Raw genomic sequence first — 113,037 nt, forward strand, 5'->3', positions numbered from 1 at the left:
TCCGAGATCAGCGATACGCTTTGGCCGGACAGCAGCGCCGAGCTCAGCTTCGGTCCGGCCTCGCCGGCATTGTGCTCGTGGTAGGCGGTGGTGCGGCGGCGGATGCCGTAGCGGTCGAGCAGCACGCGGCTGACACGTGTGTCCTCGCAAGCGACGATATCGGCGGCGGCGAGCGTTTCCAGCGCGCGCAGCGTGATGTCGGCGAGATTGCCGATAGGCGTCGCGACCAGGTAGAGCGCCGGCTCGAGCGGCCGGGCGGCGATTTCGGTCTGCCCGACCACATAACTGCGTTTGGCCGATTCGCCGGTCACCTGCACAACTCCGTTCGACCCTGTTTGGCACGGCTCACGCTTGGTTGCAAAAGCCTGGGTTGCAAAGGCCCTGGTTCCAAAAGGGATGCCGACGTGAACCGGCCGCCATGCCTTCGCCACAGTAGGGAACGAAACCGTTGCCGGCGAATTTTACCCCTGATCTCGGGAGGAGCAGGATGAACAGCCTGACGATACAGGACGTTTTCGAACCCTACTATGCCGGCCGCAAACGCTTCGCCGCGCCATGCGACAAGAGCCTGCCTGCCGAAGCCGCAGATGGCAGAGCCAAGAAGCCGCTTGCACGCCAGCGATCGGCAGAGAGCAAGCCCGCAAACGAAACCGACCGCACGATGGAGCACTGACCGGACGATGCCCAATCGCTTCGACATTTTCATCACCCGCCTCGAAACAAAAAGCGCCCGCGATGGCGCAGCGTCACATTCCACAGACGACCAGCACCATGCCTCACGCGACAAAAGCGAGATCAAGCCGGCCCGTTCCGGAGAGACCAGCGAAAAAGATCGCGCCAAACACCGCCACAAGCACGAGGCTTGACCCCGCAAACCTTAGCGATCGGTCGAGACAGTTCTCGAAGCGCGGTTGCGAATGCTCCGCGATGTATCATTCAACCCAGATACTTCGAGACACGCGCCTCCAGCAGGCCCACCAGAGCCGGGTCCATGAATGCATAGTCGTCGGGAATATCGAGGCAGATTACTCGAGCCTTTTTCAGGCTTGTCTTGAATTTCTGCTGCAGTTTGGCGCGGTGCGTTTTTTCCATCACGAAGATGATGTCGGCCCAGGCGACGAGTTCATGCGTCAACGGTATGTCGGCATCGTGATTAGTGCCGGCCGAAGCGACCTCGATGTCCCGCCGCTTGGAAAACACCTGCTCCGCCGTCGGGCTGCGCAAGCGATGCTGGCTGCAGATGGAGAGAACGTTCTTCAACGTGCTATCTGGCCAAATCCGCCACGACCGCATCGAGCACGATCATGCCGGCCGGCGTGGCGCGCAGGCGGGCATTGCCGATCGGCGCCACCAGGCCTTCGTCCTGCAGCACCGACAGCCGTGCCGTCGACAGGCCGCGCCCTGAAAATGCCTCGTAGCGGGAAAGGTCGATGCCTTCCGCCAGCCTCAGCCCCATCAGCAGGAACTCGTCGGCCTCTTCCGACCGCGTCAGGACCTCGCCGCCGGAAACGCCATGACCCTTGGCCTCGACCAGATTGGCCCAGGTCTCCGGCATTTTCTCGGCGATCGTCACCACGCGGCGGCCATTTTCGACGAACCGGCCATGCGCGCCGGGACCGACGCCGACATATTCGCCATAACGCCAATAGGTGAGATTGTGCCGGCTTTCGGCGCCGGGCCTGGCGTGGTTGGAAATCTCGTAGGCCGGCAGTCCGCGCGCGGCGGTGATCTCCTGCGTTAACGCGTAGAGATCGGCGGCAAGCTCATTGTCTGGAATGATGAATTTCCTTGCCGCATGCAGTGCATGGAACGGCGTGCCTTCCTCGATGGTCAGCTGATAGAGCGACAGATGGTCTGCGGCGTGGCCGATCGCCTGCTCGAGCTCCGCCTGCCACGCTTCCGGCGTCTGACCGGGCCGCGCGTAGATCAGGTCGAACGACAGCCGTGGGAATATCTCGCGCGCCAGGCCGATCGCATGCAGGGCCTCATCGACATTGTGCAAACGGCCGAGGAAGCGCAGATCCTTGTCGTTCAGTGCCTGCACGCCAAGCGACACCCGGTTGACGCCGGCCGCGCGATAGCCGCGAAAGCGCTCGGCCTCGACCGAGGAGGGATTGGCCTCCAGCGTCACCTCGATGCCATCAGGCACCGTCCAGTTCTTCGCCACTGCATCCAGCACCGCCGCCACGGTCTGCGGTTTCATCAGCGATGGCGTGCCGCCGCCAAGAAAGATACTGGTCACCTCGCGCGGCCCGGTGCGGCCGCGCATCGTCGCCAGCTCGGTCTCGAAGGCGCGGGCAAAACGCTCCTGGTCGACCGGCTGGTGGCGGACATGGCTGTTGAAGTCGCAATAGGGGCATTTGGCCGCGCAGAATGGCCAGTGGACATAGACGCCGAAACCGGGGCTGCGGTCGAGCAGCATGGTCATGCGCCGGCCAATCGGGCTTGCGCGAATTTCTGGAAGGCGCGGGCACGGTGCGACAATGCGGTTGGCTGGCCGGGCTTCCAGCCATGCTTTTCCTCCGCGCTCATCTCGCCGAAGGTCTTTTCGAACCCGTAGGGCAAGAACACCGGATCGTAGCCGAAGCCTAGCTCGCCGCGCGGCGGCCATACCAGCGTGCCCTCGACCTCACCGCGAAAATATTCCGCCTGGCCATCGGGGAAGGCCAGGCAGATGACCGCGACAAAGCGGCCCTTGCGCTGGGCAGGCGTGATCGCGCCAACTTCTTGCAAGGCCACTTCCGTGCGCTGCATGGCCATGCCGAAGTCGCGGGAGCCGTCCGGCGTCTCGGCCCAGTTGGCGGTGTAGACGCCGGGTGCGCCGTCGAGCGCATCGACACACAGGCCGGAATCGTCCGACAGCGCCGGCAATCCAGTGGCCTTGGCGGCAGCCAAGGCTTTTATGAGGGCGTTCTCCTCGAAAGTGGTGCCGGTCTCGTCCGGTTCCGGCAGGCCGTATTCCTTTGCGGACTTCGCTTCAATGCCGAATGGCGCCATCAGATCGGCGAATTCCCGCAATTTACCGGCGTTATGGCTGGCGACGACGATCTTATGCCCGTCAAGCGAATGAACAGTTGGCGAATGCATCAGATGCCCCAGATTCTTGGCTCGGCGAATTCGATCGAATTGCCCGACGGGTCGCGAATATAGATCGAGCGGCCGCCCTGCGGCCATTCGAACTCGCTTTCGATGGCAATTTTCTTCGCCTCAAGATGCGCTTTCCAGCGTGGGATTTCATCCGCGCTTGCGGCGAAGCAAAGATGGCCCTGGCCGACCGCGCCATGCGGCGGTACTTTGAGCTTGGCGTCGGCCGGCGGCGGCACTTTGGTCGCCTCGGCATTGAACATAAGCAGCACGCTGTCGCCGCAGCGGAAGAAGAGATGCCTGCCATCGACCTTGCCGAGCAGATCGAGCCCGAGCACGCCCGAATAGAACCGTTCCGCGGCAGCAAGGTCCGTCACGTAGAGTGCTGATTCCAGGATTGCAGAAGGGGTCACAGGATCGCCAATCTCATCAATATTGACCGCAGCTAAGCCACCGCCATTTGCTGCAAGCTGACCAGGCGCTGAATACCTTTCTTGGCGAGCCCCATCAGCGCCGCGAACTGCTCTTCCGAGAACGGCTCGCCCTCGGCCGTGCCTTGGATCTCGACGATGCCGCCCTTGCCGGTCATGACGAAATTGGCGTCGGTACTGGCCGAGGAATCCTCGATATAGTCGAGGTCGATGACCGGCTGGCCATCATGGATGCCGCAGGAGATCGCCGCAACGTGATCCTTCAGCACCTTGCCCAGGCTCGCCATCTGGCGGGTTTCCATCCAGCGCAGGCAGTCGTAGAGCGCCACCCAGCCGCCGGTGATCGAAGCGGTGCGCGTGCCGCCGTCGGCCTGGATCACGTCGCAGTCGACGGTGATCTGCTGCTCGCCGAGCGCCTGCAGATCGACCACGGCGCGCAGGGAGCGGCCGATCAGCCGCTGGATTTCCAGCGTGCGGCCGCCTTGTTTGCCGGCCGAAGCCTCGCGGCGCATGCGCTCGCCGGTCGAACGCGGCAGCATGCCGTATTCCGCCGTCACCCAGCCCTTGCCGGAGTTGCGCATCCAGCCCGGCACCTTTTCCTCCAGGCTGGCCGTACACAGCACATGCGTGTCGCCGAACTTCACCAGGCACGAGCCTTCCGCATGCTTGGAGACGCCGCGCTCGAAGGAGATGGGGCGCATTTCGTCGAATTGGCGTTTGGAAGGGCGCATTCAGGCTTCTTTCTTTCTTCGGAATCTTGGCCGGGGAATCTTGGCCGGCTTGTAGCCGCACGGGGCGTGAGGCGCAAAGGAAAATGGACCGGTTGCGCCGACACCGCGGAAGTCTATATCTTCGGGGCGGAGGTTTTTGGCTCGAAATGACAAAGGCAGTCGATCCCGGTTTGCAGTCGCACGTGCTCCCGTCGCACGCGCTGCAATCGCCCGCGCTTCAATCGCTCGACATGCGTTCGCGCGACATCTTCCGGCGCATCGTCGATTCCTATTTGAGGGATGGCGAGCCGGTCGGTTCGCGCAGCCTGTCGCGCATCCTGCCGTCGTCGCTGTCGCCGGCCACCATCCGCAACGTGATGAGCGACCTTGAGCATCTCGGCCTGATCTATGCGCCGCACATTTCGGCTGGCCGGTTGCCGACCCAGGCAGGCCTGCGCTTCTTCGTCGATGCTTTCATGGAACTTGGTGACCTCTCCGACGAGGAGCGCCGTACCATCGAGGCCCAGGTGCGCGCCTCCGGCTCGGGCGCGACGCTGGAGCATATGCTGACCGAGGCCAGCCAGATGCTGTCCGGCATGTCGCGCGGCGCCGGCCTCGTGCTCGCCGCCAAGAATGAGGTGGCGCTTAAGCACATCGAATTCATCCAGCTCGAGCCGACCAAGGCGCTGGCCGTGCTGGTCTCGCAGAACGGCGACGTCGAAAATCGCGTCATCGATCTGCCCGCCGGCATCACCATCTCGCAATTGCACGAAGCCTCCAACTTCCTCAACGCCCATATCCGCGGCCGCACCCTGGCCGAGGCGCGGGTCGAGATCGCCCGCATCAAGGAAGAGACCAGGGCAGCCCTCGACACGCTGTCGCAGGATCTGGTCGAGAAGGGCCTGGCGGTCTGGGCAGGCGCTGAAAGCGGCGTGCCTGGGCGGCTTATCGTGCGCGGCCGCGCCAATCTCCTGGAAAACGTCACTGCCCAGGCCGACATAGAATTGCTGCGGCATCTGTTTGAGGATCTGGAGACGCAGGATGGGCTGATCCAGCTTCTCGACCTCGCCGAGGCAGGCCCAGGCGTGCGCATATTCATCGGTTCGGAAAACAAGCTGTTTTCGCTGTCTGGCTCCTCGCTGGTGGTGGCACCCTATCGCGACAAGGACGCGCGCGTCGTCGGTGCGCTCGGCGTCATCGGGCCGACGCGGCTGAATTATGCGCGCATAGTACCGATGGTCGACTATACCGCGCAGCTGATTTCGCGCATGCTGAGCTAGGAGCCGCCGCGGGCCTGCCGCAAGGAGGAGAAAAGAATGGCGCTGGAATCGTTCAAGGCCCAGATCAGTCTGCTGCTCGAAGAAATGATCAACCAGCCAGAGGATCAGCACGAGGTGCAAGAGCAGTTGCGCGAGAAGCTGCAAGAGATGCGGGCGATGGGTCTGCCGCTGCCGGCCGATCTGGTCGCGCTGGAAAAGCGCCTCGACGACGACTTTTACGCCTCTGGCAACTGAACGGGTTCGGCTTCAAATCCTCGTGTGCTGGACGGCCGCTTGGAACGATCAATACCTGATGCCGTTTGCCCTGTTCGAGGCGAATCCCGGAGGACGTTGATGATCCGATCTGGCGGCTTTGCGGCCGTTGCCGCTGCCCTCCTTGTTGCGACACCGGCAGCCGCCCAGCAGGCGGACCAGAATGTGCTCAAAGGCGAAGCCGCGTTTGGCGATTGGCACGCCGACAGGCCTGGCGTCCGACGCCTGATTGGGCCGCGAGACATGCCGGCAGCCGACCCCGCCCAATCCGCTTCGAACGGCGCCGGCGTGGCGGAACGGCCCGAACGCGCCAAGCCAGAATTGCCGTCGGGCTTTTCGGCTGAAATGATCGCATCCGGCATCGTCAATCCACGTGTCGTGCGCGTCGCTCCGAATGGCGACCTGTTTGTTGCCAACAGCCATGCCGACCAAATACGCGTCTATCGTCTCGCCGAGGGCAGCGCCAAGCCCATCGAGAAAGCGATCTTCGCCAAGGGGCTCAATTATCCCTACGGCATCGCCTTCTATCCGCCAGGAGACAAACCGCAATGGGTTTATGTCGCGAACAGCGACAGCATCGTCCGCTTCCCCTATCGCGATGGCGACCTGAAGACATCCGGCAAACCAGAAACCATTGTCGCCCAAATCCCGTCGGGTGGTCACACGACCCGCGACATCGCCTTCTCGCAGGACGGCAAAACGCTTTATTTGTCGGTTGGCTCCGCCTCGAACGTCGCCGAGGATATAGGTAAGGAGCCGGATAGCGGCCTCGACGCCTGGGCCAAATCAAAGCCGCTCGGGGCGGCCTGGGGCTCCGAGGACGGCCGTGCCGATGTGCTCGCCTTTGACCCGGATGGGAAAAATCCCCGAACTGTCGCCACCGGCCTGCGCAACTGTACGGGCATGACCGTGCAGCCCGCCACCGGCGCATTGTGGTGCGTCGTCAATGAGCGCGACGAACTCGGCGACAATGTGCCGTTCGAATTTGCAACAGCGGTCAAGGACGGCGGATTCTATGGTTGGCCTTGGTACTACATCGGCAATAACGAGGATCCGCGCCATCAGGGCGAGCGGCCAGACCTCGCCGGCAAGGCCACTGTCCCCGATGTATTGATGCAGGCGCATTCGGCGCCGATGAATATAGCCTTCTACGACGGCAAGAACTTCCCGGCGGATTATCAGGGTGACGCCTTCGTCGCCATGCATGGTTCGTGGAACCGTGGCGCCAGGACCGGCTACAAGGTGGTGAGGCTCAAATTCAGGGATGGCAAGCCGACAGGCGAATATGAGGACTTCATGACCGGCTTCGTCATCTCGAACGACGCCGTCTGGGGCCGACCGGTCGGTGTCGCGATGGCCAAGGACGGCTCGCTGATCGTCACCGAGGACGGCAACGGCACCATCTGGCGCATTACCTACGAAGACGGCCGCTCCTGAACGGCGGTGTCGCCTGCTGCGCTGGCGCAATCGAATTCGGCCCGAGGGAATTCACCCAACTTCAACATTGTGCGACAAGCGCCAATCATGACACTCACCGGGTTCCTCGCCTATAGCGCCGCCCTCGGCATCGCCGCAGCCATCCCCGGCCCAGGCGTCACCGCGCTTGTCGCGCGTGCGCTGGGTTCCGGCTTCCGCTCGTCGCTGGCCATGTCGTTCGGGCTGATGCTCGGCGACCTGACCTATTTGACTGCCGTGGTGCTCGGCCTGGCTTTCGTCGCACAGACTTTCGGCATGGTCTTCCTGGCCATCAAATGGCTGGGCGTCGCCTACCTCGCCTTTCTTGGCTGGCGTTTCTGGACGAGCGGCATCACGCCCGAGACGGTGGAGGCCAAGAAAGGCAAGGGCGGCTTGACATCCAGCTTTATAGCCGGCCTCGCCGTCACGCTCGGCAATCCGAAGACGATGATCTTCTATCTTGCCATCACCCCGACCATCGTCGATCTGAAGACGATCACGCTGGCCGATTACGGCATTCTTGTCGCGCTCACCATCGTCGTCCTGCTCGTCGTGCTGGTGCCCTATCTGGCGCTGGCGGCCAAGGCGCGCTGGTTCCTGAAGTCGCCGCGGGCGCTGAGGGCACTCAACCGCACCGCCGCCGGCTTCATGGTCGGTGCGGCGGCGGCAATTGCTGCCCGCCAATAAATCTCTTTCGCCAATCCGCCCAAGGATTGCCACGCCTTGCAAGGGCGGGGGTACTCAGCACGAACTTCACTCGGATATTTTTCGATCGACAGCCTATCTTGCGCGGCGGATGGCTCTATCCTAGGCCCCGCCCGACTCTTGCCGCTTGACCTCTGGGAGGAAATCAATGAACAAGCCCGCCACCCCCGCACACGTGCCCGGCCGCGGCCGCATCTACAATTCGATCACCGAGACGATCGGCGACACGCCGCTGGTGCGGCTTGATAAATTCGCCAGGGAGAAGGGCGTCGTCGCCAATCTGCTGGCCAAGCTCGAATTCTTCAACCCGATCGCCTCGGTCAAGGACCGCATCGGCGTGTCGATGATCGAGGCATTGGAGGCTTCGGGCAGGATTACGCCCGGCAAGACCACCCTGATCGAGCCGACCTCGGGCAATACCGGCATCGCGCTCGCCTTTGCCGCCGCTGCCAAGGGCTACAAGCTGATCCTGACCATGCCGGAAACCATGTCGGTCGAACGCCGCAAGATGCTGGCTCTGCTCGGTGCCGAACTGGTGCTGACCGAAGGGCCGAAAGGCATGAAGGGCGCCATCGCCAAGGCGGACGAGCTGGCGGCAACGCTGCCCGACGCTGTCATTCCGCAGCAATTCGAAAACCCGGCCAATCCGGAAATCCATCGCCGCACCACGGCCGAGGAAATCTGGAACGACACCCATGGCGAAGTCGATATCTTCGTTGCCGGCATCGGGACCGGCGGCACCATCACCGGCGTCGGCCAGGTGCTGAAGAAGCGTAAGCCCTCGGTGCATGTCGTCGCCGTCGAACCGGAAGCCTCGCCGGTGCTGTCGGGCGGCCAGCCAGGCCCGCACAAGATCCAGGGCATTGGCGCCGGCTTCGCGCCAAAAATCCTCGACACGACGATCTATGACGAAATCGTCAAGGTCTCGAACGAGGATTCGGTTGCCAATGCACGGCTCGTCGCTCGGCTCGAAGGTGTGCCGGTCGGCATCTCGTCGGGTGCCGCCCTGCAAGCGGCGATCGTCGTCGGCTCGCGGGCCGAGAACAAGGGCAAGAACCTCGTCGTCGTCATCCCCTCTTTCGCCGAGCGCTATCTCTCGACGATCCTGTTCGAGGGATTGGGCGCTTAGACACGAGCGTTTTTGACCGGTCAGTAGCGATCCTTCGCGATGCCCTCCGACATCAAATACTCTGTATCACGCGTCGGCGTGGACCGCTGAAAAACCACCTGTGGCGGGCGTCGTTCGCTTGAGCGGCGGGTCCCTTCCGTATCAAATCGTCGCTGCCCGGCAGGTGGAGGACTTCATGTACAAGCTCTATACGCGTGCCAATACCGGCGGCTTTGTCATCGAGGCGGCGCTCGCTTTGGCGGGCGTGCCTTTCGACCAGATCGACGTTCCGAAGGGCCGACCCGACCAGGCCTTTTTAGATATCAGCCCCTTGAACCAGGTGCCGGTCCTGATCTTGCCGGACGGACGCTCGATGACCGAATCGGCGGCGATCTGCATCCTGCTGGCCGAGCGCCACCCGGAAGCAGGACTGGCGCCCGCAGCAAGTTCGGCTGACCGTGCCGACTTCCTGCGCTGGATGTTTTTCATGTCCTCCGTCATCTATTCGGCTGACCTGCGGTTCTTCTACGCTCATCGCTACACGACCGATCCCCGCGGCGTGGACGCTGTCAAACGGGCGGCGGTCTCGGAAATGGATCGCAGCTTCGCCATTCTCGATGCCGCCCTCGCAGGCCATGACTGGCTGGCCGGCGACCAACTCTCGCTGGCCGACATCTATCTCGTCATGTTGGTGGCCTGGCATCCGGAGGTCGCGAAGGTTCCAACCGCTTGGCCGAATATCGGACGCCTGTGGGCCAATTTGCGGGAACATCGAGTGATAAAGAGGCTGAATGCTTCCCACGACATGTGGCCGGCCTAAGCACTCCGCCTTGTCTCAGTGTCTTTCCGCGTGGCCGAGCCATGCCCGTCGTTCCTGCAGGAACCGGCGCACGGCCGGATCGCGTTCGAGGCCGATAGCCCGGTCATAGGCCTCGCTCGCTTGCGGAACTTTGCCGAGTCTGGCCAGCAGGCCCGCGCGGGCGGCCCAGTAAGGTTGATAGTCATACAGGCGCTTGTCGCCGCTGAGTTGATCAAGCGCGCCCAATCCTTCTGAAGCACCTTCGGCCTCGGCAATCGCCACCGCACGGTTGATCGACACCACCGGCGAGCCGGCAATCACCGACAGCGCGTCGTAGAGCTCCTTGATCGCGACCCAGTCGGTACAACCGGTCAGCCGCCGTGTCGTATGGGCGGATTGCACGGCGGCCTCGAGCTGGTAGCGGCCGACAACACCCTCGGCGGCCGCGCGCCCGAGCAGCGCCTCCGCTTCATCGATCAGGGTGTCGTCCCACAATGCAAGATCCTGCTCGGCCAGCGGCACATAGTCACCCGCCGCATTGCGCCGGGCTGCACGCCGCGCCTCGGCGAACAGCATCAGCGCCAGCAGGCCGAGTGCTTCCGGCTCATCCGGCATCAGCGAGGCGATCAGACGGCCGAGCCAGATGCCTTCGGTCGCGAGATTGCGGCGCCGCGTTTCGGTGCCGGCCGGGTCGGACCAACCTTCGGCAAACGCCGCGTAGATCGCTTCCAGAACGGTGCCCAGCCGCTCGCCGAGCTCGGCCCGCTCCGGCACGCGGAACGGAATGCCTGTCTCGCGAATTCGCGTCTTGGCGCGCACCAGGCGCTGGCTCATCGTGGCTGGCGAGACAAGAAAAGCCGAGGCGATGGTCGCTGCGTCGAAGCCCAGGACCGTCTGCAGGATCAGCGGTGCTCGCACGCCGGCCTCAATCGCGGGATGGGCGCAGGCAAACATGAGCCTGAGCCGCTCGTCCGGCAGGTCTTCCTCGGCCATGCGCGCCTCCATCTCCTCGGCGATGAGTCTGAGGTGGTCGCGGCCCGCCTCGCGTGTCAGCCGCCGTCTGACCGCGTCGACGCGGCGCTTGCGTGCCACCGCCAGCAGCCAGGCTTCCGGCTTGTCGGGCACGCCCGCCTGTGGCCAACGCTCGAGCGCCGCTGCAAAGGCATCGGCCAATGCGTCCTCTGCAGCGGCCACGTCGCGCGTGCGTGCGGCGAGATAGGCGACCAGCTTGCCGTAGCTTTGCCGGGCGGCCGCTTCCGCCGCCGCCCGCGCAGTATCGGGCAATTCCGGCATCACATGGTGAGTTCCCAGATCGGCCGCACCTCTACCGTGCCGGTGCTGGCGCCCGGGCAGCGCGCCGCCCAGGCAATGGCGGCGTCGACGTCCTCCGCTTCGATCATATAGAAGCCGGCAAGCTGCTCCTTGGTGTCGGCATAGGGGCCGTCGAGCACGTTGGTCTTGCCATTGGCCATCCGCACCGAGGTAGCGGATTGCGTCGGCTTCAGCCGGTCGCCGGCGAGCCAGGCGCCGGATTTCTTCAACGCTTCGGTGTAGGCGACGTACGCGCTCGACATCTGTGTCACCGCATCTGCTGGCGCGGCTGCCATCCCCGCTTCGTTTCCATAGATCAAAAGCATGTATCGCATGGTCTTCTCCCGTTTCTCGAAGGCCGCATCGTTGCGAGCCGGACTTATGTCGCGCGGCCCTGCCGGATTTCGACAAGCGCTGGAAAAATCTTTCTGCCGCGATACGACCTCGCGCAAGCGCCAACGTGTTGCGGCACTGCTTAGCCGTTCGTCTAATCGCTGCTATTGCGGGTTGGCATTTCCCGCCCGCTGTCTAAACTCGCTTCGCTTCATGCCGCCGAGGAGGGAACGGCGACGAATTTTCAGGGAGGAAATCGCATGCTCAATTTCAGGACGAAATTTGTTGCAGCCGGCGTGCTGGCGCTGTCGCTTGGCCTTGGCGCGGTATCGGTCAAGGCACAGGAATTCATCAACGTGCTGACCGGCGGCACTTCCGGCGTCTACTATCCGCTCGGCGTCGCGCTGTCGGAAATCTACGGCAAGGGCATCGAAGGCGCGCGCACCCAGGTGCAGGCGACGAAAGCGTCGGTCGAAAACCTCAACCTGCTGCAGCAGGGCAAGGGCGAGATCGCCTTTGCGCTCGGCGATTCCGTGAAGCTGGCCGCCGAAGGCAATACCGAAGCAGGCTTCCCAGGCAAGCTCGACAAGCTGCGCGGCATTGCCGCCATCTATCCCAATTACATCCAGATCGTCGCCAGCAAGGAATCCGGCATCAAGACGCTCGCCGATCTCAAGGGCAAGAGCCTTTCGGTCGGCGCGCCGGCCTCAGGCACCGAGCTCAACGCCCGCACGATATTTGCCGCTGCCGGGCTGAAATACGAAGACCTCGGGCGGATCGAATATCTGCCCTTCGCCGAATCGGTGGAGCTGATCAAGAACCGCCAGCTCGACGCCACGCTGCAGTCGGCTGGCCTTGGGGTCGCGTCGATCCGTGACCTCGCCACCTCAGTGCCGGTAAACATCGTTGCCGTGCCGGCGGAGGACGTCGCCAAGATCGGCTCGCCCTACCTTTCCGTGGTCATCCCCAAGGGCACCTACGAGGGCCAGACCGAGGATGTTGCGACCGCCGCCGTCGGCAATTTCCTGATCACCAGCGCCGATGTCTCCGACGAGACCGCCTACCAGATGACGAAACTGCTGTTCGAGCATCTCGACCAGCTCACCGCTGCCCACGCCGCCGCCAAGGCGATCGACCCGGCCAAGGCGCTCGACGGCATGCCGGTGCCGCTGCATCCAGGCGCCGAGAGGTATTACAAGGAAAAGGGATTGGTGAAGTAAGGAGCCATCCCTCCCCCTTGAGGAGAAGGTGAACAGCTGCCGAAGGCGAATGGACGGGTGGGGTCGGGTGTCGGGCCGCCCCCTCGCCCCCCCCCCCCCCCCGCGGCGGCGGGGGAGTGCCGGCCACCCCCGCCAACAGGGGCCCCCCCCCCCCCCCCCCGCCTCGCTTCGCTCGGCACCCTCCCCTCGAGGAGGGGACCGCCCCGCCAGGAACCCCGCTAATGACCGTAACCCCGACCGTTCTTTCCCCCACAGCGGAAGCTCCTGTCGAAGGATTGCCGCCTGGCTTCGGCGAAGGCATCGCCGGCAAGGCGGTTTTTTTTATCGCCATCGCCTTCTCCATCTTCCAAATCTACATCGCCGCCTATGGCAGCCTGCCGAGCCAGGTCATACGCGCCATGCATGTCGGCTTCCTGCTGCTGCTCGGCTTTGCCCTAATCGCCAATCTGCGCGCCAAAAGCGTCCCGGCGAAAGCAGTGTTCTGGGCGCTCGGCCTGCTTGGTTTCGCTACCGGTCTGTACAATTGGGTGTTCTATGCCGACCTCATCCGCCGCTCCGGCTTTCTCACCACGCCTGACCTGATCGTCGGCGCGGTGCTGGTCGTGCTGGTCTTCGAGGCGGCGCGGCGGTTAATGGGGCTGCCGCTCGCCGTCATTGCCTTCATCTTTCTCGCCTACGCATTTGCCGGCAATCATCTGCCGCCGCCGTTCATCCATCGCGGTTATGATTTCGCCCAGCTCGTCGACACCTTCGCCTATGGCACCGAAGGCATCTACGGCACGCCGATCTATGTCTCGGCCGCCTACATCTTCATCTTCGTCGTTTTCGCCGCCTTTCTTGAGCGCGCCGGCATGATCGCGCTGTTCAACGATTTTGCGCTTGGCCTGGTCGGCTCATGGCGCGGCGGCCCGGCGCAAGTCTGCGTGCTGTCCTCGGCGCTGATGGGCACCATTTCCGGCTCCGGCGTCGCCAATGTGGTGGCCAGCGGCCAGTTCACCATCCCGCTGATGAAGCGCTTCGGTTTCCGCTCGGCTTTCGCCGGCGCCGTCGAGGCGACCTCGTCGATGGGCGGCCAGATCATGCCGCCGGTGATGGGAGCGGTTGCCTTTATCATGGCCGAGACCCTGAACATCCCCTATGCTGCGGTGGTCAAGGCGGCGATCATTCCGGCGCTGCTCTATTTCGGCGCCTGTTTCTGGCAGGTGCACCTGGAAGCCGGCAAGGCCGGCCTGCACGGCATGGCCAAGGCTGACCTGCCCAATCCGTGGGATGCGGTGAGACAACATTGGCCGCTGGTACTGCCTCTCGCAGCACTGATCTACCTGCTGTTTGCCGGCTACACACCGGTGTTCGCCGGCACCATGGGCCTGGCGTTGACCATTGTGCTTATCCTCGGCACGCCGCTGGCAGCATCGATCGGGCCGCTCGCCTTCCGCATCGTCTTCTGGCTGGCGCTCGGGCTTGCCGCGGCTTCCTTCATGAAATTCGGCGTCAACATCCTCAGCCTGGTCATCGCCGTGCTGGTCGCCGCCTGCCTCACCTTCAAGGGCGGGCGCGAGACGCTGCGCATATGCGTGGATTCCCTTGCCGAAGGAGCAAAGAACGCGCTGCCGGTCGGCATTGCCTGCGCCATTGTCGGCATCGTCATCGGCACGTTGACGCTTACCGGCATCGCCTCGACCTTCATCGGCTGGATCATCTCGATCGGCGAGAACAATCTGTTCCTGTCGCTGCTTTTGACCATGCTCACCTGCCTGGTGCTCGGCATGGGCATACCGACCATTCCCAACTACATCATCACTTCGTCGCTGGCCGGGCCAGCGCTGCTGTCGCTCGGCGTGCCGTTGGTGGTCAGCCATATGTTCGTCTTCTATTTCGGCATCATGGCCGATCTCACCCCGCCTGTGGCGCTGGCCGCCTTCGCCGCCGCGCCCATGGCCAAGGAAAGCGGCCTCAAGATCGGCATCCAGGCCACCAAGCTTGCCATTGCCGGCTTCGTTGTGCCGTTCATGGCGGTCTATACCCCGGCGCTGATGCTGCAGGACCCCGGCCCGATCGCCGCCCAGTTCGGCTATCCCGTCGAGGTCGCCTATATCGTCATCAAAGCCTGCATGGGTATCGTCCTGTGGGGCGCCGCGGCCGTCGGATTTCTCGCCCGGCGCATGGCCTGGTGGGAACGCCTCGTCGCCTTCGCCGCCGGCGTGCTGCTGGTTGCGGCGCTGCCGCTCACCGACGAGGCGGGCTGGGCGCTGTCCCTTGCCTGGATCGGCTGGCACTGCTGGCGCGCGCGGCAGGCTTCGCTGGCTAATTCAGCATGAGCCTCTGCATCGTCGCGGCCGGCAAGACGGTGACGCTCGCGGTTGCTGCCTTCACGCTCTCCTGGGTGCATTCGGTGGAGAAGACCCAGTGGCAGGAAGACTGGAAGGTGCTGCCGTCCGGCCTGCAGCTGGTCGAGGCCCGCATCAAGGGATCGGGCGCCGGGATGGAGCCGCCGCAAGGCTCGGTGCTGAGAAACGGCTGGTGGGTCTATGCGCCCAACGTCAGGCCACAGCGGCGCCTCGCGCTCGCCGCCTCGGGCGCCACGGGTCAGGGCTGGACGCTGTGCACGGCGCAGGATTGTCGCGAACTGGCCAAGCTGGCAGGCGGCACGATCTCGCTGGAGCCGTGCGGGCCGGAGGGCTCCAGCCAGCCGCGGTAGCGGGCGATCATGCCGGCAAGCGGATGCGAGATCTCGACATGGAAGCGGAAGCGGCCATCCTTCACCGTTTCGTAGGAAGTCGAGCGTGGACCGAGCCACATCGGAAGCGGCAGGCCAAAAAAACTCCAGCGGCGCAACACCAGCGCCAGCCGGCCGTCTTCGGCAACCAGCGCCATCGCGAAGGTCAGCGGGCCGAAGCGTTCGCACAGCAAGCGCTGCGATCGACCCCGGCCTGCGGACTGTAGGCTCGAAAAACTGTGCTTGCCGAATGTCCGGGTCCAGGTCTCGCTGTCCTTGTCGGTGTCGAAGCGGACATGAACCGGGATGTCCTCGCTTGCCCCGGGGAAGCCGACCGTCCAGGCCATTAGCCGGCCAAGAACATTGCGCCCGCGTTCGACGCGCGCGCGGCCTGCGGCCGTGATCGTACGGTCATGCATTGACCGAATTGCCTCGGGAAGGCCTTGCCAGGCGGCACCGAGCAGCTCGGCATAAAGCGGCTTGTCCTCGTCCGCCGCCCCGTTCCTGAAGCCGGTGTAGATCGTCCGCCCGGCGAACAGGGCCTCATAGTCCCGGAGCTCCAAATCGCGCACGGCCGCCCGTGCGCCCGGCGCGGGCTGATGTCCGGCCAGCGCTTTGCGGACGAGCGCTTCGACCGCCATCGACGGGATCAGCGGCCCGTCATTGCCCTCCGCCAGGAGATGCCACGAGCGCCTGACGATGGCGCCCGCCCGATCCGATCCCTCGACCTCGACGAACATGCCGCCGCGATGCTCGCCCCAGCGCAGCCGGTTCGTTGCCTGATGCATCAGCGGCGCCAGCGGCGAAAGCGAACCGATCAATCCGGCGCGCACCAGCCAGGCGAGGCCGATCAGGGCGCGCTGCAGCACCTCGGGTATCGGCCCGGCTCCCATCCAGATCGTCCTCGCCTCCGGCCAAAGCGCGGCCAAGGCGCGCAGGTCCGGAACGTCGACCAGAGAAAACAGCGTGTTTCGAAGCGGCAGCCGGCCCGGCGGCGCGATAGTGTAGCGCAGCTGCTTGGTAAACGGACGGCCTTGTTCGGGACGGCCATTGCGAACAAGCCGCACCGGCCGACCGGCATAACCGGCGATAGCCCGGATGACGTTCCCGCCGACGCCGGCAAAGGGCGAAGGCGCGATGCCGCCGCGAATGCCGTCGACCCGCGTCAGGTCCGAAGACAGGCGACGCACCACCGCCGCCGTCAGCACCGGAAAGCTCGAGACGCCGGACAGCACGAAGACGCCGGCGTTTCGCGCCGCCTCGTCGAACGCAGAGACACCGGCGACGAAATCCGAGCCGTCGGCTAGATCGAGATAGTTGATGCGCCGGGCGATGCAGGCCTCGATCAGGCGATAGCGTCCCTCGCCATAGGCCTGGAACGGACCGCTCGCGTCGACTACAATATCAGGCTCAAATGCAGCGAGTTGCGCGGCGAGATCGCCGTCACGGTCGAACAGTGCCGGCACCAGCTGGGCTGCTGTCGGGGCGCGCTTCTTGCAATACGCGTCAGCCTTGGCGAGCGAGCGCCCGGCGACAAAGAGGATCAGATGCGGCTCGCCCTCCAAAAGCTCGACGGTGCGACCGCCAAAGGTGCCATAGCCGCCGACGACAAGAACCTTCATCCGCAGTTCCCCCAAAATGCCCCGCCCGCTCCCGGCCACGGCAACGAACCTAGCCGATCAATCTTGCCCTCACCTTGGCGGAAGGGATTTCGCAATTGTCCTTCTTGCCGAACAGGGCGTAGCGGTTCTTTGCGATGCGGTCGTAGAGCCAGTCGCGAAGCGGGCGCGGCAACAGCAGCAGGATCCGGGCCGCCCGCCACGGCCAGCCGAGTTCGGCCATGACGGCAACGAAACTGTCCAGGCGGGTGAAAGCCGCGCCATCGACGATGACGAGATTGGTCTCGTAGCGATCCGTCCGCAGCCCGTATTTCTTGAACAGCATCTCGCCGAAGGGCGACTGCGCCGTTACGAAATGGAAGCGGCCCTTGCGGTCGAGCTTCACCACCATGCGCACAAAGCCCGAGCACAACACGCAAATACCGTCGAACACGATCAACGGGCGACTTGATTCGAATTCTGGCGGCTCAGGAGAATGGTTCGGCTTGACGATCACGTGACGCCCGGCAGCTGGTGTCAGGCGACACTAGACCTGCCGGCGGCTGGATCAAAGCCCGGAATGCTAGAGGCTTGGCGTTGTCGCACGCCGTCTGTCGGTCAGCGCAGGGCGCTCGGCGCGATAGGTCGTTGACCGATTGTCGGCGTCGGGCCGGCAGATACGGCTGTCGTGACGGCTCTCCATGCTCATCATCAGCGCACGCTGATCCCAAGCGTGTTGCCACGGCGCGCGCAGGCGGGGCCTGGGCCGCGCATATAATAGCGCTCAGGCCGATAGGTCGGCGCGACGAATTCGCGGATGGCGGCGGCATAGCCGGCGATTTGATTCCAGAAGCTCATTTTACTCGGTCCCTGTCCCGTTTCGGATGTCCCTTCCGAATTGCGGGGATCATAGCGTCCAGGCGTGAATAGTCGGTGAACGCGATGTTAATCTCTGGTCGAAAATGCCTTTGTTCATGGCTGGAATGCGGCTGATTCGCGGTGTTTCCATGCAGTCCGTCGGCATTTCGTCCAGTGTGACTTTTGCATCACATATGTTTCGCCTGAATGTCGCAGAGGCGCGGTTTTGTTTCAGGTTTGCCGGACCGCGAAATTTCCGTGCACGCGGCCGGAAAACCAGGAACCGGCCCGTCAGCCGCACGTTGATTTCCCAGTGCCGGGACGAACCGGCTCCGCAGGCTGTGGTGCTCGGGTGGGCCGCAGCCAAAAAATCCGAAACTGCAAGAGCAATGGAAAGGCAAAGGCCATGGGTTTCTTTTCGAAGGATATCAAAACCCTCGACGACCTCTTCGTGCACACGCTGCGCGACATCTATTACGCTGAAAAACAGATCGAGAAATCGCTGCCGAAGATGATCGACAAGGCGAGTGATCCGCAGCTGAAAGCCGGCTTTGAGAAACATCTCGCTCAGACCAAGGGTCATATCCAGCGTGTCGAGCAGGTGTTCGAACTGCACGGCGTGAAGGCCAAGCAGGTCGACTGCCCGGCCATCGACGGCATTCTCGAAGAAGCCGACGACGTCAGCGGCGACATCGCCGACAAGGAGGTCCTCGACGCTGCGCTGATCGCCTCCGCCCAGGCGGTCGAGCATTATGAGATGACCCGCTACGGCACCCTGATTGCTTGGGCCAAGCAACTGGGCCGCAGCGACTGCGCCAATGTGTTGGCCAACAACCTCAAGGAGGAGCAGGCAACCGACCGCAAGCTTACCGAAATAGCGGAAAGCAAGGTCAACCTGCAAGCCGCCGAGTAGGGCAGTGGGCGAGAACAAGGCAAGGCTGGGTTGAAAGCTCGGACTTGCCTTTTGCGCCGCCGGAACCGGAACGGACTTTGCCCGTTCTCGGTTGAACATTGTCGCGCAGGGAGTTTGTCATGGCGCCGCGCCCGGCCTGGAGAGGGTATCTCAAGCTTTCGCTGGTCACTTGCGCCGTCGAACTGACCAATGTTGTCACCCAGGCCGAGAAAGTCTCGTTCCGCGTGCTCAACCGCAAGACCGGCAATACCGTCAAGCGCGTCTATGTCGATTCGGCAAGCGGCAAGCCGCTCGATGAAGGCGACGAGATCAAGGGCTACGAGATCGGCGACGGCGACTTCGTCCAAATCGAGGAGGAGGAGATCGAAGCCGTGCAGATCGAATCCTCGCATACGATGAGCCTCGATGGTTTCATCGAAAAATCCTCGATCCAGCAGATCTATCTCGATGCGCACTATTATGTGACGCCTGCGGACGAGGTCTCCGAAGAGGCCTTCGCCGTCATCCGCGACGCCATGGCCGCCAAGAAGACGGCGGGGCTAGCCCGCATTGTGCTCTATCGCCGCGAACGTCCGGTGGTCATCGAGCCGTTGGGCAAGGGTCTGCTGCTGACGACCTTGCGCTATGGCGATACGGTTCGCAGGCCCGAGATGGTGTTCGGCGACATCAAGACGGTGAAGACCGACGCCGAGATGATCAGGCTGGCCGAACACATCGTCGATGAGAAACAGGCGACGTTCGATCCTTCCGAATTCGAGGACAAATACGAAAACGCCCTGATCGAGCTGGTCCGCGCCAAGAAGGCCGGCAAGAAGGCACCGAAGACCAAGGCGGAACCACGGCCCTCCAACGTCGTCAACCTCTTCGATGCGCTGAAGAAGAGCCTTTCGTCGGAAGCCGGTGCGCCGGCAAAGACCGGACGCCCGGCAAAAGGCGCCAAGTCCAAAGCCGCCCGGCGCAAATCTGCTTAGGATCCGCCCATGGCCAGCCTCGAGCAGTATCACGCCAAGCGCAATTTCAAGAAGACGGCCGAACCAGCCGGCAAGGTTTCGCGCGGCAAGAAAGCCGTGCCGGGTGGCATCTTCGTCATCCACAAGCATGCCGCCACCAGGCTTCACTACGACCTTCGTCTCGAGCACGGCGGCGTGCTGTGGAGCTGGGCGGTGACGCGAGGCCCGAGCCTCGACCCGCACGAAAAGCGGCTCGCCGTGCATGTCGAGGACCACCCGATCGACTATGCGCCGTTTGAAGGCACCATCCCGAAGGACCAATATGGCGGCGGCTCGGTCATTGTCTGGGATGAGGGAACTTGGGTCCCCGATGGCGACCCGGCAAAGGCGATGAAGAAAGGCCATATCAGTTTCGAACTGCATGGCCACAAATTGCATGGCGCATGGCATCTGGTGCGGCTGAAGCCGCGTCCGGGCGAAAAGCGTGACAACTGGTTGCTGATCAAATCCGACGATGCCGCCGCGCGTCCAGGCGAGGACATTTTGCAGGAGGCGCCGCAATCGGTGAAATCCGGCCTGACCATCGAGGAGGTCGGCGAAGGCAAGACCGCCGACGGCAAGAAGCCAAGGGTCTGGCAGTCCGACAGGCCGGCTACCGGCAAGAAGGCAGTCGCGGCAAGGCGGCTCGAATTCATCGAACCGGCGCTCGCAACGCTGGAGCGGGACGCGCCGCCCGGCAAGGACTGGCTGCATGAGGTGAAGTTCGACGGCTATCGCATGCAGTCGCAGCTTGCCGGCACCGAGGTGCGGCTTTTGACACGCGCCGGCCTCGACTGGACCGACAAATTCGGTGGCGCAATTGTCGCGGCACTTGGCGGCCTGAAATGCACCGATGCGATCATCGACGGCGAAATCGTCGTGCTGGCGGATAACGGCGTCTCGTCATTCTCGCTGCTGCAGCAAGATCTGTCGGCGGGCCGCACGGATCGTTTCATCTACTACGTTTTCGACCTGTTGCGTCTCAACGGTGAGGATATCCGTTCCGAGCCGCTGGTCGAGCGCAAGGAAAGGCTGCGCACTTTGCTCGCCGGACAGGCCGAGGATCAGGCCGTGCGCTTCAGCGACCACTTTGCCGAGCCCGGCAAGATCATGCTGGAGCATGCTTGCCGGCTGGGGCTCGAAGGCGTCGTCTCCAAGCGTGCCGATGCGCCCTACCGCAGCGGTCGTGTTCCCTCGTGGGTGAAGTCGAAATGCACGGCGCGCCAGGAATTCGTCATCGGCGGCTATATGCCGTCGGACAAGACCGGGCGCGGCCTGCGCTCGCTGCTGGTTGGCTATCACGAGGGCGGCAAGCTGCGCTATGCCGGCCGCGTCGGCACCGGCTTCACGGCCAAAAGCACCAACGAGCTGAAGAAGAGGCTTGATGCGCTGAAGACGACAACCTCGCCCTTCGACAGGGCGGTGCCAAGGGGCAAGGGGCTGGTCTGGGTCAAGCCCGAACTTGTCGGCGAAGTGGAGTTTCGCAGTTGGACGTCGGACCGTATAATACGCCACGCGTCGTTCCAGGGATTGCGCGAGGACAAGCCGGCGGAGGAAGTCGTGCAGGAGAAACCGAAAGCACGCTCAGCCACGGCCGAGCCGAGGCCAAAGCCCGCCGAACCCGCCGGCGCGGCGAAAACCTCGGTTACACTGTCCCGCCCCGACAAGCTTCTGTGGCCCGAGGAGAACGTATCGAAGCAGGATCTGGTTGATCACTACGCGCTGGTCTGGCCGCGCATGAAGCAATTCGTCATCAACCGGCCGCTCAGCCTCGTGCGGGCGCCGGACGGCGTTGGCGGCCAACGGTTCTTCCAAAAACATGCCTCGGCCGGCATGCACGACAAGATCGCAGTGATGAAGGATCCCACCGACGGCGAGGAGATATTGTTCATCCGCGATTTCGACGGTGTCGTGGCCCTGGTGCAGCTCGGCGTCGTCGAGATCCACATCTGGGGCTCGACCACGGACGAACTGGAAAAACCCGACCAGATCATCTTCGATCTCGATCCCGACGAGGGTGTCGACGTGAAGGCAGTGCGTGCCGCGGCGCTCGATATCCGCAGCCGGCTCGACGAACTGTCCCTGCCTAATTTCGTCAAGACCTCGGGCGGCAAGGGCTATCATGTCCTCGTCCCGCTGAAGCCGTCGGCGGACTGGGACGAGGTCAAAGGCTTCGCCCATGAGTTCGCCCGAGCGCTCGAGCAAGCCGCACCCGACCGCTACACGGCGACGCTGTCGAAGAAGGCGCGCACGGGCAAGATTTTCGTCGATTATCTGCGCAACGGCCGCGGCGCCACCACGGTTGCGCCTTATTCGTCGCGCGCCAAAAAAGGCGCCACGATATCGATGCCAGTGACCTGGGCGGAAATCGAGGCCGGATTGCCGCCGAACGCCTTTCCGATCGGCGACAAGACGACGCTGAAGCGGCTCGGGCAAGCCGATCCCTGGGCGGATTTTTTCAAGCAGGCCAAGCCGCTCAAGCGCGGCTAATGCATGTCGCGCAAAAATGTGCAGCGGTTTGCGACAACGACATGCTTCAAAACAAAAAGTTACAGCGGTTCGGCGTTTCCGTGAAACGACGAACCGTTCTAGCGCATTGAAGCGAGCCGTCAGGCGAGAAACGTCGTCTCGAAGGCCTGCTTGCCTACCGGTGAAAAGATCACGGCACGGCTGTCCTTCTCGCGCCGTGCCCATTTCTCGGCGAGGATCTTGTCGAGAATGGCGGCGCCCAGCGTGCCGGCGAGGTGCGAGCGCCTCACGCTCCAGTCGAGGCAGGCGCGGCACACCGGTCGCCGCGCTTTGGTATGGATGTCGATGCCGATCGCGGCGAAATGCGAGGCGGCCGACGGCCCAAGCTGGATCACCTTGTCGTCGCGCAGGAGCGCTTGTCGAGCCACAAGACGGTCCAGCATCGCCACCGCCTGCTCGCCGGCGAGGTGGTCGTAGCAGACCCGCGCCACGCGCATGGCCGCGTCGCGAGGGCCGGGTCGCACCCTCTGCGGTCCGACCGCAGCGGCGACGCCGGTGATGGCTTCGATCATTCCCGCCACCTGCGGGCCTGCGAGGCCGTAATAGCGGTGCCGCCCCTGGCTCGCCAGTGTCAGCAGCCCGCCTTCCATCAGCTTCGACAGATGCGAGCTCGCTGTCGGAAGCGACACCCCGGCTTCGAGTGCCAGTTCGCTCGCCGTCAGTGCCGTGCCGCCCATCAGTGCGGACAACATGTTTGCCCGCGCCGGATCGCCCACCAGGCTGGCAATTCGGGCTATGTCAGGTCCTTCGCGCATAGTTCGTTCCTCATCGAAGCATCCTCGTCAGATAAAGCATTAGTCTCGATGCAAATCAAGGAGACAACGATGCCTGCAAGGACCATTCTCAGCGCCGCGCCTGCTCGCCGGCCGTTCCCGTTCATTGTCTTGCGCCGCTTGCGGCTGCGGCTCCTGAAGCGGTGGTACGACCGTCATTTGCAGCGTCTCGACCTCGCCGAGATCGACGATTATCTGCTGCGTGACCTTGGCCTGACACCTGAAGACGTCCGCCGCGAATGCGCGAAATCGTTCTGGCAGGCATGATCAGCGAGGGATTTGCCTAGCATATCGACCTTCGGAACGTTTCGATCCGGCTCGAACTGTGACCGCAAGATAACATCCACCGCCAAGGAGGCGAAAATGACCATCACCTGCTTCATCCGCTACGAGATCGATCCGTTCGGCAAGGCGGCGTTCGAGGAATATGCACGCAATTGGGGGCAGGCGATCCCGCGCTGCGGCGCCGATCTGATCGGCTATTTCGCGCCGCACGAAGGCTCGGCCAACACGGCTTATGCCGCCTACAACATCGACAGTCTTGCGGCCTACGAAGCCTACCGCGCCCGGCTCGCCGCCGATCCCGCCGGCAAGGCGAACTACGAGTTCGCCCGACGGGAAAAATTCATTCTGAAGGAGGACCGCATCTTCCTCAAGCTGGCCTCCGGGCCGCATGCTCCTTTGGTGAAGCCATGATCGCCGTCATCTTCGAGGTCGAGCCGGCGGCGGGCAAGCGCGATGCCTATCTCGGCATCGCCGCCGACCTGCGCCCACTGCTCGACGGCATCGACGGTTTCCTGTCGATCGAGCGCTTCCAGAGCCTTGCCGATCCGAACCGCATCCTGTCGCTGTCCTTCTGGCGCGACGAGGACGCGGTGAAGGCCTGGCGCAACACGCAGGAACATCGGCAGGCGCAGAAGGCCGGGCGCGGCGGTATCTTTGCGGACTATCGTTTGCGCATCGCCCATGTCGTGCGCGATTACGGCCTGACCGAACGCGCCGAGGCGCCTCAGGACAGCCAGGCGGTAAATGGTTAAGGACTGTTAGGCATTCCCGATCAGCACCCCTGCCGCAAACACCAGCGCGCCACCCAGCACCACCTGGAAGGCGGCGCGCCAGAATGGCGTCTGCATGTAGCGGTTCTGCACGAAGGCGATCGCCCACAGCTCGAAGAAAACCACCACGGCGGCGACAATGGTCGCCGTCCAAAAAAGCGGGATTAGATAGGGCAGCGCATGGCCGAGCCCGCCCAGCGTCGTCATGACGCCGACGGTCAGCCCGCGTTTTGCCGGCGAGCCGCGGCCCGATAATTTGCCGTCGTCGGAAGCCACCTCGGTGAAACCCATCGAGATGCCAGCGCCGATCGAGGCGGCAAGCCCGACCAGAAAGGTCTGGAACGTATCATGCGTGGCAAAGGCGGCGGCAAAGATCGGCGCCAGCGTCGACACCGAGCCATCCATCAGCCCGGCCAGCCCCGGTTGGACATAGGTCAGGATGAACTGGCGCTGCTCGGCTGCCGTTTCTTCGTCCTTGACCGCGCCCGGCACATGCTTTTGCTCCAGCCGCTGCGCCAGTGTCTCGTGGCCCTGTTCTGCGATCGCCAGGTCGTCGAGCAGCTTTCGCGTCGACGCATCGCCTGTGCGTTTGGCCGCCTCGATATAGAACAGGTAGGCCTGCCGCTCCATGGCCTCGGCTTGGCTGCGCACATGATCGATGCCGAGCGGCCTCACCAGCCAGTCCGGCTTGCGTTCGTAATAGCCCTTCACATGTTCGCGCCGGATCAGCGGTATGCGCTCGCCGAAACGCTTGCGGTAAAGCTCGATCAGCGAATCGCGATGGCCGTCCTCCTCCTCCGCCATCTCCTCGAACACCTTGGCCGATTGCGGAAAGCTCTCCGCCAGCCCGTCGGCATAGGCGCGATAGATGCGCCCGTCATCCTCCTCGGAGGAGATGGCGAGCGCCAGAATCTCCTGTTCCGAGAGCGATTCAAAGGGACGGCGGCCGAAGCCGAAAACGCGGGAAAGCATGAGAAATTCACCCCAGTTTAGAACAGTTCTAAACTAGGGCCTCGCACGTCGCCGGTCAATCGTGTGCGCTCCACTCATGCTCAAAAGGTACAGGCTTCAAAATCCCGAACACATCGCCGTTGCTATCGGCAAACGTTCACTTATATAACCGAATCTCAACCAAGAGAAAGGAACGCCGCAGATGCCGGAAAAACAGCAGCCGTTTGATCCCAAACCGGTTCTCGATCTTATCGCTAATATCGAGGCGGATCTGCAGCGCCTGAAAGGCCTGGTCGAGCAGCAGGTCGAAAAATTTGATCCCGCCAATCCGCACAACAAGGCTCCCGACGGCAAGTTGACCGAGGAGGGTGTCGAGTGCTGCTATCGCCTGTTCGACGAGGGCAAGTCGCGCTATTCGGTTGCCCAGCAGATGAAGATCTCCTTCGCCGCCGCCACCCACCGCTTCAACACCTGGCGCAAGATGGGCGGCCCCAAACGGCAAAAGACGCTGTTGGGGTGAGGAGCGGCAGGCTATGCCGGTCAATCGACAACGATTTGTCGACTGAAGCGACGAATGCATGGCAGAGGGCCGAGGAGGCGGTGGGGACAGTCACGCCCCACTCTCCTGCCTCCAAGGACGAATTGTAACGGTCACATTTTTTCATTGGTGCGCCGCCTCCCTTTCCGTGCAGCATAGGCGGTCTCATCTCTTGCAGGACCCTAGCCATGACCACCCCTCCCGGCATCGCCGATATTCACAGCGCAGCAGCGCGATTGTCCGGACTGATCGTCGAAACGCCGCTGATCGAATCGCCGGAGTTGAACAAGCGCTTCGGCGCCAGGATCCTGTTCAAGCCCGAGACGTTGCAGCGCACCGGCTCGTTCAAGTTCCGCGGTGCATACAACAAGCTCTCCTCGCTCTCGGCGGAAGAACGCGCCCGCGGCGTCGTCGCCTTCTCGTCGGGTAATCACGCGCAAGGCGTCGCCGCCGCGGCGGCGATGTTCGGCGTCAAGGCCGTAATCGCCATGCCTACCGACGCGCCGGCGATGAAGGTCGGCAATGTCAGGAAGATGGGCGCCGAAGTGATCACCTTCGACCGGGTCCGCGACGATCGCACTGCCGTCGTCCGTTCTTACGTGGAAAAGGGCATGGTCCTGGTGCCGCCCTACGACGATCCGGCCATCATCGCCGGCCAGGGCACGATCGGCCTCGAATTGATGCGCCAAGCAAGAGCGCTTGGCGTCAGCCTCGATGCGGTAGTGGTTCCCTGCGGCGGCGGCGGGTTGAGCAGCGGCATTTCGATCGCGGTCAAGGACGCCTCGCCGGGCACCGCCGTCTTGGCCGTGGAACCCGAGCATTTCGACGACACACGCCGCTCGCTGATCAAAGGCGCCAGGGTGTCGAACGCGCCCGGCCACACCTCGATCTGCGATGCCCTTCTCGTCGCCGAGCCCGGCGCGATCACTTTCGAAATCAACCGCAAGAATCTCGCCGGCGCCATCGCCGTTTCCGACAGCGCGGTGACACAGGCGATGCGCGACGCGATGGCTTGTCTGAAGCTGGTGGTCGAACCTGGCGGTTGCGTCGGCTTGGCCGCGCTGTCGTCAGGCGAAATCGACCTTGCCGGCAAATGCATTGCCGTGGTGCTCTCCGGCGGCAATGTCGATCTCAGCACCTATGCCGAGATCATTGCTGCCGGCTAGGATAGCAACCAGTTCCAGCTCATGTGCCGATTCGAGGTGCTCAAGCGTCCGTTGCACCCGGTCGAACCGGTACCCTTCAAAGACTGAGATCAATGAAACTGTTCTTCAGCCGCAATCCCAATCCTCGCCTCGCGGTCGCGGTGGCACGGTATCTCAACGCCAAGGTCGAGTTTGAATTCGCCTCTCCCTTCGCTCCGGGCCAGGCCGAGCGATTTCGGCCGCTCAATCCTAATCTTTCATTGCCCATCCTTATAGGTTCGGGAAAAAGCCTCTGGGAGGCCGACGCCATAGCCTGTCGGCTTTCGCGCGATATGCATTCGGATTTCTGGCGCGCTGGCGACGACGAGCCCGAGATGATCCGATGGCTGAGTTGGGGGAAAGAGAACTTCGCACGAGCCTGCGATGTCGTGCATTTCGAACGCGGGACCAAACAGCGCTATGGGCTCGGCCCGATAGATCAGGCGCGGGTTGAGGAGGGCCTGAGGGACTTCAGTACCGCCGCTGCAATACTTGATGCCGAGCTTTCTGAGCGCGACTGGCTGGTCGGCAATTCGGTTTCCTACGCCGACTTTCGAATGGCGACGTTTCTGCCCTTCAACGATGTCGCCCGATTGCCGCTCGATGACTATCCCTCTGTCAGTCGCTGGTATCTTCAACTCGAAGAAATCGACGCCTGGCGCGATCCCTTCGAAGGGCTCAATGCGCCTGAATTGACACCGGTCCCGAGCCAGGCCGAGTCCGTGTGAATCTCGATCATTTGCACAAGCGGATCGAGTTCGACCCTAATCCAGCGTCCGGCGGAACCGCACCAGCGCAATACCGGCGAACAGCGCCACGAACACCACCAGCCAACCGATTTCCGTTGCCACCGCCGGCAGTTCGGCGCCCTTCAGCATCACCGCGCGGATGATGCGCAGGAAGTGCGTCAGCGGCAGCACCTCGCCAAAGACCTGCGCCCAGTCCGGCATGCCGCGATAGGGGAACATGAAGCCGGACAGCATGATCGACGGCAAGAAGAAGAAGAAAGTGAGCTGCAGGGCCTGCATTTGCGTGCGGGCGATCGTCGAGATCGTGTAGCCGAGCAGCACCAGCGCCAAGACGAAGATCAGGACCGCCGTCAACAGCAGCGACATCGACCCGGTGAAGGGGATGGCAAACAGAAGCTTCGAGGCTGCCAGCACCACCAGCACCTGCACGGCGCCGACCGCGAGATAGGGCAGCACCTTGCCCAGCATGATCTCGAGCGGGCTTGACGGCATCGCCAGAAGGTTCTCCATCGTGCCGCGCTCGGTCTCGCGCGTCAGCGCGATCGAGGTCATCATCACCATCGTCATCTGCAGGATGACGCCGAGCAGGCCGGGCACGATGTTGTATTGCGAGACGGCTTCCGGATTGTAGCGCCGGTGCACCACCACCTGGAGCTGGCCCCGGGCAGCCTCGGCCGCCGTTTCCTGCATGCCGCGTGCCCTGAGCAGCGCCTGGTTGGCGACGGTGCCGAGCGTCGAGATGGCGCCGCTGGCGACGGCCGGATCGGTCGCATCCGCCTCGATCAGAATCTGCGGGCTGTCGCCGCGCTCGACCCGCCGGGCAAAATCGGCGGGAATGGTGACGACGAAGGCGACGTCGCCGCGCGCCATCAGGAATTCGGCTTCGGCGGCACTTTGCGCGACGTGGTCGAAGCGGTAATAGCCGGTGGTCTGCAGCGCCGAAACCATGGCTCGTGTGTAAGGATCGCTGCTCATCGCCACCAGCGCTGCCGGCAGGCTCTTCGGATCGTTGTTGATGGCATAGCCGAACAGCACCAGCTGCATCAACGGCACGCCGAGCATCATGGCGAAGGTGATGCGGTCGCGCCGCATCTGGATGAACTCCTTGATCAGCAGCGCGCCTAGCCTGGCGAACGAAAAGATGCTGTTTATCCCATTTTTCATCCCATGTTGTCCTTCGAACCGGACATGAACTGGATGAACACATCCTCCAGGCTGGTCTCGCCGGGCGTCACCGTAACGCCCTCGTGCTCTTTCTCGACATCGGCGAGCGCTGCCTGAAGTGCCGTCCTGTCGGAGCCGACGACATGCAGCGTCGCGCCGAACGGCGCCACCTGGTCGACGCCGGGGCGGCCATGAAGTGCGGCAGCGACCTGATCGAGCCGCGGCCCTTGCAGGACGAAGGTGGTCAGCCCGGCATTCCTCACCACGTCCTCGACCGTGCCGGTGGCCAGCATCTTGCCGTAGGAGATGTAGCTGATGCGATGGCAGCGCTCGGCCTCATCCATGTAATGGGTGGAGACCAGCACGGTCAGGCCGCCGCTCGCCAGCCGGTGGATCTCGTCCCAGAATTCGCGTCGCGCTTTCGGGTCGACGCCCGCCGTCGGTTCATCGAGCAGCAGCAGTTTCGGCTTGTGCATGATGCAGGCGGCCAGCGCCAGCCGCTGCTTCCAGCCGCCGGACAGGGTACCGGCCAACTGGTTCCTGCGCGATGTCAGGCCGAGCTCCTCAAGCGTCTTAGCCACGTGCTCGTCGAGCGGCTTCAGCCGGTACAGCCGAGCCACGAATTCGAGATTCTCGCCGATCGTCAGATCTTCGTAGAACGAGAATCTCTGCGTCATGTAGCCGACTTCGCGTTTGATCCGCAGGCTGTCGGTGCGGATGTCGAAGCCCAGAACCGTGCCTTCGCCCTCATCCGGCGTCAGCAAGCCGCACATGATGCGGATGGTCGTCGTCTTGCCCGAGCCGTTCGGCCCGAGGAAGCCGACGATCTCGCCCTCGGCCACAGCCATAGTCACATGATCGACGACGGTCTTGTCGCCAAAGCGTTTGACCAGGCCGTGCACGTCGATGACGTTCATTTTCCGATGTCCGCCAGATCGACGTCGACGATCTGCCCGGGCTGCAAGGCGCTGGCGTCGCCCTCCGGCCGCGCTTCGACCAGATAGACCAGCTTTTGCCGGGTCTCGAGCGAGTAGATCACCGGCGGCGTGAATTCCGGATCGGGCGACACATAGCTGACGCGTGCCTTCACGCCCGACCCGCAGCCGTCGCAATGGACGTTGAGCAGCGTGCCGACGTCGACCGAGGAGAACGCGCTTTCCGGCACATAGACGCTGAGCTTCACCGCGCCGTCCGGCAGTATCGAGATAACCGGTGCCGTCGGCCCGGCCGTATCGCCGGGATTGCGGATCACGTCGTTGACCCGGCCGGGCGAAGGCGCCGTCAGCACGCGCTTCGACAGCCGCCATTGCGCTTGCTCCAGCGCCGATTGCGCCTGCCTGACCTGATTGTCGGCGGCCTTGATAGTCTCGGGCCGTGCCGGCAGGCCGCCGACCGCGAGATTGGCCTCCGCCTGGCCGACCTGCGCGTTGGCCGTCTCCAGCGTCGCGGAAGCCGTGTCGTAGTCGGCCTGTGTGCCGGTGCCGCGTTTGAACAGATCGCTGGCGCGGATGTAACGGCGTTTGGCGTCGGCGGCTTGCGCCTTGGCCATGTCGACCTGCGCCTTGAGCACCGCAATCTCTTCCGGCCGCTTGCCGACCTGTAGGTCGGCAAGTTGCGCCTGGGCCTGCGCAAGGGCCGCCTCGGCTTGTGCGATGGCGATCTTGGCGTCGGCGTTTTCCAGCGTCACCACCGGCGTGCCGGGCGCGACGCGGTCGCCGCGCTTGACCGCAATCGTCTCGACCTGCGCCACCTCGATCGGCGCGAGCAGGACGTAGTCGCCCTCGACGTAGCCGACGGCGAGCGGTGCTGCCGGCGCGCAGGCGCTGAAAAGCTGGGCGGCAAACGGCAAAGAACAGAGCAGGCTCATGATCCACGATCCTTCCGGACAGCCAAATCGCGCCGAGCTAAAATCGCGCTGAGATTGTCGGTTATTGTTGCCGCGATCTTGCCGGCCTCGTCGTCGCCGATCTCGCGCCAGCCCATCCGGCGCATAACTGCCTCGCGGCCGATGCGGAAATAGACGACCTGGCCGATCAGCGTAAATACGGTGAGTTTAGTGCGCTCGCTCTCGGCCGGCTCGCCCGTCGCCTGTTCCCAGATCAGGCAGAGTCGGTGATGCGCCGGTTCGAACACGCCATCATAGATACGGTCGAGCGCGGCGGTTGGATGCGACAGCTCACGCAGGACGAACTGTACAATCTCGCCGGCTTCCGGCCTTGCCGCGATGAAGGCGACCATCCGCTCCAGTGCGACGGCCAAATGTGCCCGCGCGGCCTCGGTGTCCGCCAATGCCGCGGCCGGCGCTTGCAGATTGCCGATCGCCTGGCCGGCAACGGTCTGGATGGTGTCGACGATGTAGTCGGCCGCGGCGTTGCGGAGCCCTTCCTTGCCGCCGAAATGATAGGCGATCGAGCCGATATTGGCCTTGGCCTCAGCCGCGATCTGGCGCGTTGACGTGCCGTCGAAACCCTGGCGTCCGAACAGCTTCAGCGCCGCGCGCACGAGTGCCGTCCGCGTCATATCCGCGGCGGTCTTGGGCGCCTCATGAGGAAGGCCGCTGGCGCTGGGCGATTTGATCATGGCCAACAATTTAATCAATCGAATGATTAAAGTCAAGTGCGGTCAAGCGGCTTGCCAACTCTGGCCGTGCGCGCTTTAGTGCCTGGCCATGGGCAAGGAAATCGAGCGTAAGTTCCTGGTCTCAGGTGACGAATGGCGGGCAATGGTCGAGGCGGACATTCATATCCGTCAATTCTACCTAGTCGCCGAACCCAGCCGCACGGTGCGTGTGCGCATCAGCAACGATGCGGCCGCCAAGCTGACGCTCAAGTTCGGCAGCCAGGCACGCGAGCGCGATGAATTCGAATATCCGGTACCTTTGGCGGAGGCGCAGGAGATGCAGGCCTTTGCCATCGGACATGTCATCGAGAAGACACGCCACCATGTTAGACACCGCGGCTATCGCTACGAAGTCGATGTCTTCGGCGGGACGCTTGCGGGGTTGGTGATCGCCGAGCTCGAGACGCCGGATGATGTACAGGACGAAATGCTGCCACATTGGCTCGGCCGTGAAGTCACCGGCGAGCCGAGATTTTACAACGCGTCGCTCGCCCTTGGGGGGATTCCGGAGATCGTCGCATGAGCTTTCGTATCGATCCGCGCATGTCGCTGACCGGAGAGGTCAGGCGCATCTTCGCCGAGGAGATCGGCAAGGCGCTTGTCCATCTGGACGCCGCGCGTGACAGGCCCGAACAGGGGCTGCACAAATGCCGCAAACGGCTGAAGAACGTCCGCGCCTTGCTGCGCCTTGTCCGTTCCGGAGACGAAACATTCTGCGTGACGGAGAATCAGTGCTACCGCCAGGTGGCGGCCCTGCTTGCCGGCCCGCGCGAGGCGACCGCACTGGTGGAAACAATCGACCGGCTGGCGGCAAGCTTTCCCGAGCAAAGTGCCGGCGATGGCCTCGGTGCCGTGCGTGACAGGCTCGTCGCGCGCCAGCATGAACTGCATGGCGGAGCAGGCCTCGATGCTGCGATAGGCGCGGCGATTTCCGCTTGCGAGAAAGGTGTCGCCCGGATCGACAAGCTCGCTCTGCCCGACCAGCCGGAGCAGGCTGCCGACGTGCTCGCCGAAGGCGCGCGCACCACTTTGCGCCGCGCCAGGAAAGCGCTGGACAAGGCGGCTTCGCGCGGCGAAGCCGATGACTTTCACGATCTGCGCAAGGCGGCCAAGACGCATGGCATGCACCTGTCGCTGCTCGGCAGGCTGTGGCCGACGCCGATCAAGACGCGGCGCAAGGCCGTCGACGAATTGGGCGAGCGGCTTGGCGAGATCCACGATGTGTTCGTCATGCGCGCGCTTCTAGATGCCGAGGACCAACCGCTCGGCCCCCCTGAGGAGACGCGGTTGCTTGCCAAGCTGCTGAAGCGCTCGGAAAAGGGCCTGAAAAAGACCTGCCTCGCCGAGGCGGCCGAGCTTTTCGGCGACAGTCCGAAGCGCTCGACGAGGAAGCTCGCCCGCAAGGTGCGCGAAGATCTCACAGCGGCACCGCAGCACGAAGACGCCGGCGCGCCTGGCGTGGGCTGATCATGGTCTAATTTGCCGCCCTGTGGTAATCGCCGTCTGGCATGACCGAGCCCGGCGACACGCTTCTGACCGACTTGGCCGCTGGCTTGCAGGCCGGCTGCAGGAGGAATCGTCCGGCTACGAGCCTTACACGCCGTCGGATGCCGAAACGCTGCGCCGCACGCTTGAGCCCGGCGACATCCTGCTCATCGAAGGTAACCAGAAGATCTCGGCGGCGATCAAATACCTCACCCAGTCGACCTGGTCGCATGCCGCCTTCTATGTCGGCGATGCATTACCGGAGCCGGAGGACGGATCGGAGCGGCGGCGCCTGATCGAGGTCACGCTCGGCGATGGCTGCATCGCCGTGCCGCTATCGCGCTATCGCAGCTACAACACCCGCATCTGCCGTGCGAGTGGCCTGGCTCCGGATGACCGCGAAGCGGTCGTCGCCTTCATGATCGGCAGGCTCGGTCTCAGATACGATCTCAAGAACATATTCGACATGCTGCGCTACTTCTTGCCGACGCCGCCGGTGCCGGTGCGCTGGCGCCGCCGCATGCTGGCTTTCGGTTCCGGCGACCCGACGCGTGCCATCTGCTCGTCGCTGATTGCCGAGGCCTATGGCCTGATCCGCTACCCGATCCTGCCGGAGATTACGCGGGCGCCTGGCCGTGCCTCGGCCCAGTCGAGCTATTCGCGCAGGGAAATCCTGCACATCCGCCATCACTCGCTCTACACTCCGCGCGATTTCGACCTGTCGCCCTATTTCCGTATTGTCAAGCCGACGCTGGAATACGGCTTCGACTACCGGCAGATGGTCTGGGATGACAAGGTGGCGAACAAGACCGCCGAATAGCCGCTCGATCTTGTGTTTGAGCAGGGGACCCTCTGAGAACCGGTTTGCTGCCGATACTCAGGGGTAAGAAGCTCAGTCAGACTGGCTGCCGCCAACAGCCCGGACTCGGTCGTTCTGCATTTAGACCTAGGCCGGCAGACGTCGTCCGTTTGCGGCAGCCGCAACTCGATCGTCCGTCCGTGCGCCTGCGTCGCGCGGATGCGGCCCGATCGGCATGATCACCGGGAACGGCGTTGCGCCGAACGCAAACGTCCATTTGTAGCCGACCAGTCCGTCTTCGGGCGTCGTGTGCTGGTCGTGATGAGCAAGCAATTTGGCGCGCTCCGCCAATTCCTCCGCCTCGCGCCTGACCATTTCCGCCGTTTCCGGCCGCATCCGCCTGGAGAAGCTGACGAACGTCGACTCGCGCTCAAGATGGGTGATGGCCCAGCCGATGAAATTCTTGTTGGTCGTCTCGAACAGCGGCCGCAATGGCCCGTCGAAATTCCACTGGATCGGCGCCTCGACCAGCAGCCTTGCCGACAGGCCGCGACCGAGCGCGACCAGGCCGAGTTCCTCGAGCTCGCGCAGATAGAGGAACATCGAAGCCTCGCTCAGCCCTTGTGAGCGCATGATGCCTTCGGGCGTGAATTTCTCGGAAAGCATGACAAAGACGAACAGCAGTGCCGGCTGCCCGGCGAGCTTGCGCTCGATCTCCGGCGCGATCTGGTTGGCGGGTCCTGGTCCTCTGTTCATAGAGCCGAGCACGTTCTCCAACTCTACGCCGGCGGCAGTGCAGATCTCCATCAGCCGGTCGAGCTTGCAGTTGCGCTCGTGGAAGATGCGCTTCACCGTCGGCTCGGAAACACCCATCCGCTCGGCAAGGACGCGATAGGTGATGCCCTTTGCCTTAAGCGTCCGCTTCAGCGCTTCGAAGATCAGGCCGTTCATGGGATGCACCTCTTTTGCACGATTTGGTATCAGCCTTCGGTACTAGTCCTGATAGATCTTCCCGAAAAGTATCGAAAGGCCTAGCTCTCCGCTAGTCCATTACAGGAGACTAGCCATGAAGAGCCTCTTCACCTCGATACTTCTCGCCCTGGTCGGCATCGCGGCCGCGCCGGCAGTTCAGGCCGCTGAACTCTGGCGCACCGGCGGCCTCGAGCAGCCTGAATCGGCGCTGTTCGACGCCGCCGGCCAGCGCGTTATCGTCTCGAACATCGTCGGTAATCCCGGCGAAGCCGACGGCAACGGCTATCTGTCGATCCTGTCGATGGACGGCAAGCTAGTCACGCAACACTGGACCGACGGCATGGACGCGCCCAAGGGCATGGCGATTGCCGGCGGCAAACTCTACGTCGCCGACATCACCCATGTGCGCGTCGTCGATCTCGCAAGCGGCAAGCTAACATCGACGATCGACGTGCCGAACGCGGTCTTCCTCAACGACGTGACCGCCGACGCGTCCGGCAAGATCTACGTCACGGATATGCTTGCCGATACGATCTATCGCATCGACGGCGACCGGCCCGAACTGTTCGTCAGGGATGCGGCGCTTGCTTCGCCGAATGGCATCTTCGCCGATGGCGGCCGGCTGATCGTCGCTTCCTGGGGCAAGGGCATCAAGCCCGACTTCAGCACCGCGGAGCCGGGCGGCCTGCTCTCGGTCGATCTTGCTACCAAGGCCGTTTCGCCACTGCCCGGCGCGGAAAAGTTTGCCAACCTCGATGGCGTCGTTGCCATCGGCGGCAGCATCTACGCCACCGCGTATATGACCGGCACGCTCTACCGCTACAAAGCCGGCGGCACGCCGCAAGCGGTTGCGACGTTCAAGCCGGGCAGCGCCGACATCGGCACCGACGGCAAGTCGACAATCTTCGTGCCGCTGATGAACGACGGCGAGATCGCGGCATTGGGCCTCGACTAAGCCAGCCATCGGCTCAGGCGGCGGGCGCGGCTTTCTTCAGCTGCGCCCGCGATCCGTGATCGAGGCGGCATAAGTCACCAGCGGCCGCTTGACGCCGTGGTTGATCAGCATGCGGCGTATCTGCGGCGAAGCGCCTGATATAATGAAGCGAACGCCGGCGCGGCTCGCCTTGTGGGCCGCACCCTCGATGACATTGGCCGCCGTTGATCGAAGAACGGCACCGCCGAACAGTCGAGGATGAAGTTCCTGCGCTGGCGCGGTCGGCGACGTCTTCCTGCACCAAGGATTGATGGTCTGCCTCCAAACATGCAGCACTCTTTGCCAGCCGATGCGCTGTCATGCTACAAACCTCGGCATCGTTTGGCGGGACATCCACTGCGATCCCGATTTCACAGGCACGACTTCAAAAGGATGAGCGGGTGAAGATATTCAAAGCGTTGGCGACCTCGACAGCCTTGCTGTCGATGGTTTTCCTGCTGGCAGGCTGCGGTCATGGCCTGATCAACAGGCTGATTTGAGTCAGGTGCCGTCGGCCCGCCCAAGCCATCGCTGCAGGAACCGTGCCGCAAGCCAGCACAGCATCGCCCAGGCAAAGCCGGCGCACCAGCCGGCCAATACGTCGGACGGCCAGTGGACGCCGAGATAGATGCGGCTGATGCCGACCACCACCGTCGTCAGCACCGCCAGCCCGAGTACATAGATCTTCGTTGTCCGCCCGGGCAAAAACCGCGCCGCCATGCTGCCCAGCGTCAAATATGTCACCGCCGACAGCATGGCGTGGCCGCTCGGAAACGAAAGCGATGCCACATCGGCGAGATGCGAGACCAGATCAGGGCGCGGCCGGTCGATGTCGAATTTCAGCACGCTTGACAGGAGCTGGCCGCCCGCTACCGCGACGAACATGAGAAGCGCCGCGCCTGGCCTGCGGATAAGGAGCAGGTAGACGATCATTGCTGCCGTGATCACCACCAGTACGCTGGCGCTGCCGAGGCTGGTGATGTCGCGCATCGCCCCTTCCAGCCACGCCGGTCCGATCGGATTGTCGGGCTGCCCGGCCTCGCGGAAGGCAAGCAGGATTTCGGTGTCGAAGGCATGCGGCGTGGTGGCCCGCGCCAGCTCCATCAGCTCCTCGAACCCCCACAGCCCGCCGGCAATGACCAGCCCGGCAAGCAGAACCGGGAACTCCAGCCAGTTGCGCAGTCTGCTTGCAATCTTCTTCATCGGCCCGATCGCAGTTACAGCCTTTGCAGATAGGGCCCGAGCGTGATCAGCGCCACAGCTGCGATGGCAAGCACGATGCCGGTTGCCTGTAAGGCATTGACGCGCTCGCCGAAGAAGACCAGCGCCACCACATTCACCGACACCAGCTGGATCACCGCCGACAGGCTGAACGACACCGACATGCCGAATTCACGGATCAGCCTCAGCATGATCAGATTGCCCAGCGAATAGAGCGCCAACGTCAGCACAATCTTGCCGAGGCTCGGCGCCAGCCCCCACTGTTTTGCGGCCATCGCCGCCAGCAGGAAGATCACCGTCGAAACGCAGAGCTGCCCAAGTCCCCAGAAACTCACTTTTGTTCTCTCCCGATGTGTCCCTACGCGCCTGCCGCAGCTCTTGTTTCCGAAGCGACGGTCGCGGTCAAGCGGGGCCGATGTTGGATACGAAATCGCAGGTGGCAATTAGCCGGCATGTCATCAAACTGTGACCTGCCGGCGATACCGGACTGGCCAGGCAACACGCTCCAGCAATCCATCCAGCCAGAGGCAGGCCCTATGACCGAACATCGCACCCCTGACGCCCATTTCCGAACCAGCCTGCTCGAGGAAAACGACGGGCCAGGAGCCAATCTCACCGACAACCGCACCATGGGTGAGATCATCGCCGCGCGGTTCTCGCGCCGCGGCTTCCTCAAGAGCTCGCTTGCCGTCTCGGCCATAGCCGCTACCGTCAGCCCGCTGGCGCTGATCACTGCCGACAACGCCCGCGCCGCCGAAGGCTCCGCCTTCGCTTTTGACGAGCTCGAGGCCGGCATCGACGACAAGCATCACGTCGCACCCGGCTATGACGCCGATGTACTGCTGCGCTGGGGCGATCCGCTGTTCGCCGATTCGCCGGAATTCGATCCGAGAAAACAGTCGGCGGAAGCCCAGGCCAGACAATTCGGCTACAACAACGACTATGTCGGCTATATCCCGATCGACGGCTCGGCCGAGCACGGCCTGCTGGTGGTCAACCACGAATACACCAATCCGCACCTGATGTTTCCGGGCCTCGTCACCATCGTCGACGGCAAGGCCAAGCAGGCGCCCCTCAGCAAGGAACAAGTCGACGTCGAGATGACGGCGCATGGCGGCACTATCGTCGAGATACGCAAGGTATCAGGCAAATGGCAGGTCGTTCGCGACGGCAAGCTCAACCGCCGCATCACCTCCAACACCGAGATCGCGCTCTCCGGCCCGGTCGCCGGCCACGACCGCGTCAAGACCAGCGCCGATCCGACCGGCACGAAGGTCATCGGCACCGTCAACAATTGTGCTGGCGGCGTCACGCCGTGGGGCACCTATGTCATGGCCGAGGAGAACATCCACGGCTATTTCTCGGGCGAGCTGCCGCAGGGGCATAAGGAAGCCGCCAATTACAAGCGCCTCGGCATTCCCGAAGGTGCCTATGAATGGGCAGCGCATTACGACCGTTTCGACATCGGCAAGGAGCCGAACGAGCCGAACCGCTTCGGCTGGATCGTCGAGGTCGACGTCCAGGCTCCGACTTCGGCGCCGAGGAAGCGCACCGCGATGGGGCGCTTCAAGCATGAGGGCGCCGAATCGATCGTCGCCAAGGATGGCCGTGTCGTCTTCTATCTCGGCGACGACGAGCGCTTCGACTATGTGTATAAGTTCGTCACCACAGGCAAGTTCGATCCGGACAACCGCGCCGCCAACATGGATTTGCTCGACGACGGCACCTTGCATGTCGCCAAGTTCGCCGAGGACGGTTCGGTCGAATGGCTGCCGATCGTCTTCGGCCAAGGGCCGCTGACGGCGGAGAACGGCTTTGCCAGCCAGGCCGACGTGCTGATCGAGACGCGCCGCGCCGCCGACCTGCTCGGCGCCACCAAGATGGACCGTCCGGAAGACATCCAGCCCAATGCCACCAACGGCAGGGTCTATGTCATGCTGACCAACAATTCGAAGCGCAAGGCCGACCAGGTCGACGCCGCCAACCCGCGTGCCGAAAATGCCTTTGGCCACATCATCGAGATCGTCGAGGACGGCGGTGATTTCACCGCGACAAAGGGCAGGTGGGAAATCCTGCTGAAATGCGGCGATCCCGCTGTGGCCGACGTCGGCGCCACCTTCTCGACCGCAACCACCGCCAATGGCTGGTTCGGCATGCCGGATAATTGCGCGGTCGATTCGGCCGGCCGCCTCTGGGTCGCCACCGACGGCCAAGGCCCGAAAGCCACCGGCCGCACCGATGGTCTGTGGGCTGTCGATACGGAGGGGACGGCACGGGCGACATCAAAGCTGTTCTTCCGCGTGCCGATCGGCGCCGAAATGTGCGGTCCCCTGTTTGCGCCGGACGACCAGACCGCCTTCGTTGCCGTCCAGCATCCGGGCGACGGCGGCGAGGACTGGGAGGCTTTCGGCCGTCCGTCCTACTATGAGGATTTGTCGACGCGCTGGCCCGACTTCAAGCCGGACATGCCGGTGCGCCCGGCGGTCGTTGCCATCACCAGGCAAGGCGGCGGCAAGATCGCGGTCTGACACGCAGCCAGCTCTTGCATCTCGAGGAAGGATTTCGGCGACACGAAATCCTTCCTTGAGATACGGGATGCATCCATGCTGCGCATCATGCGCCGACTAATCATTCGGTGCGCTGAACCACGGCGACATTCATTGTGCTTCGCAACCTGAAGCCGATGGACTCGTATAACGCTATGGCCGCGGCGTTGCTGGCATAGGCGTGGAGATAGGGAACTTCGCCGCGCGCCACTATCCGGTTTGCCACGAATAGGGACAGCAGCTTGCCCAGGCCACCGCCGCGAAATTCCGGATGTGAGCACACCCCGCTGAGTTCGATATAGCCAGGTTGCTTCGTGCGCTCACCGGCCATTGCCGCAAGCCTGCCCTCGATTTTCACACCCCAAAAATCGCCCAGGCTCAAGGCTTCGAGCGTGAATGGGCCAGGCTTGGTGAGCAATGCCAGGGCGAGCATCTCAGCAGCATCGTCTCGGGTCAGACGATGCACGCGCGGGTCGGAGACGATCTGCAATGGCTGCTCGGCGATCATCTGAACCCCGGCTGCGGTCGAAGTCGCGGAAAGCCCCGTGGGCAGAGCAATCGCGTCCGCTTGAAGCAGGATCACACTCTCGCCCGGGGAGACAAGGTTTTCGAGCGCCCGCAGGCTTTCCGGGTCGTCCGCGCCAGTGGCGGCGAAAGGGACGATCGACGGCCGATATCGCATGGCGAGGTTGTCACCCTCCGCGAAGGCCCGATGTCGCGTCTGAAGCGCGCTCCAGATAGGGCGGTCGAGCAGATGTCTCATTGCGCGGCACCCTCAGGCTTATTTACACGACGGTCGAGAGGGGCAGCGGCGAGGCCGTCCTCGATGGCAGCCAGCTGCTCAAGAAGCGGCCCCGAAAAACCTGCGCACAAATCCGCAACCACGTTCTCGATGCAAGGCCAGACGTCGCGCTTTGCGACATCGACCAGCCGCCGGCCGTCCCGAGTAAGCGAGACGATCCTGCGCCGCTGGTCATCGGTCGACGGACTGACCTCGAGCAGTCCCAATCCGGCCAGAAGCGAGACGCTTCGCGTTACGCCTGGCTGCGCGATGCCAAGGGATTGCGCCAGTTCCCCGACCGACAGCGGACCCAGCCTGTCGAGCGCGGCCAGCAGCGGGTATTGGCTCGCCTGAACCGGGACATCCAGCCTGTCGAGCAGGCGCTGCGCCTCCGCTTGCAGTTGCTCGCCTATACGCTTCAGCCTGCTGCCCAGGCACAGGAAGCCAAGCGATCGTATGACGTCTTCCATAGGTCAATTCATCCCAACATCGATAACATGATATATAACAATGCATGAAAAGCAAGATCGAGGCATTCAAGCGCGGGTTCCAGGCATCGGGCGCAGGCCTATGTCGCCTTCGGCAAGGAAAGGTCGATCGATAAGGCTGCTTCGCCTGGACGAGGCCCGTTCGATCAGTTGCGCAGCCGGTAGCCGGTCCTGAAGATCCAGGCGACGATCGCTATGCAGATGAGCAGGAAGACCACCGTCATGCCGAGGCTGACGCCGACCGAAACGTCGGACTTGCCGTAGAAGCTCCAGCGGAACCCACTGACCAGGTAGACCACCGGGTTGAACAGCGTCACCGTGCGCCAGATGCCGGGCAGCATGTTGATCGAATAGAAGCTGCCGCCGAGGAAGGTTAGCGGCGTGATGATCAGCAGCGGCACCAGCTGCAGCTGCTCGAAGCTCTTCGCCCAGATGCCGATGATAAAGCCGAACAGGCTGAAGGTCACCGCCGTCAGCACCAGGAAGGCGAGCATCCAGAACGGATGCTCGATCGTCAGCGGCACGAACAGCGAGGCCGTCGCCAGGATGATCAGGCCAAGCACGATCGACTTTGTCGCCGCGCCCCCGACATAGGCGATGACGATCTCCAGATAGGACACCGGCGCGGACAGCAATTCGTAGATCGAGCCGACGAATTTCGGAAAATAGATGGCGAAAGAGGCGTTGGAGATCGATTGCGTCAGCAGCGACAGCATGATCAGCCCCGGTACGATGAAGGCGCCGTAGCTGATGCCGTCAATCTCGGTGATGCGCGAGCCGATGGCCGAACCGAAGACGACGAAATAGAGCGACGTCGAAATGACCGGGGAAACGATGCTCTGCAGCACAGTGCGAAGGGCGCGCGCCATCTCCACCCGATAGATCGCCCATACCGCATGAAGATTCATGGCCGCGCGCGGGTTCATGCCGGTTTCCTCACCAGATTGACGAAGATCTCCTCGAGCGAGCTGTTTTCCGTATCGATGTCGCGGAACTGGATGCCGGCCGCCTCGAGCTCGCGGATCAGCGAGGCGACGCCCGGCCGTTCGCTCTGGTTGTCATAAGTATAGGTCAGCTGTCCGCCATCCGGCGAAAGCTCCAGCGCGTAGTGCGAAAAAGTATCGGGAACGGTGGCCAGGGGACTGCGCAGTTCCAGCACAAGCCGTTTGCGGCCAAGCTTGCGCATCAGCTCGGCCTTGTCCTCCACCAGCACGATCTCGCCGCGGTTGATGACGCCGACGCGGTCGGCCATCGCCTCGGCTTCTTCGATGTAATGCGTGGTCAGGATGATGGTGACGCCGTCTTCGCGCAGCCGGCGCACCATCGCCCACATGTCCTGGCGCAGCTCGACATCGACGCCTGCCGTCGGTTCGTCGAGGAACAGGATGCGCGGCTCGTGCGACAGCGCCTTGGCAATCATCAGCCGGCGCTTCATGCCGCCGGACAGCGTGATCGCCTTGGCGTCCTTCTTGTCCCAGAGCGACAGGTCGCGCAGCACCTTTTCGACGAACGCCTTGTCCGCCGGCTTGCCGAACAGGCCGCGGCTGTAGTTGACCGTCGCCCACACGCTCTCGAAGGCGTCGATGGTCAGTTCCTGCGGCACCAGCCCGATCAGACTGCGCGCGGCGCGGTAGTCGCGGTTGATGTCATGGCCGTCGACGGTGACGGAACCCGACGAGCGGTTGACGATGCCGCAGACGATCGAGATCAGCGTTGTCTTGCCGGCGCCATTCGGCCCGAGCAGCGCAAAGATCTCGCCGCGCACGATGTCGAGATTGATCTCCTTCAGCGCCTTGAAGCCGGTGGCGTAGGTCTTGGTGACCCCGGAAATCGAGATGATCGGCTGCATGGCTGAAAACGACTGCTTGAAACAGAGTTGTTGATTTAATCCGCTGAATGTCGGTTCGCAAATCCGGATGTCAATGGCGCTCCTGACAGTTCTGGACCATCGAGGTTCGCCGGAATAGGCAACACCTGCCCGGTCGTCCAGCCAAATTCCACGCAAAAGCAGATTAACCGCACTGCGGCGTTCCGCCTCGCGGCGGGACGCCGCTTTGACCGTCCGGTGCATCAAGCCTATCCTTCAACAAACAAGCAGCAGCCGGAGCCGCCATGGACCCGCTCATTCTGTCGCGCATACAGTTCGGCGCGAACATCTCGTTCCACATCCTGTTCCCGGCGATCACCATCGCGCTCGGCTGGGTGCTGCTGTTCTTCAAGCTCCGCTACAACGCGACAAACGATTCCGCCTGGATGCGCGCTTATTTCACCTGGGTTAAGGTATTCGCGCTGTCCTTCGCCATGGGCGTGGTTTCCGGCGTCACCATGAGTTTTCAGTTCGGCACCAACTGGCCGGGCTATATGGAGACGGTCGGCAACATTGCCGGCCCGCTGCTGGCCTACGAAATCTTGACCGCCTTCTTCCTCGAGGCGGCGTTCCTCGGCATCATGCTGTTCGGCTTCCGCCGTGTCTCGAACCGCGTCCATACACTGGCGACGGTGCTGGTGGCCGGCGGCACCACCTTGTCCGCCTTCTGGATCATCGCGCTCAATTCGTGGATGCAGACGCCGGCCGGCTTCGAAATGCGCGATGGTGTTGCGCACGCCACCGACTGGTGGGCCGTTGTCTTCAATCCGTCCATGCCCTACCGGCTCGTCCATATGCTGCTTGCTTCGGGCCTGACCGTCTCGTTCCTGGTCGCCGGCCTGTCGGCGCTGCGCTATCTCTACGGCGATCGCTCGGAATCGATGTGGAAGGCGCTGCGCACCGGCGTCTTCACCGCCGCGATCCTGATCCCGATCCAGATCTTTGCCGGCGACCAGCACGGCCTCAACACGCTGGAACACCAGCCGCAGAAGATCGCCGCGATGGAGGCCAACTGGAACACCGGTCCCAACGTGCCGCTGGTGCTGTTTGCGCTTCCCGATGAAGCGGCCAAGGAGAACAGGTTCGAGCTCATCATTCCCGATGGCGCCAGCCTCATCCTCAGGCACAGCGCCGGCGGCATCGTACCGGGGCTGAACGATTATGCCGGCAACCATCCCCCGGTATTTCCGGTGTTCTGGGGCTTTCGCATCATGGTCGGCACCGGCCTCCTGATGCTCGCCGTCTCCTGGTCGGCGGCCTTCTTCCTCAAGCGCCGCCACGGCCTGCCCAAGCCGCTGGCGCTTGTCATGGTGCCGATGGCGCTGTCCGGCTGGCTGGCGACGCTGGCCGGCTGGTACACCACCGAGATCGGCCGCCAGCCCTGGCTGGTCACCGGCGTGCTGCGTACCGCCGATGCTGTCGGGCCGGTCGCCGGCAGCCATATCGCGCTGTCGCTCGCGGTCTATCTCATCCTCTATGTGCTGCTCTTGATCGCCTATCTCGGCGTGTTGGTGCATCTGGCATTGAAGGCGGCGAAGGATGGTGACACCTCGCCGCTACCGGGCGTCATGAACAGGCCGCTGTCGCAGCCGGTTGCGCAACCAGGAGAAACATCATGAGCTTCGACTGGCCGACCCTGCTGCCTCTGATCTTCGCCGGCCTGATGGGCCTCGCTATCCTGATCTACGTCATCCTCGACGGCTTCGATCTCGGCATCGGCATCCTGTTCGCCGCAGCCGAAGACACCGAACAGGATACGATGATCGCCGCCATCGGCCCGTTCTGGGACGCTAACGAGACCTGGCTGGTGCTGGCGGTGGGCTTGCTGCTGGTCGCCTTTCCATTGGCGCACGGCACCATTCTGACGGCGCTCTACATTCCGGTCTTCGTGCTGCTGGTCGGCTTGATCCTGCGCGGCGTCGCCTTCGATTTCCGCGCCAAGGTGCCGGCCGGCAGGAAGCACCGCTGGAACCGCATCTTCTTCCTCGGCTCGGTCATCGCTTCGCTGGCGCAAGGTTATATGCTCGGCGTCTATGTGCTCGGCCTCGACGTCGGCCCTGGCGGCATGGCGTTCGGCGCGCTGGTGGCGCTCTGCCTTGCCGCGGCCTACGCGGCGATGGGCGCGGCCTGGGTCATCTATAAGACCGAAGGCGATCTGCAGAAGAAGGCGGTGCTGTGGCTGCGCACGGCGTTGGTGCTGACCGCGCTCGGCATGGTCGCGGTATCGCTGGCCACGCCCTTTGCCAGCGCGCGCATCTTCGACAAATGGTTCGTCTGGCCGGCCATGCTCTATTTGTCGCCGCTGCCGATCCTGTCGGCAGTGCTGTTCCTGTGGCTGTGGCGCCAGACCTTCCATCTGCCGAAGCCCGACGACCGCCACGCGCTGCTCCCGTTCCTGACATTGGCCGCGATCTTCACGCTCGGCTTTGCCGGCCTCGCCTGGTCGTTCTACCCCTTCGTGGTGCCCGACCGGCTGACCATCTGGCAGGCTGCTTCGGCACCCGAAAGCCTGGCCGTCATCCTGGTCGGGACGGTCGTCGTGCTGCCGATCATCATCTTCTATTCGTTCTTTGCCTACCGGGTGTTCGCCGGCAAGGCGACGGATCTGACCTATGACTGACCGGTATCGCCGTCGCCTGAAACAGAATATTCATCTTCAAGCGGAATAACCTTCTCTGGCCGGCCCAGCAGAATCGCCGGCAAGAAGAAGGGCAACAGAATGAACCCCTTTTCTGCGGCAGGACAGGATCGGCTGCTGCTTTTGCTGATCCGGACGGTCGCGCTGATCGGCGCACTCGCGCTTGCCGGCCTGCTGCCGGCCATGCCGCAGGCGCATGCCCAGGACGCGGCCAACTGGACGGGCGTGTGGGACACGAAGTGGCGCGGCGGCGGCGCCCAGATCAAGTTCGAGCAGACGGGCACTGACGTAAAGGGCGTGTACCCGCTTTATAACGGCCGTATCGAGGCCAAGGCCGAAGGCGACAAGCTTGTCGGCCACTGGTTCGAAGGCGACCGCCAGGGCGCCTTCACCTTCGTCCAATCGCCTGACGGCGGCAGCTTCATGGGCCGCTTCGATGCCGCCACCGCCGAATGGTGGACAGGTGTGCGCGTCAGCGCCGTCGAGGACGTCCGTGTCGACCAGTCGAGCCCGATGAGCACCATGCGCTCGTTCCTGCAGACGATGAACGAGAGCGGCGCCGACAACGTGCCGCGCGCCACCGGTGGCGGCATGGGTCTTGCCGGTCTGGCAGCGGGTCTCGTCGACGTCACCGAGGCCGACCGCGGCGGCCTCAACATGCCCGATTACACCAAGCTTCTGTTCACCGTCATCGACAACGCGACGTTCCGTCTGTGGAGCCTGCCGCATGATGCGATTTCCGGAGACGAGGTGACGGCGACGCTGCCGCAATACGGCACCAGGGTCTCCTTCGCCGTCACTTTTCGCCGCAAGAATGGCGACTGGTTCATCGTCGGGCCGCCACTTGGCCAACTCCAGGCAAAGCTCGCCGAATTCCAGGAAGCGCGTGGCGAAGCCGTCGACATGGTCGACGATCCGAGCAGGCTCGCCTCGCCGCGCGACACGTTCAAGGTACTGTTGAGCGGCCTCACCGAAGCCGGCGACCCGGCCCAGGCGGCGCTCGACCTGCGCAACTACAGTCAGGCGGTGCGTGGCGACGAGGCGTTCCTGCTCGAGCGCTATCTCAAAAAGGTCATCGACCGCATCGGCTACGTCTATTGGCAGGAGATCCCCGACGATCCGAAGAGCAACACCCCCTTCGTCTATTTCGAGCATCCCGCCGGCAACATCGTCATCGGCCCAGTCGAGACTGAGAAGGGCAAGATCTGGCAGTTCACGCCCGAGACGCTCGCCCACATCCGCGCGCTCTACGCCGATGTCGAAGACATGCCGGTGGCGCCGGAATTCGCCGCCTTCGCCAGCACCGACCCGTTCTTCATCGCCCGTGGCCTCGCCCGCGAGATCAGCCCCGGCCTGCTCACCCGCGCCGGCCCGATGGAGCACTGGCAATGGTGGATGCTCGGCCTTGCCGCACTGGCCGGCATCGTCTTCGGCTTCATCGCCAATGCGCTGATTTCCTTGTTTGTGCGAAGGACGGACAGCCCGGCCTTCTTCCGCATTGTCGAATGGGCGGTGCGCTCGATCGTGCTTGGCCTCTTCCTGCTGTTGACGCTGCGCCCGCTCGGTCTGCCGCAAGTGGTCGCCGCCCCGGTCAAGGCAATCGCCTGGAGCCTGGTCGTGATTGGCGCCGTGCCGGTGGTCTGGCACCTGATCGGCAAGGTCGCCGACCATTACCGTGGACTGTGGCAGGTGCCCGGCTATCACGACACGCTGATTTCGCTGTCCACCGGCGTGGCGCGCGTCGCCGTGCTGGTCGTCGCCTTCCTGCTGCTGGCCGAAGTGCTCGCCATCCCCTACGAAGGCGTCATTGCCGGTCTCGGCATCGGCGGTCTGGCGGTGGCGCTGGCGGCGCAGCCGACGCTGCAGAACTTCCTCTCCGGCCTGACGCTCTATGCCGACCGGCCGGTCAGCGTCGGCGACTTCTGCAAGTTCGGCGACCAGTCCGGCACGATCGAGCATATCGGCATGCGCTCCACCCGCATCCGGTCGCTCGACCGCACGATCATCTCGGTGCCAAACTCGGATTTCGCCGGCATGCAGATCGAGAACTACGCGCATCGCGACCGCACCCGGTTCGCGACGACGCTGCAGCTGCGCTACGAAACGACGCCCGATCAGCTACGTTACGTCCTGGCCGAGCTGCGCAAGTTGCTGATTGCCCATCCGCGCGTCATCGATGAGCCGTGCCGCGTGCGCTTTGCCGGCTTCGGCGCCTATTCGCTCGATATCGACGTGTTCACTTATATCAAAACCGCCGACGTGGCCGATTTTCAAGCCATCCGCGAGGACATCCTGTTGTCCATGATCAACATCATGGATGATGCCGGCGCGCAGTTCGCCTTCCCTTCGTCACTGGAATACAGAGCCACCGACCTTCCGGTCGACGACGAAAAACGCATCGCCGCGGAGAAAAGGGTCAGCGATTGGCGCGAGGCGCAAAACCTGCCTTTCCCCGACTTCAGCCAGATCGACAAATTCGCCCTCAACAACACACTTGCCTACCCGCCTGAGGGCTCGGCGCATTATCGCGAGACAGAGCCCGACCCGGACTCGGCCGAGGCAAAGGCGACGCTGGAGAAGGTGCGCTGGAGCCTGCCCTGGAAAAAGGGGGAGTAGTGCGAAGCGCGGAAACTGCTGATCTCCCCCCTTGAGGGGGAGATGTCGCTGAAAGCGACAGAGGGGGTCGCCGCGCGTGGAGTGCCAACTTCGTCTTCCTCGATATGCCGGACCGCGTCGCGCCAACCGAACCGACCCCCTCTGGCCTGCCGGCCATCTCCCCCTCAAGGGGGGAGATCAGCAGGCCCCGCCGCAAAACTCAGCTCTTGCTGGCGGCCAGCACCAGTACCGGCTTTTCGCGGTAGAGGTTGGGGAAGAGCCGCTTCAGATTCTCGACCTTGGGCAGATCGTTGTAGACGATATAGGGATAGGTCGGGTTGAGCGTCAGAAAGTCCTGGTGATAGTCCTCGGCCGGATAGAAGGTCTTGCCGGTCTCCAGCGTCGTCACGATCGGCTTGGGAAACACCTTGGCCTTGTCGAGCTGGGCGATGTAGCCTTCGGCGATCTTTTTCTGCGTGTCGTTTTCGGCAAAGATCGTCGAACGGTACTGGGTGCCGCTGTCCGGCCCCTGGTAGTTCAGCTGCGTCGGATTGTGCGCGACCGAGAAATACACCTGCAGCAGCTGGCCGTAGGTCACCTCGGACGGCTCGTAGGTGATCTCGACGGATTCGGCATGGCCCGTCCGGCTGGTGCCGACCATTTCATAGACGGCCGTGTCCTTGTCGCCGCCGGCATAGCCGGAAACGGCGCTGGTGACGCCGTTGACGTGCTGGAACACGCCTTGCACACCCCAGAAGCAGCCGCCGGCGAAGACCGCCTTTTCGGTGCCGGCGGTGGCCTTCTCGTCCAATGCCGGCGGCGGGATCACCACCGCGTCTTCGGCCGAGACTGCCGGCGTCTGCCAGAGCACGGCCGCGGCGGCCGTGAGGATGAGCGCGGCAAGTGCTGCTTTTGCGAAAATCGACGATCGTTTCAGGGCTCCCGTCATGTCTGATCTCCCATGATGCTGGTGTGGATTATACGACGGATAGGTCCGCCGGGCTCTCACATTGCTGTGCGCATCGCCTATTTGGCCGGAGCCATGGCATCGCAGGCCTTGGTCGCTTCGGCTTTCTTCATGGCGTCCGTCTCGGCGGCGGCCTTGGCCATGCAGTCGGCCTTCATCGGATCTGTCGCCTTCATCGCGGTCGTGGCCATCGCGTCAGCCGCCATGGCGCCGGCCGGCTTCATTGCGTCCGTTGCCGGTTTCATGGCGTTTGTTGCCATGGCGTTCGCCGGCTTCATCGCATCTTCGGCCCGCGCCGCGCCTCCTGCGAACAGCGCCGTCGAGCAAAGTGCGAAGGCGAGTGCCGCCAGGGTCGGGCGATTGGTCAAAGGATTGGTCATGATGATCTCCTAGGGTTTGGCAGGGGTTGACGGCATGCAGCGGCGCCGCTGCGGCGTTGCGCAAATTTCGGAACGGGTTCTAATTCGCTGCGGCAGCGAGGATCGGCCCGCCGCCCGGCACCTGCACCAGCACCGCTGTGCTGAGGCCGCCCGTCGCCGCCGGCAGCGGCAGTGCGGTGGCGTCGCCGGTCCAACTGCCCAGCCTGGTCAGCGAATGCACGACATTGGCGTGCGGCAGCGTGCGGCCGGTGTTTTCTCCGCGCGCCACCGGCACCTCGACGACGCCCTTGTCGTAACGCACCAGCCAGACATCGGCCCTGCCGCCGGGCACCGGACCGGCGCCGATGCTGACCTTCCCGCCGGCGAGCGACAACGAAGGTCCGTCACCGTGGCCGCCACTCGAAATCAGCTGCTCGATCTCGCCCGGCCTGGCGCCGACGGCATCGGCCCTGCCGTTGACCACCACTTGCGGCGTGAACGGGCCGGAACGGCCGAGCGACGGTTCATAGCGGACCTGGCGCTGCGTGAATTCTTCTTTGCCGAATGTGTCCTTCCAGCCGAGATAGTCCCAGTAGGTGACGTTGAAGGACAGCGCCAGCACGCCGGGCCGGTCCTTGACCTTGATCAGATTGGCGTTGGCCGGCGGACAGGACGAGCAGCCCTGGCTGGTGAACAGCTCTACGACGGTCAGCGTCTGGCCGGCGGCCGCGCTGGTTGCCGACAGCACAGTCGCGGAAAACAGTGCCGCGGCGAGCCCCATCAGGGCTGTGCTTCGTTCCGATCCGGTCATCGCTGTTCTCCTGTGCGGTTCCATGTCCACACTTCGCCGCCGACACACGGTTCGTTACAGCATCACCGCTTCGTGATTGAGGAGAAGTCCGAGTTCCTAGAGCATTAGCGAGAGCCGAGGGGATGTCCGATCTCCCCCCTTGAGGACCCACAAGGGGGAGATCGGCACTCAAGTCGCCCCTATTGTGTGAGCACGGTTTCCGAAGGCCGCTTGTTGAACGCGCACTTGCCGGTCACAAAATAGGAAAAATCGGCATCGTCTATGGTGTTGTTGGTAAGTGATCCGCCATCTTCCCACGCTTGACTGCTGGTGATGCCGCACGGCACGGCCTCAAAGATGTCGACAGTCGTATTGGCCAGCGTCTTGACCTTGTCGATAAACAATCGGTCGGACGTGGCCGGATCGTCCGATCGCAGGGTTTCTTTCGTGCCCGAGGCCAGATAGCCGCCGCCAAGACCAGGATTGGGATTCGGAATCTTCATCTCCAGAGACAGGTTATCCATGTCCTTCACGTCGATCACCGCACCGGCGCCGGTCGCGGGATACATCGTGTTGACGCAGGTGGTTGCGTATTTCCTGGTACCGCTGATCTGAGTGATTGTGCCGGTGGGCAAGCCATAGAAGCTGGTCACCGTGACGGTCGTGCATACTTGTTTCTGGACCAGCGTCTCCGTCGTTCCGTTGATCGTGTAAACAGAGGACGTCCCGTAGCCTTTGGGATCGCCAAACCTGTTGTACGCGTAGGAGATCCTCATCAGCTTGTTGGCCGCCGCGTCACCGGGTTTGGTGCCGTAGAGCGTCACCGTCTTGTCCCACCAGCCAGAGATCTTGTCGACCTTGAACGTGGCTTGCACCAATGCCGGCCGCTTTGTCACTGCCGACGCAACACCGATCTGCACCGTGTTGATCCTGGCGATCTGCATGAAATTCGTCGGCATGGCAAAGCCGGCCGAAGCCTTGATGCTGGCGGCGCCGTCGGTGGCGACGACGAAGCTGTCGAGCTTGGCCGTGCCTTGCCCGCCATTGGCCAGGTATGCCTCCTGCAGTTTTACCTGGCGGTCCGCCAGTGAGGTGTCCGTCGAAAGCGTCGTGATCGACAGCGACGCTGCATCGAGGGCGTTCTGCATCGATGCCCTGGTTGAAACCGCAGAGGTATAGTCGATGGAAAAACCCAATGCGGCAACCATCGGGATAAGCAAGATGGCGAGCAATGGCGCGAACGAGCCGCTCACCGATTTGAGAAATTTGCGTGCTGACAACGGCATTCCGATCCCCCCGAAACGGCGATGGCCAGTGGCTATCACGCCGGGCGCGAACTATGCTCTAATCTCATGGATCAAAGTTTAACGACTTTGCCGCCCCGCCGCCGCACCCGCGCCCCGCCGCTTGCCGATGTAGCGTGCCCCTGCTAAAGCGCGGCGCATGACCACGCCGATCAAAAACATCCGCAACTTCTCCATCGTTGCCCATATCGACCATGGCAAATCCACGCTTGCCGACCGGCTGATCCAGTCGACCGGCGGGCTGGAGCTGCGCGACATGAAGGAGCAGGTGCTGGACTCGATGGACATCGAGCGCGAGCGCGGCATCACCATCAAGGCGCAGACGGTGCGGCTGAAATACCGCGCCAACAATGGCGAGGACTATGTCCTCAACCTGATCGACACGCCCGGCCATGTCGACTTCGCCTATGAAGTGTCGCGCTCGCTCGCCGCCTGCGAAGGTTCGCTGCTGGTCGTCGACGCCTCGCAAGGCGTCGAGGCGCAGACGCTGGCCAATGTCTATCAGGCGATCGACAACAACCACGAAATCGTCGTGGTGCTGAACAAGGTCGACCTGCCCGCCGCCGAGCCCGAGCGCATCCGCGAACAGGTCGAGGAGGTGATCGGCATCGACGCCTCCAACGCCGTGCTGATCTCGGCCAAGACGGGGCTTGGCATTCCCGACGTGCTGGAGGCGATCGTCAACGATCTGCCGCCGCCGCGCGAGGGCGACATCACGGCCCCGCTGAAGGCGATGCTGGTCGACTCCTGGTACGATGCCTATCTCGGCGTCATCGTGCTGGTCCGCATCATCGACGGCGTCTTGAAGAAGGGCCAGACCATCCGCATGATGGGCACCGGCGCCAGATACCTGGTCGAGCGCACCGGCGTCTTTACGCCCGCCCGCATCAATGCTGACGAGCTCGGCCCCGGCGAGTTCGGTTTCTTCACCGGCTCGATCAAGGAGGTTGCCGACACCCGCGTCGGCGACACCATCACGGAGGACAAGCGGCCGACGGCGCAAGCCCTGCCCGGCTTCAAGCCGGCACAGCCGGTGGTGTTCTGCGGCCTGTTCCCGGTCGACGCCGCCGATTTCGAGGATTTGCGCGCCGCGGTCGGCAAGCTGCGCCTCAATGACGCGTCCTTCTCCTTTGAAATGGAAACCAGCGCCGCGCTCGGCTTCGGCTATCGCTGCGGCTTCCTCGGGCTGCTGCATCTCGAAATCATCCAGGAGCGGCTGGAGCGCGAATTCAATCTCGACCTCATCGCCACCGCACCTAGTGTCGTCTATCGCCTGCTGTTGAACGATGGCACGGTCAAGGAACTGCACAACCCAGCCGACATGCCCGACGTGGTCAAAATATCGGCCATCGAGGAGCCGTGGATCCGCGCCACCATCCTCACCCCCGACGACTATCTCGGCGGCATCCTAAAACTCTGTCAGGACCGGCGCGGCATCCAGGCCGACCTGTCCTATGTCGGCAAGCGCGCCATGCTGATCTACGATTTGCCGCTCAACGAGGTGGTCTTCGACTTCTACGACCGGCTGAAGTCGATCTCCAAGGGCTACGCCTCGTTCGACTATCATTTGACCGACTACAAGGAAGGCGACCTGGTCAAGATGTCGATCCTGGTCAACGAAGAGCCGGTCGATGCGCTGTCGATGCTGGTCCACCGTACGGCGGCGGAAAAGCGCGGCCGCCAGATGTGCGAGAAACTGAAGGAGCTGATCCCGCACCATCTGTTCAAGATCCCGATCCAGGCGGCGATCGGCGGCAAGGTCATCGCCCGCGAGACCATCTCGGCGCTGCGCAAGGACGTCACCGCCAAATGCTACGGCGGCGACGTCTCACGCAAGCGCAAGCTGCTCGACAAGCAGAAAGAGGGCAAGAAGCGGATGCGCCAGTTCGGCAAGGTGGACATCCCGCAGGAAGCGTTTATCCAGGCCTTGAAAATGGGGGATTGAGAAGCCGGTTGGCGCGCACAGCGCGCCAACCCATCGATCCAGTGAATCGATGGCAGGCTTCGAAAGCGGGGGAGCTGCCGGAGGCAGCGGGCCCCCCGCCAGCGCGGCGCTGAAGCTGCATGGTGGAGATTGGGCAGAAGAGTGCGACAGGTCAGCAAGCTGGATACGCGCCGGCCATTGCGACCCTTCAGGACAGCGGACCATCATTGGAGAATGTCCCGCCTTGAAGTATCCTTGCGGCTTCGGGGGAGACATCTGCGCTCCACTCTGGACCTCGTCGCCGCGATCGGCCTCGCCATCGGCGGCGCTTTCGGACTCGCCGGCACCTTCGTCGAGAGCGCCGAACTTCGCGAAACGCTCTGGACGATCGACGGCGTGGCGCTCGTGGTGGCGACCGCGCTGTTGACGATGAAATATCAGCGCCAGGGCAATGACTGCGTGGCGGCTGGATTTTTGATCTTTCTCGCCGGCGAAAGCCTGCTGCTCTCCGGCAATGCGGCGGGGCTTGAGGCCAGCGTGCCCTCCTATGTCGGCGGTATCTCGCTTTGGGCGGCGGCGCTGGTCATGGTCAGCGCGCCGAAAACCTTCGCGCTGTGGATGCGGCTCACGGCTGTCGTGGCCGCCGTGCTGTTTGTCGTGTCGGCCGGCCTGATCCTGTGGGGGGCGCCTTTGCTGCCGACCTCGGCGCCGCTGCCTGCTGCCGGATATCCCTTTCTGGTGCTCACATTCATCGGCTGGATCTGGACGCTGCTGAAGCCCGGGCGTTGAGTCCAGTCGGACCGCCCCCTCTCCGGCCGCTTCGCGGCCACCTCTCCCCCACTTTGTGGGGGCGAGGAACCCAGGTGTTGTGAGGCTTCGGTGATTGGCATTCCTCGCCCCACGAAGTGGGGAGAGGTGGTTTGCGAAGCAAACCGGAGAGGGGTCTTCCTTGGCAACCTCGCGCGTCACGCGGAGCGCAAATGCGGGAATCACCTCTTCCACCCATCCCGCCGCCATGCCATGTTCCCGTCGCGGCCGGGCAGGCCGTGTCATTCCGGGGGGAAATCATCATGTCGTCTTACGCTTTCGCGCGCCGCGTCGCCGCGTCGCTGTTCATTGTCATGCTGTTTGCGCCCGTCGCGCATGCCGGCGATGTCACTTTCGAGATCAGGAACAGCCATCCGAACGCCATGCGCGTCGAGCTCTACAGCCAGGACCGCGACCATGTCTGGCCGGGCAACAATCAGGATTACTATCTCAATGACGGCGAGACCAAGGCGATCCCGCTGTCCTGCAAGGACGGCGAATCGATCTGCTACGGCGCCTGGGTCGATGGCGACGAGAATACCTATTGGGGCGTCGGCCCCGGCAATACGGAAAAGTGCGACGATTGCTGCTACACCTGCAGTGGCGGCGAGACCGAGGAAATCGATCTGGTTCCGTGACGTGGCAGATCTCCCCCCTTGAGGGGGAGATGTCGCCAAAGGCGACAGAGGGGGTCGCCGCGCATAGAGCGCCAACCTGTTCTGCAGCAGTAGGCCGAGTCCGGTCGTGCCGACCCCCTCTGGCCGCTGCGCGGCCATCTCCCCCGCGAGGGGGGAGAGGGCCGTCCCGCGAGTGCAGGCCGGCAACGGAATTTCAAAGCTGAAACAAAAAACCCGCCTCGGCAGGCGGGTCGTTGGAGCCAATTGACACCATACTCAAATTAGTAACTGCCGGCACAAAGCAAGAACAAAATGTGGTGCTGCGAGCAAAAAATGCGAATTCCCTTACCGCCGCGCCCGAGGTCGGCCCTCACGAGGGGGAGAATGCTGCCTTGACGTCGTCCTGACTGTCGCCATAGCGTAGTCCGACAGGAGACCCACCCATGGCAGTGGTCGAAGGCGAGAACATCGACATCGGCTTTTCGGGAAAACGTTGCATCCATTCGCGCAACTGCGTGCTGGGCGATCCTCGTGTCTTCGTGCCCAATGCGCCCGGCCAGTGGATCCACCCCGAGGCGGCCAGCGTCGAGAAGATCGTGGCGCTCGCCGAAGCCTGCCCGTCCGGCGCCATCACCTATGTCCGCAAGGATGGCGGGCCGCAGGAACAGCCGCCGGTGGTCAACATTGTGCGCATAAGGGAAAACGGTCCGCTTGCCATCCATGCCGAGATCGTGTTGGGCGGCGAAACGTTTTACCGCGCCACGCTCTGCCGCTGCGGCGCCTCGGAAAACAAGCCGTTCTGCGATGGCAGCCACACCAAATCGGGCTTCACCGCCACCGGCGAACCGCCGCTGAAGGATACGCCGGCGCTGGAAGTGCGGAATGGCTCGCTGACGGTGACGCCGACGACCAACGGCCCGCTCAAGCTCGAAGGCAATGTCGAAATCGTCACCGGCACAGGCCACACGGTCGACCGTACGCAACGCACCTTCCTCTGCCGCTGCGGCCACTCCGCCAACAAGCCGTTTTGTGACGGGTCGCATAAGCGCGTGGGGTTTGTCGGGTAGGCGCCGCCGCTATCTCCCTCCTTGAGGGGGAGATGTCGCCGAAGGCGACAGAGGGGGTCGGTGCGTCCTGACGCCAACGCCATCGCGGCCAGAGAATGCCGGCGCTCCACGCGAGACGACCCCCTCTGGCCTGCCGGCCATCTCCCCCTCGAGGGGGGAGATTACGCTGCCTTGGCCCAGCGCTCGTGCCTTTATCGCCCGGCCCGTATCGGCTAAGGGGCGGGGCAGCAATTCTCCGGACCCAAATATGACCGCCAAGCCCAAACCCTCACCCCTGTTCCTCGGCATCGACACTGGCGGCACCTATACCGACGCGGTGCTGTGGTCGGAAGCCGGCGGCCCCGGCGGAAAAGTGCTGGCCAAGGCCAAGGCGCTGACCACCCGCCACGACCTGGCGGTCGGCATATCGGGCGCAGTCGATGCGGTGCTGCAAAAGGCCGGCACCGACCCGACTGCGATAAAACTGGTGTCGATGTCGACGACGCTTGCCACCAATGCGCTGGTCGAGGGCCAGGGCGGCCGCGTGGCGCTGGTGATGATCGGCTTTGCCGAGGGCGACCTTGCCCGCGACGGGCTGAAGGCGGCGCTCGGCACCGACCCGGTGGTGTTCTGCCCCGGCGGCCACGATGTCCATGGCAATGCGGCAAAGCTCGATCTTTCCGGGCTGGAGGCAGCTTTGCCGGAACTGGAAAAGTCGGTGTCCGGCTTTGCCGTCTGCGCCTATTTCGCCACCCGCAACCCGGCGCATGAGCTAAGCGCGCGGAACCTGATCCGCGACAGGACCGGCCTGCCGGTCACCGCCAGCCACGAACTGTCGGCCAAGCTCGGCGGCCCGCGCCGGGCGCTGACGACATTGCTCAACGCCAGGCTGATCTCGATGATCGACCGGCTGGTCGCGGCAACCGAAGGTTTTTTGGCCGCGCGCAACATCGCCGCCCCGCTGATGGTGGTGCGCGGCGACGGCGCTTTGGTCTCGGCCGCCTTTGCCCGCCAGCGGCCGATCGAGACCATCCTGTCCGGCCCGGCTGCCAGCCTCGTCGGTGCCCGCCACATGACCGGCCTCGACGATGCTGTGGTCTCCGATATCGGCGGCACCACCACCGACGTCGCCGTGCTCGACAAGGGCCGGCCGCGGCTCGATCCGGAAGGCGCCACCGTCGGCGGTTTCCGCACCATGGTCGAGGCCGTCGCCATGCGCACTTTTGGGCTCGGCGGCGATTCCGAAGTGGCGCTGGAGGATGGCGCGCTCAGCCCGAAGATCCTGCTCGGCCCGCGCCGCCTGGTGCCGCTGGCGCTGGCCGGCTTGATGCATGGCGAGGCCGTCACATCAGAACTGGAACGCCAGCTGCGCGCGCCTAATCCCGGCCGCATGGATGGCCGCCTCGCGGTGCGCACCGGCGTGCCGGAGCGGCTTGCGGCCGGACTGACCGGCGCCGAAGCCAAGCTTTACGAGCTGATTGGTGCCGTGCCGCAGGCTCTCGACAGATTGCTGACCTCGAACGCCCAGAACGCCACCTTGAACCGGCTGGTGTCGCGCGGGCTGGTGCATGTCGCCGGCTTCACGCCGTCGGACGCCGCGCATGTGCTGGGCAGGCAGGCCAATTGGGATGCGGCCGCGGCGCGTCTGGGTGCCGAGCTGTTCGCGCGCAGGCGCGACGGCCGCGGCCAGTTCATCGCCGCCTCGCCGGAGGCGATCTCGGAACGGGTGCTGACCGCGCTGACCCGCCTGTCGGCCGAAGTCATCCTCGAGACCGCCTTCGCCGAGGACGGGCTGGATGGCGCGGCGACCGTCGCCCATGCCCTGGTCCAGCGCGCCGTCGACGCGCATCCCGGCATCGCCCGCTTGAGCGTCGCCCTCGACCGTCCGGTCATCGGCCTCGGCGCCTCGGCGCCGCTGCATTATGCCGGCCTGGCCGAGCTGGTCGGCAATGAATGCGTGGTGCCGCAGGATACCGACGTCGCCAACGCGCTTGGCGCCGTCGTCGGCCAGGTCCGGGTGTCGGCGGAGGCGCGGGTCAGCCAGCCCAAGGAAGGGCTGTTCCGCGTTGCCTCAGGTGAAAGCGTGCGCGATTTCAACGACGAAGCAGCGGCGATCGCCGCGGCGGAGAAAGATGTGCGCGCGATTGCCGCCGGGCGGGCTAAGGACGCCGGCACCGACAGCGCCGAGATCGAAATCGCCAGCGAGTTCCGCGTCTCCACCGTAGAGGGCCAGCGCATGTTCATCGAGGCGCATGTCGTGGCGGTGGCGTCGGGACGGCCAAGGATTGCGGTGTGAGCGCGTAATCTCCCCCCCGAGGGGGAGATGTCGCCGAAGGCGACAGAGGGGGTCGCCTCGCATGAAGCGCGACGCGATTTGGTGCAAAGAAGAGGTTGCACTCCACGCGAGGCGACCCCCTCTGGCCTGCCGGCCATCTCCCCCTCAAGGGGGGAGATCGGCAGCGAAAACGCCCTACCTTCACCTTAGGCCGAGTTGACCCTACAACCTTGCCATGTCAAAGGCCCGAGGCCGGCAAGCCGGCCAAGCCTTGGAGAAGCCCTGATGACCGATCGCGTCGAGATCGCCGGATTGCGGATTGCCCGCGCGCTTCATGATTTTGTCGTGAACGAGGCGCTGCCGGGCACCGGCATTGAAGCGGAGGCATTCTGGAGCGGTTTTTCGGCGATCGTCCATGATCTCTCGCCAAAAAACCGGGCGCTGCTCGAAAAGCGCGATGCCATGCAGGACAAGCTCGACCGCTGGTATCGCGACAATGGCGCGCCCGTCGACATGGAGGCCTACAAGACGTTCCTCCGCGAGATCGGCTATCTCCTGCCCGAGGGGCCGGCGTTCAGCGTGACCACCGAAAATGTCGACCCGGAAATCGCTTTGGTTGCCGGGCCGCAGCTGGTGGTGCCGGTGATGAACGCGCGTTATGCGCTGAATGCCGCCAATGCGCGCTGGGGCTCGCTGTACGATGCGCTCTACGGAACCGACGCCATCCCGGAGACGGACGGCGCCGAGCGAGGCAACAAATTCAATCCGGCGCGCGGCGCCAAGGTCGTCGCCTGGGTGAAAAGCTTCTTCGACGAGGCGGTGCCGCTCACGACAGGCAAATGGGCCGGCGTCAACGGGCTTTCGGTCGCCAATGGCATGTTGCGGCTGGGCGAGGGTGCCGGCGCCACCACGCTTGCCGACCTCAGACAGTTTGCCGGCTATCGCGGCGATGCCGCCGACCCCGAAGCCGTCCTGCTGGTCAAGAACGGCCTGCACATTGAAATCGTCATCGACCGCAACAACCAGATCGGCCGCACCGATCCGGCCGGCATTGCCGATGTCCTGCTGGAATCGGCGCTGACCACCATCCAGGACTGCGAGGATTCGGTGGCGGCCGTCGATGCCGAGGATAAGGTGCTGGTCTACCGCAACTGGCTCGGCCTGATGAAGGGCGACTTGGCGGAGGAGATCACCAAGGCCGGCAAGAGCTTTGTCCGGAGGCTCAACCCCGACCGCACCTATACCGCGCCGGATGGCGGCACGCTGACCTTGCCCGGCCGCTCGCTGATGCTGGTCAGGAATGTCGGCCACCTTATGACCAATCCGGCGATATCGGATCGCGACGGCAACGAGGTGCCGGAAGGCATTATGGATGCGGCGCTGACGGCGCTGATCGCGCTGCATGACATCGGCGTGAACGGGCGCCGCGCCAATTCTCGCGCCGGCTCGATGTACATCGTAAAGCCCAAGATGCACGGGCCCGACGAAGTTGCCTTCGCCGTCGAGATTTTCGACCGTGTCGAGGCGCTGCTCGGCGTGCCCAAAAACACCCTCAAGATGGGCATCATGGACGAGGAGCGGCGCACCACCGTCAACCTCAAGGAGGCGATCCGCGCCGCGAAAGAACGCGTCGTCTTCATCAACACCGGCTTCCTCGATCGCACCGGCGACGAGATCCACACCTCGATGGAGGCCGGCCCGATGATCCGCAAGGGCGACATGAAGCAGGCCGCCTGGATTGCCGCCTACGAAGCCTGGAACGTCGACATCGGGCTGGAATGTGGGTTGGCCGGCCACGCCCAGATCGGCAAGGGCATGTGGGCGATGCCCGACCTGATGGCGGCGATGCTGGCCGAGAAGATCGCCCATCCCAAGGCTGGCGCCAACACCGCCTGGGTGCCGTCGCCGACGGCGGCGACGCTGCACGCCACCCACTATCACAAGGTCGACGTCCATGCCGTGCAGGCGGCACTGAAGAGCCGGCCCAAGGCAAAACTCGACGACATCCTGTCGGTGCCGGTCGCGGTGCGGCCGAACTGGTCTCAGGCGGACATCCAGAAGGAACTCGACAACAACGCGCAAGGCATTCTGGGCTATGTCGTGCGCTGGATCGACCAGGGCGTCGGCTGTTCGAAAGTGCCGGACATAAACGACGTCGGCCTGATGGAGGACCGCGCCACGCTGCGCATCTCCTCGCAGCACATCGCCAACTGGCTGCATCACGGCGTCTGCACGCCCGAGCAGGTCATGGAGACGATGAAACGCATGGCGGCGATCGTCGACCGCCAGAACCAAGGCGATCCGCTCTACCGGCCGATGGCGCCGGATTTCGACAAGTCCATCGCCTTCCTCGCCGCCTGCGACCTGGTCTTCAAAGGCCGCGTGCAACCCAACGGCTACACCGAGCCAGTGCTGCACGCGCGGCGGCTGGAGCTGAAGGCGCGGGATAACGGCTGAACCGAAAGCACGATGCACGCAGGCCAAGGGTAAGCGCCGGCGTCCCCCTCCCCCTTGAGGGGAGGGTGGCCCGAAGGGCCGGGTGGGGTCGCCAATGCAGTGCGCCAACCCAATTCTGACGGTGCGCCCTAGGAGGAGCATCGCAACGCTCCGCACCTCGGCCGGTTTCGAAATGCGACAGGCCGAGCGTCTCACCGGCGACCCCACCCGGCCGCTTCGCGGCCACCCTCCCCTCGAGGGGGAGGGAAAAACGCTACGCCGCTTGTGCCATCCGTTCCGAGCTCATGCGGTAGGAAATCGCTTCGGCCAGATGGATGCGGCCGACCGTCTCGCTGGCCTCGAGATCGGCCAGGGTCCGCGCCACCTTCAGGACGCGGTGATAGGCCCGCGCGGAAAAGCCAAGCTTTTCGCTGGCGTCCCTGAGCAGAGACAGGCCGGCGGCATCGGGCATGGCGATCTCCTCGATGACTGACGGCGAGCAATGGGCGTTGGTGGTGGCGGTCGCGCCGAGCCGCTCGAAGCGCTCGCGCTGGATCGTACGGGCGCGGGCAACACGTAGTGCGACGGCGGCACTTTTCTCCGCCCGGTCCGGCCGGATCAGATCGCTGGCCGAGACCGCCGGCACCTCGATCCTGAGATCGATGCGATCGAGCAGCGGGCCGGAAATGCGCGCCTGGTAGTCGGTGCGGCAGCGATCGCCGCGTAGACAGCGATAGCCCGGCTCGCCGGCCATGCCGCAACGGCACGGGTTCATCGCCGCGACCAGTTGGATACGCGCCGGATAGGTGACGCGATGATTGGCGCGCGCGATCATGCAGTCGCCGGTCTCGAGCGGCTGGCGCAGTGCATCGAGCGCCTGCGGCGAGAATTCGGGGAACTCGTCGAGGAACAGCACGCCGTGATGGGCAAGCGAGGCCTCGCCCGGCCGCACGCGCAGACCGCCGCCGACCATCGCCGCCATCGAGGCCGAATGATGTGGCGCGCGGAACGGCCGCCGGTCGGTGAGTTTTCCTTCGCCGAGTTCGCCGGCCACCGAGGCGATCATCGAGACTTCGAGCAATTCCCTGGGCGCCAGCGGCGGCAGGATCGACGGCAGCCGCTGCGCCAGCATCGACTTTCCCGACCCCGGCGGTCCGACCATCAGAAGATTGTGGCCGCCGGCCGCCGCCACCTCCAGCGCCCGCTTGGCGGTCTCCTGGCCCTTGATGTCGGCAAGGTCGGGCAGGTCGCGCGCCGAGGCATGGATGCCGGCTTCCGGCCGCGACAGAACCTGCGTGCCGCGAAAATGATTGGCGATGGCGATCAGGCTGCGCGGCGCCAATATGTCGAAATCCTTGCCGGCCCAGGCCGCTTCCGGCCCGCAGGCGAACGGGCAGATCAAGCCCTTGCCTTCGGCATTGGCACCGATTGCCGCCGGCAGCGCGCCAGCCACCGCGGCGATGGTGCCGTCGAGCGACAATTCGCCAAGCACGACATAGCCGGCCAGCATGTCGCCCGGAATGGCGCCGAGCGCCGCCATCAGCCCGAGCGCGATCGGCAAATCGTAGTGGCTGCCTTCCTTGGGCAGGTCGGCGGGCGCCAGATTGACGGTGACCTTCTTCGACGGCATCGACAGGCCGGATGCATGAAGTGCTGCCTGCACCCGCTCGCGGCTTTCGGCTACGGCCTTGTCGGCCAGCCCGACGATGTGCATGTTGACCTTGCCCGGCGCGATCATCACCTGCACGTCGACCGGCACGGCCTCGATGCCCTGGAAAGCAACCGTGCGAACCCGCGCCACCATGTCTTCACCCCGGATGCAGGCTTTTGCCCCAAGCCTTTGCGATCATGCCGCGAACGGCGTCACCCGAGACAACCACAGATTTCCGGCGAAGGCAAGAACATTTGGGGAACAGCTGAGCGCAACGGCGGCAATGGTTTGCAACGCGGCCGCTCGCGAAGCGAGGCTAGTTGCGCTTCTCCTCCACGGCATCCCAGAACAGGCTGGCGATGTCGGCGCCGCCGAAGCGCTGCACTTCGCGTATGCCGGTCGGTGAGGTCACGTTGATCTCGGTCATGTAGTCGCCGATCACGTCGATGCCGACAAGGATGAAGCCGCGCTCCTTCAGCGCGGGGCCGATGCGGGCACAGATCTCGCGTTCGCGCACCGTCAGCTCGGTTTTTTCAGCGCGGCCGCCGACATGCATGTTGGAGCGCGAATCATGCTCGGCCGGTACCCGGTTGATGGCGCCGACCGGCTCGCCGTCGATCAGGATGATGCGCTTGTCCCCGGCCCGCACCTCTTTCAGATAGCGTTGCACGATGTAGGGTTCGCGGAACATCTGGCCGAACATTTCGAGCAGCGAGGCGAGATTGCGGTCGGCCTCGTGCAGGTGGAAGATGCCGGCGCCGCCATTGCCATAGAGCGGCTTGACGATGATGTCGCCGAACTCCTTGCGGAAGGCGGCGACCTCGAGCGGATCCTTGGTGATCAGCGTCGCCGGCATCAGGTCGGAAAATTCGGTGACGAAGATCTTTTCCGGGCTGTTGCGCACCCAGGCCGGGTCGTTGACCACCAGGGTCTTCGGATGGATGCGCTCGAGAATATGCGTGGTGGTGATGTAGTTCATGTCGAAGGGCGGATCCTGCCGCAAAAGGATGACGTCCATCTCCGAAAGATCGGTGCGGACTTCTTCGCCCAGCGAATAATGATTGCCCTTCTCGTCGCGAACCTGCATCGCCTCGATACGGGCAAACACCTTGCCGTCGCGCAGCGACAGCCGGTCGGGCGTGTAGTGGAACAGCCGGTGGCCGCGCCGCTGCGCTTCCAGCGACAGCGCAAACGACGTGTCGCCGGCTACCGACACGCTGGAGATGTGGTCCATCTGGACGGCGACTTTCAGGGGCATGGCAGCTCTCCGGCGCACTTGGAGCGATCCACTTGGACGCACAAAGTACGCTCCAACATTTTTTGAATCCATGCATCGTGCTTTCCGAAAATCGATTCCGATTTTTCGGGCCGATGCATCGACGACAGCGATATAAGGAAATCGGCGGCCTCTGCCAATCGGCCAAGGTCATGATGAGGCTGCGCTTCGCTTGGCGCAGATCCCAACGCGATGTGCCTTCAGCGGTCGAAGACCAGCTTGGAATAGCCGAGGAAGGACAGCGCCATGGCGACCAGCGAGGCGACCGCAAGGGCTATGAGCGGCGACACCATCGGCAGCGCGAACAGCATGGCGCAATAGACGAGATAATTGACGAGGCTGGTGGCAATGCCGACGCCGCCATAGCGTGCGCCCTCTTGCGCGACGCCGCGGCTGGAAGGCGAGAAGGTCAGATGGCGGTTGATCAGCCAGGTGACGGACAGGGCAAAACCGATCGAGATGATGCGGGCCGCCAAGGGCCCAAGCGGCGTTGTCGCCAGCACCAGCCAAAGCGCACCCGCGTCGGCGACGAAGCCGATGCCGCCGGCGACAATGAAGCGGGCGAGGCGTCCCATTTAGGCTCTAGGCCGCCCGCGGGGTCTTGCGCGGTCCGGTCTTCAAAGTCGCGAGCGCAATTGCGCGTTCGCGTTCGACGCGGCCGGAAGGCATCGACAGATAGAAGATGCGCTTCTGCTCGGCTCGGCCGTGCGACACCGAATCGAGGATCACCCCGGTCACCGCCGCCAGCATCGACAGCAGCAGCAGGCCGACCGACAGAACCCAGGTCGGCATGCGCGGCACAAGCCCGGTTTCGGCGAACTCGATCAGCACCGGCGCCATCAGAAACAGGCTTGATGCCAGGAAGAACACCGAAAAAGCGCCGAAGAAACGCAGCGGCTGCGTCTCCTTCATCAGCATGGCGAACATCCACAGGATCTTCGCGCCGTCGCGAAAGGTCGACAGCTTCGACGAGGAGCCTTCCGGCCGGCGGCCATAGTCGAGTCCGATCTCGCTGACCGGCAATTTGAGCTGCGAGGCGTGCACCGACATTTCGGTCTCGATCTCGAAACCGCCGGAAACGGCGGGAAAACTCTTGACGAAGCGCCTGGTGAAGGCGCGGTAACCCGAGAAGATATCGGTAAAGTCCGAACCGAACAAACGTTTGTAGAGGCTGTTGAAGATGCGGTTGCCGAAGGCGTGGCCTGTCCTGCCGGCGTCGTTGGCGACGCCGCGCCTGGTGCCCACCACCATGTCGGAGCGCTCGGTCAGCAGCGTGTTGATCAGTTGCGGCGCGTCCTCCGGCGCATAGGTGCCGTCGCCGTCGGCCATCAGGTAGATGTCGGCCTCGATGTCGGCGAACATGCGGCGCACGACATTGCCTTTGCCCTGGCGCGGCTCGCGCACCACGATGGCGCCGGCGGCGCGGGCTCGGAGCGCGGTCAGGTCGCGCGAATTGTTGTCGTAGACATAGATCGCGGCGGCAGGCAGCGTTTCGCGAAAGCGCCGCACCACTTCGCCGATCGTCAGCTCCTCATTGTAGCAAGGCAGGAGCACGGCGATGCTCGGCTCATGGCGCATTTCTTGTGGCATTTTCGTCTCCGGATGCCCTGTGAGGCCCCTGACCGCTCAAGCGCCGGCCTCGCTCGGGCGGCTTTACTATTTATTGAAGCTGTTAAGGCTAGGTTTAAACCGCCCCGTATTCCTTCCAAAGGTCCCGATATGAGCACAGCCGACGATGGCGCCTCCATTTGGAGGTCCGATATCGCGCTGGCGCTGCTTGCCACGGTGCTGGCGCTTGCCGTCAATGCCTTTGCCGGCTTCCCGGCACTGACCAATGCCGGCGGCGACAACGACAATCTGCTGCGCCTCGTCGAAGTTCGCGACATGCTGGCCAGCCAGGGCTGGTTCGATCTCCACCAGTACAGGATGGGCCTGGAAGGCGGTTTCGTCATGCATTGGTCGCGGCTGGTCGATGCGCCGATCGCCGCCATCATCATCGCCGTATCGGCCCTGACCGGCAGCGCGGCCTTTGCCGAGAATGTTGCGCAAGTGCTGTGGCCGACGCTGCTCTTCTGCCTGACCGTGTTTTTCACCGCCCGCGCCGCACGCAGCTTTGCCGGTGACAGCGCCGTGCTGCCCGCTGTCGTGGTCGGCGCTGCCGCACTGTATTTCATTGGCATTTTTTCGCCTGGCGCGCTCGATCACCACAATATCCAGCTGATGCTGAGCATGGCCAGCCTGAGCCTATTGCTTGAAGCGCCAATGCGCAGGCCGGCGGCATTGCTCTCCGGCCTGTGCGCCGGATTGATGCTGGCCGTCGGTATGGAGACCGCCCCTTATGTGGCCACCTTCGGCGCCTCTGTCGCCATGCTGTTCGCCCTCGGCGCCAATGGCGAGAGGCTGATCGCCAGGGATTTCGGCCTCGGCTTTGCCGGCGTGTCCGCTCTCGTCTTTGTCGCCACCATTGCGCCGTCTGCCTGGGGTCAGGCGCAATGCGACGCCTTTTCGACCGTGCAGTTCGTCGTCGCGGCGATTGCCGGAACCGGCCTTGCGGCGATAGCGTCGGTCGAGCCCGCCGGCCGCACGCGCCAATGGCGTATCGCCTCGCTTGGCCTGCTTGCCCTTCTATTGGCCGCTGCAATCGTCTTTTTGTTCCCACAATGCCTGGCAGCGCCCTATGCCAACCTCGATCCGCGCCTCAAGGAGCTATGGCTTGATCACATCGACGAGGCGCAATCGCTGTTCAAGCTGCTCGCTGAAGATCCGGCCGGGGTGGTGGCGCGCTATGCCACGCCGCTCATCGCGCTCGTGCTGATGGCGCTTCGCCTTGGCCGTGGCGGCTGGCGGCGGCAGGACAGCCTTGTCGGCGCGCTGCTTGCCGTGGCCTTCATCGTCAGCGCTTGGCAGGTGCGCGGTTCGACATTCTCGATCGCCTTCGCTGTCATCCCGCTTGCCGCCTGGATTGCCAAATGGCGTCAACGGGCCGAGGCCAGCGCGTCGCGCGGTGTGGCGCTGCGCATGGCTGCCGTCTGGCTGGTTTCGGTGAATGCGGTCTGGACTGGGGCTGCCGCGGCAACCTCGGTCGCCTTCGAGGACAGCAACACCACGGCGGATAATGGCGACGGCACCGATGTCGCTTGCCAGCGCATGGCCTCCTTTGCGGCACTCGGCCGCCTGCCCGGCACCACCGTGCTGGCAATTTCCAATCTCGGATCGCCTATCCTGGCCTATTCCGGACATCACGTCTTCGCCGGGCCCTACCATCGCAACGTCGCCGGCAACCTGCTGGCGCTCGATGCCTTCCTTGGGTCCAATGCCGATGCCAGGACGGTCGTGGCGGATCATCACGTCGGCCTCGTCGCGCTGTGCCCCGGCAGCGCCGAAAGCAAGCTCCTCGCCGCCAAGGCGCCGGCAGGCTTTCTTGCCGGGCTGATGCGCGGCAGCGTGCCGGAATGGCTTGAGCCGGTTGCCGGGACCAGCGGAGCCGCCGTCGAATTGTACCGCGTCCGGCTGGGCAACCGATCGATCGGCGGCCCGTGCGGCCTTTTGTCGGACATAAGTCCTGACAATCCACTCTTTCGCCCTTGCCCGCCCGACATGGCTGGATAGGATGCGCGCCGGCCGACCGCGATCATTGGACCGGGAGAGAATTTCATGATGCCATCGGCACGCTTTGCCGACCTCGAAGGCGCTTCGGTGCTGATCACCGGCGGCGGCTCCGGCATTGGTGCTGCCTTGACCGAAGGTTTTGTCCGCCAGGGGGCAAAGGTCGCCTTCATCGATATCGCCGACCGTCCGAGCCTGGCGCTGGCCGATCGGTTAGACAAGGAGCTCGGCCGGCGGCCGTTCTATCTCAAGACCGACATACGCGACATCGAGGCATTGCGGGTATCAATCGCCAAAGCCGCCGAGGCGCATGGCAACGTGACCGTGCTGGTCAACAATGCCGCTCAGGATGACCGTCATGCCGTCGAAGACGTCACGGTGGAGTTCTGGGACAACAACCATGCCATCAACCTGCGCCCGCATTTCTTCAGCGCACAGGCGGTGGCGCCGGGCATGAAGCGGGCCGGCGGCGGCTCGATCATCAACTTCACCTCGACGTCGTTTCTCATCAACCATCCCGATATGCCGGCCTACACCGCCGCCAAGGCCGGCATCGTCGGTCTCACCAAGGGTCTTGCCGGCAAGCTCGGCGTCGATGGCATCCGTGTCAACGCGATCGCGCCCGGCTGGGTGATCACCGAGCGGCAGAGAAAGCTCTGGGTCACCGAAGAAGCGCTCGCCGCTCATGTCGCCAAACAGTGCATCAAAGAGGTGATGCAGCCGGAAGACATTGTCGGCACCGTGCTGTTCCTGGCGTCGGATGCCTCACGCATGCTGACCGCGCAGATGCTGATCGTCGATGGGGGGTTCCTGTGATCTCATCGAGCAAGGCAGCTTCCGTCGCGGCCGTCGACTGGGGCACCACCCGTATGAGGGTCTGGCTGCTCGACGGCGCCGGCAAGGTTCTCGCCGAGCGGCGCGGCGATGACGGGCTGATCACCGCCCAGGCTAAAGGATTTTCGTCCATTCTTGAAGGGCATCTGGCTGCACTGGGCGCAGCCGAGGCGCTGCCGGTCATCATTTGCGGCATGGCCGGTTCGCGCCAGGGCTGGCTGGAGGCGCCCTATGTCAGCGTGCCGGCGCCGATCGGCGCTATTCTCGCCGGCGCTGCCCGCATCCCCGGCCAGCGCCGCGACATCCGCATCGTGCCCGGCCTTGCCCAGCGTCTGGCCGACGCCCCGGATGTCATGCGCGGCGAGGAGACGCAGCTTGCCGGCGCCGGTTTGCCGGCAAAGGGACGCCATGTCGTCTGCATGCCTGGCACGCATTCGAAATGGGTGCTGGTCGAGGACGGTGCCGTTGCCGGTTTCGGCACCTGGCCGACCGGCGAGCTGTTTTCGGTGCTGGCCGCGCACTCGATCCTGCGCCATTCGCTGGGCGAGCCGCCGAAGCCGGTTGCCGCCGAAAATCCATTTTTCCGGGAGTGGTGCCTGAAGGCGTTGGCCGAAGGCGGTGACATCGGTTCAAGACTGTTCTCGATCCGCGCCGCCAGCCTGCTGCAGGATCTGAAGCCCGAGGATGCCGCCGCGTGCCTGTCCGGCCTGCTGATCGGCGGCGAGATCGCTTCGGCAAATCGCCGTTATGGGGCGAGTGCCGTGCCCGTCGTGCTGATCGCGTCGGGCGCACTTGGCACGCTCTATGCCGACGCGCTCGGCCTTGCCGGGCTCGCGGTCAGGGTGGTCGACGCCGACGAGGCGGTGCGTGCCGGTCTTGCCGAAGCCGCGCGCGAAAATGGCATGATCGCCGGAAATGGAGTTGCCGCATGACAGAGACCGCACCTTTTCCAAAGCTCGAGCGGGGTCTGGTCGCCATCCTGCGTGGCCTCAAGCCAAGCGAGGCGGTGGCGATCGGCCAGGCGATCTTCGGCGCCGGTATCGAAGCGATCGAGGTGCCGCTCAACTCGCCCGATCCTTACGCCTCCATCGCCAGCATTGTCGGAGCGCTTCCTCCAACAGCCTTGGTCGGTGCCGGCACGGTGCTCAGCGCCGCCGATGTCGACGGCCTGCACAAGGCCGGCGGGCGGCTGCTGGTCAGCCCCAATATCGATGCCGAGGTCATGGGCCGTGCCATGCACTACGGCATGGTGACGATGCCCGGCGTGTTCACGCCGACCGAGGCATTTCAAGCAATCCGGCTCGGCGCCTCGGCACTGAAATTCTTCCCGGCGAGCGTGCTTGGCGCGGCGGGCATTTCGGCGATGCGCGCGGTGCTGCCGGCCAGTGTGCTGGTCGGCGCGGTCGGCGGCGTTTCGGATAAGGATTTTGCCGGCTACAAGGCAGCCGGCGTCAGCGTCTTCGGTCTTGGCTCCAGCCTGTTCAAGCCGGGCATGAGCGTCGACGAAGTGGCAGCGCGAGCGAAAGCCGCAGTTCAGGCCTGGGACGCGGCGTTTGGAGTGGCATGATGAGCGAGACCATTGTTTCGGTTTTTTCCGACCATGTCTGCCAACTCGGGGAGGGACCAAGCTATGACCCTGCCACCGACACGCTCTACTGGTTCGACATCGTCAACGGCCAGCTCCTCGAACAGCGCCTGTCGGGCGGTGCCGTCAAAATCCACGAGCTCGGTCAGATGGCCAGCGCCATCTGCATCATCGACGACCAACGCCAGCTGATCGCCACCGAGACCGGTCTGCATGTCCGCGACGTCGCGACCGGCAAGCTGACGCTGCACACGCCGATCGAGGCCGACAATACGGTCACCCGCTCGAACGATTCACGCGTTCACCCTTGCGGCGCCCTCTGGGTCGGCACCATGGGCAAGGGCGAGGAGAAGGCCGCCGGTTCGATCTACTGGTTCTTCAAGGGCGAGCTGCGCCGGCTCTATGCCGACGTCACGGTGCCCAATTCGATCTGCTTTTCCGAGGATGGGATGATCGCCTATTACACCGACACCAGCACCGGGCTGTTGATGCGCGTCGGCTGCGATCCGGCGACCGGCCTGCCGGTTGGCGAACCGAAGGTCTTCGTCGACCACCGTTCGGCCAAGGGCTATATCGATGGTTCGGTGCTCGACCGTGACGGCATATTGTGGAACGCCTGCTGGGGCGGCAGCGTCGTCGAAGCCTATGGACCCGACGGCAAGCTCGTCCGTTCGGTGGCGATGCCGGCGACGCAGCCTTCCTGTCCGGCTTTCGTCGGCAGGAATGCCGACCGGCTGGCGGTCACCTCCGCCTGGTCGGGCAAGAGCGAGAAGCAGCGCCTGCTCGACCCGCAAGCCGGCATGACATTTATGCTCGACATTCCAGTCAATGGTCGCTTCGAGCCGCGTGTGCTGATTGGCTGACCATGATCCCGAAAAGTGGGAACCGGTTTTCGGAAAAGATCATGGTCAAACAGGAAGATGGCGCCGTTGCTGTCGTGCAGGCGTCCGGCTGACGTCGGTTCCGCGAAAGCCGAATGCGCTCGCCGTGCGATGCTAGAACGGTTCATCGTTTCGCGGGAACGCTGAACCGCTCTATCTCTTTGTTTTGACGCAATTCCGGACGGAAAACCGTTTCACACTTTTCCTGGAATTGCTTTAGCAATCGTGCTGCCGGGAAATCGTTCGATCATGTCAAGCCGCAAGCCGAAGCTGATCCTTGTCTACGAGCCAGAAAAGGCTTGCTTCGATCGGCTGGTTGCCGATAACCACGTGCCGGAGCGTGCCGCCGAAATTGCCTCCTATCTGGCGCAATCGACCGATATCGCTGCTGAATTCGACGCACTTGCCGCCGCTTGCCAGAAGCGCGGCCCGTCGTTTGCGCCGGTGGCGCTCGACGACGCCGCAAGCGTTCTCGCCGGCGAGGACCCGAAGACCACGCTAGTCTGGACGCTGACCGACGGCATCGCCTATTTCCGCGGCGGCGCGGCACCAGCTCTGGCACGGCTGAACGGCCTGGAGGCGATCGGCGCCGACGATGCGCTTTTCGCGCTCTGCCAGGACAAGTTCCGTTCAGGCGCCGTGCTCGGCGCGTTCGGCTTGCCGGTGCCGCAGGCGGGCCTTGCCCGTGACGGCGCCTGGCTGGTCGCGCCGCCGGCTTCGCCCGCCGGCTGGTTCGTCAAGCCGAACCGGCTCGGCGCCAAGATCGGTATCTGGCCCGATTCGCGCTGCCACGATCTCGGCCATGCGCTGGAGCTTAGCCGGCGCGTCTTCGCCGCCTATCGCGACGATGTCGTCGTCCAGCCCTATGTCGCCGGCCGCAACGCGCGCGCCAGTTTTCTCGGATTGAGGCCGGATACCGGCGTCGAGGCGCTGGGCATCGCCTTTGTCGATTCAGGCGGCGATTTCCAGACCATGCAGGACAGCCTGGCGCTTTACGGCAATACCGGCGAAGCGGCCAAAGCCACGGGAAATTACGCCGAGCCGTTGCTGCTGCCGGTCGCCGGCAGCCAGCCTCTGGCTGATGCAAGGATCCGCAACATCGCCGAAAGCCTGATGGTCGGGCTTGGCCTGCGGGATGTGTTTTCCATCGATTTCCGGGTCGAAGCCGACGACAGCGTCCACCTCATCGAGTTCGAGGTCTGCCCCGGCCTGCCCTGCTTCGATTTCCGCGATTACTGTCGCCAGCAATGGGGCTTGAGCCTCGCCGATGCGATGGCGGAGGCAGCGGCGAACCGGCTTCTCGCCTAAATCCCCTCGACCAGCACGATTTCGCCCTCGGCCACCTTCTGGCGGATCGCGACGGCGCGCTGGTATTCGGGAGAGTGGTAGCAGTCATGCGCCGCCGCAAGCGACGGAAACTCGATGATCACGTTGCGGTCGCGGCCCGGCCCCTCGGCCTTCTCATGCGCGCCGCCGCGCGCCAGGAACTTGGCGCCGAAGCGGTCGAAGGCCGGTTTGGCAGCTGCGACATAGTCCTTGTAGCCTTCCGCATCGCGCACGTCGACGCGAGCGATCCAGTATCCCTTGGGCATGGCATTTCTCCGAAATGGTTTTGGGGATGTTACGCGGAGCGCATTTCGTCAAGGATGGCTTCCGCCGCCGCCCGCCTGTCGGCCGCACCGACGATCGGCCGGCCGACGACGAGATGGCTGGAGCCGTTACGGATCGCCTGCGCCGGCGTCACCACCCGCTTCTGGTCGCCATGGTCGCTGCCCTTCGGCCGGATTCCCGGCGTCACGACCGCCAGGTCGGGGCCGACGATGCGGCGCACCGCCTCAGCTTCCTCGGCCGAGCAGACGATGCCGCCCATGCCGGCATGCAGCGCCTGCTCGGAGCGCCTCAGCACCAGTGTATGCGGATCATACTCATAGCCGGCGTCGATCACGTCCTGCTCGTCCATCGAGGTCAGCACGGTGACCCCGAGCAGGCAAAGGTCGCTGCCCCTCGCGGCCTCGACCGCCGCCTTCATCGTCTTCGGATAGGCATGGATGGTCAGCATGCTCATGCCCATCCTGGCGATGTTGTCGACCCCCTTGGCAACGGTGTTATCGATGTCGAGGAGCTTCATGTCGAGAAAGATCCTAGTGCCGCCGCTGGCCAGCTCGCGGGCGAAATCGAGCCCGCCGGCAAAGGCGAGCTGGTAACCGATCTTGTAGAAGGAGACGATCCCGTCGAGCTCGCGCACCGCTTTCTCGGCTTCCTTCAGCGTCGGCAGGTCGAGGCCGACGATCAGCCGTTCCTGCATCGTGTCGGCATGCGCGGCGTCCGGGATCATGCCTCGATCCGCGTCGACAGCATGCGCGAGGTTTCGATCAGCGTTCGGCATAGGTGCTCCATCGATTGGCGTAGTCTTTCGTCCCGGAAGTTGCCCTCGTCGTCGAAGGCGTAGCCGCCCTCCGGCACCGAACACTCCGGTGTCACCACCTCCATCCGGCAGCGTACCAGAACGGCGCGCAGATGGTTGATGCAGCGTATCCCGCCGAAGGGTCCGTTGGAAGACGAGCAGAGGCCGGCGACCTTGCCGGCAAGCGGCCTGAACGTCCGGCCGCCATCCTTGCGCAGCTGGCTCACCCAATCGATGCTGTTCTTGAGCAGCGGTGGAATGGAGCCGTTATATTCGGGCGTCGCGATCAGCAGCCCGTCATGGGCGGCGATCATCCGGCCGAGCTTGACGGCGTTTTCGGGAATGCCTTCGTCCTTTTCCAAATCCTGGTCGAGGATCGGCAGCGGATAGTCGGCGAGCGAGATGCGGGTCACCTCGGCGCCCTGCATGGCAAGTTCCTTCTGTGCCACGTCGGCGGTCCTGCCGCTATAGGCGCCGCTGCGCAACGAACCGGCGACGACGAGAATTTTCGGGATCACAGCCATGGGTCTGCCTTGTCACCCGATGGGTATAAGACAAGTGCTATTCAAACCCAACGCTTCAATTCATGCGGCCCCGCGTCGGTAGATCCAAAGCTGCGTCGGCGGAATGTTGCGGATGACGAAATGGAAATGCTCGACCGTATAGTCGCCGCGGCCCGGCGGGATCGGCGACAGCGGCCCGTAAGTCAGTTGCACGATCGGCCGGCCCGCCGGGATACGGTCGAGCAGGCTCTCGACATAGGCGATGCGCTGGGCGACAGGGAAATTGAGCAGCGGCACGCCCGATATCACAGAATCGAAGATCAGGTCGCGCTTGTCGCCAAGCGTCGCGTCGAGATTGAAGGCGTCGCCCTCGATGACGTTGACGCCTGGATAAAGCTGGCGCAGATGGCGCACGAAATCAGTGGAATATTCGACCGCGTAGAGGTTCTCAGGCTTTATGCCCTGGGCGAGGATGGCGCGTGTGATGACGCCTGTACCGGGCCCGACCTCGAGCACCGGCAGGCCGGATGTCGGATCGACGATCGAGGCCATCTTGCCTGCGGTGATGGAACTGGTCGGGACGATCGAACCGACCGCCTTCGGCTTGTCGATCCAGCCCTTGAAGAACTTCAGCTCGTCGTCGAACTTTTCCGCCAGCGTCTTTCGCAGTCCGGGACTACGCGTCATCGAAAGTCCTCCTCAACGCTCCCTCGCATGCTACTTAACAGTTACGAGGTGCAAGACAAGTCGAATCCCCGGATAAGGTGTTGATGACGCTCGGGAAGCGTTTTCCAGGGATCAGCTTCAGTGCTCGCCGAACGTTTCGAAAAAGTCTTTCATGCGGGCGAAAAATCCGCTCGACTGAGGCGAATTGTCCTTTGAGGAAAGCTGCTCGAATTCCTCCAGCAATTCGCGCTGACGGCGCGAAAGGTTCTGCGGCGTCTCAACCACGGTCTGGATGTAGAGGTCGCCGATATTGGGCTGGCGCAGCACCGGCATGCCCTTGCCCTTGAGGCGGAACTGGCGACCGTTCTGGGTGCCTTCCGGCACCTTCACCTTCGTCTGGGTACCGTCCAGTGTCGTCACCTCGAACGAGCCGCCAAGCGCTGCCGTCGTCATCGAGATCGGCACCTTGCAATAAAGATCGGCCCCGTCGCGCTGGAAGAATTCGTGCGGCTTGACCGCGAGGAAGATGTAGAGATCGCCCGACGGGCCGCCGCGCAGGCCGGCCTCGCCCTCATTGGCCAGCCGGATGCGGGTGCCATCCTCGATGCCGGCAGGGATGTTTACCGACAGCGAGCGCTCCTCGGTGACACGGCCCTGGCCGGCGCATTTCGGGCACGGATCCTTGATGGTCTGGCCGCGCCCCTGGCATTGCGGGCAGGTGCGCTCGATCGAGAAGAAGCCTTGCGTGGCGCGCACCTTGCCGTGGCCGTTGCACATCGAGCAGGTGACGGGCTGGGTGCCAGGCTTGGCGCCGCTGCCCGAGCATTCCGAGCAGGAGATCGAGGCTGGCACCCGAATCTGCGCGGTCTTGCCGGAAAATGCCTCTTCCAGCGTAATTTCCATATTGTAGCGCAGGTCGGCGCCGCGCTCGCGGCCGCCGGACGAGCGGCGCTGGCGCCCGCCCATCATGTCGCCGAAAATGTCTTCGAAAATGTCGGCGAAACCGCCGGCGCCAAAGCCTTGCGCCCCGCCATTCATACCGCCGTGCTCGAAGGCGGCGTGGCCGAAGCGATCATAGGCGGCGCGCTTCTGCGGGTCCTTCAGTGTCTCATAGGCTTCGTTGATTTCCTTGAACTTGTGCTCGCAGGCATGGTCGCCTGGGTTGCGGTCGGGATGGAACTGCATGGCGAGCTTGCGAAAAGCGCTCTTGAGCTCCTTCTCGTCGGCGCCCTTTTGCACGCCTAGCGTTTCGTAAAAATCAGCTTTCATGTTTTCCCGCAGTCCGGATAGTCAACGTCTTGAAGCATCGTTGCGTCGTTTGCCGGCACGCTGTTCCGATTTAGGTGTGATGGAGCCGCGATGCCAGTGTCTACGAGGCTTTGTCCGCATTTTTTCGGGCAGCTCAGCGTTTTTCCGGCAAAGGGTTGCAAAAAAGCCCGGCTGTGCGCCGGGCTTTTTCCCTTACCTGTACCGTCAGGCGGTTCAGGCCGACTTCTTCTTCTCGTCGTCTTCGTCGATTTCCTCGAAGTCGGCATCGACGACGTCACTGTCCTTGGCGGCATCAGCCTTGGCGTCGGCCTCGGCGGCTTCCTTCTGCGAAGCCTCGTACATGGCCTGGCCGAGCTTCATCGAGACTTCGGCGAGCGTCTGCGTCTTGGCCTCGATCTCGGTCACATCGTCGCCTTCGGCAGCGGTCTTCAGCGCCGCGATCGCATCGGCAATCGCCGTGCGGTCGGCCTCGGAAACCTTCTCGCCGTATTCCTTCAGAGATTTCTCCGAGGAATGCACCAGCGCCTCGGCCTGGTTGCGGGCCTCGACCAGCGCGCGCCGCTTCTTGTCGGCTTCGGCATTGGCCTCGGCGTCCTTGACCATCTTCTCGATGTCGGCGTCCGAAAGGCCGCCGGACGCCTGGATGCGGATCTGGTGCTCCTTGCCGGTGCCCTTGTCCTTGGCCGAGACGTTGACGATGCCGTTGGCGTCGATGTCGAAGGTGACCTCGATCTGCGGCACGCCGCGCGGCGCAGGCGGGATGCCGACCAGATCGAACTGGCCGAGCGCCTTGTTGTCGGCGGCCATTTCACGCTCGCCCTGGAAGACGCGGATGGTCACCGCCGACTGCGAATCCTCGGCCGTGGAGAACACCTGGCTCTTCTTTGTCGGAATCGTCGTGTTGCGTTCGATCAGCCGAGTGAACACGCCGCCCAGCGTCTCGATGCCGAGCGACAACGGCGTCACGTCGAGCAGCAGCACGTCCTTGACGTCGCCCTGCAGCACGCCGGCCTGGATAGCGGCGCCCAACGCGACGACTTCATCCGGGTTGACGCCCTTGTGCGGCTCCTTGCCGAAGAACTGCTTCACGATCTCCTGGATCTTGGGCATACGGGTCATGCCGCCGACCAGGACGACTTCGTCGATTTCGCCGGCCTTCAGGCCGGCATCCTTGAGCGCCGCCTTGCAAGGATCGATCGTGCGCTGGACGAGATCCTCGACCAGGCTCTCGAACTTCGCCCGCGTCAGCTTCAGCGTCAGGTGCTTGGGGCCGGTGGCATCGGCGGTGATGAAGGGCAGGTTGATCTCGGTCTGCGTGGTGGACGACAGCTCAATCTTGGCCTTTTCAGCCGCTTCCTTGAGGCGCTGAAGGGCGAGCTTGTCGTTCCGCAGGTCGATGCCCTGTTCCTTCTTGAACTCGGCTGCCAGATATTCGACCAGACGCATGTCGAAATCCTCGCCGCCGAGGAAGGTGTCGCCATTGGTCGACTTCACCTCGAACACGCCGTCGCCGATTTCGAGCACCGAAATATCGAACGTGCCGCCGCCAAGGTCATAGACGGCAATCGTCTTGCCTTCCTTCTTGTCCAGTCCATAGGCAAGCGCGGCCGCCGTCGGCTCGTTGATGATGCGCAGCACTTCGAGGCCGGCGATCTTGCCGGCATCCTTGGTCGCCTGGCGCTGGGCGTCGTTGAAATAGGCCGGAACGGTGATGACCGCCTTCTCGACCTTCTCGCCGAGATAGGCCTCCGCCGTTTCCTTCATCTTCTGCAGGATCATCGCCGAGATCTGGCTAGGCGACTGCTTCTTGCCGCCGGCCTCGACCCAGGCGTCGCCATTGTCGCCCTTGACGATCTTGTAGGGGACAAGCTTCTTGTCCTTCTCCGTCACCGGATCGTCGTAGCGGCGGCCGATCAGGCGCTTGACCGCGAAAATGGTGTTCTCAGGATTGGTAACCGCCTGGCGCTTTGCCGGCTGGCCGACGAGGCGCTCGCCGTCGCTGTTGATGGCGACGATGGAAGGGGTCGTGCGCGCGCCTTCCGCATTCTCGATGACCTTGGATTCCTTGCCGTCCATGATGGCGACACAGGAATTGGTTGTTCCCAGATCGATACCGATTACTTTTGCCATTTCTCTAATCTCTCCGCTAAGCAGGCTCTCAGGACCCGTACAGGCGTTCCGACGAAAGCCCCTGTTCACAAGAAATTCCGCTCCGGCAACCGGCATTCGGCGCTGGACGGCTTGGCGCGTATATAAGAACAGGCTGCGTGGCGCGCAAGCATTCTGCGCAAGGCGTTCACCTTTCATCGCGGTTGATCGGATTCGGGACCGGCAGGCCCGTATTTTCCGGCGGTGATCCAGCCGGCCCGGCCCCCGGCCCATGAACCTTTCCGCCTCGCCCCGCGACTGACGCTCAGGTGCCGCGTGGTGCGGCCCCGGAAAGGAAAGCCCCATGACCACAGATCCAGAGGCTCCATGGTCTCCGGGAACAGCAGGAACTCAGCGCGACCATCGCCTTCGGGACCGGGTCGATGCGCTGGGCTTTTCGCTGGTTCCGTTGACCCTGCGCGGACGCAGGCGTATCGTGACGTTGAGGAAAGCAGACAATTCGATCAGGGATGAACGTGCCGGAACGCCGCGCCTTGCCCTGATTTGCGCGCCGGGACCGGATGCTTCTCCCATGACCTGTGGGGGGAGATCCATGTCTTGCGACCACGGCGCGTTCGTGCGCTCTCGTGCCGGCCGTTTGCGCCGCGCCATCCAGGCTGCCAGCGGATTGTCGATCTTGGCGCTCGCCGCTGGGCTCTGGCTCGGTGGCTCGGCCCAGGCTCAGGAAACCCAGATCATCTATCCCGGCTCAATGGCAGTGACCGGATTCTCCGGCACCATCATTCCCAATTTCGAGGAAGGCCTGCCGCCGGGCGTCGATCCCGTCGACGAAACCTTCATCGACACGGCGCGCGCGACCTTGCGCATCTTCGACGTCTCAAGGCTGGGCGGGCCGGCGTCTGGCCAATTGGTCTTCACCCCGCCACCGTTCGAGGTCACGGCCGGGCAAATCGGCCAGGTGTTCGGCATCACCTACGACGACGGCGTGCGCGACGGCGTTCCATCGGCCATTCCAAACCTCTATGCCGGCGCGACGTCGCTGCACGGCATCCGCATAGTCACGCCAGACGGCGACGCCGACGGCCGGCCGGAGCGGCAGCGCCGCGGCACGGCTGACGCGGTCTTCATGGACGGCCAGTTCGGCACCGAAAACGGCGGCGGCTCCGGAACGATCTGGAAGATCGACGGCATCACCGGCGCCGTCTCGAAATTCGCCGATATCGACGCCAATAGCGGTCCCGGCATCGGCGACGTCACTTTCGACAATATCCACCGCCAGTTCTTCGCCAGCGATCTCGACACCGGCCTCATCCACCGCATCGACGCCAATGGCGCGCTGCTCGACACGTTCGACCACGGCATAGCCGGCCGCCCGGCGCACGGGCTTGCCGCCCTTGCCGACGACGGCTCGGTGATTGACATCCAGGGTGCTGCCTTCGACAGCGAGGACCCCGACAGCTGGGGCTACACGCAGGACGAGCGCCGCGTCTGGTCGGTCGCCTATCGTGGCGGCCGGCTCTATTATTCGGTCGGTGATAAGGCGGAGATCTGGTCGGTGGGCGTTGCCGGCGACGGCAGTTTCGCCGGCGACCCGCGCTGGGAACTGACGGTCAAGGCCGACAAGGATTACGCGGTCACCGACATCGCCTTCGACAACGAGGGCTTCATGTACCTGGCCCAGCGCGGCCCGGTGGAGAACCGCTACGACTACAGCCAGTTCGCCGATTCCGGCAAGGGTGAGGTCATCCGCTACTGGCGCGAAAATCCGGACGATCCGGCGACGGAATCGGCCTGGGTGGAAGTGCCGCAGGAATATGCGGTCGGCTTCCCGCAAGACAACCGACAGTCGGCCGGCGGCCTCGACCTGCAATATGGCTACGATGCCGAAGGCAATCTCGATACCGGCGTCTGCACCGACACGCTGGTCGATACCGGCGACAAGTTGCGCGACAACCCGGAGCTTGCCGAACAACTCGCAGCCGGCGGGCCGCTCGCCGTGCACGGCGTGCAAATCACGCCGACGGCACTGGTCAAGCCGGCCAACATGCCGCCTTTCGGCGCGTGGTTCGTCGACTTCGACAATTATTTCGAAGACCCGGAAGTCGAAGGCCATGTCGGCGACGTCGAGGTCTGGCGCCCCTGCGAAGGCCGTGCCGGCTATTACGAGCAGGTGCCGGGCGGCTATCTGCCACCGTTCTATCCGCCGGACTTTCCGCCCCCCGGCAATCTGCCTCCTTGCCTTGATGTCGAGGATGTCAGGTATTTCTGCACGCCCCCCGGCCTCGAGGCCGATCTCTATCTCCATGACCATGCCGGCTTTGGCGGCGATTCGATCAAGGCTCTGTCCAGGACGCCTGGCGTTGGGGTGACTTCACCTCTGTCGCATGCGCCCGGCGCGCCATACACGATCGGCATCACCGGCCATTACCCTGGCGATACGGTCGATGTCGGGCTCTGCTTCTACAGGCAGTCCGATAGCGACAAGGGTGGCTACTACCCTTGCTGCAAGATGACCTTGCGGCTCAGAACCCCAGCCGTCAGCTGCGAACCGTGAGGAGGGGAAGATGAGCAATCTCGCATTTTTCCCGCCTGCGACAAGCAGCCCATCAACCGGCAAACAATCATCCGTCATGGAGACCATCATGAAACCCCTGTCACTCGCCAGGCGCGGCGTGCGCTGGCTGATGGCGGCCGGTATCGCGGTCGCCATGCTGAGTCCGCTGCAAGGCTTCGCTGAAGACCTTGCTCCGGCCAAGACCAAGCCTGCCGATGCGGGCATCTACACTGCCGTTCCAGATCCCAGGCTCGATTTCGACAATCCTCGCACCGTCAATCCGGAGCCGGGCCGGATCGTGCCCTTCTTCACCAAGAAAGGCACCCAGAGAGGCTGCGACTATGTCGTATATTCGCTGAGCTTTGGCTTGCGCGGCAATCCGCAGGGTTTTGCCAGCCCGGGCCTCGCCGCCATGCTGAAAAAGGTCAGGCTCGATTTCAGGGACCAGCTCCCGCACGGCCTGCGCGTCGTCGGCGTGCATGTGACCGGCGACGGCACCGATGCGTCCGGCGGACCGCTGCCCGGTGCTGCGATCAGCAGTTCGGCTGGCCCGGACGATACCGCGACGGTGTCCGATTTCCGGATTTCCGCCAGCGATCTCGACGGCATCGGCGCTGCGAACGAGCGCGTCATCACGTTCCAGATCACCGCCAAGATCGACCATGCGGCGTTTCCGTCGCCGACGATCGTTCACAACCAGGGCGTGGTCAACGTGAGCCGCGAACGCGGCGCCGGCATCGAAATCCCGTCGCAGGATCCGGGCAAGCCGGACGACGGCAATTATCTCACGGGTGCAAAGACCTCGATCAAGATCGACGTCACCAGGTGCAACCCGCCGCCTCCACCTCCCGGCAAGGAATGCTTCAAGGTGGAGCGCGGCACGGTCGATTGCTTGCCCGGCGGCGGCGCCTTCATCTACCACATGCCGGTCGGCCCAGAGATGGCCGGCAAATGGGTGCAGCTTTCGACGACGACACCCGGCATCACCATCATTCCCGACACGCAATTGGTGCCGGCCGGCGGCGGTGTGCTCAATTGGAAGATCGTCGGCGCTTCACCCGGCGACGTCATCCACATCATCGTCACCGGTATCGAAACCTATGCCGGCCCGAGGGAGGGCTGGGGCCTGTGCTGTACGCACACCATCGATATCGTCATCCCGCGTGATCAGCGCTGCCCACCGAAGGACCAGGAACCGGATCTGAAAGTCGAAAAGCGCGCCGACGTGCAACGTTGCACGATGGGCGGCGGCTGCGACTTCACCATCAGGGTCACCAATGTCGGCGATGCACCCTACCACGGCAAGATCGTGCTCGACGAAGTCACCCTGCCGGCCGGCTCCACCCTCGATTCAGGGCCGAACCCGCCTTGGGTCTGCGCGCCTGGAACCACCCCGATGATTTGCACTCATCCGGTGACCACGCTCAATCCGGGTGCCTCTGTCGACCTCAAGCTCGGCTTCAAGCCGGCCGCAGGCTGGCGAGGCAGCGTCTTGCGCAACTGCGCCACTTACAATTACGGCGCCAGCGGCAAGCCGCTTTTCGGCAGCCAGCAAAACGATCGCGGCTGTGCTTCGATCCCGGTCTGCCGGCGTGGCGATCGTGACCGCGACTGCCGGCCGCCGGTGGAGAAGAAGGTCGACCTGATCCTGAAGAAGCGCGCCCGCACCGAATTCTGTTCGGCCGATGGCGTCTGCACCTTCGTGGTCGACATAATCAACAATGGCAGCGTCCCCTATAATGGGCCGCTGACGCTCGTCGATACCTATCCGGGCGGCGCGCCGGCATCCTCGACCTTCGGCCCGACGCCGCCATGGACATGCGGACCGAACGGCCCCGGCCAGTTCCGCTGCGACAACGCCGGCATCGTGCTGTTGCCTGGCGCCTCGACGCCGATCTTCGTCAGGGCGGTGATGCCGGCCAACTACCGGCCCGACAGTGTCGAGAACTGCGCCGAGGTGAAGGCTATTCCCGGTGAGAACGACATCACCAATAACAGGGCCTGCGCCAAGGAACGCATCCGTCATCCGAATGGCGGCCAGCCGGCCCTGCGCATCACCAAGGTGTGCAATGGTTCGCTGGCCGGTGCTGCGGTCGTTTCCTGCCGCATTACGGTCATCAGCCTCGGCACCACTGCCCCGACCGGTCCGGTGCGGATCAACGATGCAGCGACACTGATAGCCGGCGGAGCGCCGGTCCAGATCCAGGCCGTCACCCCAGACGGCGCGGAATGGGCTTGCGGACCGGTTCCGGCCAACACACTGTCCTGCCAGATTCCCGGCGCTGTTATGACGCCTGGAACCAGCCGCCATTTCGACGTGACGGTTGCCGCGAACGGCGAATTCGAGAACTGCGCACGCGGCTCCTACGGCCCGGCTCCGGGAGACGACATCGTCTATCCGATCGGCCAGGCCTGCGCCAAGGGCGGCGGCGCCTCGACCATCCGCGTCGAGAAGACCGGCGACGCCGAGTGCAAGCCCGGCCAGCCCTGCTCGTTCGAGATCACCATCACGAACGATGGCGCGAGCGCCTTCTCCGGCCCGGTTCGCATCGGCGATGCCATCGGCGTCGAAGGCCTCGGCCGGCTGGAGGGCGTTGCGATCACCTCGATCGATCCGCCCTTCGGCTGCTCGCCGGAGCCGGCAACCTTGCCTGTGTCCTGCATCGCCCAACTGACGCTCGGCGCGGGGGAAAGCCACGTGCACAAAGTGACCGTGACCATTCCCGACGACGGCCGTCTGGCCAATCTGCAGGGCACTGTAAACGGCCAGAACTGCGTCGGCGTGCTCTCTCCGAACACGCCGGTGCAAGGCGGTGGCGACGTGTTGTCCCGCGGTGCGGCCAACGTGCAGGGTGATCGCGGCAAGGCCTATGCCTGCCATCCCTTCACCATCAGGAATGAGATGAAGAAGGAATGCTCGGCAGGCTTCGTCATGAACGACGTCGGCAACTGCGTCTGCCCGCCCGGCACGACCTTCCGCAATGGCCAATGCTCGTCCGGGAGCGGCACGGTCATCGTGCCGAAGCCAAAACCTTGCGTTCTGCTCAAAGGCCAGATCCGTACCGAAGACGGACGCTGCGTCTGTCCGCGCGGAACCGAGCTGGAGAACGGCGCTTGCGTGGGCAGCAAGCCGCAGCCCGAGCAGTGCACCATCCGTGGCCAGATCCACGACGCTGCCGGCGATTGCGTCTGCCCGCGGGGCACCGAAGTCAGAGGCAATGCCTGCCGGCCAATCCAGCCAAGGCCCGAGCAGTGCACCATCCGTGGCCAGATCCACGACGCCGCTGGCGATTGCGTCTGCCCGCGGGGTACGGAAGTCAGGGGCAATGCCTGCCGGCCAATCCAGCCGAAGCCGGAGCAGTGCACCATTCGTGGTCAGATCCACAATGCCGCTGGCGATTGCGTCTGCCCGCGGGGCACGGAAGTCAGGGATAGTGCCTGCCGGCCAATCCAGCCGAAGCCGGAGCAGTGCACCATCCGCGGGCAGATCCACGACGCCAACGGCGATTGCGTCTGCCCGCGGGGCACGGAAGTGCAGGGCAATGCCTGCAGGCGCAAGAAGCCTGTTGTGGTGGAGTGCCCGATACCTGGTCAGATCCACAACAAGCGTGGCGTTTGCGTCTGCCCGCGTGGGACAGAGCTGCGCGACGGCGCCTGCCGCAAACCACGGTTGGAATGCGCACCGGGCGCGCGGCCGATCAATGGCCAGTGCCAGCCGATCCGCAAACCGAGCCTGCTGCTGAATCCAAAGGTTCTTCAGCAGGTCGTGCCAAGGCGCAAGCCGCAGCTCGAGCAATAGGATCGCGCGCGGAACTTCAAACGGTGATGGTTCGCGTCACCCAAACCCGCCGGAGCGATCCGGCGGGTTTTTTCTTTGGCGGCGCCGTATTTCGGCGGCTTGCATGAACCTTACGGCAGTCAGCAGCGACAAACTCCTGAAGGACCCCATCAACCCATCAGGAGAGGGAAATGCCTTCAGCCAAACGTCTTTTCCGAACTGTGGCGACCACTGCATTGATCGCAGCCTCGCTTGCAGGCACGCCGGCCTTCGCCAAGCAGGCGAACATAAAATCGATGTCATTCCATACGGAAAGCGCCAACACGACAATCCATGTCGGCTCGAGCGACAAGCAGAAATGGGACACGCTGAAAAGCGGCAACGTCCAGTTCTGGGGCCACATGAAGCTCGATCTCTGGTGGCCGGGTTATGTGCAGGATGTCGCCGTATCGCTTGGTGTCTGCGGACCAGGCCAGTGCCAGGCGTTCCCGCCGATCTGGAGTGCCTCGCCGCTTGGTCGCGACTACGACCACCAGGAAAATTTCTCCTTTGATCCCTCCATCATCCCGCTGTCGTCGAATACCGGCATCGCCGTCGTACCCGATGGCGATGAGATCGCCGCCAAGTGCAACCAGCACCTCCAGGCCGACGGCCCGACCAAATCCTATTCATTCACGCACACATTCCACGCCAGTTTCTCGGCAGCCACCGACACCGCTCTCGACATGGACAATGCGGTCAGCGAAGTACAGGGCGGCAGCTGGCCGCATCCGCTGTACGGATCGCACTATGCCGAGCATGGCTCGTTCGACGTTCAAATCGTCTGCGATGCGGTCGTCAAACCAAAGGTCCAGGACATCGCCACCGATTTCGGCGAGTTCGACGTGAATGACGTCAAGCTGTTCTTGACGACATACCAGTCCAATCAGCCAGGCTCCGCGCCTGGCACTGTTTGCCCTTCGCTCAGGGTCACCAGCCGGGCGCAAGCCAACCAGGCCGGGCCGGTTACGATGCGCATCTGGCGCCAGAAGGACGGTGGGCCGATCACCTCCGAGGTGCAGCAGGCATGGGCTTCGTACGATGCAGCGAAGAACGGCTATTTCGCGCTTTATGAAAAATGGGAGGATGTCGGCGCCACCGCCTATTTCCAATACAAGGCCGAGATTGTCGGCAACGGCCCGTTCGAGCCCTTCGACGGCTGGAAGGACATCACCGTCCATTGCACGAGTTCCGGCGGCGGCGGCTTCACCGATTCACCGCAGGACAACCCCGTCAACCCGCCGGTTCATTCGGACTGGCAGGGCGAGGTCACCGTGTCCGACAGCGCCGGCCTCAAGAAACTCTGCCCGCGCAAGGGGCAGGTGGCGTTCGAAGTCGAGCGCGATGCGCCGGGCGCGTTTCACTACCGCATCAGTTGCTCGAATGGTGCCTTCTTTACCGGCACGACTGCGGCCTTCAACAATGGCGGTGTGTTCAAGGCGAGCGCCGCGCACGATCTCAGCATCGTCAGGACGCGCTCGATCCAATGCACCCTGCAGGAAATCAAGCAGAACGGTTCAATCGCGACCGTCGATACGGATACGGAGGATTTCACCTGCATAAAGCGCACCTTCGATCCGAAGGCCAACGATCTCGTCTCGACCACCCGTCCGGATTCCGATCAGCCCAAGCTGCCTCCGGTCGTCGTCGATCCCGGCCGTAAATGTCTGCCAAGCCAGAAGCTGATCCACGGCAAATGCATCGACAGGCCGCTCGTGGGCGCGTGCCGCAGCACCGAAAAGCTCGTCAATGGCAAGTGCATTGGCATCAGCATCCACTGCCTGCCCGGCTACCATCAGATCGGACTAGAATGCGTAAGGAATCCGGTGATCGCCGACAGGTGCAACCGCAATGAGCTGCGCATCGACGGAAGATGCGTGCGCAAGCCGCCGGTCGTCATCGACTGCAAGCGCGGCTATCATTTGGTCGGCAAGGCATGCGTCAAGAACCCGGTGATCGTCACCGCCTGCCGTGCAACCGAAAAACTGGTGCGTGGACATTGTGTGCCCAAGCCGCCGCTGAAGAAGTCCGATCTGCAGAAGGTGAAACAAGGCAACGGCAAGCTCTTCCTGCCACGGACGGCCAGGCCGCGGCTTCATCCGAACTGAAATCCAAGGCCTTGCCCTGGAAAGTCCTTGCCCTGGAAAGTCCTTGCACTGGAGGAAAGGTCTGCACAGGAGAGAAGTGGCTCGCACCGCTTCTCCCCTTCTGCGCGGATGCGGTATTGACGCCGGATTCCTGTCGACAAGCGGCGCCGAGATGATTACGCCGATGGGGCTCAACAACGGGAAGCGGACATGGCTCAAAAAACCCTGATCGCGCCATCGGTGCTGGCTTCCGATTTCTCGAAGCTCGGCGACGAGGTCGAGGCGGTGGCGGCCGCCGGCGCCGACTGGATCCATCTCGACGTCATGGACGGGCATTTCGTCCCCAACATCACCTTCGGGCCGCCGGTGATCAAGGCGATCCGCAACCGCACCAAGGCCTTCTTCGACTGCCATCTGATGATCGCCCCCGCCGACCCCTATCTGGCCGCCTTCGCCGAGGCCGGGTGCGACGGCATCACGGTGCACGCCGAAGCCGGGCCGCATCTCGACCGCTCGCTGCAGACGATCAAAAACCTTGGCAAGAAGGCCGGTGTGTCGCTCAACCCGGCGACACCGGAGACGATGATCGAATACGTGCTCGACCGGCTCGATCTTATCCTGATCATGACGGTTAATCCGGGCTTCGGCGGCCAGGCCTTCATTCCGGCGATCGTAGACAAGGTGAAGCGGGTGAAGGCGCTGATCGGTGACAGGCCGATCCGGATCGAGATCGACGGCGGCATTTCGCCGGAAACTGCGCCCCTGGTCACCGCCGCCGGCGCCAGCGTGCTGGTCGCCGGTGCGGCCATTTTCAAGGGCGGCAGCGTCGCAGCCTATCGGGCAAACATCGAGGCAATCAGGGCAGCGGCGGACAAGGCGGCCGGCTGACCGCCGCCGTTCGGCCGGAGACAGCCGCTCGGGGGGACTTGTGAGCAACCATCTGTTCGATGCTTTCCGTGCCCGGATGCCCACGCCCGGACGCCTTTTGATGGAGGCAGAGGACGGGCGCTCGATCAGCTATGGCGAAATGCTGGCGCGCTCCGCTCAACTGGCACATGTGGTGTCGCAGCTGGGCGTCGAAGCCGGCGACCGCGTCGCCGTTCAGGTCGAGAAGAGCCCGGAGGCCATTTTCCTCTATCTCGCCTGTCTGCGTGCCGGCGCGATCTTCCTGCCGCTCAACACCGCCTATACGCTGACCGAGCTCGACTATTTCTTCAGGGATGCCGAGCCGCGACTGATCGTCTGCGACCCGGCGCGAGTGACCGAGATCGGCGCTTTGGCGCAGGCCTCGGGCGCTGCGGTCGCGACACTCGGCAGCAAGGGCGAGGGTTCGTTGACCGATCGCGCCTCTGAGGCGGCCGTGGACTTCCACGACGTGGCGCGCGGACCGGACGACCTTGCTGCGATCCTCTACACCTCCGGCACCACCGGCCGTTCGAAAGGCGCCATGCTCAGCCACGAAAACCTCGCCTCGAATGCGCGGGTGCTGGTCGACCTCTGGCGCTTCACTGCCGCAGACGTGCTGATTCACGCGCTGCCGGTTTTCCACACGCATGGCCTTTTCGTCGCCACCAATGTCGTCCTGATGGCCGGCGCCTCGATGCTGTTCGAAACCAAATTCGACCCGGCCCGCATCGTCTCGCTGCTGCCGCGCGCCACCGTGCTGATGGGCGTGCCGACATTCTACGTCCGCCTGCTGCAGCAGGACGGTTTGAACCGGCAAGCGGCGAAAAACATCCGCCTGTTCATTTCCGGCTCGGCGCCGCTGTTGGCCGAGACGCACAGAGCCTGGCGAGAGCGCACCGGCCACGCCATCCTCGAGCGCTACGGCATGACCGAGACCAACATGAACACGTCGAATCCATACGAGGAAGAGCGGCGAGCCGGCACGGTTGGCTTCCCCTTGCCCGGCGTCTCCCTGCGCATCGCCGATCCCGATGGCGGCGAAACACTTGCCCGGGGCGAGGTCGGCATGATCGAGGTCAAGGGCCCGAACGTCTTTTGCGGCTACTGGCGCATGCCGGAAAAGACAAGGGCCGAATTCCGTGACGACGGTTTCTTCATCACCGGCGATCTCGGGCTGATCGATGCCGACGGCTATGTCCACATCGTTGGCCGCGGCAAGGACCTGATCATTTCCGGCGGCTACAATATCTATCCAAAGGAAGTCGAGAGCGAGATCGACGCGCTGCCTGGCGTCGCCGAAAGCGCTGTCATCGGCGTTGCCCATCCGGATTTCGGCGAAGGCGTCACCGCTGTCGTGGTGAGGGCGCCGGGCTCGACCATCAGCGCCGCAGGGATCGTCGAGGCCATCGCCGGGCGCCTCGCCAGGTACAAGCATCCGAAACGGGTGATCTTCGTCGACGAACTGCCGCGCAACACGATGGGCAAGGTGCAGAAGAACCTCCTGCGCGAAGCCTACAAGGACCTCTATACGTCCAAAGCCGGCTAACCCTAACGAGCAGGGCTGCCTGCAAAAACCTTGGCACCATCGATCCAGACGCTTTTAATGTCCAGATCGTCCGACAGCGAAACGATGTTGGCCGCGGTACCGTTGGCGAAGCGCCCGAGCCGGTGCGACTGGCCGATCGCCTGCGCCGGATAGAGGGAGGCCATGCGCAAGGTTTCATCGAGGTCGAGACCGACGACGCGGTGCATGAAGCGCACCGCGGAAATCATGTCGAGATCCGCGCCCGCCAGCGTGCCGTCGGCAAGTGTCAGCCTCCCATCCTTGCGGTGGATGGTGCGGCCGTTCAGCGTGAACGAGGTCATGTCGGTGCCGATCGTCGCCATGGCATCGGTAACGAGCAGTATCTTGCCCGGCCCCTGCTTGGCGCGCAAGGCGATGGCCATGGTGGCCGGATCGACATGGATACCGTCGGCGATGATCCCGGCATAGAATGTGCCGGTATCGATTGCGGCGCCCGCTAGCCCTGGCTCGCGATTGCCGATCTGGCTCATCGCATTGAACAGATGGGTGACCACGGTTGCGCCGGCCTCGGCAAAGGCGCGAGCCGTGGCATAGCCGGTATCGGAATGGCCGATGCTGACGACAATCCCGGCCTTGCTAAGCGCCGACACCTGGCTGGGCTCGACGGATTCGGGCGCCACCGTCGTCAGCAGCACGGGCAGGTTTTTCCGTGCGGCGATCAGCATCGTCTGGTCGGAGTCTAGCATCGGCCGGATCAAAGCCGGGTCATGTGCGCCCTTGCGGGCGATCGACAGATGCGGCCCTTCGAGGTGCAGGCCCAGGAACCCCGGCACCTTCCTCCGTGCCGCCTCGGCTCCGGCCGCAACCGCCGCGGCGGTGATCTCGGACGTGTCGGTGATCAGCGTCGGCAACAGCGCCGCCGTGCCGAAGGGTGCGTGCGCCCGGCAGATGGTCTCGATCGAGGCGACGTCCGGATGGTCGTTGAGCATGACGCCGCCGCCGCCATTGACCTGCAGATCGACGAAGCCAGGCGCCAGCATGCCGCCGCCGGTCTCGATACGCGCAACATTGGATGGAATGGCGCCGGCGGCAACAATGGCCTCGACGAGGCCGTCGCACACGAGCGCCGCATTGTCGTGCCAGTCGTCGCCATCGAAAATCCGGGCGCCAGTCAGGGCAAAACGGTCGCTCATAGGGTTTCCGTTACTTTGCGCAGATTGGGCGGCGTGTCGGGGTCGAGGCCGCGATGGCGGGCAAAAGCCTCGACGAAACCATAGAACGACACGATCAGCGTCAGCGGGTCGGTCAGCGGATGACCGGTTGCGACATGCGGCAGGCGCTGAGCGCTCTTTGCCTTGTTCGACGTCACAAAGACGGCAGCGCCCTTGCCGGCCAGGCTGTCGGCGGCATCGGCCACCGATGGCTCGGACGCATCGCGAGCAGCCAGAGCCAGCACCGGGAAACCGGGACCGACCAGCGCCAGCGGGCCGTGCATGACCTCGGCGGCACTATAGGCTTCCGCATGCATGGCGCAGGTTTCCTTGAATTTCAGCGCCGCCTCGTTGGCGATCGCCGCCGACGGGCCGCGGCCGAGAATGAACAGCGATTTCGGCGTCTCGAGTGCCCCAGCCAGCGCCATCCAGTCGCAGGCGATCGCCTTGCGAAAATGCTCCGGCAAGCGCGCGAGCGCCACCAGGAGTTTCTCGTCGCCGGTGCAATGCGCCATCAAGGCGAGTCCTGCGACGGCTGAATTGACGAAGGTCTTCGTCGCCGCGACGCTGCGCTCCGGTCCGGCCAGGATGTCGATCGCGTAGTCCGAAGCCCGCGCCAGCGGCGAATCGGCGGTGTTGGTGATGGCGACGGTCAGCGAACCGCCGGTCCTCGCCGCTTGCGCCATTGCAACGATGTCCGGGCTCTTGCCGGACTGCGAGATCGCCAGGCAGGCCGAGCCGCCCAGCTTCAGCTTGGCGCCATAGATCGAGGCGATCGACGGGCCGACCGATGCAACCGCCAGCCCGGCGGTCAACTCCACGGCATATTTCATGAAGGTTGCGGCATGGTCGGACGAGCCGCGCGCCACGGTGACGACGAAATTCGGGTCGCGCTCGCGAATGCCGCGTCCAGCTTCCGTCAGCACCGCGGCCGAGCCATCGAGCAGACGGGCGGTGGCCTCCGGGATCTCCTCGATCTCGCGCCGCATATGGGTCGTTGTCGCGGTCATGGCCGGCCCTCTTCGCCCGGCCCGCTCAGCCGGAGTTCGGCGACAAAATCATAGGCGTCGCCCCTGTAGATGGAGCGGGTAAACTCGATCACCTTGCCGCTCGCCAGATAGGAGATACGCTCGATGTGCAGGCCGGCAATGCCCGGCGGTACTTCCAGCAGATGTGCGTCGCCATCGCCGAGGTTGGTGGCGGAAATGCGCTGCACCGCCCGCACCGGCCTGTTGCCGGTCTTTTCCAACGCGGCGTAGAGCGACGAACCAATCGCCGCCGGATCGGGCAGCACGCTTGTCGATAGCGAGGCGCGCTCGATCGCCAGCGGCGTGTCGTTGGCGATACGAAGGCGCGCCACGCGCGCAACCAATTCGTTCGACGCCAGGCCGAGCACCATCATCTCGTCGGGCGACGGCGGATAGAGGCCGCGGTCGAGCCAAGCCGAACGCACCGCCATGCCGCGCCGCGCCATGTCTTCGGTAAACGAGGTCAGCATCGACAGCGACTGCTCGACGCGCTCCATGCGCGGCGCAACGAAGGTGCCGGAACCATGGCGCTGGACGAGGATGCCGCCTTTGACCAGGTCCTGCACCGCCTTGCGCACGGTGACGCGCGAAATGTCGGCCTTGCTGGCGATGTCGCGCTCGGAAGGCAGCGCATCGCCAGGTCCGATCAGCCCGCGTTTGACCGCATCCTCGATGCTCTTCCTGAGCTGCAGATAGAGCGGCGCGCCACTCTGCGACGATTGTTTCAGCGCCGCGAATATCTGGTCGGCGGCCTCGCTCATCGAGCTGCCTCCGCCGTGTTTGCGAAAATCCGAACCGCCATCTGCACCGCGCCGCCCAGCGCGTCATCGAGCGGCGGTTTCAGCAGCGCCCGGTAGCGGGCCGACAGGCGCGGCGCATAAAGCGGCGCCAGCCCGCCGAGCAGGCAGAGCGGATCGTCGCCGCCGAGGTCGAGCACGCCAAGCGCTGCCTCGACATCGGCGACCGCCTTGTCGAGGATCCAGATAGCGACGGCGTCGCCTTTTTCGGCATGTTCGAACACCTTGGGCGCGAAGCCGCCGAAATCGCCGGGCTTGGCATTGGTGGTGAATTCGACCACATCCTCGGGATTGTTGCGGAAAATGGCGAGCATGGTCTGCGTCAGCGGCGATCCCTGGCGGATGCCGTCATAGGCGAGCAGCGTCTGCTCGAGCAGGTCGCGGCCGATGCGGGCGCCGCTGCCCTGGTCGCCGACCTGAAAACCCCAGCCACCGATGGCGCGCGACTTGCCTCGTCTGCGCGCCATATAAGCGGTGCCGGTGCCGAGTATGGCCATGGCGCCCTCGCCTGAGCCAACCGCGCCTTCCAGCGCGATCTCGGCATCGGTCTCGACGCGGCTGATGCGGAACGGCAGGATCGCTTCGAGCTGCTGCCGGTAGGTGCCGACATTGGCGCCGGCAAGACCGAGAACGGCCGGAGTTTGCGGGATCAGTGCGGGATCCCTGCCCGCGGCGACAAAGGCCTGCTGCGCTGCGTCGACGATGTTCGTCCTGGCGCCGGTGAGATCGGTTCGGATGTTGGCGGCACCGCTTTTGGCGCGGCCGAGGACGCTGCCGTCGGCCGTTGCAAGGGCCGCCCTGCAGCTGGTGCCGCCGCCATCGATGCCGAGCACGAAGTTCACGCGATTTCTCCTCCGGGTGGATAATACCAATAAAATACCAATAGCCAAGGATTAATTTCCGTTTCAAAAAAGTTAAGGCGTAGTTTGTTGGAAAATCAGCCAATTTCGTTCGCAAGCCTGCACCGCCGCAAGGATTTCATTAATGCGTGTGGACAAGTGGTATTTTTTTGGTATGGTTTTCTCGATTGGAGGAAAGCGGATGGCCGAAACGCGCACCGAAGCGCTTCACCAGAATGCCGAGGAACTGGATATCCAGGCCCCGGAAGCCGTCCTTTCCTCGTTGGCCAACGCACAGATCGAGGCCGCCAAGGCTGTGCACGGCGCCATTCCTGCCATTGCCGCGGCAGCCGAAATCATCGCAAGCAGACTGAAAAGCGGCGGCAAGCTCGCCTATGCGGCTGCCGGCAGTTCGGGCCTGATGGCACTGGCCGATGCGCTTGAGCTGCCGGGCACTTTCGGCATCCAACGCGACCGCATCGCCATCCTGATCGCCGGCGGCGACGAGGCCTTCAAGACACTGGCCGGCGGGCCGGAGGACGACACCGAGGAAGCTTCGGCAGCAGTTGCCGCCGCCCGCATCGGCAAGGGCGACTGCCTGATCGCCGTCTCGGCCAGCGGCTCGACACCTTATGCAGTCGGGGCGATCGAGGACGCCAGGCGCCGCGGTGCGGCGACCATTGCCATCGCCAACAACAGGGATGCGCCGCTGCTGCGGCTGGCCGACATCGCCATCCTGCTCGAAACGCCGCCGGAGCTGATTGCCGGCTCAACGCGCATGGGCGCAGGCACCGCCCAGAAGATCGCGCTCAACATGCTGTCGACGCTCGCCGCCATTCATCTCGGCCATGTCCATGACGGCTACATGGTCAACCTCATGGCCGACAACATCAAGCTGCGCGACCGCGCCGCACGCATCGTTGCCGCCGTCAGCGGGCGCGACAAGGACGAGGCGGCCCGCCTGCTCGAAAGGAGCGGCGGCGTCGTCAAGACCGCTATTCTGCTCGCCGCCGGCGCCGCCAGCGCCGATGCAGCCGAGAAGATATTGGAAGGGACCGGCCACAAACTGCGGCCGGCGCTTTCCGCGATCGAGGGGAGCAAGGGGCGCAATGCCTCTGTTCTCATCAAAACCGAACCTGAAAAAGGTCAACAGGGAGACTGAGCATGACAACGAAGCTACTGACGGCACTTCTTCTCGGCACCAGCGTTCTCGGCTCCGCCGGGGTGGCTTATGCCGACGACGTAACGCTCAACATCGAAAGCTGGCGCGGCGACGACCTTGCCATCTGGAAGGACAAGCTGATCCCGGCCTTCGAAGCCAAGAACCCGGGCATCAAGGTGGTGTTCGCGCCGTCGGCGCCAACCGAATATGACGCCGCCCTCGGCGCCAAGCTCGCCGCCGGCTCGGCCGGCGACCTGATCACCTGCCGCCCGTTCGACAAGTCGCTGGAACTCTTCAAGAAGGGCAACCTCGCCGATCTGTCGGCGCTGCCGGGCATGGAGAACTTCTCCCCGGTGGCCAAGTCGGCCTGGCAGACCGACGACGGCAAGGCGACATTCTGCGTGCCGATGGCCTCGGTCATCCATGGCTTCATCTACAACAAGGACGCCTTCGACAAGCTCGGCATCAAGGTGCCGACCACGAATGAGGAATTCTACGCCGCGCTCGACAAGATCAAGGCCGACGGCACCTACATTCCGATGGCGATGGGCACCAAGGACCTCTGGGAAGCCGCCACCATGGGCTACCAGAACATCGGCCCGAACTACTGGAAGGGCGAGGAAGGCCGCGCCGCACTGATCAAGGGCGAGCAGAAGCTGACCGACCCTCAGTGGGTCGAGCCCTTCAAGGAACTGGCCAAGTGGAAGGACTATCTCGGCGACGGCTTCGAGGCGCAGACCTATCCGGACAGCCAGAACCTGTTCACGCTCGGCCGCGCCGCCATCTACCCGGCCGGCTCGTGGGAGATCGGCCTGTTCAACACGCAGGCGCAGTTCAAGATGGGCGCCTTCCCGCCGCCGGTGCAGAAGGCCGGCGACACCTGCTACATCTCCGACCACACCGACATCGGCATGGGCCTCAATGCGGCCTCGAAGAACGCGGATGCGGCCAAGACCTTCCTGTCCTGGGTCGCCTCGCCTGATTTTGCCACCATCTATGCCAACGCGCTGCCGGGCTTCTTCAGCCTGAACAACACGCCGGTGAAGATGGAAGACCCGCTGGCGCAGGAATTCGTCTCCTGGCGCGACAAGTGCAAGTCGACGATCCGCTCGACTTACCAGATCCTGGGCCGCGGTACGCCGAACCTCGAAAACGAGACATGGGTTGAATCGGCTAACGTCATCAACGGCACCGACACGCCGGAAGCTGCCGCCAAGAAACTGCAGGACGGTCTCGACAGCTGGTACAAGCCGGCGAAGTAAGAGTGCGGCGAAGCGTTGTCTCCCCCCTCAAGGGGGAGATGTCGCCGAAGGCGACAGAGGGGGTCGGTCGAGGCAGGCTGCGGCTTGATCGCTGCTGGAAAGCACGGTCGAACGACGATGGCGCGCTGCCTCTGCCGACCCCACCCGCCTCGCTTTGCGAGGCACCCTCCCCTCGAGGGGGAGGGAGGCGCCGCGCTCTTTGACGGCAATAACAAGACCTGATCGGCGGGGACCGAACGCATGGCCGCAGCACCGAAAAGACCGTTCCGTTGGCATATCGGCGTTTTCCTGGCGCCGGCAGTGCTGGTCTATACGGCAATCATGATCCTGCCGCTGGCCGGCACGCTGCAGCTCTCCTTGTTCCGCAACATAGACCAGTCCCAAGTCTTCGTGGGACTGGCAAACTTCCGCACGCTGTTCGGCGATCCTAACTGGTCGGTGGGCTTCTGGAATGCTCTCCGGAACAATGTCTGGTTCTTCATCATCCACATGCTGGTGCAGAATCCCATCGGCGTCCTTTTGGCGGCGCTGCTGTCGAGCCCGCGGCTGAGATTCTCCGCCTTCTACCGAACGGCGATCTTCGTGCCGACGATCCTGTCCTTCGTCATTGTCGGCTTCGCCTGGAAGCTGATCCTGTCGCCGCTGTGGGGCGTGGCGCCGCATCTGCTCGATCTGGTCGGCCTCAAGAGCCTGTTCACGCCCTGGTTGGGCAAGGAGCAGTACGCGCTGACCACACTCAGCCTGATCTCGGTCTGGCAGTTCGTCGGCATCCCAATGATGCTGATCTATGCGGCGCTCTTATCCATCCCCGAAGAGGTGATCGAGGCGGCTGAATGCGACGGCATCACCGGCATGTCGCAGTTCTGGAAGATCAAGCTGCCGCTGATCCTGCCGTCGATAGGCATCATCTCGATCCTGACCTTCGTCGGTAATTTCAACGCGTTCGACCTGATCTACACCGCGCAAGGGGCGCTGGCCGGGCCGAACTATTCAACCGATATCCTCGGCACCTTCCTCTACCGTGCCTTCTTCGGCTTCCAGTTGCAGATCGGTGATCCCAACATGGGCGCGGCAATCGCCACGATGATGTTCCTGATCATCCTGGGCGGCGTCTGCGTCTACCTGTTCCTCGTGCAGACGCGCCTGCGTCGCTACCAGTTCTGAGGCGCCACATGAGCACGGCAACCCGCTCGCTGCCCCGCACCATTGGCGCGCATGCGATCCTTCTGACCTACACGGCGATCGCGCTGTTTCCGGTAATCATCGTCATCGTCAACTCATTCAAGTCGCGCGCCGCCATCTTCGGTGCGCCGCTGGCGCCGCCGACGCCGAAAACCTTCGATCTAATCGGCTACACGACGGTGATCGGCCAGGGCGATTTCATCCACTATTTCCAGAACAGCCTTGTCGTCACCGTCGCCTCGCTGTTCTTCGTGCTTTTGTTCGGCGCCATGGCGGCTTTCTCGCTGTCGGAATACCGCTTCCGCGGCAATTCGCTGATGGGGCTCTATCTGGCGCTCGGCATCATGATCCCGATCCGCCTTGCCACCGTCGCCATCCTGCAATTGATGGTGGCGAGCGGGCTAGTCAACACGCTGACGGCGCTGATCCTGGTCTATACCGCGCAAGGCCTGCCGCTTGCCGTCTTCATCCTGTCGGAATTCATGAAGCAGGTCTCGGACGATCTGAAGAATGCGGGCAGGATCGACGGCCTGTCCGAATACACCATCTTTTTCCGGCTGGTGCTGCCGCTGGTGCGCCCATCGATGGCGACCGTCGCCGTCTTCACCATGATCCCGATCTGGAACGATCTGTGGTTCCCGCTGATCCTGGCGCCGTCGGAGGAGACCAAGACGGTGACGCTCGGCGCCCAGCTGTTTCTCGGCCAGTTCGTCACCAACTGGAACGCCATCCTGGCGGCGCTGTCGCTGGCAATCATGCCGGTACTGATCCTCTACGTCATCTTCTCGCGGCAGCTGATCCGCGGCATCACTTCGGGGGCGGTCAAGTGAGTTCGCAACAACCTCTTCGCGTCGTCGTCGCCGGCCTCGGCAATATGGGCCGCAGCCATGCGCTGGCCTATCACACCAATCCGGGATTCCAGATCGCCGCGCTGGTCAACCGCTCCGATGTGCCGCTGCCGGAAGGGCTTTCGAGCTACGGCATCAGGCGCTCCTTCGACGAGGCGCTGCGTGACGAACGGCCCGACGTCGCCTGCATCGCCACCTATTCCGACAGCCATGCTGACTATGCGGTCAAGGCGTTCGAGGCCGGCTGCCACGTCTTCCTCGAAAAGCCGCTGGCAACCACCGTCGCGGATGCAGAGCGCGTGGTCGCGGCAGCCAAGGCCAACGGCAAGAAACTGGTGATCGGCTACATCCTGCGCCACCACCCGTCCTGGATCCGGCTGATCGCCGAGGCACGCAAGCTCGGCGGCCCTTACGTGTTCCGCATGAACCTCAACCAGCAATCCTCCGGCCATAGCTGGGAGACGCACAAGCAGTTGATGCAGACGACATCGCCGATCGTCGATTGCGGCGTGCATTATCTCGACGTGATGCTGCAGATCACCGACGCCAGACCAGTCGAGGTGCGCGGCATGGGGCTACGGCTGAGCGACGAGATCGCGCCGTCGATGTACAATTACGGTCATCTGCAGGTGCTGTTCGACGACGGTTCGGTCGGCTGGTACGAGGCCGGCTGGGGGCCGATGATTTCGGAGACGGCTTTCTTCGTGAAAGACGTGATCTCGCCCAATGGCTGCGTGTCGATCGTCATGAAGGAGGGTGTCAGGTCCGACGACATCGACACCCACACCAAGACCTCGACCATCCGCCTGCACAGTGCGGCGACCGGAGCCGACGGCAAATTCGCCAAACCGGACGAGATGCTGTCGATGCAAGGCGAGCCCGGCCATCAGGACCTCTGCGACCTGGAACAGGCGTTTGTGCTGAAGGCGGTCCGCGAGGATCTGGACTTGACCCGTCACATGGACGACGCGGTGAAGTCGCTCGCCGTCTGCCTTGCCGCAGACGAGAGCGTGCGCAGCGGCCTCGCCGTGAAACTCTAGAACAGGGACGACGCCGTGGGCTCGCTGAACATCGAGAATGTCAAAAAGGCCTTCGGGCCGGTCGAGGTGCTGAAGGGCATCAACCTCGAGGTGACGGATGGCGAGTTCGTCGTCTTCGTCGGTCCATCCGGCTGCGGAAAGTCGACGCTGCTGAGGGTCATCGCCGGGCTGGAGGACTCGACCTCGGGCCGCGTGGTCATCGACGGGGCGGACGTCTCCGCCACCCCGCCGGCCAAGCGCGGCATCGCCATGGTGTTCCAGACCTATGCGCTCTACCCGCATCTGACGGTGAAGAACAATATGGGCCTCGGCCTCAAGCAGGCGGGCACGCCGGCGGCCGAGATCGACCGCCGCATCGGCATCGCCTCGTCGATGCTGTCGCTGGAGCCCTACCTCTCGAGGCGGCCGGCCGAGCTCTCCGGCGGCCAGCGCCAGCGCGTCGCCATCGGCCGCGCCGTGGTGCGTGAGCCCAAGCTTTTTCTGTTCGACGAGCCCCTCTCGAACCTCGACGCCGCACTGCGCGTCAACACCAGGCTGGAGATCGCGCAATTGCATCGCCGGCTGAAGGCCACGATGATCTATGTCACCCACGACCAGGTCGAGGCGATGACGCTGGCCGACAAGATCGTCGTGCTGAACGCGGGAAAGATCGAGCAGATCGGCGGACCGATGGAGCTATACAATTCGCCGGCAAATGAATTCGTCGCCGGCTTCATCGGCTCACCGAAGATGAATTTCGTCGACGGCGCCAGGCTTGGCGAGACGGCCAAGACCATCGGCGTCCGTCCCGAACATCTGACCGTCGATCCCAAATCCGGCGCCTGGAAAGGCACGGTCGTCCATGCCGAGCACCTTGGCGCCGACACCAACCTCTATCTCGACTGCGAGAAGGCCGGGTTGATCACAGTGCGCATCTTCGGCGTCTATAACGCTGAGCCGGGTGCCACGCTCTATGCGACGCCGGATCCGGCAAAGACATACCGGTTTGGAGCCGATGGGAAGGTGCTGAAGTAGCGCAGGCGCCGACTCCCCTTCTCCCCTTGTGGGAGAAGGTGGCCGAGCGAAGCTCGGTCGGATGAGGGGTGTTGGACGGATCGCTACGCTGAAGGCGTAAGCGACGGAAATCCTTCGATGTTTTCTCGTCGCGTTTCTTCCAGCACCCCTCATCCGTCTCGGCGCTGCGCGCCGATCCACCTTCTCCCACAAGGGGAGAAGGAAGAGCGCCTACAAATCCGCCTTGAACGTCTGCTTCTGGATGCCCAGCCCCTCGATACCGAGCTCGACCACGTCGCCGGGCTTCAGGAAGACCGGCGGCTTCATGCCGAGGCCGACACCGGGCGGCGTGCCGGTCGAGATGATGTCGCCGGGGTGCAGCGACATGAACTGACTGAGATAGGAGACGAGATAAGCGACGCCGAAGACCATGGTCTTGGTCGAGCCGTTCTGCATCGTCTTGCCGTTGACCGTCAGCCACATCGGGATGTTCTGCGGGTCCTTGACCTCGTCCTTGGTCACCAGCCACGGGCCGATCGGCCCGAACGTGTCGCAGGATTTGCCCTTGGTCCACTGGCCCTGGCGCTCGGCCTGGAAGGCGCGCTCGGAGACGTCATGCGCGACGCAGTAGCCGGCGACATAATCCAGCGCCTCGGCCTCGGTGACATATTTAGCGGTCTTGCCGATGACCACGCCGAGCTCGACTTCCCAATCGGTCTTGACCGAGCCGCGCGGGATCAGCACGTCGTCGTTCGGCCCGACAATGGCCGAGCTTGCCTTCATGAAGATGATCGGCTCCGGCGGAACGGTGGCGCCGGTTTCGGCGGCGTGGTCGGAATAGTTGAGACCGATGCAGATGAATTTGCCGGTGCCGGCGACGCAGGCGCCGATCCGCGGCTTGCCGGAAACCGCCGGCAGCGTCTTCGGGTCGAGCTTCGACAATGTCTCGAGCGATGCCGGGTCAAGTGCCTTGCCGGCAATGTCGGTGACATGGGCGGAGAGGTCGCGGATCGTTCCATCGGCATCGAGCAGGCCGGGGCGTTCGCTCCCCGCCTCGCCATAGCGCAGCAGTTTCATGCAGTTTTCTCCCAGTTGCGACCAGAGGCCGTTTGCAAACTCGCTCCGCTGCGGCGAATGGCGTGGGTTTCGAGAACCGGAGCGGAGCGTACTTAAAGTACGTGAGCACCGGAAGCGCAGAAAGCCGCGTCAGGCGCCCGGCGGAGTAGGGTTTTCAAATGGCCTCTTAGATCGACCAGCCACCGTCGATATTATAAGCCTGCCCCGACGTATAGGTGGCGCCGGCCAGATAGACGGCGAGATCGGCGATTTCCTCGGGCGTGCCGAGGCGGCCCATCGGCTGGCGGGCGATGAAGGCGGCGCGAGCTGCTTCGTAGTCGCCCTGCGCATGCATGCGGTCCTGCAGCGACGGGCTTTCGACCGTGCCCGGACAGATCGCATTGCAGCGTATGCCCTTGCCGACATAGTCGGCGGCGACCGATTTGGTCAGGCCGATGACGGCTGCCTTGGTCAGCCCGTAAACGAAGCGGTTCGGCACGCCCTTGGTCGAACTGGCCAGCGACGCCATGTTGATGATCGAGCCGTCGCCGCGCTCCAGCATGCCGGGCAGCACGGCGCGGATGGTGCGGATCATCGAGCGGACATTGAGATCATAGGCAAAGTCGAGATCGCCGTCCTTCATCTCGAGGATCGAGCCGGAATGGACGAAGCCGGCGCAATTGAACAGCACGTCGACGGCGCCGATCTCGGCAAAAGCGGCGTTCACCGCCTCGTCGTTCAGCACGTCGAGCTTGCGGGTCTTGATACCGGGCGTCTTGCCGAGGTCGGCGAGCACCACCTCGTTAATGTCGGTGGCATGGACGACGGCGCCGACCTTGGCGAACGCCAGCGCGCTCGCCCGGCCGATGCCTTGCGCCGCCGCCGTGACGACAACGATTTTGCCTGTCAGATCCGCCATGCTTTTCTCCTCGCCCGTCTGTGGTCGTCCGGCTTTTACCGGCGCAAGGCCGGGGCGCAATGTGCCAGCCGGGCACTACCATCCCGCCTGTTTCGATATTCGCCTGCCAGCCAAATGTTTTTTCTCGGTAAAGAACATCTTTTGGCCCGTCAAGCCCGGACGTCTCTCCGGGGCACTCAGTCGCCGTAGGGCACCCAGACGTTCTTGACCTCGATCGCACGGCGCAGCAGGGCATCGCCGGCTGCTTCGTTCGAGGGCCAGTCGAGGCTGTGGCCGTTGCCGGTCCAGACGCGCTTGAGATTGCCGATGGACTCGGCCTCGGCCTTGGCGCAAGTCTCGGCATCGGCGAACACCCAGAGCCCGTCGACATCGTCATGCTTGGCCAATACGCCGGCAAGCTCGGAGCTACGGCCGGTGACGATATTGATGGCGCCTGCCGGAACGTCGGAATATTCGATGACCTGGTAGAGGTCGGTGGCAAGCAGCGGGTATTTTTCGGACGGCACGGCGACCACGGTGTTGCCCATGGCGAGCGCCGGCGCCACCAGCGAGATCAAGCCAAGCAAAGGTGCGTTGTCCGACGCGACGATACCGACGACCCCGACCGGTTCGTGCAGTGCCAGCGTGACGGCGCGGGCCGGCGGCTGGTGGACGCGGCCCTCGAATTTGTCGGCCAAGCCGGCATAGAGGAACAGCCGCTCGATCGACAGCTCGACCTCGTCACGCGCCGCCTTGGCGGTCGCGCCGGCAAGTTGGGTGAGGCGCACAGCAAACTCGTCGGCGCGGCCGGAAAGGTTTTCGGCCAGGTAATAGAGCACCTGGCTGCGGTTGTAGGCGGTCGCTTCCGGCCAGGCCTTGCAGGCGCGCGCGGCCGCGACGGCGTCACGGATATCCTTGCGGTTGCCGAGACCGACCTCGCCGGCAAGCTTGCCCTTGGCGGTGGCGATGGCGAAGGAATAATTGCCGTCCGGCCGGACCTGCTTGCCGCCGATGAACAGCTTTGCCGTGCGGTCGATGGCGCCACCTTCCGCCTGCTCGACAGGTTGGGCCGAAGACGTTGCCGGTTTGATGATCGGGCCGAGCGGTAGTTTTGCCGAGAGATATTCGAACATGCCTTCGCGCCCGCCTTCGCGGCCAAAGCCGCTCTCGCGGTAGCCGCCGAAGCCGCAGGAGGCGTCGAACATATTGGTGCCGTTGACCCAGACGACGCCGGCCTTCAATTGCGGCGCGACGTGCAGGGCAAGATTGATGTTCTCGCTCCACACCGAAGCGGCCAGGCCATAGCGTGTGTTGTTGGCGAGCTCGATCGCTTCCTCGGTGTTGCGGAAGGTCATAGTGGCGAGCACCGGCCCGAACACCTCTTCCTGTGCCAAGATGTTAGCCGGCGAAACACCGGTCGCCAGCGTTGGCAGATGGTAATAGCCCGAGGAGGGCAGCGCCGAGTCCGGCTGCCAGCAGATTGCGCCCTGCTTGGCGCCCTCGGCGATCAGGCCCTTGACGCGATCGAGCTGGGTCAAATCGACCAGCGGGCCGATATCGGTGTTCTTGTCGAGCGGGCTGCCGACGCGCAGCCGGCTCATCCGCGTCTTGACCTTGGCGATGAAGGCGTCGGCGATGCCTTCCTGCACCAGAAGGCGCGAGCCGGCACAGCACACCTGGCCCTGGTTGAACCAGATGCCGTCGACCAGACCCTCGACGGCGCTGTCGAGGTCGGCATCCTCGAAAACGACGAATGCCGATTTGCCGCCAAGCTCCAGCGACAGTTTCTTGCCCGAGCCGGCAGTGGCCTTGCGGATGATCTTGCCGACCTCGGACGAACCGGTGAAGGCAATCTTCTGGATCCCGGGATGATTGACGATTGCCCCACCCGCCTCCGGCCCGCCCTGGACGATGTTGACGACGCCCTTCGGCACGCCGGCGCGTCCGCAGATCTCGGCAAACAGGATCGCGGTGAGCGGCGTGAATTCCGCTGGCTTCAGCACCACGGTGCAGCCCGCGGCGAGCGCCGGCGCGATCTTCCAGGCCAGCATCAAGAGCGGGAAGTTCCACGGGATGATCTGGCCGACGACGCCGACCCCCTTATGGCCTGGAAAATCCCTGTCCAGCGCCTGCGCCCAGCCGGCATGATGGATGAAATGGCGGATGGCCAGCGGCACGTCGATGTCGCGGCTTTCGCGGATCGGCTTGCCGTTGTCGATCGATTCCAATACCGCGAACAGCCGTTGGTGGCGCTGCATGGCGCGGCCGATGGCGTAGAGCACTTTGGCGCGTTGATAACCGGTGCTGGCGCTCCATTTCGGCAGCGCTTTTGTGGCGGCCGAAACCGCCGCGTCGATATCGGCGGCACCGGCATCCGACACCTTGGCCAGCAGCTTTCTCGAGGACGGATCGCTGGTGTCGAAGGTTTTGCCTCCGCTGGCTGCCTTCCAGTCGCCTCCGATAAACAGCGCTTTACCGAAATCCCGCGCGGCAAGCCACGCATCGGCCTCGTTGCGCGCCTCCGGCGCCGGGCCGTATTCCATGGCGTGATAGCGTTCGAGAATGTTCATGAAGCGCTCCGAATCACGCCATCGCGTGGCGATGATTGGCCGAGTAGTGGCCGGTCAGATGATGCTCGAGCTGGCGCTCTATATCGGTCAAAAGACTCGATGCTCCGAAGCGGAACAGCTCCGGCTCCAGCCACGGCCGGCCCAGTTCTTCTTTCATCAGCACCAGCCAATCGAGCGAGGCTTTTGCCGTGGAAATGCCACCGGCCGGCTTGAAGCCGATAAGATAGCCGGTTTCCTCGAAATAGGCGCGGATCGCGCGCACCATGGCAAGGCCGACCGGCAGCGTCGCGTTGACGCTTTCCTTGCCGGTCGAGGTCTTGATGAAATCTGCACCCGCCATCATCGCCACCATCGAGGCGAGCATGACGTTGCGCAGCGTCGCGAGGTCGCCGGTGCCGAGGATCACCTTCAGATGGGCCTCGCCGCAAGCGGCGCGCATCGAGACAATCTCGTTATAGAACTCCTGCCATTTCGCCCCGAATACCAAGCCGCGCGGGATGACGACGTCGATCTCGTCGGCGCCGTCCCTTACCGATGCTTCGATCTCCTGCAGACGTGTCGAAAGCGGTGCAAGGCCATGCGGGAAGGCGGTCGAAACGGCGGCGACGTGGACGCCGCTGCCGCGCAGCGCTTCGACGGCAGTGGCGACGAAGGGCTGATAGACGCAGACCGCCGCCGGGCGGATCTTTTCACCAGTAATGCCCAGCCCCTCGGCAATGTCGCGACGGAACGGGTTGACCGCCTTGGCACAAAGCCGGCGCACGCGCTCTTCCGTGTCGTTCGAGTTCAGCGTCGTCAGGTCCATGCAGGCGACGGCGCGCAGCAGCCAGGCGGCCTGGTTATCGGCCTTGATCGAGCGTCTTTTGGTCAGGCTGGCGACGCGGCGTTCCAGCGCCGAGCGGTTGACACCGCGCATCGATTCCATGAAGCCGAGATCGAGCCTCATGCCGGGATTGCGAGCAATGCCATGGGCTTGCGGCATCGGCGCATTGGCGGCGGCGCGCGCCGGCAGCGGCGTGACCTTCGATGTGCCGACGTCGGTTTCGCGGATTGTGCTGCTCATCTCCTGCCCCTTGTTCAGCGACTTATGCCGAAGATAGACCGTGAAGCGGCGCTTCACGAGTCCTTCAAGCGGTCATAGCGGAAAAAGACAGTCAAGGCAGCCGATTTTTGACCGCATGATCAAAATCAGGGTCTCGAACCAGTGGACGCTGAACTGCGCGTCTCAGCCGACGAAGGCGCGCTCGACGACGAAGCTTGCCGGATGGTGCAGCGAGCCTTCCTGGAAGCCGAGGCTTTCGGCCAGTTCCTTGACGTCCTTGAGCATATGCATCGAGCCGCAGATCATGATGCGGTCGGTCTCGGGATTGAGCTTGTCGATGCCGAGATCGCTGTAGAATTTGCCCGAGCCGATCAGCGCGGTGATGCGGCCCATGCGCTCGGAGGTCTCACGCGTCGTTGAATTGTAGAGCGTGACGCGGCCGCCGGTCAGTTCGCCGATCAGCGGATCGTTCTCCAGTGCGGCCACCAGCGCCTGGCCGTAGGTGAGCTCGGCATTGTCGCGGCAGGTATGGGTCAGGACCACCTGCTCGAACTTCTCATAGGTGTCGGGATCGCGCAGCAGGCTGGCGAAGGGAGCAATGCCGGTGCCGGTCGAGATCATGAACAGGCGCTTGGCCGGCGTCAGCGCGTCGACCACCAGCGTGCCGGTCGACTTCTGCCGCATGATGACGGTGTCGCCGATCTCGATCTTCTGCAGCTCCGAAGTGAGCGGGCCGTCCGGCACTTTGATCGAGAAGAATTCGAGTTCGTCGTCCCAGGCTGGGCTGGCGATCGAATAGGCGCGGAACACCGGCTTCTCGGCATTGGGCAGGCCGATCATGACGAACTCGCCGGAGCGGAAGCGCAGCGACTGCGGCCGGGTGATGCGGAACGAAAACAGCCGGTCGGTATAGTGCTTCACCGAGACGACGGTTTCGGCATAGACATTGGCCGGTATCGGGAACTGCAACGGCCGGGCGCCGGCAGTGTTGAACGCGGATGTGGTGTTCATCAAACCTAACCTTCCGGGCCAGTTCAGCGCCCGCGCCAAATCTTCACCTGCGCGCCCGAACCGGTCAGGTTCCAGCGTGCCGTTTGCACACTCCGAAGCGGTAAGCTCTTGTGTCCGGAATTTATTAGTATACAAACGATATTTGCGTCAAGACGCCGCCGTAAAACAGCTTTCCAAACTGAGGCATGTAAGCAGTTCGGGCATTTCGGGTTTCGACAATGGAACAGAATTTTTCGGCGCAAGCTCTGGATTCGACGGGCAGCGTCGTCGCCGGTATCGATGTCGGCGGCACCTTTACCGACCTGCTTCTGATCGACGGCCGTGACGGTGGCCGGGTGCACATCGCCAAGACCCCGACGACAGTCGACAACCAGGCGTTCGGCGTCGTTTCGGCACTTGGCGCCACCGGATTTCCGGTCGACGGCATCGACCTCATCGTGCACGGCACGACGACCACCACCAACGCGGTGCTGGAGCGCCGGCTGGCCAAGACCGGCATGATCACCACGCGCGGCTTTCGCGACGTGATCGAGCTTGGCCGGCGGACACGGCCGCAGGCCTATGGCATGACAGGCACGTTCGTGCCGATCATCCCGCGCAATCTGCGGCTCGAAGTGTCGGAGCGGGTCGAAGCCTCGGGCGCGGTGCGCATCCCGCTCGACGAGGCCGAGATGCGGGCAGCGATTTCACAACTGATCGCGGCCGGCTGCGAATCCCTCGTCATCCATTTCCTGCATTCCTACGCCAACCCGGCGCATGAGCGGCGTGCCGCCGAGATCGCGGCCGAGCTTTGGCCGAACGGCTACATCACGACAGGCCATGCGCTGCTTTCGGAGGCGCGTGAATTCGAGCGCGGCGTGACCGCTTCGGTCAACGCTTCGGTGCAACCGATCCTCGAACGCTATGTCGAGCGGCTGCGCAAGGAGCTGGCGTCAAAAGGCTACGCCCGCGACTTCCTGATCATGAACGGCAATGGCGGCATGATCTCGGCCCGCTTTGTCACACGTGAGTCGGCCAAGACTGTCATGTCCGGCCCCGCTTCCGGCGTCATTGCTGCCGCCTATACGGGAAAACGCGCCGGCTTCGAAAACCTGGTCACCTATGACATGGGCGGCACCTCGACCGACGTGGCGCTGATCCGCAACGCCGAGCCGGCGGTGTCGAACGAGATCGAGATCGAGTATGCGATGCCGATCCACGTGCCGATGGTGGCGGTGCATACGGTCGGCGCCGGCGGCGGCTCGATCGCCCACGTCGATGCGGCAGGCCTGATCCAGATCGGCCCGGAAAGCGCCGGCGCCAATCCCGGCCCGATATGCTACGGACGCGGCGGCTTGGAGCCGACCATCACCGACGCCAATCTGGTGCTCGGCAGGCTGGCGCCGAAGAAGCTGCTCGCGGTGGAAAACCCGGTCACCGTCGAACGGGTCACCGGCATATTCGAGGACAGGATCGGCCGCGCCACAGGCTTGTCCGGCGTCGAGGCGGCGGGTGCGGTGCTGCGGCTCGGCAACGTGAAGATGGCCGGCGCCATCCGCATGGTCTCGGTGTCGCGCGGCCACGACCCGCGCGATTTCGCGCTGTTCGCCTTCGGCGGCGCCGGGCCGCTGCATGCGACGGCACTGGCGCGCGAGCTCGGCCTGCCCAAGGTGCTGGTGCCGGCGCGGCCGGGCATCACCAATGCGCTCGGCTGCGTCGTCGCCGATCTGCGCCATGATTTCGTTAATACGGTCAACCAGCCGGTAGCCAGTCTCGAGAAAATCCAACTCCACGAGACATTGGAACGGCACCGAAACGAAGGCAAAGAGCTGATCGGCAAGGAGGCGGTGAAGCCGGAAATGATCCGCGTCACGCATTCCGCCGACATGCAGTTCGTCGGCCAGACGCATATCATCAACGTGCCGCTGCCGTCGTCTGCGGTGACACGCGAGGGACTGCAGCAACTGTTCGAGAAGGCCTATTTCGCCCGCTTCAAGGTCCAGTTGCCGGAAATCCGCGCCAATCTGGTCAACCTCAACACCTCGGTCACCGGCGTGCGGCCGGCAATCGATCTGTCCCGGCTGATCGACCCGGCTGGGCGCGCCAAAACGCTCGAAGAGGCGCGGCGCGAGATCCGGCCTGTCTGGTATGGCGGGCGCTGGTACGACACGCCGGTCTACAGCAGAGAGAAGTTGCCGCTCGACGCAACAATCGAAGGTCCGGCGATCCTCGAACAGATGGACGCGACGACTGTGCTGGAGCCCGGCGACCGGGCGCGATCGGATGCCGACGGCAACATCATCATCGATATCGGCGAGGCCTGAGATGGAAAAACTCGACGCCATCACCCTTTCGGTCATCCAGGCGGCGCTACAGCAAGTCTGCGACGAAATGGACCTGACATTTTCGCGCGCCGCGTTCTCGCCTGTCATCGCCGAGGCCAATGACCGTTCGGATGGCATCTATTCGGCGCTCGATGGTTCGCTGATCGCGCAAGGCAGCCAGGGCCTGCCGGTGTTCGTCGGCGTCATGCAGTATTCGACCAAAACCGTGATCGAGATGATCGCCGACGGACGCTGCCTGCCGCCCGAGCCGGGCGATATCTACATCGTCAACGATCCCTATCTCGGCGGCACCCATCTGATGGATGTGCGCTTCGCCATGCCGGTCTACCGCGACGGCAAGATATTCTGCTGGCTGTCGAACACCGGCCACTGGCCCGACATCGGTGGTTCGGTGCCGGGCGGCTTTTCCGCCTCGGCAACGGCGGTCGAGCAGGAAGGCTTGCGACTGCCGCCGGTGAAATTATTCAAGAAGGGCGTGCTCGACCCTGAGATCTACGCCATCATCTGCTCGAACATCAGGGTTGCCGACCAGCGCATCGGCGACATCCGCGCGCAGGCGGCGGCACTGCTGATCGGTCAAGACCGACTGAACGGAATCCTGGATCGTTACGGAGACGAAACGGTCGTCGAAGCGATCGCCGAACTGCGCCGCCGCGCCGCCGAACAGATGCGCGCGAACATATCAGCCATTCCCGACGGCATTTACCGGTCGCAGGCTTTTGTTGATTCCGACGGCGTGGTCAACGAACCGCTGACTATCGCGCTGGCGGTCGAAAAACAGGGCGACACGCTCAGCTTCGACTTCTCCGGTTCGTCAAAGCCCTGCGCTGGGCCGATGAACAGCGTGCTGGCGACGACCTTGTCCTCGGTCTATCTCGCCATGCGGCACATTTTCCCCGACGTGCCGATCAGCGCCGGTGCCTTCGAGCCGCTGATCGTCAGGCGGCCGGAAGGCACCTTCCTCGACGCCAAATATCCGCGCCCGGTATCGGGCTGCGCGGCCGAGGTTTCGCAGCGCATTGCCGAGGCGGTGTTCGCTGCGATGGTGCAGGCGCTGCCGGACAAGGTGACGGCGGCTCCGGCCGGCTCCAGCGGCAATTTCGCGCTCGGCGGCAACGATCCGGCCCGCGGCCGCGATTATGTCATGTACCAGATCTCCGGCGGCGGCTATGGCGGCAATGCCGGTCACGACGGCCTGACCAATGGCTGCTCGACCATCGGCATTTCCAAGTCGCCACCAGTCGAAATCATGGAGCAGGCCTTCCCGGTGCTCTACCGCCACTACGCCCTGCGCGAAGGCTCGGGCGGCGCCGGCAAGCATCGCGGCGGTTTTGGCCTCGCCTATGAGGTCGAGATCCTGCGCGGCGACGCCCGTGCCTCCTTCGTCATGGACCATGGCCGCTTCGGCCCACAGGGCGCGCTCGGCGGCAAGGACGGCGCGGTCAACACGGTGACCGTGTTCCGCGACGGCAAGGAACATGTGCCGCCGCATCTATCCAAGGAGCAGGACATCGCGCTGAAGGCAGGCGATCGCGTGCGCGTCGGCACACCGGGCGGCGGCGGCTACGGCGATCCGTTGCAGCGGGACGCCGATCTGGTGTCGAGGGATGTCGCGCTGGGCTATTACACGCCCGCAGAAGCCGCCGAAAAGTTCGGCGTCGCTCTCTCGGCGGATGGATTGGGGATCGACCGGGCAGCCACGGAAAAGAGGCGCGCCGGCTGACGGCGCGGCCCCGGATTTCCCTTATTTGCGACCAACGATCAGTTGCGGTGATCCAGCCTCGCGACCAGCCGGTCGCCGGCCCACTGGATACCGCAGACCAGGACGATCAGCACAATGACAACGGCGATCATGACGGACGTCTCGAAGCGCTGGTATCCATAGCGGATGGCGAGGTCGCCGAGCCCGCCGGCGCCGATGGCGCCAGCCATGGCCGAGGCGCCGATAAGCGTCACCAGCGTCACCGTAAAGCCGGCGACGATGCCGGGCAACGCTTCCGGCACCAGCACCTCTCGAATGATCGTCCAGCGGTTGCCGCCCATGGCGCGTGCCGCCTCGATCAGCCCGTGGTCGACCTCGCGCAGCGACACTTCGGCGATCCGGGCATAGTAGGGCGTCGCCGCGATCGACAGCGGCACAATCGCTGCCCAGGTGCCGATCGAGGTGCCGACGATCAGCCGCGTCACCGGGATCAGCGCAACCAGCAGGATGATGAAAGGCACCGAGCGGAAGCCGTTGATGAGCGCTCCGAGCGCGCGGTTCACCCACAGGTTTTCGGCGATACCGCCGCGGTCGGTGGCGACCAGCGCCAGGCCGAGCGGCAGCCCGAAAACCAGCGAGATGAGGCCGGAGGCGGCCGTCATCAGGATCGTTTCCCAGATCGAACGGACGAGAAGCTCAAACAGAACCGGCGACATGGCCAAGCACCTCCACCCGCGCTTGGCGGGCTTTCAAGAACGCGATCACCTCTGCCAGGTGAGCTTCATTGCTGCCGGCGACCGCCACGAACAGTGTCCCGACAGGCTGCTGCTGGACGTGATCGATGCCGCCATGCACGAGGCGGAACGAGCCGGGAACTGCCGAGGCAAGATCGGACAAAAGCGGGCTTCGCGCGGCCTCACCGGCCACGTCGATCTTGAGGATCGCCTCCACGCCGGCGTTCTGCGTTAGCTGGCTTGCGATCTCCGCCGGCAATTGCGGCCGGATGCCGCCGAGCAGGCTTTGTGTGATCGCCGATTTCGGGTCGGCAAAGACCGACCACACCGGCCCTTGCTCGACGATCCGCCCAGCGTCGATCACCGCGACCCGGTCGGCGATCGAGCGGATCACCTCCATCTCATGCGTGATCAGCAGGATGGTCAGGCCGAGCTGCCGGTTGATGTCTCTGAGCAAGGCAAGGATGGAGCGCGTCGTCTCCGGGTCCAACGCCGAGGTCGCTTCGTCCGACAGCAGCAGCGCCGGGCGCGCCGCAAGCGCCCGGGCAATGCCGACGCGCTGCTTCTGCCCGCCCGACAGCGACGCCGGAAAGGCTTTCGCCTTCTCCGACAGGCCGACAAGCTCGAGCAGCTCGGCGGCGCGTGCCAGGCGTTCGACCCTGGGCCGGCCTTCGATCTTGAGCGGCAGCGCTACATTGTCTTCGACCGTCTTGGCGGACAGCAGGTTGAAATGCTGGAAGATCATGCCGATGCGCCGGCGCAGCGGCTGCAATTCGCGCTCGCCGAGCCGGCTGATGTCGCGGCCTTCGATGAAGACCTGTCCTGAATCCGGCCGCTCCAGGCCGTTCAAACAGCGTATCAGCGTCGACTTGCCGGCGCCGCTGCGGCCGATGATGCCGAGGATCTCGCCCTGGCGCACGCTGAGCGACACGCCGTCCAGCGCCGCTGTCGCGCCGAAGCGGCGCTTCAGCTCGATGAGGCGCACGGCATCATTCGGTCCGGCGGAGCGGCCGCCGACGGGACGCATGACTTCGGTGACCGAGGCGAAATGCTGGTTCATAAAAGTTCCTGTATTGGTGTCCCGCAAACGCGATCGCGGTCCGCGTTGAAGCGCGGACCGTTTTATCATGCCGGGCTTCGGCGCCCAGTCGAGCTCGGCATCAATAGGCGCTGATGCCGGTTCCCTTGTAGACTCGGTCGAATTCGGCCTTCACCTTTTCGTTCTGGTAGGAGGCGACCAATGTCTTTACCCAGGGCTGGTTTTCATTGCCGGCCTTGACCGCGATGAAGTTGCGGTAGGGATTGTCGGCCACCGCCTCCTGGGCGATGCGGTTCTCCGGTGTGAGGCCGCTTTTAAGCGCCCAATCCGTGTTGACCACGGCCCCGTCGAGGTCTTCCACCGAGCGCCCGACAATCCCGGCGTCAAGCTCCTTGACGACTAATTTCTTCGGGTTTTCGGCAATGTCGGTCGTCGTAGCCAGAATGCCGGTGCCTTCCCTGAGCTTGATCAGACCTTCGCTCTGCAGAACGCGCAGTGCGCGGCCCTCATTGGACGGGTCGTTCGGCACGCCAATGACGGCGTCTTCGGGCAGGTCGGCAATCTTCGTGTACTTCTTGGAATAGAGGCCGATCGGCCAGACCCCGGTATAGCCGACCGGGACGATGTGATAGCCCTGCGTCTTGATCTGGTTGTCGAGATAGGGCTTGTGCTGGAAGGCGTTGGCGTCGATTTCGCCACGCTCGAGTGCTTCATTCGGCTGGGTGTAGTCGTTGAACACCACGGTCTCGATCGTCAGCCCCCTCTCCGCCGCCTGGGCGGTGACGACGCGCCACACATCCTCGTCCTCGCCGCTCATGATGCCGACCTTGACCGCCGTCTTGTCTTCGGCGAACGACGGCGCAGCAAGGCCGACAATCGCAACCGCCGACGCGAAAAGTACAGCCAGACCGGCGCGCCGGTTTATAGTTGCGGAGAGAAATGAGAGCAAAGTGTTGGTATTCCCAGACATGATCTATCCCGTCGGTTCTGAAGTCGTTGCGGCCAGGCGGAGTGCCAAGCCTTGCCGGCATCATCGGGAATGCTGACCGTCGGATCAAAGCACCGTATTTCCCGCGAAATGCGAAGCCAGGAATATTCTCTCAAAGTTTCGGGCCTGGCGAGCACAGGGCGTGCTGGGATCATGCGTTCTAACCCAATGCTGGTTCAGAAATTGTCCGGACGTCGTCTCCGCTATGAGGCCCGCCGTGCTTCGAAGCGGCGGGCCTTTCTGCGTCCGAATGCCCAACACGGGCAGCAGTGTGGGATGTCGACAATGCTGGACGCGCCGCATGTCCCTTCAAAGCGACGCGCTTGCTCACTCGATGACCTTTACAATCCTGCGCGTGCCAGGATCGACCAGGACGGTCCGATTGTCGACGACGACATAGCGGTATTTGACGTCGGGAACCTCATGAAGCTCGACGGTATCGGGCAGGGTCGAGCCGACATTGAGCTCCACGCCGGGAAGCTGCACGGACGCCAGAGGCTGCTTTTTCACATACTCGCGTACGATCGTCTCCTGCTGCGGTTCGATGACCACGTCCTGAGCGGCAGCGGCGCCAATACCCGCAAGCAGCAAGAACCCAGCCGCGGCTGCCGAAAGATGCATTCTCATGATCGTCTCCTTTCGTGGTGAGCCACCTCTGCGCTGCGCCGCGTCATGCTGTTCGCAGCGGGGTCGCTATAGGCCGGTAACGTCATCAGGTGGAGCTTGTTCCGCCACTCGGATCGCTTGCCGTTTCCCTCCATTAGTTTGGAACAAAGTTTTTTAGCCGCGGTTTTACGCGGTGAAGGGACGCGTTTTCCAAGGAGATCTCTCATGAAAGGCGTTCTGATCACCAGCATGCTAGCAATCAGCGTCAGTTGCGGGGCTGCACTTGCCCAGACGCAGCAGTCGACCGACGACCAGTCCGGCGCCAATTGTGCAGCCGGCACTGCCAATTGCCAGAACGGCGCCAAAATGGGCGAGCAGGCTCAGGGCAAGACCGGCGCTGCAACTGATCAACAGGCGCAAGGCAACAAGAAGCTGAAGACCGATGAGCAAGCCAAAGGCAAGGCCGGCGCAACGACTGACCAGCAAGCCCAGGGCAACACAAAGATGAAGACCGATCAGCACGCCCAGGGCAAGGCCGGAACCACCACCACCGAGCAGACTCAGGGCAATGCCTCGACGCAGACGCAGGACCAGAGTTCGACCGCTTCCATCAGCAATGTGACCGTTGAACAGAAAACCCAGATCACGCAGGTCATCAAGGAGACGAACGTCCAACCGGTTTCCAGCGTCGATTTCGACATCTCTGTCGGCATCGAGGTTCCGCGGAAGAAGGTCCGGCTGCATCGTCTGCCGGCGCGCATCGTCAAGATCGTTCCGGCTTACGAAGGCTATGAGTATTTCGTGCTCGCCGACGGCCG

103 protein-coding genes and 2 pseudogenes (1 of these 105 only partly in view) are annotated in these 113,037 nt (G+C 63.8%); 53 read left to right on the forward strand and 52 right to left on the reverse strand.

The window, feature by feature from the left end; all coding sequences use genetic code 11:
• Positions 1–311, reverse strand: a 311-nt coding sequence (locus tag NKJ32_RS17775; protein WP_352828313.1) for an SAM-dependent methyltransferase, incomplete at its 3' end; no start/stop codon positions are given.
• A 176-nt stretch (positions 312–487) separates the two neighbouring features.
• On the opposite strand from NKJ32_RS17775, the gene NKJ32_RS17780 reads away from it, so the two are divergent.
• A complete protein-coding gene (locus NKJ32_RS17780; protein ID WP_023678975.1) occupies positions 488–673 on the forward strand; it encodes a hypothetical protein in 186 nt (61 codons plus the stop codon).
• A gap of 263 nt (positions 674–936) precedes the next feature.
• Here the strand turns inward: NKJ32_RS17780 and NKJ32_RS17785 are convergent, their stop codons facing one another.
• Genes NKJ32_RS17785 through rph form a run of 5 tightly spaced genes read right to left on the reverse strand, consistent with a single transcriptional unit; the run spans position 937 to position 4,246 of the window.
• On the reverse strand, positions 937–1,260 hold the full coding sequence (locus NKJ32_RS17785; protein ID WP_352570195.1) for a low molecular weight protein tyrosine phosphatase family protein: 324 nt from the start codon (positions 1,258–1,260) through the stop codon (positions 937–939).
• Between the two features lie 4 nt (positions 1,261–1,264).
• Complete coding sequence (gene hemW, locus NKJ32_RS17790; RefSeq protein WP_352570197.1) at positions 1,265–2,428, reverse strand: radical SAM family heme chaperone HemW; 1,164 nt, start codon at positions 2,426–2,428, stop codon at positions 1,265–1,267.
• Entirely contained in the window at positions 2,425–3,087 is a 663-nt protein-coding gene (gene rdgB, locus NKJ32_RS17795; RefSeq protein WP_352570199.1) for an RdgB/HAM1 family non-canonical purine NTP pyrophosphatase, read from the reverse strand. Before rdgB ends, hemW begins: the two co-directional genes overlap by 4 nt.
• Positions 3,087–3,497, reverse strand: a complete 411-nt coding sequence (locus tag NKJ32_RS17800; protein ID WP_023678980.1) for a VOC family protein — start codon at positions 3,495–3,497, stop codon at positions 3,087–3,089. Before NKJ32_RS17800 ends, rdgB begins: the two co-directional genes overlap by 1 nt.
• Positions 3,498–3,529: 32 nt before the next feature.
• Complete coding sequence (gene rph / locus NKJ32_RS17805; RefSeq protein WP_352697382.1) at positions 3,530–4,246, reverse strand: ribonuclease PH; 717 nt, start codon at positions 4,244–4,246, stop codon at positions 3,530–3,532.
• A gap of 146 nt (positions 4,247–4,392) precedes the next feature.
• Between rph and hrcA the strand changes: the two genes are divergently transcribed.
• The 6 genes from hrcA to NKJ32_RS17835 all read left to right on the forward strand — a co-directional run bounded on the left by hrcA (position 4,393) and on the right by NKJ32_RS17835 (position 9,845).
• The gene (gene hrcA, locus NKJ32_RS17810; protein WP_036239090.1) at positions 4,393–5,505 is read left to right on the forward strand and encodes a heat-inducible transcriptional repressor HrcA; all 1,113 of its coding nucleotides are present in this window, start codon (positions 4,393–4,395) and stop codon (positions 5,503–5,505) included.
• Between the two features lie 36 nt (positions 5,506–5,541).
• Positions 5,542–5,739 carry a hypothetical protein gene (locus NKJ32_RS17815; RefSeq protein ID WP_023678983.1) on the forward strand — a complete coding sequence of 66 codons (198 nt, stop codon included), beginning with the start codon at positions 5,542–5,544 and terminating at the stop codon, positions 5,737–5,739.
• A 99-nt stretch (positions 5,740–5,838) separates the two neighbouring features.
• On the forward strand, positions 5,839–7,194 hold the full coding sequence (locus NKJ32_RS17820; RefSeq protein WP_023678984.1) for a PQQ-dependent sugar dehydrogenase: 1,356 nt from the start codon (positions 5,839–5,841) through the stop codon (positions 7,192–7,194).
• Between the two features lie 87 nt (positions 7,195–7,281).
• Positions 7,282–7,899, forward strand: coding sequence for a LysE family translocator (locus NKJ32_RS17825; protein ID WP_352570203.1), 618 nt, complete (start codon positions 7,282–7,284; stop codon positions 7,897–7,899).
• 166 nt (positions 7,900–8,065) lie between these two features.
• Positions 8,066–9,046: a cysteine synthase A gene (gene cysK, locus NKJ32_RS17830; RefSeq protein WP_023678986.1), complete on the forward strand. Its 981-nt coding sequence runs from the start codon at positions 8,066–8,068 to the stop codon at positions 9,044–9,046.
• Between the two features lie 175 nt (positions 9,047–9,221).
• Positions 9,222–9,845: a glutathione S-transferase family protein gene (locus NKJ32_RS17835; protein WP_023678987.1), complete on the forward strand. Its 624-nt coding sequence runs from the start codon at positions 9,222–9,224 to the stop codon at positions 9,843–9,845.
• 15 nt (positions 9,846–9,860) lie between these two features.
• Here the strand turns inward: NKJ32_RS17835 and NKJ32_RS17840 are convergent, their stop codons facing one another.
• Both NKJ32_RS17840 and NKJ32_RS17845 read right to left on the reverse strand, forming a co-directional pair.
• Entirely contained in the window at positions 9,861–11,117 is a 1,257-nt protein-coding gene (locus NKJ32_RS17840; protein WP_352570205.1) for an RNA polymerase sigma factor, read from the reverse strand.
• A complete protein-coding gene (locus tag NKJ32_RS17845; protein ID WP_023718846.1) occupies positions 11,117–11,470 on the reverse strand; it encodes a YciI family protein in 354 nt (117 codons plus the stop codon). Before NKJ32_RS17845 ends, NKJ32_RS17840 begins: the two co-directional genes overlap by 1 nt.
• Positions 11,471–11,728: 258 nt before the next feature.
• Here NKJ32_RS17845 and NKJ32_RS17850 point away from each other — a divergent pair, with 258 nt between their 5' ends.
• The 3 genes from NKJ32_RS17850 (at position 11,729) to NKJ32_RS17860 (ending at position 15,386) form a co-directional block, all read left to right on the forward strand.
• On the forward strand, positions 11,729–12,688 hold the full coding sequence (locus NKJ32_RS17850) for a TAXI family TRAP transporter solute-binding subunit (protein WP_352457892.1): 960 nt from the start codon (positions 11,729–11,731) through the stop codon (positions 12,686–12,688).
• A gap of 221 nt (positions 12,689–12,909) precedes the next feature.
• On the forward strand, positions 12,910–15,006 hold the full coding sequence (locus NKJ32_RS17855) for a TRAP transporter permease (protein WP_352755716.1): 2,097 nt from the start codon (positions 12,910–12,912) through the stop codon (positions 15,004–15,006).
• Positions 15,003–15,386, forward strand: a complete 384-nt coding sequence (locus tag NKJ32_RS17860; RefSeq protein WP_352620838.1) for a DUF1850 domain-containing protein — start codon at positions 15,003–15,005, stop codon at positions 15,384–15,386. The genes NKJ32_RS17855 and NKJ32_RS17860 overlap by 4 nt, the downstream gene beginning before the upstream one ends.
• Here the strand turns inward: NKJ32_RS17860 and NKJ32_RS17865 are convergent.
• The 3 genes from NKJ32_RS17865 to NKJ32_RS17875 all read right to left on the reverse strand — a co-directional run bounded on the left by NKJ32_RS17865 (position 15,275) and on the right by NKJ32_RS17875 (position 17,860).
• Positions 15,275–17,026, reverse strand: a complete 1,752-nt coding sequence (locus NKJ32_RS17865; protein WP_352828317.1) for a saccharopine dehydrogenase family protein — start codon at positions 17,024–17,026, stop codon at positions 15,275–15,277. The genes NKJ32_RS17860 and NKJ32_RS17865 overlap by 112 nt on opposite strands.
• Positions 17,027–17,075: 49 nt before the next feature.
• A complete protein-coding gene (locus tag NKJ32_RS17870; protein ID WP_352620972.1) occupies positions 17,076–17,456 on the reverse strand; it encodes a thiol-disulfide oxidoreductase DCC family protein in 381 nt (126 codons plus the stop codon).
• Positions 17,457–17,713: 257 nt separating this feature from the next.
• The gene (locus NKJ32_RS17875; protein ID WP_023678994.1) at positions 17,714–17,860 is read right to left on the reverse strand and encodes a hypothetical protein; all 147 of its coding nucleotides are present in this window, start codon (positions 17,858–17,860) and stop codon (positions 17,714–17,716) included.
• A 406-nt stretch (positions 17,861–18,266) separates the two neighbouring features.
• Between NKJ32_RS17875 and NKJ32_RS17880 the strand changes: the two genes are divergently transcribed.
• From NKJ32_RS17880 to ligD, 3 genes are all read left to right on the forward strand, one after another.
• Positions 18,267–18,773 (forward strand): YciE/YciF ferroxidase family protein, encoded by a 507-nt coding sequence (locus NKJ32_RS17880; RefSeq protein ID WP_352473615.1) that lies wholly within the window; start codon positions 18,267–18,269, stop codon positions 18,771–18,773.
• A gap of 119 nt (positions 18,774–18,892) precedes the next feature.
• The gene (gene ku / locus NKJ32_RS17885; protein WP_352620834.1) at positions 18,893–19,744 is read left to right on the forward strand and encodes a non-homologous end joining protein Ku; all 852 of its coding nucleotides are present in this window, start codon (positions 18,893–18,895) and stop codon (positions 19,742–19,744) included.
• Positions 19,745–19,753: 9 nt separating this feature from the next.
• On the forward strand, positions 19,754–22,252 hold the full coding sequence (gene ligD / locus NKJ32_RS17890) for a DNA ligase D (RefSeq protein ID WP_352620832.1): 2,499 nt from the start codon (positions 19,754–19,756) through the stop codon (positions 22,250–22,252).
• A gap of 119 nt (positions 22,253–22,371) precedes the next feature.
• On the opposite strand, the gene NKJ32_RS17895 is transcribed toward ligD, so the two are convergent.
• Positions 22,372–23,046: an ArsR/SmtB family transcription factor gene (locus NKJ32_RS17895; RefSeq protein ID WP_352620830.1), complete on the reverse strand. Its 675-nt coding sequence runs from the start codon at positions 23,044–23,046 to the stop codon at positions 22,372–22,374.
• A gap of 69 nt (positions 23,047–23,115) precedes the next feature.
• Here NKJ32_RS17895 and NKJ32_RS17900 point away from each other — a divergent pair, with 69 nt between their 5' ends.
• The 3 genes from NKJ32_RS17900 to NKJ32_RS17910 all read left to right on the forward strand — a co-directional run bounded on the left by NKJ32_RS17900 (position 23,116) and on the right by NKJ32_RS17910 (position 24,101).
• A complete protein-coding gene (locus tag NKJ32_RS17900; protein WP_352828322.1) occupies positions 23,116–23,331 on the forward strand; it encodes a DUF1127 domain-containing protein in 216 nt (71 codons plus the stop codon).
• A gap of 96 nt (positions 23,332–23,427) precedes the next feature.
• The gene (locus NKJ32_RS17905; RefSeq protein WP_352575317.1) at positions 23,428–23,760 is read left to right on the forward strand and encodes an NIPSNAP family protein; all 333 of its coding nucleotides are present in this window, start codon (positions 23,428–23,430) and stop codon (positions 23,758–23,760) included.
• Entirely contained in the window at positions 23,757–24,101 is a 345-nt protein-coding gene (locus NKJ32_RS17910) for an antibiotic biosynthesis monooxygenase family protein (RefSeq protein WP_352575316.1), read from the forward strand. The genes NKJ32_RS17905 and NKJ32_RS17910 overlap by 4 nt, the downstream gene beginning before the upstream one ends.
• Positions 24,102–24,107: 6 nt before the next feature.
• Here NKJ32_RS17910 and mbfA read toward each other — a convergent pair whose 3' ends face one another.
• Positions 24,108–25,091 carry an iron exporter MbfA gene (mbfA, locus tag NKJ32_RS17915; RefSeq protein ID WP_352451856.1) on the reverse strand — a complete coding sequence of 328 codons (984 nt, stop codon included), beginning with the start codon at positions 25,089–25,091 and terminating at the stop codon, positions 24,108–24,110.
• A gap of 181 nt (positions 25,092–25,272) precedes the next feature.
• Here mbfA and NKJ32_RS17920 point away from each other — a divergent pair, with 181 nt between their 5' ends.
• The 3 genes from NKJ32_RS17920 to NKJ32_RS17930 all read left to right on the forward strand — a co-directional run bounded on the left by NKJ32_RS17920 (position 25,273) and on the right by NKJ32_RS17930 (position 27,520).
• Positions 25,273–25,590: a hypothetical protein gene (locus tag NKJ32_RS17920; RefSeq protein WP_023718860.1), complete on the forward strand. Its 318-nt coding sequence runs from the start codon at positions 25,273–25,275 to the stop codon at positions 25,588–25,590.
• 206 nt (positions 25,591–25,796) lie between these two features.
• Positions 25,797–26,774 (forward strand): threonine ammonia-lyase, encoded by a 978-nt coding sequence (locus tag NKJ32_RS17925; RefSeq protein WP_352571579.1) that lies wholly within the window; start codon positions 25,797–25,799, stop codon positions 26,772–26,774.
• A 92-nt stretch (positions 26,775–26,866) separates the two neighbouring features.
• Entirely contained in the window at positions 26,867–27,520 is a 654-nt protein-coding gene (locus tag NKJ32_RS17930; protein WP_352828325.1) for a glutathione S-transferase family protein, read from the forward strand.
• A 36-nt stretch (positions 27,521–27,556) separates the two neighbouring features.
• Here the strand turns inward: NKJ32_RS17930 and NKJ32_RS17935 are convergent, their stop codons facing one another.
• The 4 genes from NKJ32_RS17935 to NKJ32_RS17950 are packed head-to-tail and all read right to left on the reverse strand — an operon-like array spanning position 27,557 to position 31,285.
• Entirely contained in the window at positions 27,557–28,693 is a 1,137-nt protein-coding gene (locus NKJ32_RS17935) for an ABC transporter permease (RefSeq protein ID WP_023679006.1), read from the reverse strand.
• 8 nt (positions 28,694–28,701) lie between these two features.
• A complete protein-coding gene (locus NKJ32_RS17940; RefSeq protein ID WP_023679007.1) occupies positions 28,702–29,622 on the reverse strand; it encodes an ABC transporter ATP-binding protein in 921 nt (306 codons plus the stop codon).
• Positions 29,619–30,572, reverse strand: a complete 954-nt coding sequence (locus tag NKJ32_RS17945) for an HlyD family secretion protein (RefSeq protein WP_352571577.1) — start codon at positions 30,570–30,572, stop codon at positions 29,619–29,621. Before NKJ32_RS17945 ends, NKJ32_RS17940 begins: the two co-directional genes overlap by 4 nt.
• The gene (locus NKJ32_RS17950; RefSeq protein ID WP_352571576.1) at positions 30,569–31,285 is read right to left on the reverse strand and encodes a CerR family C-terminal domain-containing protein; all 717 of its coding nucleotides are present in this window, start codon (positions 31,283–31,285) and stop codon (positions 30,569–30,571) included. The genes NKJ32_RS17945 and NKJ32_RS17950 overlap by 4 nt, the downstream gene beginning before the upstream one ends.
• 88 nt (positions 31,286–31,373) lie before the next feature.
• Here NKJ32_RS17950 and NKJ32_RS17955 point away from each other — a divergent pair, with 88 nt between their 5' ends.
• The 3 genes and pseudogenes from NKJ32_RS17955 (at position 31,374) to NKJ32_RS17965 (ending at position 33,629) form a co-directional block, all read left to right on the forward strand.
• On the forward strand, positions 31,374–31,847 hold the full coding sequence (locus tag NKJ32_RS17955) for a CYTH domain-containing protein (protein WP_352571575.1): 474 nt from the start codon (positions 31,374–31,376) through the stop codon (positions 31,845–31,847).
• A complete protein-coding gene (locus NKJ32_RS17960; RefSeq protein ID WP_352828329.1) occupies positions 31,844–32,791 on the forward strand; it encodes a CHAD domain-containing protein in 948 nt (315 codons plus the stop codon). Before NKJ32_RS17955 ends, NKJ32_RS17960 begins: the two co-directional genes overlap by 4 nt.
• Before the next feature lie 41 nt (positions 32,792–32,832).
• A pseudogene (locus NKJ32_RS17965) lies at positions 32,833–33,629 on the forward strand (C40 family peptidase).
• 126 nt (positions 33,630–33,755) lie between these two features.
• On the opposite strand, the gene NKJ32_RS17970 reads toward NKJ32_RS17965, so the two are convergent.
• On the reverse strand, positions 33,756–34,559 hold the full coding sequence (locus NKJ32_RS17970; RefSeq protein WP_352575308.1) for a helix-turn-helix domain-containing protein: 804 nt from the start codon (positions 34,557–34,559) through the stop codon (positions 33,756–33,758).
• 115 nt (positions 34,560–34,674) lie between these two features.
• Here NKJ32_RS17970 and NKJ32_RS17975 point away from each other — a divergent pair, with 115 nt between their 5' ends.
• Positions 34,675–35,535, forward strand: a complete 861-nt coding sequence (locus NKJ32_RS17975) for an SMP-30/gluconolactonase/LRE family protein (RefSeq protein ID WP_352575306.1) — start codon at positions 34,675–34,677, stop codon at positions 35,533–35,535.
• Between the two features lie 36 nt (positions 35,536–35,571).
• Here NKJ32_RS17975 and NKJ32_RS17980 read toward each other — a convergent pair.
• The 3 genes and pseudogenes from NKJ32_RS17980 to NKJ32_RS17990 form a co-directional block, all read right to left on the reverse strand.
• Positions 35,572–35,795 (reverse strand): annotated as a pseudogene (locus NKJ32_RS17980) (sodium-independent anion transporter); the annotation flags it as partial.
• 259 nt (positions 35,796–36,054) lie between these two features.
• Positions 36,055–36,756, reverse strand: a complete 702-nt coding sequence (locus NKJ32_RS17985) for a phosphatase PAP2 family protein (protein ID WP_352620827.1) — start codon at positions 36,754–36,756, stop codon at positions 36,055–36,057.
• Positions 36,757–36,770: 14 nt separating this feature from the next.
• Positions 36,771–37,109, reverse strand: a complete 339-nt coding sequence (locus NKJ32_RS17990) for a hypothetical protein (protein WP_023679017.1) — start codon at positions 37,107–37,109, stop codon at positions 36,771–36,773.
• A gap of 201 nt (positions 37,110–37,310) precedes the next feature.
• On the opposite strand from NKJ32_RS17990, the gene NKJ32_RS17995 reads away from it, so the two are divergent.
• Positions 37,311–39,302 carry a PhoX family protein gene (locus NKJ32_RS17995; RefSeq protein WP_352571568.1) on the forward strand — a complete coding sequence of 664 codons (1,992 nt, stop codon included), beginning with the start codon at positions 37,311–37,313 and terminating at the stop codon, positions 39,300–39,302.
• A gap of 100 nt (positions 39,303–39,402) precedes the next feature.
• On the opposite strand, the gene NKJ32_RS18000 is transcribed toward NKJ32_RS17995, so the two are convergent.
• The 4 genes from NKJ32_RS18000 to NKJ32_RS18015 all read right to left on the reverse strand — a co-directional run bounded on the left by NKJ32_RS18000 (position 39,403) and on the right by NKJ32_RS18015 (position 42,438).
• On the reverse strand, positions 39,403–40,083 hold the full coding sequence (locus NKJ32_RS18000) for a GNAT family N-acetyltransferase (protein WP_352828333.1): 681 nt from the start codon (positions 40,081–40,083) through the stop codon (positions 39,403–39,405).
• Positions 40,080–40,571 carry a MarR family winged helix-turn-helix transcriptional regulator gene (locus NKJ32_RS18005; protein WP_023679020.1) on the reverse strand — a complete coding sequence of 164 codons (492 nt, stop codon included), beginning with the start codon at positions 40,569–40,571 and terminating at the stop codon, positions 40,080–40,082. Before NKJ32_RS18005 ends, NKJ32_RS18000 begins: the two co-directional genes overlap by 4 nt.
• A gap of 164 nt (positions 40,572–40,735) precedes the next feature.
• On the reverse strand, positions 40,736–41,497 hold the full coding sequence (locus NKJ32_RS18010; RefSeq protein ID WP_352451914.1) for an ABC transporter permease: 762 nt from the start codon (positions 41,495–41,497) through the stop codon (positions 40,736–40,738).
• 14 nt (positions 41,498–41,511) lie between these two features.
• Positions 41,512–42,438 (reverse strand): ABC transporter ATP-binding protein, encoded by a 927-nt coding sequence (locus NKJ32_RS18015; protein ID WP_352457877.1) that lies wholly within the window; start codon positions 42,436–42,438, stop codon positions 41,512–41,514.
• Between the two features lie 263 nt (positions 42,439–42,701).
• Here NKJ32_RS18015 and NKJ32_RS18020 point away from each other — a divergent pair, with 263 nt between their 5' ends.
• From NKJ32_RS18020 to NKJ32_RS18030, 3 genes are all read left to right on the forward strand, one after another.
• The gene (locus tag NKJ32_RS18020; RefSeq protein WP_352591691.1) at positions 42,702–44,075 is read left to right on the forward strand and encodes a cytochrome ubiquinol oxidase subunit I; all 1,374 of its coding nucleotides are present in this window, start codon (positions 42,702–42,704) and stop codon (positions 44,073–44,075) included.
• On the forward strand, positions 44,072–45,076 hold the full coding sequence (locus NKJ32_RS18025) for a cytochrome d ubiquinol oxidase subunit II (protein ID WP_352571564.1): 1,005 nt from the start codon (positions 44,072–44,074) through the stop codon (positions 45,074–45,076). The genes NKJ32_RS18020 and NKJ32_RS18025 overlap by 4 nt, the downstream gene beginning before the upstream one ends.
• Before the next feature lie 99 nt (positions 45,077–45,175).
• The gene (locus NKJ32_RS18030) at positions 45,176–47,710 is read left to right on the forward strand and encodes a mechanosensitive ion channel family protein (protein WP_352620822.1); all 2,535 of its coding nucleotides are present in this window, start codon (positions 45,176–45,178) and stop codon (positions 47,708–47,710) included.
• A 199-nt stretch (positions 47,711–47,909) separates the two neighbouring features.
• On the opposite strand, the gene msrA is transcribed toward NKJ32_RS18030, so the two are convergent.
• The 4 genes from msrA to NKJ32_RS18050 form a co-directional block, all read right to left on the reverse strand.
• Positions 47,910–48,638, reverse strand: coding sequence for a peptide-methionine (S)-S-oxide reductase MsrA (gene msrA, locus NKJ32_RS18035; protein WP_352620820.1), 729 nt, complete (start codon positions 48,636–48,638; stop codon positions 47,910–47,912).
• A 77-nt stretch (positions 48,639–48,715) separates the two neighbouring features.
• The gene (locus NKJ32_RS18040; RefSeq protein ID WP_352571561.1) at positions 48,716–49,036 is read right to left on the reverse strand and encodes a hypothetical protein; all 321 of its coding nucleotides are present in this window, start codon (positions 49,034–49,036) and stop codon (positions 48,716–48,718) included.
• A 79-nt stretch (positions 49,037–49,115) separates the two neighbouring features.
• Positions 49,116–49,826 (reverse strand): DUF1223 domain-containing protein, encoded by a 711-nt coding sequence (locus NKJ32_RS18045; protein ID WP_352620818.1) that lies wholly within the window; start codon positions 49,824–49,826, stop codon positions 49,116–49,118.
• Between the two features lie 179 nt (positions 49,827–50,005).
• The gene (locus NKJ32_RS18050; protein WP_352828337.1) at positions 50,006–51,130 is read right to left on the reverse strand and encodes a TadE/TadG family type IV pilus assembly protein; all 1,125 of its coding nucleotides are present in this window, start codon (positions 51,128–51,130) and stop codon (positions 50,006–50,008) included.
• A gap of 118 nt (positions 51,131–51,248) precedes the next feature.
• On the opposite strand from NKJ32_RS18050, the gene lepA reads away from it, so the two are divergent.
• From lepA to NKJ32_RS18080, 6 genes are all read left to right on the forward strand, one after another.
• On the forward strand, positions 51,249–53,054 hold the full coding sequence (gene lepA / locus NKJ32_RS18055) for a translation elongation factor 4 (RefSeq protein WP_352828339.1): 1,806 nt from the start codon (positions 51,249–51,251) through the stop codon (positions 53,052–53,054).
• Between the two features lie 213 nt (positions 53,055–53,267).
• A complete protein-coding gene (locus NKJ32_RS18060) occupies positions 53,268–53,822 on the forward strand; it encodes a hypothetical protein (protein ID WP_352575288.1) in 555 nt (184 codons plus the stop codon).
• 281 nt (positions 53,823–54,103) lie between these two features.
• Complete coding sequence (locus NKJ32_RS18065) at positions 54,104–54,478, forward strand: hypothetical protein (protein ID WP_352575286.1); 375 nt, start codon at positions 54,104–54,106, stop codon at positions 54,476–54,478.
• A 422-nt stretch (positions 54,479–54,900) separates the two neighbouring features.
• Positions 54,901–55,524: a CDGSH iron-sulfur domain-containing protein gene (locus NKJ32_RS18070; protein ID WP_352575284.1), complete on the forward strand. Its 624-nt coding sequence runs from the start codon at positions 54,901–54,903 to the stop codon at positions 55,522–55,524.
• A 247-nt stretch (positions 55,525–55,771) separates the two neighbouring features.
• The gene (locus NKJ32_RS18075; protein WP_352575282.1) at positions 55,772–57,799 is read left to right on the forward strand and encodes a hydantoinase/oxoprolinase N-terminal domain-containing protein; all 2,028 of its coding nucleotides are present in this window, start codon (positions 55,772–55,774) and stop codon (positions 57,797–57,799) included.
• 264 nt (positions 57,800–58,063) lie between these two features.
• The gene (locus NKJ32_RS18080) at positions 58,064–60,235 is read left to right on the forward strand and encodes a malate synthase G (protein WP_352828342.1); all 2,172 of its coding nucleotides are present in this window, start codon (positions 58,064–58,066) and stop codon (positions 60,233–60,235) included.
• Positions 60,236–60,488: 253 nt separating this feature from the next.
• On the opposite strand, the gene NKJ32_RS18085 is transcribed toward NKJ32_RS18080, so the two are convergent.
• The 4 genes from NKJ32_RS18085 to NKJ32_RS18100 all read right to left on the reverse strand — a co-directional run bounded on the left by NKJ32_RS18085 (position 60,489) and on the right by NKJ32_RS18100 (position 64,731).
• Positions 60,489–62,018, reverse strand: a complete 1,530-nt coding sequence (locus NKJ32_RS18085) for a YifB family Mg chelatase-like AAA ATPase (protein ID WP_352636259.1) — start codon at positions 62,016–62,018, stop codon at positions 60,489–60,491.
• Positions 62,019–62,181: 163 nt separating this feature from the next.
• A complete protein-coding gene (gene gshB / locus NKJ32_RS18090) occupies positions 62,182–63,123 on the reverse strand; it encodes a glutathione synthase (protein WP_352575276.1) in 942 nt (313 codons plus the stop codon).
• Positions 63,124–63,341: 218 nt separating this feature from the next.
• Positions 63,342–63,716 (reverse strand): GtrA family protein, encoded by a 375-nt coding sequence (locus tag NKJ32_RS18095; RefSeq protein ID WP_352575274.1) that lies wholly within the window; start codon positions 63,714–63,716, stop codon positions 63,342–63,344.
• 7 nt (positions 63,717–63,723) lie between these two features.
• On the reverse strand, positions 63,724–64,731 hold the full coding sequence (locus NKJ32_RS18100; RefSeq protein WP_352828345.1) for a glycosyltransferase: 1,008 nt from the start codon (positions 64,729–64,731) through the stop codon (positions 63,724–63,726).
• 129 nt (positions 64,732–64,860) lie between these two features.
• Here NKJ32_RS18100 and NKJ32_RS18105 point away from each other — a divergent pair, with 129 nt between their 5' ends.
• From NKJ32_RS18105 to NKJ32_RS18130, 6 genes are all read left to right on the forward strand, one after another.
• The gene (locus NKJ32_RS18105; protein ID WP_352828347.1) at positions 64,861–66,750 is read left to right on the forward strand and encodes a GtrA family protein; all 1,890 of its coding nucleotides are present in this window, start codon (positions 64,861–64,863) and stop codon (positions 66,748–66,750) included.
• Positions 66,751–66,795: 45 nt separating this feature from the next.
• Positions 66,796–67,563, forward strand: coding sequence for an SDR family NAD(P)-dependent oxidoreductase (locus tag NKJ32_RS18110; protein WP_023679862.1), 768 nt, complete (start codon positions 66,796–66,798; stop codon positions 67,561–67,563).
• Positions 67,563–68,513 carry a 2-dehydro-3-deoxygalactonokinase gene (locus NKJ32_RS18115; protein ID WP_031212749.1) on the forward strand — a complete coding sequence of 317 codons (951 nt, stop codon included), beginning with the start codon at positions 67,563–67,565 and terminating at the stop codon, positions 68,511–68,513. The genes NKJ32_RS18110 and NKJ32_RS18115 overlap by 1 nt, the downstream gene beginning before the upstream one ends.
• Positions 68,510–69,148, forward strand: coding sequence for a 2-dehydro-3-deoxy-6-phosphogalactonate aldolase (locus NKJ32_RS18120; protein ID WP_023679860.1), 639 nt, complete (start codon positions 68,510–68,512; stop codon positions 69,146–69,148). Before NKJ32_RS18115 ends, NKJ32_RS18120 begins: the two co-directional genes overlap by 4 nt.
• Positions 69,148–70,029 carry an SMP-30/gluconolactonase/LRE family protein gene (locus NKJ32_RS18125; RefSeq protein WP_352828350.1) on the forward strand — a complete coding sequence of 294 codons (882 nt, stop codon included), beginning with the start codon at positions 69,148–69,150 and terminating at the stop codon, positions 70,027–70,029. Before NKJ32_RS18120 ends, NKJ32_RS18125 begins: the two co-directional genes overlap by 1 nt.
• A 267-nt stretch (positions 70,030–70,296) precedes the next feature.
• A complete protein-coding gene (locus NKJ32_RS18130; protein WP_031212748.1) occupies positions 70,297–71,355 on the forward strand; it encodes a D-alanine--D-alanine ligase family protein in 1,059 nt (352 codons plus the stop codon).
• Here the strand turns inward: NKJ32_RS18130 and NKJ32_RS18135 are convergent.
• The 6 genes from NKJ32_RS18135 to dnaK all read right to left on the reverse strand — a co-directional run bounded on the left by NKJ32_RS18135 (position 71,352) and on the right by dnaK (position 77,019).
• Positions 71,352–71,639: a DUF1330 domain-containing protein gene (locus tag NKJ32_RS18135; protein WP_023679856.1), complete on the reverse strand. Its 288-nt coding sequence runs from the start codon at positions 71,637–71,639 to the stop codon at positions 71,352–71,354. The two genes, NKJ32_RS18130 and NKJ32_RS18135, sit on opposite strands and share 4 nt — an antisense overlap.
• Before the next feature lie 29 nt (positions 71,640–71,668).
• Entirely contained in the window at positions 71,669–72,382 is a 714-nt protein-coding gene (pyrF, locus tag NKJ32_RS18140; RefSeq protein ID WP_023679855.1) for an orotidine-5'-phosphate decarboxylase, read from the reverse strand.
• The gene (locus NKJ32_RS18145; RefSeq protein ID WP_352571544.1) at positions 72,379–72,975 is read right to left on the reverse strand and encodes an NADPH-dependent FMN reductase; all 597 of its coding nucleotides are present in this window, start codon (positions 72,973–72,975) and stop codon (positions 72,379–72,381) included. Before NKJ32_RS18145 ends, pyrF begins: the two co-directional genes overlap by 4 nt.
• 60 nt (positions 72,976–73,035) lie before the next feature.
• Positions 73,036–73,641, reverse strand: a complete 606-nt coding sequence (pmtA, locus tag NKJ32_RS18150; protein ID WP_023679853.1) for a phospholipid N-methyltransferase PmtA — start codon at positions 73,639–73,641, stop codon at positions 73,036–73,038.
• Between the two features lie 117 nt (positions 73,642–73,758).
• Positions 73,759–74,889, reverse strand: coding sequence for a molecular chaperone DnaJ (gene dnaJ / locus NKJ32_RS18155; protein WP_023679852.1), 1,131 nt, complete (start codon positions 74,887–74,889; stop codon positions 73,759–73,761).
• Positions 74,890–75,102: 213 nt separating this feature from the next.
• On the reverse strand, positions 75,103–77,019 hold the full coding sequence (dnaK, locus tag NKJ32_RS18160) for a molecular chaperone DnaK (RefSeq protein WP_023679851.1): 1,917 nt from the start codon (positions 77,017–77,019) through the stop codon (positions 75,103–75,105).
• 571 nt (positions 77,020–77,590) lie between these two features.
• On the opposite strand from dnaK, the gene NKJ32_RS18165 reads away from it, so the two are divergent.
• The 5 genes from NKJ32_RS18165 to NKJ32_RS18185 all read left to right on the forward strand — a co-directional run bounded on the left by NKJ32_RS18165 (position 77,591) and on the right by NKJ32_RS18185 (position 87,908).
• Positions 77,591–79,552, forward strand: a complete 1,962-nt coding sequence (locus NKJ32_RS18165; protein ID WP_023679850.1) for a hypothetical protein — start codon at positions 77,591–77,593, stop codon at positions 79,550–79,552.
• Positions 79,553–79,562: 10 nt separating this feature from the next.
• Positions 79,563–83,351: a DUF7929 domain-containing protein gene (locus NKJ32_RS18170; protein WP_352828354.1), complete on the forward strand. Its 3,789-nt coding sequence runs from the start codon at positions 79,563–79,565 to the stop codon at positions 83,349–83,351.
• A gap of 170 nt (positions 83,352–83,521) precedes the next feature.
• Positions 83,522–85,477, forward strand: coding sequence for a hypothetical protein (locus NKJ32_RS18175; protein WP_352828357.1), 1,956 nt, complete (start codon positions 83,522–83,524; stop codon positions 85,475–85,477).
• Between the two features lie 189 nt (positions 85,478–85,666).
• The gene (rpe, locus tag NKJ32_RS18180) at positions 85,667–86,344 is read left to right on the forward strand and encodes a ribulose-phosphate 3-epimerase (RefSeq protein WP_352636276.1); all 678 of its coding nucleotides are present in this window, start codon (positions 85,667–85,669) and stop codon (positions 86,342–86,344) included.
• Between the two features lie 40 nt (positions 86,345–86,384).
• Positions 86,385–87,908, forward strand: a complete 1,524-nt coding sequence (locus tag NKJ32_RS18185) for a malonate--CoA ligase (RefSeq protein WP_352787096.1) — start codon at positions 86,385–86,387, stop codon at positions 87,906–87,908.
• Positions 87,909–87,910: 2 nt separating this feature from the next.
• Here the strand turns inward: NKJ32_RS18185 and nagA are convergent, their stop codons facing one another.
• From nagA to NKJ32_RS18205, 4 genes are read right to left on the reverse strand one after another with little or no spacing between them, the layout of a single operon-like run.
• A complete protein-coding gene (nagA, locus tag NKJ32_RS18190; RefSeq protein ID WP_352571535.1) occupies positions 87,911–89,080 on the reverse strand; it encodes an N-acetylglucosamine-6-phosphate deacetylase in 1,170 nt (389 codons plus the stop codon).
• Positions 89,077–90,108 (reverse strand): SIS domain-containing protein, encoded by a 1,032-nt coding sequence (locus NKJ32_RS18195; protein WP_036239401.1) that lies wholly within the window; start codon positions 90,106–90,108, stop codon positions 89,077–89,079. The genes nagA and NKJ32_RS18195 overlap by 4 nt, the downstream gene beginning before the upstream one ends.
• Positions 90,105–90,887, reverse strand: coding sequence for a GntR family transcriptional regulator (locus NKJ32_RS18200; protein WP_023679844.1), 783 nt, complete (start codon positions 90,885–90,887; stop codon positions 90,105–90,107). Before NKJ32_RS18200 ends, NKJ32_RS18195 begins: the two co-directional genes overlap by 4 nt.
• Positions 90,884–91,765: a glucosamine kinase nucleotide-binding domain-containing protein gene (locus NKJ32_RS18205; RefSeq protein WP_352828360.1), complete on the reverse strand. Its 882-nt coding sequence runs from the start codon at positions 91,763–91,765 to the stop codon at positions 90,884–90,886. The genes NKJ32_RS18200 and NKJ32_RS18205 overlap by 4 nt, the downstream gene beginning before the upstream one ends.
• Before the next feature lie 199 nt (positions 91,766–91,964).
• Here NKJ32_RS18205 and NKJ32_RS18210 point away from each other — a divergent pair, with 199 nt between their 5' ends.
• From NKJ32_RS18210 to NKJ32_RS18235, 6 genes are all read left to right on the forward strand, one after another.
• Complete coding sequence (locus NKJ32_RS18210; protein WP_352828363.1) at positions 91,965–92,924, forward strand: N-acetylmuramic acid 6-phosphate etherase; 960 nt, start codon at positions 91,965–91,967, stop codon at positions 92,922–92,924.
• A gap of 2 nt (positions 92,925–92,926) precedes the next feature.
• Positions 92,927–94,186, forward strand: a complete 1,260-nt coding sequence (locus NKJ32_RS18215; protein WP_352571532.1) for an ABC transporter substrate-binding protein — start codon at positions 92,927–92,929, stop codon at positions 94,184–94,186.
• 240 nt (positions 94,187–94,426) lie between these two features.
• Complete coding sequence (locus tag NKJ32_RS18220; RefSeq protein ID WP_352571531.1) at positions 94,427–95,350, forward strand: carbohydrate ABC transporter permease; 924 nt, start codon at positions 94,427–94,429, stop codon at positions 95,348–95,350.
• An 8-nt stretch (positions 95,351–95,358) separates the two neighbouring features.
• Positions 95,359–96,198 carry a carbohydrate ABC transporter permease gene (locus NKJ32_RS18225; RefSeq protein ID WP_023679838.1) on the forward strand — a complete coding sequence of 280 codons (840 nt, stop codon included), beginning with the start codon at positions 95,359–95,361 and terminating at the stop codon, positions 96,196–96,198.
• On the forward strand, positions 96,195–97,256 hold the full coding sequence (locus NKJ32_RS18230; RefSeq protein ID WP_352828365.1) for a Gfo/Idh/MocA family protein: 1,062 nt from the start codon (positions 96,195–96,197) through the stop codon (positions 97,254–97,256). Before NKJ32_RS18225 ends, NKJ32_RS18230 begins: the two co-directional genes overlap by 4 nt.
• Positions 97,257–97,271: 15 nt before the next feature.
• On the forward strand, positions 97,272–98,270 hold the full coding sequence (locus NKJ32_RS18235) for an ABC transporter ATP-binding protein (RefSeq protein WP_352527632.1): 999 nt from the start codon (positions 97,272–97,274) through the stop codon (positions 98,268–98,270).
• Between the two features lie 210 nt (positions 98,271–98,480).
• Here NKJ32_RS18235 and NKJ32_RS18240 read toward each other — a convergent pair whose 3' ends face one another.
• From NKJ32_RS18240 to NKJ32_RS18260, 5 genes are all read right to left on the reverse strand, one after another.
• Entirely contained in the window at positions 98,481–99,326 is an 846-nt protein-coding gene (locus tag NKJ32_RS18240) for a fumarylacetoacetate hydrolase family protein (protein ID WP_352575243.1), read from the reverse strand.
• Between the two features lie 166 nt (positions 99,327–99,492).
• Positions 99,493–100,224 carry an SDR family oxidoreductase gene (locus NKJ32_RS18245; RefSeq protein ID WP_023677124.1) on the reverse strand — a complete coding sequence of 244 codons (732 nt, stop codon included), beginning with the start codon at positions 100,222–100,224 and terminating at the stop codon, positions 99,493–99,495.
• Between the two features lie 176 nt (positions 100,225–100,400).
• Positions 100,401–102,773 (reverse strand): aldehyde dehydrogenase family protein, encoded by a 2,373-nt coding sequence (locus NKJ32_RS18250; protein WP_352575241.1) that lies wholly within the window; start codon positions 102,771–102,773, stop codon positions 100,401–100,403.
• Between the two features lie 13 nt (positions 102,774–102,786).
• Positions 102,787–103,836: a deoxyribose-phosphate aldolase gene (deoC, locus tag NKJ32_RS18255; RefSeq protein WP_352575239.1), complete on the reverse strand. Its 1,050-nt coding sequence runs from the start codon at positions 103,834–103,836 to the stop codon at positions 102,787–102,789.
• A 162-nt stretch (positions 103,837–103,998) separates the two neighbouring features.
• Positions 103,999–104,826 (reverse strand): ferredoxin--NADP reductase, encoded by an 828-nt coding sequence (locus tag NKJ32_RS18260; protein ID WP_352575237.1) that lies wholly within the window; start codon positions 104,824–104,826, stop codon positions 103,999–104,001.
• Positions 104,827–105,044: 218 nt separating this feature from the next.
• Here NKJ32_RS18260 and NKJ32_RS18265 point away from each other — a divergent pair, with 218 nt between their 5' ends.
• Together NKJ32_RS18265 and NKJ32_RS18270 are read left to right on the forward strand one after the other, a co-directional pair.
• The gene (locus tag NKJ32_RS18265; protein ID WP_352575235.1) at positions 105,045–107,129 is read left to right on the forward strand and encodes a hydantoinase/oxoprolinase family protein; all 2,085 of its coding nucleotides are present in this window, start codon (positions 105,045–105,047) and stop codon (positions 107,127–107,129) included.
• A 1-nt stretch (position 107,130) separates the two neighbouring features.
• The gene (locus tag NKJ32_RS18270) at positions 107,131–108,873 is read left to right on the forward strand and encodes a hydantoinase B/oxoprolinase family protein (RefSeq protein ID WP_352828369.1); all 1,743 of its coding nucleotides are present in this window, start codon (positions 107,131–107,133) and stop codon (positions 108,871–108,873) included.
• Between the two features lie 38 nt (positions 108,874–108,911).
• On the opposite strand, the gene NKJ32_RS18275 is transcribed toward NKJ32_RS18270, so the two are convergent.
• The 4 genes from NKJ32_RS18275 to NKJ32_RS18290 form a co-directional block, all read right to left on the reverse strand.
• Positions 108,912–109,568 (reverse strand): methionine ABC transporter permease, encoded by a 657-nt coding sequence (locus NKJ32_RS18275; protein WP_352575231.1) that lies wholly within the window; start codon positions 109,566–109,568, stop codon positions 108,912–108,914.
• Positions 109,549–110,646: a methionine ABC transporter ATP-binding protein gene (locus NKJ32_RS18280; protein WP_502902693.1), complete on the reverse strand. Its 1,098-nt coding sequence runs from the start codon at positions 110,644–110,646 to the stop codon at positions 109,549–109,551. The genes NKJ32_RS18275 and NKJ32_RS18280 overlap by 20 nt, the downstream gene beginning before the upstream one ends.
• A 100-nt stretch (positions 110,647–110,746) precedes the next feature.
• A complete protein-coding gene (locus NKJ32_RS18285; RefSeq protein ID WP_352575230.1) occupies positions 110,747–111,595 on the reverse strand; it encodes a MetQ/NlpA family lipoprotein in 849 nt (282 codons plus the stop codon).
• Between the two features lie 345 nt (positions 111,596–111,940).
• Complete coding sequence (locus NKJ32_RS18290; protein WP_023677114.1) at positions 111,941–112,240, reverse strand: DUF1236 domain-containing protein; 300 nt, start codon at positions 112,238–112,240, stop codon at positions 111,941–111,943.
• A 204-nt stretch (positions 112,241–112,444) separates the two neighbouring features.
• On the opposite strand from NKJ32_RS18290, the gene NKJ32_RS18295 reads away from it, so the two are divergent.
• On the forward strand, positions 112,445–113,037 hold the 5' portion of the coding sequence (locus NKJ32_RS18295; RefSeq protein ID WP_352575444.1) for a DUF1236 domain-containing protein. 52 nt of this gene lie beyond the right edge of the window; 593 of the gene's 645 nt are visible here — the first part of the coding sequence; the start codon lies at positions 112,445–112,447; its stop codon lies beyond the right edge, outside the window.

It is taken from the genome of Mesorhizobium sp. M0159 (assembly GCF_040322295.1).
Lineage (GTDB): Bacteria > Pseudomonadota > Alphaproteobacteria > Rhizobiales > Rhizobiaceae > Mesorhizobium.

Excerpts from the sequence above, each read along its gene's own strand:
- NKJ32_RS17825 (WP_352570203.1), top strand. The coding sequence starts at position 7,282 with ATGACACTCACCGGGTTCCTCGCCTATAGCGCCGCCCTCGGCATCGCC.
- NKJ32_RS18065 (WP_352575286.1), top strand. The coding sequence starts at position 54,104 with ATGTCGTCTTACGCTTTCGCGCGCCGCGTCGCCGCGTCGCTGTTCATT.
- NKJ32_RS18085 (WP_352636259.1), bottom strand. The coding sequence starts at position 62,018 with ATGGTGGCGCGGGTTCGCACGGTTGCTTTCCAGGGCATCGAGGCCGTG.
- lepA (WP_352828339.1), top strand. The coding sequence starts at position 51,249 with ATGACCACGCCGATCAAAAACATCCGCAACTTCTCCATCGTTGCCCAT.
- gshB (WP_352575276.1), bottom strand. The coding sequence starts at position 63,123 with ATGCCCCTGAAAGTCGCCGTCCAGATGGACCACATCTCCAGCGTGTCG.
- NKJ32_RS18040 (WP_352571561.1), bottom strand. The coding sequence starts at position 49,036 with ATGACCAATCCTTTGACCAATCGCCCGACCCTGGCGGCACTCGCCTTC.
- msrA (WP_352620820.1), bottom strand. The coding sequence starts at position 48,638 with ATGACGGGAGCCCTGAAACGATCGTCGATTTTCGCAAAAGCAGCACTT.
- deoC (WP_352575239.1), bottom strand. The coding sequence starts at position 103,836 with ATGAGCAGCACAATCCGCGAAACCGACGTCGGCACATCGAAGGTCACG.
- NKJ32_RS18200 (WP_023679844.1), bottom strand. The coding sequence starts at position 90,887 with ATGAGCGAGGCCGCCGACCAGATATTCGCGGCGCTGAAACAATCGTCG.
- hemW (WP_352570197.1), bottom strand. The coding sequence starts at position 2,428 with ATGACCATGCTGCTCGACCGCAGCCCCGGTTTCGGCGTCTATGTCCAC.
- NKJ32_RS18125 (WP_352828350.1), top strand. The coding sequence starts at position 69,148 with ATGAGCGAGACCATTGTTTCGGTTTTTTCCGACCATGTCTGCCAACTC.
- NKJ32_RS17925 (WP_352571579.1), top strand. The coding sequence starts at position 25,797 with ATGACCACCCCTCCCGGCATCGCCGATATTCACAGCGCAGCAGCGCGA.
- nagA (WP_352571535.1), bottom strand. The coding sequence starts at position 89,080 with ATGAGCGACCGTTTTGCCCTGACTGGCGCCCGGATTTTCGATGGCGAC.
- dnaJ (WP_023679852.1), bottom strand. The coding sequence starts at position 74,889 with ATGAAAGCTGATTTTTACGAAACGCTAGGCGTGCAAAAGGGCGCCGAC.
- rdgB (WP_352570199.1), bottom strand. The coding sequence starts at position 3,087 with ATGCATTCGCCAACTGTTCATTCGCTTGACGGGCATAAGATCGTCGTC.
- NKJ32_RS17985 (WP_352620827.1), bottom strand. The coding sequence starts at position 36,756 with ATGAAGAAGATTGCAAGCAGACTGCGCAACTGGCTGGAGTTCCCGGTT.
- NKJ32_RS18240 (WP_352575243.1), bottom strand. The coding sequence starts at position 99,326 with ATGAAACTGCTGCGCTATGGCGAGGCGGGGAGCGAACGCCCCGGCCTG.
- NKJ32_RS17930 (WP_352828325.1), top strand. The coding sequence starts at position 26,867 with ATGAAACTGTTCTTCAGCCGCAATCCCAATCCTCGCCTCGCGGTCGCG.
- NKJ32_RS17955 (WP_352571575.1), top strand. The coding sequence starts at position 31,374 with ATGGGCAAGGAAATCGAGCGTAAGTTCCTGGTCTCAGGTGACGAATGG.
- NKJ32_RS18175 (WP_352828357.1), top strand. The coding sequence starts at position 83,522 with ATGCCTTCAGCCAAACGTCTTTTCCGAACTGTGGCGACCACTGCATTG.
- NKJ32_RS18005 (WP_023679020.1), bottom strand. The coding sequence starts at position 40,571 with ATGGAAGACGTCATACGATCGCTTGGCTTCCTGTGCCTGGGCAGCAGG.
- NKJ32_RS17920 (WP_023718860.1), top strand. The coding sequence starts at position 25,273 with ATGCCGGAAAAACAGCAGCCGTTTGATCCCAAACCGGTTCTCGATCTT.
- rpe (WP_352636276.1), top strand. The coding sequence starts at position 85,667 with ATGGCTCAAAAAACCCTGATCGCGCCATCGGTGCTGGCTTCCGATTTC.
- NKJ32_RS18290 (WP_023677114.1), bottom strand. The coding sequence starts at position 112,240 with ATGAGAATGCATCTTTCGGCAGCCGCGGCTGGGTTCTTGCTGCTTGCG.
- NKJ32_RS18210 (WP_352828363.1), top strand. The coding sequence starts at position 91,965 with ATGGCCGAAACGCGCACCGAAGCGCTTCACCAGAATGCCGAGGAACTG.
- NKJ32_RS17875 (WP_023678994.1), bottom strand. The coding sequence starts at position 17,860 with ATGAGCTTCTGGAATCAAATCGCCGGCTATGCCGCCGCCATCCGCGAA.
- NKJ32_RS18260 (WP_352575237.1), bottom strand. The coding sequence starts at position 104,826 with ATGAACACCACATCCGCGTTCAACACTGCCGGCGCCCGGCCGTTGCAG.
- NKJ32_RS18285 (WP_352575230.1), bottom strand. The coding sequence starts at position 111,595 with ATGTCTGGGAATACCAACACTTTGCTCTCATTTCTCTCCGCAACTATA.
- NKJ32_RS18030 (WP_352620822.1), top strand. The coding sequence starts at position 45,176 with ATGAACCCCTTTTCTGCGGCAGGACAGGATCGGCTGCTGCTTTTGCTG.
- NKJ32_RS18245 (WP_023677124.1), bottom strand. The coding sequence starts at position 100,224 with ATGGCGGATCTGACAGGCAAAATCGTTGTCGTCACGGCGGCGGCGCAA.
- NKJ32_RS17970 (WP_352575308.1), bottom strand. The coding sequence starts at position 34,559 with ATGAACGGCCTGATCTTCGAAGCGCTGAAGCGGACGCTTAAGGCAAAG.
- pmtA (WP_023679853.1), bottom strand. The coding sequence starts at position 73,641 with ATGACGCGTAGTCCCGGACTGCGAAAGACGCTGGCGGAAAAGTTCGAC.
- NKJ32_RS18020 (WP_352591691.1), top strand. The coding sequence starts at position 42,702 with ATGGACCCGCTCATTCTGTCGCGCATACAGTTCGGCGCGAACATCTCG.
- NKJ32_RS17835 (WP_023678987.1), top strand. The coding sequence starts at position 9,222 with ATGTACAAGCTCTATACGCGTGCCAATACCGGCGGCTTTGTCATCGAG.
- hrcA (WP_036239090.1), top strand. The coding sequence starts at position 4,393 with ATGACAAAGGCAGTCGATCCCGGTTTGCAGTCGCACGTGCTCCCGTCG.
- NKJ32_RS18135 (WP_023679856.1), bottom strand. The coding sequence starts at position 71,639 with ATGCCCAAGGGATACTGGATCGCTCGCGTCGACGTGCGCGATGCGGAA.
- NKJ32_RS18225 (WP_023679838.1), top strand. The coding sequence starts at position 95,359 with ATGAGCACGGCAACCCGCTCGCTGCCCCGCACCATTGGCGCGCATGCG.
- NKJ32_RS18220 (WP_352571531.1), top strand. The coding sequence starts at position 94,427 with ATGGCCGCAGCACCGAAAAGACCGTTCCGTTGGCATATCGGCGTTTTC.
- NKJ32_RS17855 (WP_352755716.1), top strand. The coding sequence starts at position 12,910 with ATGACCGTAACCCCGACCGTTCTTTCCCCCACAGCGGAAGCTCCTGTC.
- NKJ32_RS18170 (WP_352828354.1), top strand. The coding sequence starts at position 79,563 with ATGAGCAATCTCGCATTTTTCCCGCCTGCGACAAGCAGCCCATCAACC.
- NKJ32_RS18270 (WP_352828369.1), top strand. The coding sequence starts at position 107,131 with ATGGAAAAACTCGACGCCATCACCCTTTCGGTCATCCAGGCGGCGCTA.
- NKJ32_RS17960 (WP_352828329.1), top strand. The coding sequence starts at position 31,844 with ATGAGCTTTCGTATCGATCCGCGCATGTCGCTGACCGGAGAGGTCAGG.
- NKJ32_RS18250 (WP_352575241.1), bottom strand. The coding sequence starts at position 102,773 with ATGAACATTCTCGAACGCTATCACGCCATGGAATACGGCCCGGCGCCG.
- NKJ32_RS18275 (WP_352575231.1), bottom strand. The coding sequence starts at position 109,568 with ATGTCGCCGGTTCTGTTTGAGCTTCTCGTCCGTTCGATCTGGGAAACG.
- NKJ32_RS18045 (WP_352620818.1), bottom strand. The coding sequence starts at position 49,826 with ATGACCGGATCGGAACGAAGCACAGCCCTGATGGGGCTCGCCGCGGCA.
- NKJ32_RS18075 (WP_352575282.1), top strand. The coding sequence starts at position 55,772 with ATGACCGCCAAGCCCAAACCCTCACCCCTGTTCCTCGGCATCGACACT.
- NKJ32_RS17910 (WP_352575316.1), top strand. The coding sequence starts at position 23,757 with ATGATCGCCGTCATCTTCGAGGTCGAGCCGGCGGCGGGCAAGCGCGAT.
- NKJ32_RS18280 (WP_502902693.1), bottom strand. The coding sequence starts at position 110,646 with ATGAACCAGCATTTCGCCTCGGTCACCGAAGTCATGCGTCCCGTCGGC.
- NKJ32_RS17995 (WP_352571568.1), top strand. The coding sequence starts at position 37,311 with ATGACCGAACATCGCACCCCTGACGCCCATTTCCGAACCAGCCTGCTC.
- mbfA (WP_352451856.1), bottom strand. The coding sequence starts at position 25,091 with ATGCTTTCCCGCGTTTTCGGCTTCGGCCGCCGTCCCTTTGAATCGCTC.
- NKJ32_RS17900 (WP_352828322.1), top strand. The coding sequence starts at position 23,116 with ATGCCTGCAAGGACCATTCTCAGCGCCGCGCCTGCTCGCCGGCCGTTC.
- NKJ32_RS17780 (WP_023678975.1), top strand. The coding sequence starts at position 488 with ATGAACAGCCTGACGATACAGGACGTTTTCGAACCCTACTATGCCGGC.
- NKJ32_RS17940 (WP_023679007.1), bottom strand. The coding sequence starts at position 29,622 with ATGAACGTCATCGACGTGCACGGCCTGGTCAAACGCTTTGGCGACAAG.
- NKJ32_RS17850 (WP_352457892.1), top strand. The coding sequence starts at position 11,729 with ATGCTCAATTTCAGGACGAAATTTGTTGCAGCCGGCGTGCTGGCGCTG.
- NKJ32_RS18110 (WP_023679862.1), top strand. The coding sequence starts at position 66,796 with ATGATGCCATCGGCACGCTTTGCCGACCTCGAAGGCGCTTCGGTGCTG.
- NKJ32_RS17820 (WP_023678984.1), top strand. The coding sequence starts at position 5,839 with ATGATCCGATCTGGCGGCTTTGCGGCCGTTGCCGCTGCCCTCCTTGTT.
- NKJ32_RS17880 (WP_352473615.1), top strand. The coding sequence starts at position 18,267 with ATGGGTTTCTTTTCGAAGGATATCAAAACCCTCGACGACCTCTTCGTG.
- NKJ32_RS17840 (WP_352570205.1), bottom strand. The coding sequence starts at position 11,117 with ATGCCGGAATTGCCCGATACTGCGCGGGCGGCGGCGGAAGCGGCCGCC.
- ligD (WP_352620832.1), top strand. The coding sequence starts at position 19,754 with ATGGCCAGCCTCGAGCAGTATCACGCCAAGCGCAATTTCAAGAAGACG.
- NKJ32_RS18105 (WP_352828347.1), top strand. The coding sequence starts at position 64,861 with ATGAGCACAGCCGACGATGGCGCCTCCATTTGGAGGTCCGATATCGCG.
- NKJ32_RS18010 (WP_352451914.1), bottom strand. The coding sequence starts at position 41,497 with ATGAATCTTCATGCGGTATGGGCGATCTATCGGGTGGAGATGGCGCGC.
- NKJ32_RS18120 (WP_023679860.1), top strand. The coding sequence starts at position 68,510 with ATGACAGAGACCGCACCTTTTCCAAAGCTCGAGCGGGGTCTGGTCGCC.
- NKJ32_RS18195 (WP_036239401.1), bottom strand. The coding sequence starts at position 90,108 with ATGACCGCGACAACGACCCATATGCGGCGCGAGATCGAGGAGATCCCG.
- NKJ32_RS17905 (WP_352575317.1), top strand. The coding sequence starts at position 23,428 with ATGACCATCACCTGCTTCATCCGCTACGAGATCGATCCGTTCGGCAAG.
- NKJ32_RS18015 (WP_352457877.1), bottom strand. The coding sequence starts at position 42,438 with ATGCAGCCGATCATCTCGATTTCCGGGGTCACCAAGACCTACGCCACC.
- NKJ32_RS18130 (WP_031212748.1), top strand. The coding sequence starts at position 70,297 with ATGTCAAGCCGCAAGCCGAAGCTGATCCTTGTCTACGAGCCAGAAAAG.
- NKJ32_RS18215 (WP_352571532.1), top strand. The coding sequence starts at position 92,927 with ATGACAACGAAGCTACTGACGGCACTTCTTCTCGGCACCAGCGTTCTC.
- NKJ32_RS18145 (WP_352571544.1), bottom strand. The coding sequence starts at position 72,975 with ATGGCTGTGATCCCGAAAATTCTCGTCGTCGCCGGTTCGTTGCGCAGC.
- pyrF (WP_023679855.1), bottom strand. The coding sequence starts at position 72,382 with ATGATCCCGGACGCCGCGCATGCCGACACGATGCAGGAACGGCTGATC.
- NKJ32_RS17895 (WP_352620830.1), bottom strand. The coding sequence starts at position 23,046 with ATGCGCGAAGGACCTGACATAGCCCGAATTGCCAGCCTGGTGGGCGAT.
- NKJ32_RS17950 (WP_352571576.1), bottom strand. The coding sequence starts at position 31,285 with ATGATCAAATCGCCCAGCGCCAGCGGCCTTCCTCATGAGGCGCCCAAG.
- NKJ32_RS17975 (WP_352575306.1), top strand. The coding sequence starts at position 34,675 with ATGAAGAGCCTCTTCACCTCGATACTTCTCGCCCTGGTCGGCATCGCG.
- NKJ32_RS18060 (WP_352575288.1), top strand. The coding sequence starts at position 53,268 with ATGTCCCGCCTTGAAGTATCCTTGCGGCTTCGGGGGAGACATCTGCGC.
- NKJ32_RS18070 (WP_352575284.1), top strand. The coding sequence starts at position 54,901 with ATGGCAGTGGTCGAAGGCGAGAACATCGACATCGGCTTTTCGGGAAAA.
- NKJ32_RS18025 (WP_352571564.1), top strand. The coding sequence starts at position 44,072 with ATGAGCTTCGACTGGCCGACCCTGCTGCCTCTGATCTTCGCCGGCCTG.
- NKJ32_RS18095 (WP_352575274.1), bottom strand. The coding sequence starts at position 63,716 with ATGGGACGCCTCGCCCGCTTCATTGTCGCCGGCGGCATCGGCTTCGTC.
- NKJ32_RS18100 (WP_352828345.1), bottom strand. The coding sequence starts at position 64,731 with ATGCCACAAGAAATGCGCCATGAGCCGAGCATCGCCGTGCTCCTGCCT.
- NKJ32_RS17865 (WP_352828317.1), bottom strand. The coding sequence starts at position 17,026 with ATGAAGGTTCTTGTCGTCGGCGGCTATGGCACCTTTGGCGGTCGCACC.
- NKJ32_RS17815 (WP_023678983.1), top strand. The coding sequence starts at position 5,542 with ATGGCGCTGGAATCGTTCAAGGCCCAGATCAGTCTGCTGCTCGAAGAA.
- NKJ32_RS17845 (WP_023718846.1), bottom strand. The coding sequence starts at position 11,470 with ATGCGATACATGCTTTTGATCTATGGAAACGAAGCGGGGATGGCAGCC.
- rph (WP_352697382.1), bottom strand. The coding sequence starts at position 4,246 with ATGCGCCCTTCCAAACGCCAATTCGACGAAATGCGCCCCATCTCCTTC.
- cysK (WP_023678986.1), top strand. The coding sequence starts at position 8,066 with ATGAACAAGCCCGCCACCCCCGCACACGTGCCCGGCCGCGGCCGCATC.
- NKJ32_RS18000 (WP_352828333.1), bottom strand. The coding sequence starts at position 40,083 with ATGAGACATCTGCTCGACCGCCCTATCTGGAGCGCGCTTCAGACGCGA.
- NKJ32_RS18265 (WP_352575235.1), top strand. The coding sequence starts at position 105,045 with ATGGAACAGAATTTTTCGGCGCAAGCTCTGGATTCGACGGGCAGCGTC.
- NKJ32_RS17860 (WP_352620838.1), top strand. The coding sequence starts at position 15,003 with ATGAGCCTCTGCATCGTCGCGGCCGGCAAGACGGTGACGCTCGCGGTT.
- NKJ32_RS18080 (WP_352828342.1), top strand. The coding sequence starts at position 58,064 with ATGACCGATCGCGTCGAGATCGCCGGATTGCGGATTGCCCGCGCGCTT.
- dnaK (WP_023679851.1), bottom strand. The coding sequence starts at position 77,019 with ATGGCAAAAGTAATCGGTATCGATCTGGGAACAACCAATTCCTGTGTC.
- NKJ32_RS17945 (WP_352571577.1), bottom strand. The coding sequence starts at position 30,572 with ATGAGCCTGCTCTGTTCTTTGCCGTTTGCCGCCCAGCTTTTCAGCGCC.
- ku (WP_352620834.1), top strand. The coding sequence starts at position 18,893 with ATGGCGCCGCGCCCGGCCTGGAGAGGGTATCTCAAGCTTTCGCTGGTC.
- NKJ32_RS18165 (WP_023679850.1), top strand. The coding sequence starts at position 77,591 with ATGTCTTGCGACCACGGCGCGTTCGTGCGCTCTCGTGCCGGCCGTTTG.